The sequence below is a fragment of the Pseudomonas sp. NMI760_13 genome, from assembly GCF_021283245.1.
Classification (GTDB): domain Bacteria; phylum Pseudomonadota; class Gammaproteobacteria; order Pseudomonadales; family Pseudomonadaceae; genus Aquipseudomonas; species Aquipseudomonas peradeniyensis.
On sequence record NZ_JAJSRC010000026.1, the window covers coordinates 1 to 101,473 of the forward strand.

At 56.7% G+C, this 101,473-nt stretch carries 94 protein-coding genes and 1 pseudogene; 25 read left to right on the plus strand and 70 right to left on the minus strand.

All coding sequences use genetic code 11. The annotated features are described in order from the left end of the window. Window positions 1-551: 551 nt before the first annotated feature. From LU671_RS22145 to LU671_RS22160, 4 genes are read left to right on the plus strand one after another with little or no spacing between them, the layout of a single operon-like run. On the plus strand, window positions 552-2,039 hold the full coding sequence (locus LU671_RS22145) for a SulP family inorganic anion transporter (RefSeq protein ID WP_021264363.1): 1,488 nt from the start codon (window positions 552-554) through the stop codon (window positions 2,037-2,039). A 14-nt stretch (window positions 2,040-2,053) separates the two neighbouring features. Then, window positions 2,054-2,905, plus strand: a complete 852-nt coding sequence (locus tag LU671_RS22150; protein WP_021264364.1) for a universal stress protein — start codon at window positions 2,054-2,056, stop codon at window positions 2,903-2,905. After that, a complete protein-coding gene (locus LU671_RS22155; protein ID WP_021264365.1) occupies window positions 2,905-3,264 on the plus strand; it encodes a TraR/DksA family transcriptional regulator in 360 nt (119 codons plus the stop codon). Before LU671_RS22150 ends, LU671_RS22155 begins: the two co-directional genes overlap by 1 nt. A 45-nt stretch (window positions 3,265-3,309) precedes the next feature. Beyond that, on the plus strand, window positions 3,310-4,272 hold the full coding sequence (locus LU671_RS22160; protein WP_021264366.1) for an SdiA-regulated domain-containing protein: 963 nt from the start codon (window positions 3,310-3,312) through the stop codon (window positions 4,270-4,272). Between the two features lie 45 nt (window positions 4,273-4,317). On the opposite strand, the gene LU671_RS22165 is transcribed toward LU671_RS22160, so the two are convergent. Beyond that, complete coding sequence (locus LU671_RS22165) at window positions 4,318-4,614, minus strand: SPFH domain-containing protein (RefSeq protein WP_232856934.1); 297 nt, start codon at window positions 4,612-4,614, stop codon at window positions 4,318-4,320. A gap of 73 nt (window positions 4,615-4,687) precedes the next feature. On the opposite strand from LU671_RS22165, the gene LU671_RS22170 reads away from it, so the two are divergent. Then, window positions 4,688-5,062 carry a hypothetical protein gene (locus LU671_RS22170; RefSeq protein WP_033997839.1) on the plus strand — a complete coding sequence of 125 codons (375 nt, stop codon included), beginning with the start codon at window positions 4,688-4,690 and terminating at the stop codon, window positions 5,060-5,062. Window positions 5,063-5,064: 2 nt separating this feature from the next. On the opposite strand, the gene LU671_RS22175 is transcribed toward LU671_RS22170, so the two are convergent. Next, the gene (locus tag LU671_RS22175) at window positions 5,065-5,985 is read right to left on the minus strand and encodes a hypothetical protein (protein ID WP_054889006.1); all 921 of its coding nucleotides are present in this window, start codon (window positions 5,983-5,985) and stop codon (window positions 5,065-5,067) included. 423 nt (window positions 5,986-6,408) lie between these two features. Between LU671_RS22175 and LU671_RS22180 the strand changes: the two genes are divergently transcribed. Together LU671_RS22180 and LU671_RS22185 are read left to right on the plus strand one after the other, a co-directional pair. Next, complete coding sequence (locus LU671_RS22180; RefSeq protein WP_010792471.1) at window positions 6,409-7,443, plus strand: DNA-binding protein; 1,035 nt, start codon at window positions 6,409-6,411, stop codon at window positions 7,441-7,443. Window positions 7,444-7,576: 133 nt separating this feature from the next. Further along, window positions 7,577-8,776: a hypothetical protein gene (locus LU671_RS22185; RefSeq protein ID WP_021018396.1), complete on the plus strand. Its 1,200-nt coding sequence runs from the start codon at window positions 7,577-7,579 to the stop codon at window positions 8,774-8,776. A 30-nt stretch (window positions 8,777-8,806) separates the two neighbouring features. Here the strand turns inward: LU671_RS22185 and LU671_RS22190 are convergent, their stop codons facing one another. The 7 genes from LU671_RS22190 to LU671_RS22220 all read right to left on the minus strand — a co-directional run bounded on the left by LU671_RS22190 (window position 8,807) and on the right by LU671_RS22220 (window position 17,030). After that, on the minus strand, window positions 8,807-9,898 hold the full coding sequence (locus LU671_RS22190; protein WP_010792474.1) for a hypothetical protein: 1,092 nt from the start codon (window positions 9,896-9,898) through the stop codon (window positions 8,807-8,809). Window positions 9,899-10,705: 807 nt separating this feature from the next. Next, the gene (locus tag LU671_RS22195) at window positions 10,706-10,927 is read right to left on the minus strand and encodes a hypothetical protein (RefSeq protein WP_010792475.1); all 222 of its coding nucleotides are present in this window, start codon (window positions 10,925-10,927) and stop codon (window positions 10,706-10,708) included. A gap of 1,068 nt (window positions 10,928-11,995) precedes the next feature. Next, window positions 11,996-13,384 (minus strand): tyrosine-type recombinase/integrase, encoded by a 1,389-nt coding sequence (locus LU671_RS22200; RefSeq protein WP_010792476.1) that lies wholly within the window; start codon window positions 13,382-13,384, stop codon window positions 11,996-11,998. Between the two features lie 37 nt (window positions 13,385-13,421). Further along, window positions 13,422-14,267, minus strand: a complete 846-nt coding sequence (locus LU671_RS22205; RefSeq protein WP_021018399.1) for a prepilin peptidase — start codon at window positions 14,265-14,267, stop codon at window positions 13,422-13,424. After that, entirely contained in the window at window positions 14,264-14,668 is a 405-nt protein-coding gene (locus tag LU671_RS22210) for a response regulator (RefSeq protein WP_010792478.1), read from the minus strand. Before LU671_RS22210 ends, LU671_RS22205 begins: the two co-directional genes overlap by 4 nt. A 678-nt stretch (window positions 14,669-15,346) precedes the next feature. Beyond that, window positions 15,347-15,871, minus strand: coding sequence for a hypothetical protein (locus tag LU671_RS22215; RefSeq protein ID WP_010792479.1), 525 nt, complete (start codon window positions 15,869-15,871; stop codon window positions 15,347-15,349). 877 nt (window positions 15,872-16,748) lie between these two features. Beyond that, entirely contained in the window at window positions 16,749-17,030 is a 282-nt protein-coding gene (locus LU671_RS22220) for a hypothetical protein (protein WP_010792481.1), read from the minus strand. A 148-nt stretch (window positions 17,031-17,178) separates the two neighbouring features. Here LU671_RS22220 and LU671_RS22225 point away from each other — a divergent pair, with 148 nt between their 5' ends. From LU671_RS22225 to LU671_RS22235, 3 genes are all read left to right on the plus strand, one after another. Then, on the plus strand, window positions 17,179-19,113 hold the full coding sequence (locus tag LU671_RS22225; protein ID WP_010792482.1) for a hypothetical protein: 1,935 nt from the start codon (window positions 17,179-17,181) through the stop codon (window positions 19,111-19,113). 209 nt (window positions 19,114-19,322) lie between these two features. Further along, complete coding sequence (locus LU671_RS22230) at window positions 19,323-19,718, plus strand: hypothetical protein (RefSeq protein ID WP_010792483.1); 396 nt, start codon at window positions 19,323-19,325, stop codon at window positions 19,716-19,718. Further along, window positions 19,715-20,239: an RES family NAD+ phosphorylase gene (locus LU671_RS22235; RefSeq protein ID WP_021018402.1), complete on the plus strand. Its 525-nt coding sequence runs from the start codon at window positions 19,715-19,717 to the stop codon at window positions 20,237-20,239. The genes LU671_RS22230 and LU671_RS22235 overlap by 4 nt, the downstream gene beginning before the upstream one ends. Window positions 20,240-20,284: 45 nt before the next feature. On the opposite strand, the gene LU671_RS22240 is transcribed toward LU671_RS22235, so the two are convergent. Continuing rightward, window positions 20,285-21,535, minus strand: coding sequence for a TerD family protein (locus tag LU671_RS22240; protein ID WP_010792484.1), 1,251 nt, complete (start codon window positions 21,533-21,535; stop codon window positions 20,285-20,287). Window positions 21,536-21,731: 196 nt separating this feature from the next. Continuing rightward, window positions 21,732-22,787: a prepilin-type N-terminal cleavage/methylation domain-containing protein gene (locus LU671_RS22245; RefSeq protein ID WP_021018403.1), complete on the minus strand. Its 1,056-nt coding sequence runs from the start codon at window positions 22,785-22,787 to the stop codon at window positions 21,732-21,734. A gap of 377 nt (window positions 22,788-23,164) precedes the next feature. Here LU671_RS22245 and LU671_RS22250 point away from each other — a divergent pair, with 377 nt between their 5' ends. Beyond that, window positions 23,165-23,356: a hypothetical protein gene (locus LU671_RS22250; RefSeq protein ID WP_010792486.1), complete on the plus strand. Its 192-nt coding sequence runs from the start codon at window positions 23,165-23,167 to the stop codon at window positions 23,354-23,356. Window positions 23,357-23,777: 421 nt separating this feature from the next. Here LU671_RS22250 and LU671_RS22255 read toward each other — a convergent pair whose 3' ends face one another. The 8 genes from LU671_RS22255 to LU671_RS22290 form a co-directional block, all read right to left on the minus strand. Next, on the minus strand, window positions 23,778-24,923 hold the full coding sequence (locus LU671_RS22255; protein WP_021018404.1) for a glycerate kinase: 1,146 nt from the start codon (window positions 24,921-24,923) through the stop codon (window positions 23,778-23,780). Window positions 24,924-25,047: 124 nt separating this feature from the next. Next, window positions 25,048-26,133 carry a sugar diacid recognition domain-containing protein gene (locus tag LU671_RS22260; protein WP_010792489.1) on the minus strand — a complete coding sequence of 362 codons (1,086 nt, stop codon included), beginning with the start codon at window positions 26,131-26,133 and terminating at the stop codon, window positions 25,048-25,050. A gap of 208 nt (window positions 26,134-26,341) precedes the next feature. Continuing rightward, window positions 26,342-26,539 (minus strand): hypothetical protein, encoded by a 198-nt coding sequence (locus tag LU671_RS22265; protein ID WP_010792490.1) that lies wholly within the window; start codon window positions 26,537-26,539, stop codon window positions 26,342-26,344. A 63-nt stretch (window positions 26,540-26,602) separates the two neighbouring features. After that, the gene (locus LU671_RS22270; RefSeq protein ID WP_010792491.1) at window positions 26,603-27,706 is read right to left on the minus strand and encodes a hypothetical protein; all 1,104 of its coding nucleotides are present in this window, start codon (window positions 27,704-27,706) and stop codon (window positions 26,603-26,605) included. Window positions 27,707-27,904: 198 nt separating this feature from the next. After that, window positions 27,905-29,116, minus strand: a complete 1,212-nt coding sequence (locus LU671_RS22275; RefSeq protein WP_010792492.1) for a hypothetical protein — start codon at window positions 29,114-29,116, stop codon at window positions 27,905-27,907. Window positions 29,117-29,125: 9 nt separating this feature from the next. Further along, window positions 29,126-31,000 carry a hypothetical protein gene (locus LU671_RS22280; RefSeq protein WP_042931624.1) on the minus strand — a complete coding sequence of 625 codons (1,875 nt, stop codon included), beginning with the start codon at window positions 30,998-31,000 and terminating at the stop codon, window positions 29,126-29,128. A gap of 8 nt (window positions 31,001-31,008) precedes the next feature. Continuing rightward, window positions 31,009-31,860, minus strand: coding sequence for an SH3 domain-containing protein (locus tag LU671_RS22285; protein ID WP_010792494.1), 852 nt, complete (start codon window positions 31,858-31,860; stop codon window positions 31,009-31,011). A gap of 26 nt (window positions 31,861-31,886) precedes the next feature. Continuing rightward, a complete protein-coding gene (locus LU671_RS22290) occupies window positions 31,887-33,155 on the minus strand; it encodes a hypothetical protein (RefSeq protein ID WP_010792495.1) in 1,269 nt (422 codons plus the stop codon). A 377-nt stretch (window positions 33,156-33,532) separates the two neighbouring features. Between LU671_RS22290 and LU671_RS22295 the strand changes: the two genes are divergently transcribed. Next, a complete protein-coding gene (locus LU671_RS22295; protein WP_010792496.1) occupies window positions 33,533-34,036 on the plus strand; it encodes a TerD family protein in 504 nt (167 codons plus the stop codon). Between the two features lie 208 nt (window positions 34,037-34,244). Then, on the plus strand, window positions 34,245-35,504 hold the full coding sequence (locus LU671_RS22300; protein ID WP_010792497.1) for a VWA domain-containing protein: 1,260 nt from the start codon (window positions 34,245-34,247) through the stop codon (window positions 35,502-35,504). Between the two features lie 326 nt (window positions 35,505-35,830). Here the strand turns inward: LU671_RS22300 and LU671_RS22305 are convergent, their stop codons facing one another. The 16 genes from LU671_RS22305 to LU671_RS22380 form a co-directional block, all read right to left on the minus strand. Beyond that, on the minus strand, window positions 35,831-37,030 hold the full coding sequence (locus LU671_RS22305) for a DUF4236 domain-containing protein (RefSeq protein WP_010792498.1): 1,200 nt from the start codon (window positions 37,028-37,030) through the stop codon (window positions 35,831-35,833). Window positions 37,031-37,236: 206 nt separating this feature from the next. Beyond that, complete coding sequence (locus LU671_RS22310) at window positions 37,237-37,797, minus strand: DUF551 domain-containing protein (protein ID WP_087785333.1); 561 nt, start codon at window positions 37,795-37,797, stop codon at window positions 37,237-37,239. Window positions 37,798-37,901: 104 nt separating this feature from the next. Further along, a complete protein-coding gene (locus tag LU671_RS22315) occupies window positions 37,902-38,927 on the minus strand; it encodes a hypothetical protein (protein WP_010792500.1) in 1,026 nt (341 codons plus the stop codon). A gap of 134 nt (window positions 38,928-39,061) precedes the next feature. Beyond that, complete coding sequence (locus LU671_RS22320) at window positions 39,062-39,640, minus strand: TerD family protein (protein WP_010792501.1); 579 nt, start codon at window positions 39,638-39,640, stop codon at window positions 39,062-39,064. 33 nt (window positions 39,641-39,673) lie between these two features. After that, on the minus strand, window positions 39,674-40,252 hold the full coding sequence (locus tag LU671_RS22325; RefSeq protein WP_010792502.1) for a TerD family protein: 579 nt from the start codon (window positions 40,250-40,252) through the stop codon (window positions 39,674-39,676). Between the two features lie 28 nt (window positions 40,253-40,280). Further along, window positions 40,281-41,315: a TerC/Alx family metal homeostasis membrane protein gene (locus LU671_RS22330; RefSeq protein ID WP_010792503.1), complete on the minus strand. Its 1,035-nt coding sequence runs from the start codon at window positions 41,313-41,315 to the stop codon at window positions 40,281-40,283. Between the two features lie 11 nt (window positions 41,316-41,326). Next, window positions 41,327-41,776, minus strand: coding sequence for a tellurite resistance TerB family protein (locus tag LU671_RS22335; protein WP_010792504.1), 450 nt, complete (start codon window positions 41,774-41,776; stop codon window positions 41,327-41,329). A gap of 47 nt (window positions 41,777-41,823) precedes the next feature. Further along, window positions 41,824-43,014 carry a TerD family protein gene (locus tag LU671_RS22340; protein ID WP_044060627.1) on the minus strand — a complete coding sequence of 397 codons (1,191 nt, stop codon included), beginning with the start codon at window positions 43,012-43,014 and terminating at the stop codon, window positions 41,824-41,826. Then, window positions 43,011-43,604 (minus strand): TerD family protein, encoded by a 594-nt coding sequence (locus tag LU671_RS22345; RefSeq protein ID WP_010792506.1) that lies wholly within the window; start codon window positions 43,602-43,604, stop codon window positions 43,011-43,013. Before LU671_RS22345 ends, LU671_RS22340 begins: the two co-directional genes overlap by 4 nt. A 2-nt stretch (window positions 43,605-43,606) precedes the next feature. After that, entirely contained in the window at window positions 43,607-44,335 is a 729-nt protein-coding gene (locus LU671_RS22350; protein ID WP_010792507.1) for an HAD family hydrolase, read from the minus strand. Further along, window positions 44,335-45,282, minus strand: a complete 948-nt coding sequence (locus LU671_RS22355) for an HpcH/HpaI aldolase/citrate lyase family protein (protein WP_010792508.1) — start codon at window positions 45,280-45,282, stop codon at window positions 44,335-44,337. The genes LU671_RS22350 and LU671_RS22355 overlap by 1 nt, the downstream gene beginning before the upstream one ends. Further along, complete coding sequence (locus tag LU671_RS22360) at window positions 45,282-46,376, minus strand: cysteine protease StiP family protein (protein WP_010792509.1); 1,095 nt, start codon at window positions 46,374-46,376, stop codon at window positions 45,282-45,284. Before LU671_RS22360 ends, LU671_RS22355 begins: the two co-directional genes overlap by 1 nt. Further along, entirely contained in the window at window positions 46,369-47,127 is a 759-nt protein-coding gene (locus LU671_RS22365) for a hypothetical protein (protein ID WP_010792510.1), read from the minus strand. The genes LU671_RS22360 and LU671_RS22365 overlap by 8 nt, the downstream gene beginning before the upstream one ends. Continuing rightward, complete coding sequence (locus tag LU671_RS22370; RefSeq protein WP_010792511.1) at window positions 47,117-48,244, minus strand: phosphoribosyltransferase domain-containing protein; 1,128 nt, start codon at window positions 48,242-48,244, stop codon at window positions 47,117-47,119. Before LU671_RS22370 ends, LU671_RS22365 begins: the two co-directional genes overlap by 11 nt. A gap of 69 nt (window positions 48,245-48,313) precedes the next feature. Then, complete coding sequence (locus LU671_RS22375) at window positions 48,314-49,453, minus strand: trypsin-like peptidase domain-containing protein (RefSeq protein ID WP_010792512.1); 1,140 nt, start codon at window positions 49,451-49,453, stop codon at window positions 48,314-48,316. 75 nt (window positions 49,454-49,528) lie between these two features. Beyond that, a complete protein-coding gene (locus tag LU671_RS22380; protein ID WP_021018409.1) occupies window positions 49,529-50,527 on the minus strand; it encodes an ATP-grasp domain-containing protein in 999 nt (332 codons plus the stop codon). 447 nt (window positions 50,528-50,974) lie between these two features. Here LU671_RS22380 and LU671_RS22385 point away from each other — a divergent pair, with 447 nt between their 5' ends. Beyond that, the gene (locus tag LU671_RS22385) at window positions 50,975-51,145 is read left to right on the plus strand and encodes a hypothetical protein (RefSeq protein WP_172405618.1); all 171 of its coding nucleotides are present in this window, start codon (window positions 50,975-50,977) and stop codon (window positions 51,143-51,145) included. On the opposite strand, the gene LU671_RS22390 is transcribed toward LU671_RS22385, so the two are convergent. From LU671_RS22390 to LU671_RS22410, 5 genes are all read right to left on the minus strand, one after another. Beyond that, a complete protein-coding gene (locus tag LU671_RS22390) occupies window positions 51,142-51,714 on the minus strand; it encodes a hypothetical protein (RefSeq protein ID WP_010792515.1) in 573 nt (190 codons plus the stop codon). The two genes, LU671_RS22385 and LU671_RS22390, sit on opposite strands and share 4 nt — an antisense overlap. Window positions 51,715-51,817: 103 nt before the next feature. Further along, a complete protein-coding gene (locus tag LU671_RS22395; protein WP_021018410.1) occupies window positions 51,818-52,132 on the minus strand; it encodes a hypothetical protein in 315 nt (104 codons plus the stop codon). A 73-nt stretch (window positions 52,133-52,205) separates the two neighbouring features. Then, complete coding sequence (locus tag LU671_RS22400) at window positions 52,206-52,601, minus strand: hypothetical protein (protein ID WP_021018411.1); 396 nt, start codon at window positions 52,599-52,601, stop codon at window positions 52,206-52,208. 105 nt (window positions 52,602-52,706) lie between these two features. Further along, window positions 52,707-53,273: a M15 family metallopeptidase gene (locus LU671_RS22405; RefSeq protein WP_010792517.1), complete on the minus strand. Its 567-nt coding sequence runs from the start codon at window positions 53,271-53,273 to the stop codon at window positions 52,707-52,709. 147 nt (window positions 53,274-53,420) lie between these two features. Next, window positions 53,421-55,745, minus strand: a complete 2,325-nt coding sequence (locus LU671_RS22410) for a hypothetical protein (protein WP_042931616.1) — start codon at window positions 55,743-55,745, stop codon at window positions 53,421-53,423. Window positions 55,746-56,041: 296 nt separating this feature from the next. On the opposite strand from LU671_RS22410, the gene LU671_RS22415 reads away from it, so the two are divergent. Then, window positions 56,042-56,668, plus strand: a complete 627-nt coding sequence (locus tag LU671_RS22415) for a cyclic nucleotide-binding domain-containing protein (protein WP_010792519.1) — start codon at window positions 56,042-56,044, stop codon at window positions 56,666-56,668. A 44-nt stretch (window positions 56,669-56,712) separates the two neighbouring features. Here the strand turns inward: LU671_RS22415 and LU671_RS22420 are convergent, their stop codons facing one another. The 5 genes from LU671_RS22420 to LU671_RS22435 form a co-directional block, all read right to left on the minus strand. Beyond that, window positions 56,713-56,919 carry a hypothetical protein gene (locus tag LU671_RS22420; protein WP_010792520.1) on the minus strand — a complete coding sequence of 69 codons (207 nt, stop codon included), beginning with the start codon at window positions 56,917-56,919 and terminating at the stop codon, window positions 56,713-56,715. Between the two features lie 129 nt (window positions 56,920-57,048). Further along, window positions 57,049-58,158 carry an endonuclease/exonuclease/phosphatase family protein gene (locus LU671_RS22425; protein WP_021018413.1) on the minus strand — a complete coding sequence of 370 codons (1,110 nt, stop codon included), beginning with the start codon at window positions 58,156-58,158 and terminating at the stop codon, window positions 57,049-57,051. 24 nt (window positions 58,159-58,182) lie between these two features. After that, complete coding sequence (locus LU671_RS29775; RefSeq protein WP_038405147.1) at window positions 58,183-58,806, minus strand: DUF922 domain-containing protein; 624 nt, start codon at window positions 58,804-58,806, stop codon at window positions 58,183-58,185. Next, window positions 58,793-60,445 (minus strand): sel1 repeat family protein, encoded by a 1,653-nt coding sequence (locus tag LU671_RS22430; RefSeq protein ID WP_021018414.1) that lies wholly within the window; start codon window positions 60,443-60,445, stop codon window positions 58,793-58,795. The genes LU671_RS29775 and LU671_RS22430 overlap by 14 nt, the downstream gene beginning before the upstream one ends. Before the next feature lie 370 nt (window positions 60,446-60,815). Continuing rightward, entirely contained in the window at window positions 60,816-61,142 is a 327-nt protein-coding gene (locus LU671_RS22435) for a hypothetical protein (RefSeq protein WP_021018416.1), read from the minus strand. A 184-nt stretch (window positions 61,143-61,326) separates the two neighbouring features. On the opposite strand from LU671_RS22435, the gene LU671_RS22440 reads away from it, so the two are divergent. From LU671_RS22440 to LU671_RS22450, 3 genes are read left to right on the plus strand one after another with little or no spacing between them, the layout of a single operon-like run. Then, on the plus strand, window positions 61,327-62,298 hold the full coding sequence (locus tag LU671_RS22440) for a DNA replication terminus site-binding protein (protein ID WP_019486680.1): 972 nt from the start codon (window positions 61,327-61,329) through the stop codon (window positions 62,296-62,298). Between the two features lie 14 nt (window positions 62,299-62,312). Beyond that, a complete protein-coding gene (locus LU671_RS22445) occupies window positions 62,313-62,858 on the plus strand; it encodes a tetratricopeptide repeat protein (protein ID WP_170831727.1) in 546 nt (181 codons plus the stop codon). A gap of 3 nt (window positions 62,859-62,861) precedes the next feature. Continuing rightward, window positions 62,862-63,995 (plus strand): hypothetical protein, encoded by a 1,134-nt coding sequence (locus tag LU671_RS22450; protein ID WP_010792530.1) that lies wholly within the window; start codon window positions 62,862-62,864, stop codon window positions 63,993-63,995. Window positions 63,996-64,445: 450 nt separating this feature from the next. Here the strand turns inward: LU671_RS22450 and LU671_RS22455 are convergent, their stop codons facing one another. After that, window positions 64,446-64,814 (minus strand): PilZ domain-containing protein, encoded by a 369-nt coding sequence (locus LU671_RS22455; RefSeq protein WP_010792531.1) that lies wholly within the window; start codon window positions 64,812-64,814, stop codon window positions 64,446-64,448. A gap of 124 nt (window positions 64,815-64,938) precedes the next feature. Between LU671_RS22455 and LU671_RS22460 the strand changes: the two genes are divergently transcribed. From LU671_RS22460 to LU671_RS22485, 6 genes are all read left to right on the plus strand, one after another. Next, window positions 64,939-65,973, plus strand: coding sequence for a hypothetical protein (locus LU671_RS22460; protein ID WP_010792532.1), 1,035 nt, complete (start codon window positions 64,939-64,941; stop codon window positions 65,971-65,973). Continuing rightward, window positions 65,970-66,233, plus strand: coding sequence for a hypothetical protein (locus LU671_RS22465; protein ID WP_010792533.1), 264 nt, complete (start codon window positions 65,970-65,972; stop codon window positions 66,231-66,233). The genes LU671_RS22460 and LU671_RS22465 overlap by 4 nt, the downstream gene beginning before the upstream one ends. A gap of 75 nt (window positions 66,234-66,308) precedes the next feature. After that, a complete protein-coding gene (locus tag LU671_RS22470; protein WP_010792534.1) occupies window positions 66,309-66,752 on the plus strand; it encodes a hypothetical protein in 444 nt (147 codons plus the stop codon). Then, window positions 66,722-67,432: a Crp/Fnr family transcriptional regulator gene (locus LU671_RS22475; RefSeq protein ID WP_010792535.1), complete on the plus strand. Its 711-nt coding sequence runs from the start codon at window positions 66,722-66,724 to the stop codon at window positions 67,430-67,432. The genes LU671_RS22470 and LU671_RS22475 overlap by 31 nt, the downstream gene beginning before the upstream one ends. Further along, window positions 67,422-67,643, plus strand: coding sequence for a hypothetical protein (locus LU671_RS22480; RefSeq protein WP_010792536.1), 222 nt, complete (start codon window positions 67,422-67,424; stop codon window positions 67,641-67,643). The genes LU671_RS22475 and LU671_RS22480 overlap by 11 nt, the downstream gene beginning before the upstream one ends. Beyond that, window positions 67,640-68,164, plus strand: a complete 525-nt coding sequence (locus LU671_RS22485; RefSeq protein WP_010792537.1) for a hypothetical protein — start codon at window positions 67,640-67,642, stop codon at window positions 68,162-68,164. Before LU671_RS22480 ends, LU671_RS22485 begins: the two co-directional genes overlap by 4 nt. A gap of 9 nt (window positions 68,165-68,173) precedes the next feature. On the opposite strand, the gene LU671_RS22490 is transcribed toward LU671_RS22485, so the two are convergent. Both LU671_RS22490 and LU671_RS22495 read right to left on the minus strand, forming a co-directional pair. Further along, window positions 68,174-71,518 carry a UvrD-helicase domain-containing protein gene (locus tag LU671_RS22490; protein ID WP_071537076.1) on the minus strand — a complete coding sequence of 1,115 codons (3,345 nt, stop codon included), beginning with the start codon at window positions 71,516-71,518 and terminating at the stop codon, window positions 68,174-68,176. A 682-nt stretch (window positions 71,519-72,200) separates the two neighbouring features. Then, the gene (locus tag LU671_RS22495; RefSeq protein WP_021018421.1) at window positions 72,201-74,891 is read right to left on the minus strand and encodes a PD-(D/E)XK nuclease family protein; all 2,691 of its coding nucleotides are present in this window, start codon (window positions 74,889-74,891) and stop codon (window positions 72,201-72,203) included. 165 nt (window positions 74,892-75,056) lie between these two features. Here LU671_RS22495 and LU671_RS22500 point away from each other — a divergent pair, with 165 nt between their 5' ends. Continuing rightward, complete coding sequence (locus LU671_RS22500; RefSeq protein ID WP_225317821.1) at window positions 75,057-75,797, plus strand: EAL domain-containing protein; 741 nt, start codon at window positions 75,057-75,059, stop codon at window positions 75,795-75,797. Between the two features lie 343 nt (window positions 75,798-76,140). Here the strand turns inward: LU671_RS22500 and LU671_RS22505 are convergent, their stop codons facing one another. The 22 genes and pseudogenes from LU671_RS22505 to LU671_RS22610 form a co-directional block, all read right to left on the minus strand. Next, window positions 76,141-76,722: a hypothetical protein gene (locus LU671_RS22505; protein WP_126152502.1), complete on the minus strand. Its 582-nt coding sequence runs from the start codon at window positions 76,720-76,722 to the stop codon at window positions 76,141-76,143. Between the two features lie 623 nt (window positions 76,723-77,345). After that, window positions 77,346-78,362 carry an ATPase, T2SS/T4P/T4SS family gene (locus tag LU671_RS22510; RefSeq protein WP_010792542.1) on the minus strand — a complete coding sequence of 339 codons (1,017 nt, stop codon included), beginning with the start codon at window positions 78,360-78,362 and terminating at the stop codon, window positions 77,346-77,348. Between the two features lie 8 nt (window positions 78,363-78,370). Beyond that, window positions 78,371-79,531 (minus strand): transcriptional regulator, encoded by a 1,161-nt coding sequence (locus tag LU671_RS22515; protein WP_021018425.1) that lies wholly within the window; start codon window positions 79,529-79,531, stop codon window positions 78,371-78,373. Beyond that, entirely contained in the window at window positions 79,509-79,826 is a 318-nt protein-coding gene (locus tag LU671_RS22520; RefSeq protein ID WP_010792544.1) for a hypothetical protein, read from the minus strand. The genes LU671_RS22515 and LU671_RS22520 overlap by 23 nt, the downstream gene beginning before the upstream one ends. A gap of 2 nt (window positions 79,827-79,828) precedes the next feature. Next, window positions 79,829-80,941 carry a hypothetical protein gene (locus LU671_RS22525; RefSeq protein WP_038405151.1) on the minus strand — a complete coding sequence of 371 codons (1,113 nt, stop codon included), beginning with the start codon at window positions 80,939-80,941 and terminating at the stop codon, window positions 79,829-79,831. Window positions 80,942-81,075: 134 nt separating this feature from the next. Beyond that, window positions 81,076-81,837, minus strand: a complete 762-nt coding sequence (locus LU671_RS22530; protein ID WP_010792546.1) for a hypothetical protein — start codon at window positions 81,835-81,837, stop codon at window positions 81,076-81,078. Then, window positions 81,834-82,469, minus strand: a complete 636-nt coding sequence (locus LU671_RS22535) for a 2OG-Fe(II) oxygenase (protein WP_010792547.1) — start codon at window positions 82,467-82,469, stop codon at window positions 81,834-81,836. Before LU671_RS22535 ends, LU671_RS22530 begins: the two co-directional genes overlap by 4 nt. A gap of 13 nt (window positions 82,470-82,482) precedes the next feature. Further along, window positions 82,483-83,664 (minus strand): SPASM domain-containing protein, encoded by a 1,182-nt coding sequence (locus LU671_RS22540; protein ID WP_010792548.1) that lies wholly within the window; start codon window positions 83,662-83,664, stop codon window positions 82,483-82,485. Then, complete coding sequence (locus tag LU671_RS22545) at window positions 83,661-85,304, minus strand: radical SAM protein (protein ID WP_010792549.1); 1,644 nt, start codon at window positions 85,302-85,304, stop codon at window positions 83,661-83,663. Before LU671_RS22545 ends, LU671_RS22540 begins: the two co-directional genes overlap by 4 nt. After that, entirely contained in the window at window positions 85,297-88,764 is a 3,468-nt protein-coding gene (locus tag LU671_RS22550; RefSeq protein ID WP_010792550.1) for a PEP-utilizing enzyme, read from the minus strand. The genes LU671_RS22545 and LU671_RS22550 overlap by 8 nt, the downstream gene beginning before the upstream one ends. Then, on the minus strand, window positions 88,755-90,590 hold the full coding sequence (locus tag LU671_RS22555; protein ID WP_010792551.1) for a radical SAM protein: 1,836 nt from the start codon (window positions 90,588-90,590) through the stop codon (window positions 88,755-88,757). The genes LU671_RS22550 and LU671_RS22555 overlap by 10 nt, the downstream gene beginning before the upstream one ends. A gap of 46 nt (window positions 90,591-90,636) precedes the next feature. Next, a complete protein-coding gene (locus LU671_RS22560; protein ID WP_044060634.1) occupies window positions 90,637-92,361 on the minus strand; it encodes a radical SAM protein in 1,725 nt (574 codons plus the stop codon). Then, entirely contained in the window at window positions 92,354-93,418 is a 1,065-nt protein-coding gene (locus LU671_RS22565; protein WP_010792553.1) for a radical SAM/SPASM domain-containing protein, read from the minus strand. Before LU671_RS22565 ends, LU671_RS22560 begins: the two co-directional genes overlap by 8 nt. A 41-nt stretch (window positions 93,419-93,459) precedes the next feature. Further along, on the minus strand, window positions 93,460-94,704 hold the full coding sequence (locus LU671_RS22570; RefSeq protein WP_172690197.1) for a hypothetical protein: 1,245 nt from the start codon (window positions 94,702-94,704) through the stop codon (window positions 93,460-93,462). An 11-nt stretch (window positions 94,705-94,715) separates the two neighbouring features. Then, window positions 94,716-95,090, minus strand: coding sequence for a hypothetical protein (locus tag LU671_RS22575; protein ID WP_010792555.1), 375 nt, complete (start codon window positions 95,088-95,090; stop codon window positions 94,716-94,718). 37 nt (window positions 95,091-95,127) lie between these two features. Further along, window positions 95,128-96,246 carry a radical SAM protein gene (locus LU671_RS22580; protein ID WP_044060636.1) on the minus strand — a complete coding sequence of 373 codons (1,119 nt, stop codon included), beginning with the start codon at window positions 96,244-96,246 and terminating at the stop codon, window positions 95,128-95,130. After that, entirely contained in the window at window positions 96,243-97,385 is a 1,143-nt protein-coding gene (locus LU671_RS22585) for a radical SAM/SPASM domain-containing protein (protein WP_010792557.1), read from the minus strand. The genes LU671_RS22580 and LU671_RS22585 overlap by 4 nt, the downstream gene beginning before the upstream one ends. Further along, window positions 97,385-98,467, minus strand: coding sequence for a radical SAM protein (locus LU671_RS22590; RefSeq protein WP_034000311.1), 1,083 nt, complete (start codon window positions 98,465-98,467; stop codon window positions 97,385-97,387). Before LU671_RS22590 ends, LU671_RS22585 begins: the two co-directional genes overlap by 1 nt. A 113-nt stretch (window positions 98,468-98,580) precedes the next feature. Then, on the minus strand, window positions 98,581-99,600 hold the full coding sequence (locus LU671_RS22595; RefSeq protein ID WP_019484910.1) for a type II secretion system protein: 1,020 nt from the start codon (window positions 99,598-99,600) through the stop codon (window positions 98,581-98,583). Next, window positions 99,581-100,096 (minus strand): type II secretion system protein, encoded by a 516-nt coding sequence (locus tag LU671_RS22600; RefSeq protein ID WP_010792560.1) that lies wholly within the window; start codon window positions 100,094-100,096, stop codon window positions 99,581-99,583. The genes LU671_RS22595 and LU671_RS22600 overlap by 20 nt, the downstream gene beginning before the upstream one ends. A gap of 8 nt (window positions 100,097-100,104) precedes the next feature. Next, window positions 100,105-101,268, minus strand: a complete 1,164-nt coding sequence (locus tag LU671_RS22605) for a type II secretion system F family protein (protein WP_010792561.1) — start codon at window positions 101,266-101,268, stop codon at window positions 100,105-100,107. 10 nt (window positions 101,269-101,278) lie between these two features. Next, window positions 101,279-101,473: pseudogene (locus LU671_RS22610) on the minus strand (type II secretion system protein); the annotation flags it as partial.

A 101,473-nucleotide genomic window follows, 5' to 3' on the forward strand; every position in this document is an offset into this window, starting at 1 on the left:
CTTGAAATCCGTCATCGTTCCGTCCGTCCAATCTCCGCCAAGCATGCTCAAGCTTCACGATTTTTGCAACAGAGCCCACACGAGTATTGAGCATAGTCGAGATTGGTGCAGATCACTTCTGATATTGAACTGTCAGGAGCTGGCTGCACAACAGCCATTACGCCCAATCAACTGGTGCAGTCGTCTTCTGAAAATGACAATCCAGTTAGGGTATAGCTCAGGCTGACATCCAAGCTGGACGCCCTAGTCGGGGTTGACTCGCAGAAATTGCCCTCTTCCTGTAGACTGTCGCGGCCATTGAGTTACCAAAGACATTCGATAAGACCTCATGCTTACCCTGCAAAACATGATCTGGCTGCCTACGCCGCCATAGCGCTTCGCCCCCCGCATCATCTGTGACTGCTTGCTCCGCCAGCAGTCACGCTCTGCTGTGCCTTCGGTTTTAACACCCTCCACAGCACCCCTACATCCGACAATTTGACCTCGTATCGACCAGCTGCACATGGCTTGCGCCGTGCTGTGCTGCGCGATCCATTGCCTTGGGAATTCTGATGCTCCACTCGTTAAAACAAACCTGGTTTTCCAACATCCGTGGCGACATCCTCGCCGGTCTTGTGGTCGCCCTGGCCCTCATCCCTGAAGCCATCGCCTTCTCGATCATTGCCGGGGTTGACCCCAAGGTCGGCCTGTACGCCTCTTTCTGTATCGCCGTGGTGATCGCCTTTGTCGGTGGCCGACCCGGCATGATCTCGGCCGCAACTGGGGCCATGGCACTGCTGATGGTGACCCTGGTCAAGAATCATGGTCTCGAATACCTGCTGGCTGCCACGCTGCTGTGTGGTGTGTTGCAGATCGCCGCCGGTTACCTGAAGCTCGGCTCGCTGATGCGCTTTGTCTCGCGCTCGGTGGTGACCGGCTTCGTCAATGCGCTGGCAATCCTGATCTTCATGGCTCAGCTGCCCGAGCTGACCAATGTCACCTGGCACGTCTACGCCATGACAGCCGCGGGCCTCGGCATCATCTATCTGTTCCCCTATGTCCCCAAGATCGGCAAGCTCATCCCATCGCCGCTGGTGTGCATCATCGTGCTGACCGCCGTCGCCATGTCGGTTGGGCTGGATATCCGCACGGTCGGTGATATGGGTCAACTGCCAGATACGTTGCCAATCTTCCTCTGGCCTGACGTGCCGCTGACGTTCGAGACGTTGGCCATCATCTTCCCTTACTCGGCAGCGCTGGCCGTGGTCGGTCTGTTGGAATCGATGATGACCGCGACCATTGTCGACGACCTGACCGACACCTCCAGTGACAAGAACCGCGAGTGCAAGGGTCAAGGCGTGGCCAACATTGCTTCGGGCCTAATCGGCGGTATGGCAGGTTGCGCGATGATTGGTCAGTCGATCATCAACGTTAAATCCGGCGGTCGTTCTCGTCTGTCCTCCCTGGCCGCAGGCGTATTCCTGCTACTGATGGTGGTATTCCTCGGCGACTGGCTGAAGCAGATCCCGATGGCTGCGCTGGTGGCAGTGATGATCATGGTGTCCATCGGCACCTTCAGTTGGGATTCGCTGCGCAACCTGAAGAAGCACCCACTGTCGACCAACATTGTCATGGTCGTCACCGTGGTGGTCGTGGTGGCCACCCACAACCTGGCCTTCGGCGTCTTGGCCGGCGTGCTGCTGGCCGCGATGTTCTTCGCCAACAAGGTTGGCCATTACATGGCGATCAGCTCTTCGCTGGACGAAACCAGCGAACACCGCCTCTACGCGGTCACCGGCCAGGTGTTCTTCAGCTCGGCCGACAAGTTCGTCGCAGCCTTCGACTTCAAGGAAGCCTTGGACAAGGTAACCATCGACCTGAACCGTGCCCACTTCTGGGATATAACCGCCGTTGCCGCCCTGGACAAGGTGGTCATCAAGTTCCGCCGCGAAGGCACCGAAGTCGAAGTGCTGGGCCTCAACGAAGCGAGCGCCACTATCGTGGATCGCTTCGGCGTTCACGATAAACCCGACGCCATTGATCAACTCATGGGCCACTGAGAAGGAGAACAACAATGACCCACGTAATTGCCTGTATCGACGGTTCCGCCTCGTCCCCAGCCGTTTGCGACTACGCAGCCTGGGCCAGTCTGAGCCTGGAAGCACCACTGACCTTTCTGCATGTGCTGGATCAGCGCCAGTACCCGGTTGCAGCGAATCTGAGTGGCAATATCGGGCTTGGCAGCCGCGAGCACCTACTCGATGAGCTTGCTTCCCTGGATGAACAGCGCGGCAAGTTGGCCCTTGAACAAGGGCGGATCATGCTTGCGGCCGCGAAAGAGCGTGCCATGAAGGATGGTGTGGCCGCACCGGAGTCCAAGCAACGCCATGGCGATCTGCTGGAAAGCCTGCAAGAGCTACAAAGCGAAACGCGCCTGCTGGTCATCGGTCGCCAGGGCGAGTCTAGCGGCGGTCTGAGTCAGCATGTCGGAAGCCAGCTGGAGAGCGTGATTCGTATCATGCACCGACCAATCCTGGTCACCCCGGCCAACTTCCAAAAGCCCGAGAGCGCGATGCTGGCATTCGATGGCGGCGCTACTACCCGCAAGGGTGTGGAGATGCTGGCAGCCAGCCCGCTGCTGAAGGGACTGCCGATCCACCTGGTCATGGTTGGGCCCGTGAGCGATGAAGCGTCCGCGCAGCTGGACTGGGCGCAGAAAGTGCTGATCAACGCCGGGTTCACTGTTCGTGCCGAGACCCGGAACGGCGAGATAGAGCCTACCCTGCACGCCTATCAGAAAGAGCATGGCATTGATCTGCTGGTGATGGGGGCCTATGGCCATTCCCGTATCCGGCAATTCCTGGTCGGTAGCACCACGACCAGCATGCTCCGCACCACAACCAGTCCGCTGTTACTGCTGCGCTAATGGCCTTGGAGGACGCCCTCGATCTTGCCCATTTCAAGACCCTGCTGGAACAGCGGGCTGCCGAGCTGGATCGATTGCTGGAAGACGCTGAGTCTCGCTCGCAATCGGTAGAGCTGGATCAAAGCAAGGTAGGGCGTTTGTCGAGGATGGATGCACTCCAGCAGCAAGCAATGAACGATGCCATCCGCAGTCGGGCGCAGCATGAACGCGTCCGCCTCCAACTGGCCCTCAAGCGTTGGCACGAGGGTGAGTATGGCTGGTGTAACCAATGCGGCGAGTTGATCGCCTCGGGCCGCTTGGAATTCGATCCGGCCACGCCGTTTTGCGTCACCTGTGCCAGCCGCACCGAGTCGGGTTGAAACCATCACGGCTGGTGGCGTCAGTCCCATTTAACGAGACTTCTAATGTATTTGATGGCTAAAAACTGGCTGGGCAGAACACGGAAAGTAAGTGTTTGGATGTGGGCGCTTCTGTGCCTTGTGTTGCTCACCGTATTCCAAGTACGTACTCATCACCTTGATGATCGTCTGTACTTCTGGATCAAGACCCACTGGCACACAGACGATTGGCAGGAACGTTCTGTTTGGCTGCCTGGCTATCGGGTTGAACTGGATGCTAGGCCGGTTCCCGGTGTGGACAATAACCTTTCGGGCCTGACCTTCGACCCTGATCTAAAACTGCTGTGGGCGGTTACCAATGGCCCGAACGAACTGCTGGCCCTAAGCCGTGACGGTGACGTGGAGCGACGTTACAGCCTGGATGGCTTCCACGATGTGGAAGCGGTGTCTTATGCCGGCAACGGTCAATTGGTAATTGCCGAGGAGCGTCGGCAGAGCCTGGTTATCGTGGATGTCCCCATCGACGAAAACGGCAAGCTTTCTTCTGACCGCTCATTGAGCCGAAACCAGTATCCAGCTCTGACCTTGGCACTTGGCAAAGAGGGCAACAAAGGCCTTGAAGGGCTCGCCTACGACCTGGAAGGTGACCGCCTGTTTGTGACCAAGGAGCGTGACCCTCGCCAATTGCTTGAGGTGAGCGGCCTTCGTGCCAGTCTGACAGGAGGTTTTTCCCTGCACGTCCGCGACCTGTCCAGCTTAGTAAAAGACAAGGTATTTGCCACTGACTTGTCTTCGGTCGTCTTCGATCAACAGAGCGGTCATCTGATATTGCTGAGCGACGAGTCGAAACTGCTGATTGAAATGACCGATGAGGGCACGGTGGTGAGTTTCCGCTCCTTGGCGAGGGGGTTTGCTGGTTTGCTGAAAGGCATACCCCAAGCCGAAGGCGTAACCATCGACGATGAAGGGTATTTGTACGTGGTCAGCGAGCCGAACTTGTTCTATCGCTTTACCCGCGAGACAGATTGACCAGTCAACAAGCTACAGTCAGGCGTGGCCGGGACGCTTGAACTGTTAGCGTACGATTTTTTCCGAATTCTGCGGGCTCCCCTTCATTCGATCCTCGATGGAGCGCTCGTAGGCATCGCTGAAATCCAGATTCTCGATCTGAATGCTGTCGATAATGACAGGGCCATTGACGGAGCCTTTGAGCGCCGCGGCAGCGTCGATCACGAACTGCCCACGTTCTTGAACCGCACGAATCGCCGTGTAGCGGCCGAAGGTATTTTCGATCTGGTTGGGAACCTGGCGGCTGATCAGTCGGGATACCATCGACTCCAGATCACCGTAGGACTTGTAGAGGTCAGCCACCTGGCCAGGCTCGTCGAGTTGACCTGCGCTCAACCTACACCTGGTACTTAGTCCCAAATGAGTAATCCCATCGATGAGCAATCACGCCACCAACTACCTGGCCCTTGAAGCTTTCGCTGCAGCGAATGCTAGATCTATGGGGGCTAGATCTCGCTTCCAGTTTGGCGACCTGATGGTGTATGCCCGGATCGCGGCACGCAGGATTGGCGGGGAAGGCCGCTGGACGCTTGACCTGGCTGATCTGGAAGTCACGAATGAAGGCGAGCGAGGGAAGGGGCAATTCACACATTTCCTGAGCCATGCAGAACGGATTGCGGACAGCAATGGGTTGATCGTGTACGTGCAATCGATCGTCAATCAGCGACTGTTGAACAGCCTCGTAGCCAAAGGCTATTTCTTGCAGGGGTACGATGCCTACCGGTTGCGCCAGGCCCCACCGCCACCCTAGACCTATTCATCAGTCGATGGATTCTTAACTCCAAGCATCAATGCCCAGGTCCGAATTTCAGCTTCGAGTTCTGTTGCAGTGCGACGCACATCAACGTTGTCCTCCGCTCGTTGGAGGAAGTGCTTCGGAAACAGGCCAAGACAATCAATCCCCAACGCATGCGCACTAACCAAACCGGCAACGTCAACTCCTGTCTGGCCGCCAGATCGGATGAACTCGATTGGCCAGTGCTGGTGGACCTTGCCGATGACTTGGTACACCCAGGCATTGATGCTCTCCTGCGTCCAGCCATGCTTAGACAGTGTGTAGATACCGTTCCCGGCGACATTCAAGGTGCGCGCCTTTGCAGCTGACATCGCCTTATAGAGGCGCCGGGCAGCGGCGACTGGCTCGATTGAAACGGGGATGGCCACATAGGCTTCACCGGCCGCCCGCAGTGTCAATTGCTCACCCCGGGTTGTGAAATCGGAGGCAAAGGCGACGGTAATGTCAGCGCTCTTGGCATTCTCCCAAGTCCGAGGGGCGTAGCGGCCTGAGTCATGCTGTTCAATCCGAAGCAAGGGCTGCTTCGGTGTGGGAAGGGTGAACTCGGCATGGTGAACGTACCGGATTTCTGCGAGCGGGGAATTCTGACAGGCCCATTCGAACAGTGCGATAAGCCACCCCAAGCTGACACCGGGCGAGCGATCTTCAGTGTTTGGCTGAACAGCAGGTTGCTGGCCGCGCTGGCTCCGTTGTCGTTTCAACAGATGACCTAGGGGGACCATTGCATCTTTGCCAAGCACCGGTGTCCCGTCTCCTCCTACAAGCAGCAAATGACAACCTTCATCAACTGCAGCCTGGAGCAGCTCCCTAGAGACCGCGTGACTGAAAACACATCGGCCCTTTTCCCAGAGCTCGACTGTCGCGACCGGCCCTTTCATTCCGTTTCCTGTGAGTTCAGTTTGTGCAAGGGCGACAGAATACACTCACGCTCGCTTCACCACCTCATCGCGGTATTGGAAGGCTCTGCTTTTTGCTCCTTTCCCCCAGCTTAGCGGCCGCCCCTCTCAGTAACAGCCACCACGATTTGTAGCCAGATCAGCCCCGCAGCGAAATTCATCCGTACGCGCAAAGTACGCCCTACACCCCACATGAAACCGCCAGAAATCACGTACAGGGCCGTTTTGAGGCTATGGCCAAGGATTACAGTTTTTATCCGATGTGATTTTTAACCCGTTTCTCTTGCGCATGACCTATAATATTACCGTAATTACCTGTTACGTAATGCAAGTAACAAAAGTTCGCCGGTAAAATGGCGCCAAATCATAGTTTTCGGATACTGTCAATAGGTACGGAGGGCAGCCATGAGCCGCGTTGGGATCACGAAAGAGGAGGTTCGCCAGGCGATTGCGCAACTCCGTAACCAGGGTTCCCCAGTAACTGTGCGTTCCATACAGGCCATCACAGGCGGCTCCTACTCGACAGTGCAGAGGTTCTGGAAGGATCTCCGCGACGAGGAAATCGAAATGCTGGGCGATGGCGGGCGCATCCAGACCGAGCTGCAGGCCTTGGTACACGCGCTTCACGACAAGATGAAAGAGAACTCCGAGCGGATCGTTCGTGAAGGCGAGCAGCGCTGCGAGGCGCAAATCAAGGAAATGGAGGAGGTCCTTGATGGCGAGCGAGTGGTGCACCAAGCCACCGTCGATCAGCTTGCGAAGACTGAAGGCACCCTTGCCGATCGCGAACGGCTGCTGGGCGAACTGACTGAGCGCTTGAACTCGGCCAACATTGAGTTGGGCCGCCTGGCCCAGGAGCTGACTGACACGCAACGTAACCTGGAGGTGGAGAAGCGCTCGACCAGCAAGCTAACCCACGACCTTCAAGCAGAGCGGGATGCTCATGAGCACTATCTCGCAGCCCTGAACGAGCAACGCCGGCAGGAGCAGGCGACTTTCGATAACGCGCTGACCTCTCTGCGCGAAGACAACCGCACCCTCTCGGCGGACAACATCCAACTGAGAGGGGAAATCCTGAGCCTGAATAAGCAACTGTCTGGCATGACCTCCCAGTTGACCGACCTGCAAGCGCAGAACAGGAAGTTGGCGCTTGAGGCTGACAGCGCGAAGGACAAGCTGCAGGTCGCAGAGCAATCACTCATGAACCTGAGGATCGAACTCGCCACGGTAAAAACTCAGCATTCGGAGGCCGAAAGGCAGCTTGAAAGCGCCGTCAAGGAGAGACGAGAGACCGAGGAGAAACTGGTGGAAGCAAAAGCCTCTGCTCGAACTCAGAACAGCGAGGTGAGACGCCTTTCCGCCCAGCTGGAGGGCATGAAGGCAGAGCTTTCCTCCCGCGTCCAATCCGCGGAAGAACGTGGTGCGGAAGGAAACACCTGAGGACCTGGCAGATAGCCATCAGTAGGACTGACTGGCATCATTCGGCTCGGGCGTTATGGTCAACGGGGGCTCATAAACCGCCGTGGGCCGCCGATAACGCAGACAGGCGATCAACAAGTAAAGGATGATCTTGATGCAACTTCGTGCAGCAGCCTCCGGTCTGCTTCTGGCCCTCCTGGCCGGCCAAACTGTGGCAGCAAGCTTTGACTGCTCCAAGGCCAGCAGCTTCCCCGAAAAAGAAATCTGCCGTGATGGCTACCTTTCCGGGTTGGACGATTGGTTAGCCAAATCCTATAGGACCGCTCTGGAGGTAAATCCTGACCAGTACGAGGCGGTCCGTCAGTCGCAGCGTGAATGGCTCGCTACAAGGGATGCATGTACTGACCAAAAGTGCCTCGACAAAACCATCGGCGCCCGCATACAGGCGCTTGATCAATATGTGACGGCAGAGAGGGGTAAATCGGCATCGGCTTTAGCTCAGGCCCAGCTCATCAAGCGCCAGGAAGAGGAGGCCATCAGGCAGCGGCAAACTGAGGAGCGCCTGGCGGCTGAAGACGCAGCTCGACAGAAGCAGATCGAGAATCAGCGCCAGCAGGCGATCATCGAACTCCAGCAGCGCGCTCAGGCCGCCCAAGCGATCGAATCTCAACGGGCGCACCAGCAGGCACCAGCCCAAATCCCGCAGTACCAACCACCCCAACAGGTTGCGCAAGCTTCGAGTACAACCTCGTTCTCGCCGTCATACCGCGCGCCGGAGAAATCTCTGTGGCAGCAGTTCAAATCCAGCCCGGCCTGGAAGTACATGCTGCTGGCGGGTGCGCTTCTGACAGCTTGGGCGATGTGGAGGCACCATCAGGGGCAAGCAACCATCTACAACGACTATACGGATGCCGCAATCACGAACCTCTTGCCGGCTGCAGGCGTGGTGTTGGCCTTCTTGATGAACTGGCTCGAGCTCCCCCGTCAACTCGCAATGGTCGCAGGCCTAACGGGTTTCATGCTTGCATTGATGTTCGCGGTGTATGCGTCAGTGCGAACCAATCAGGGATGGCTGAGCATCAGCCTGTCACTCATCGCCAAAATGACTCTGGTGTCAGTGTTCTATGCGGTGCTCGGCGCACTGGTGGCATCACTATTCGTAAGCACAAAGTACAAAGGGGAGTCCCAGGCTAGAGCGAATGCAAGGAATCGAAGGGAGAAGAAAGAAACGATGGCCATGATCGCCGCGCTCACTACTGCCTACACCTTCCTTTCGGCTTGGCTGTGCCGGCGGCAAGAGTTCATCCCAGTTTCTGAATGCCTAGCTTTTGACTCGACCGCAAGCGTTGCTTAAGTCATCCCCATGAGGCGCGGTCACCGCGCCTCAAGCTGATTCAGCCTCGGCAGCATCAATGTCTTCCGCATCCTCTAAGTCATCCCCTACAGCCGTAAGGATTTCCAGCTCAGAACGGATGCGCACCTTCGCTCCGATCTTCAACCCTCGGACTATTTCGTCCCCGTCATCGTTCCTGGAGATGTCCCAACCAGGTTCAATCCAGGCCTTCGCCTGCCAGTCTTCGAATCGCTTTTTGAGATCCGACTTCACCCGCCGCTTGACCTTCTGATACTCGGATTTTGAACCACTGAACTCGTGGTACTTCTCAAGCCCGATAGGCCATACCCCATCTCTATGGGATGCGATGAAGGGCAAAAGCTTGGTCCCAAATCGATCCAATTGATCCATGATCTCAAAGGGCACCAGGGTGGTATTCACACCATCGAAGAAAATTGCAGCGATCGGGTCAAGGTTAAGCAGTAGTCGCCCTGTCTTGTGGTTCTTTGCCTGGTTGGTCAAGAACCGCATGCTGATATCGACCACCGTATCATCTGACTCAATTGCCGCCGCGATCTCCTTGATCTGATCTCCGTAGCGATTCTTGATGTACTCGAGAAAGAAGTCCCTATCAGGCAGTCCGAGCGGCGGTCGTGTGAGCAGGTTGTAGAGTCTCTTCAGAGCAGGCTTGCTTGAAATCCGCAGTTCGCCGCCGGCGAGGTCATCAAGAATCCTTCGGGCCTTTTTGAAGTTCGCACCGGAGTCGTCGAGCTTGAGCCAACGACAGACATCAGCCTGTTTGACTTTGACGGACTGGGTCAGTGACCTGCCGCGGGCCAGCACCATGATTCGGGCCAGGACGAGTTCGTGATCTGTAGACAGCGCCGGACCGCGGTACCAGATTGAGCCCGATCCCAAGGAGAAGATCTCTGTCCATTCCTGGAAGAAGAGGCCTTTGGGAATCTTGCCCGCTGAGAAGAGGGCTGAACGGACGATGGGGTTGCTTTGCTCAAAGAAACGCTCATTCGTGAAAGGGAGAACGCCCTGACCTGATTCCAGATCGAACTTTGTTTGCAGCTTGAATCGCCTGTCATCTACAGCTACCTGCCGTACTTCTTCAGGTGTCAGCTTCAACTCGGTCATGGCCTATCTCTCTTACTTTTCGCGTTTCGTCCGTCTCGACAAACCTGATGCAAAGGATATATTCCCTCATCTTGATTTTTTAGTCCAAATCAAGACCGTTTTCGCATAAGCCGTTCTGAGATCCGCTTTGGCGGTTCGGATCGCCGGAATCCTGTGAGCGCTCAGAGCATTCCGGCTCGAAGAAGATCAACCCACTTGTTCGGCATCTCTCATACCGTACACAGGATTCCGGTCGCTAAAACCGAGCAAGGCTTTGCTGTATCCCATGAAAAACGGGGCGCTCACAAGAATCCGGTTACCGTGGCAATAGGTTCGGAGCTCGAGCGCTCACCAGATTCCGGCCGGGAGGATGAGCGCTCTTTCACGCACCGCTCAGGAAATTCCGGTCCATTCTGCGTAGTGCCGATCACCGACCATGCCTCCAGGGCAGGAAATACGGGCCGCTCACCAAATTCCGGCCGGAATATCGGACCTGGTCTTCCACTGAAAACCCTGCCCCGTAAATCCGCGGAACGCGCTGATGTGGTCTTCCCCGGCTGGATCGATGCCCCACGAGGAGAAAACCGGGCGGGCAGTCCGTACACAGAATTCCGGTCACCCTCTGCCTCCCTAGCCGGCGCGCTGCCGGGCGCTCACCAGAATCCGGAGTTGAACGGTGTAGCGTCCAGCGGGACGCTGCGCTCATGAAATTCCGGTGTTCAGACCTCTATCTCTCAATCGCACTCCAGCTCTTGCCCCCATGCTTTACACAGTTGCAAAGCCCCGGGGGAGTAGGTGTACACCAGATTCCGGTTCACCCTAGAGCAGTCATTGAGCCTTGCGCTCACGATATTCCGGCCTATCCACCTCGAGGATTGGCATGCGCTGGGTACCGCTCACGAGAATCCGGTCTTCCTGAAGGGTAACCACCGTCAAAGCCAGTTGCCGCTCAAAGGAATCCGGTACCAGAAAAGCAAGCCCTGGACAGACGTCATCAAGGCCGCCCCTCGGCGCGTTTCCCAGCTCACGGAATTCCGGCAAATTCAGCATGCGGGCCTGGTCGTGATCGTAATCGCTTCTTCCTGGTCACCGGAGACTATGATGGGGCTGGGCTATTGCGCCAGCCGCGCGCCCCATGACTCTGGCGTCGACGCTGGAAGTTGCGGCTCAGGGATGTGGGCAAGGCCCATCCGCTGTTGCTAGCCCCCGTACCACTCATAAGGCTGCCAAGGTTGGCCAGCTCGAGCAGCCCCGAGACCGATTCAATCTTGTGCGAGTGCCTTGTTGTGCCCGCTCACTAAAATCCGGTCGATCTGCGCATCGCCAAGTCCGACTGGCAGAGCCTGCGTCGGACTTGGCGTACACGAAATTCCGGTTGGTCTCGATGTGCATTTTGCCGCAGGCCGGCTAGATTCCCGGGCGCTCGCAAGATTCCGGTCCCCGCTCCACCCTCATTGCCTCCCTTGGCGCTCAGGAGATTCCGGTTCGAGGAGCTAATAGCCGCGGGTAGGGGCGTTTGGGGAAGCGCTCAGAGAAATCCGGTCTCGCATTAGCCGTATTCCAGACCTGAACGCCCTCCCGCTCAACAAATTCCGGTTCAGAAGGGGATTTACCCGTACGCTCACAGCATTCCGGTCGTTAGCCAGGCGTGACTCATGCTGTCAGTAAAAGGTAACCATATACAGGTGTAAGCCACTGTATTTAAAGCCGATTTACTGATGCTTCGGTAAAGTAAAGCAGTTGCCATGCACAGGTTGCACACAGCTTAGACACAGGTTATCCAGAAATTAATGGCTAGTTATCAACAGGAGACCGGATTCCGGTGTACGCCACCGGAATCCCCTGAGCGCGACCGGAATCTTGCGTGCATCAACCGGAGTCCTCTGAGCGCTGACCGGAGCCTCGTGTACGGCTACCGGATCAGGCTGTACGGGTCCCGGAATCCGGTGTACGGCGTCAAAGTAGCCTACGGTAGACAGGGCTTGGGGTGCAGCCATCTGTCCACACCCTATAACCCCAATCGGTAACCCCAAGAAAGATAACCCTGTTCTCTAACCCGGAAGGTAAGCCGATCGCAGGCTAATCCCTGTTGTTGCTTGCGCTAACCCGCCCGCTGGATCAGCGCTTGACCGTCAGGCCTTCAACTTCAGCCGCACGCTGATCGTCCAGCGAGTTGTAGTAGATGTCCTGAGTCGTGCTCATCGACTTGTGCCGGAGATCGGCCTGAAGGTTTTTTGCATCACGATGAGGAGCATCAAAGGTCGCCCCTGTGTGACGAAGCCAATGCAGGGTGGCAACCCGTAGGTCGTCAACTTCACAATCCGATCGTCCCTCCTCATGCATTCGCTTCAGAGCCCGATCAAAGACCTCCTGGACAATGTTCCGCACCTGGCGATCACTCAATCCTGGGGCACCATTCAACTTTGTGAGGAGAGGGGCCTGCTCTCCCTTCAGTGGCAGGGGCGTGAGATTACGGCTCTGACGGTACCGCTTCAGGTACTTGAGGTAGTCAGGCTTCACTGCAATGCGCGCTTCTACGTTCCCTTTACCAACCACCTCGTACCACCAAGTTTCATCCTCCTTGACGAACGAACCCATCGTTGGAGTCCAGAGCTGATTACCTACCAGGTCCGAGACTCGTAGGTACATAGAGAACAGAGAAGAGACAATGAACAACGTGCGCTCATGAGATTCCGGTGCTTCGTTAGCCATGAGCTCCGCGGTCTCGATCACGAAGTCCCACTGCAGCTGGGTAAGGGATTTCCCGCCACTTCGTTTGGCTGTGGTCCTGATCCAACGACTTTTGCCCTTGATCGCCTTGAAGGGGTTTCCTTGAGCCAGGTCCTCCTGAGTCAAAAATTCGAAGAACGAACTACAGATGGAAAAGACCTGCCGGATACTGCCCTGAGCCATTTTGTAACCAGACACCCCCAACTCCTCGCCGGCTTCCTTGGCTCTCTTTCGATCACTTTTCGAAATCTTGATGCCGAAGGGGCGCCAGGCAGGGTTCGGTTCGTAGACGCCCCCCCTTGGGAGGAACCTCTGGCGTACAGCATCTCCCACCCAGCTCGCGGGCGGAGCCACGTTGAAATCCATGAATCTCTCAGCGTCAGACCGGCGCAAGTCCAGAATCGATTTCCCTGCGATGATCCAGGACCACAACAGGATGCGCTCTACCTGCGTGCGATAGGCCTTAAACGTGGTTGCTTGGCCGCTATAGGACTTCAAAAACGCTCGAGCATGGGCGAGGTCATTTGCTGCCGGAATATGGGGAGCGAAAACCTTTAGGAACTCCTCAATCGCCGGCCGCTCTGCAACGTACTCAGCAGCCGAAGACGAGAGAAAGGTTTCGTAGGTATCAAACAGTGGGGAAGGGCGAGCGCCACTGTTGGGTGTTTTTGCTGGAGCTGGCAAGCGGACCTCGGAGCAATAGAAAGCGAATACCCCAAGGTTAACCGCGTTGCTTCGTAGCACAAGCCAAGATTGCCCTTGAAGCGCCCAGATCATGGGGCGCTCAGGAAATTCCGGTCCCGGATTTCACCGTTTACCGGTACAAAAGCCAATGATTGATTTCACTCCCGAAAACCAGGGTGATCACCCCACCTACGATCAGACCAGGACCAAACGGCAGATAGCGGTCCTTTCGGCCGAGTCTGATCGCCATCCCCACAGCAGCAGTGGTCACGCTGGCGATCAGCAAAGTCGCGGGCAGCACTTGCCACCCCCCCCAGGCACCAAAGAGTGCAAACAGCTTGTAATCACCTTGGCCCAGGCCCTCGACACCGCGGACGACGTAGAAGAGCTTACCTATCGTCCAGAACGTCATATATCCCACCACCGCCCCTGCAACCGCGTCGTGCAACGACGCGAATACGCCGAAATAGTTCGCAACCAGACCGAGCCAAAGGGCTGGAAGTGTAATCGCATCTGGGAGCAGCATGACCTTTAGGTCGATCAGGCAAAGGGCTATGAGCATCCACAGCAGCACTATTGCGGCACAAGCAGCAGGAGTTACACCGTAGTGCCAGGCCAGCGACGCGGAGAGGAGGACGGTCGCCAACTCAACGGCAGGATAAGTGATGCTGATCTTGGTGCCACAGCCTGAGCATTTGCCGCGTAACGCGATGTAGCTCACCACTGGGAGGTTTTCCCAGGGGCGGATCTTGTGCCCGCAATTGGGACAAGCAGAGGAGGGCGACGACAGGGTGAACCGGCCAACTGGTTCGCTTGAGGGTAGGCCCAGGCATTCCTGAGCCTCAATTGTCCAGGCGCGTTCCAGCATGATCGGCAGCCGGTAGGCCACGACGTTGAGGAAACTCCCAACCATGAGGCTCACAAGCGCAACGATGCCAATGAAGAGTTCTTGGTCTGCTTGGAGTATTTCAATCACGCTATGACAGACTCCCAGCCTTTGGGGATGAAGCCAGGGACGTAGCGGCGAAGGGACTCCATCATTTTGTCGAGAGTAGCTGGCTTCACGATGTAGCCGGCCGCACCAGCTTCGACTGCCAGACGCTTGTCTTCCTCAGCGGCCTTGCTCGAGAGAACGATGATCGGCGTGATGCTGAGTTCGCCATGGCCCGAGCGGAGCTCACGAATATGGGAAAGGCCGTTGTGCCATTCGCCCAGGTACAAATCCATGAAAATGACGTCGGGATTGAACGACGGCACCACCTGCAGGAGCTCCTGCAGGGTACCCACCACCTTGACTTCATCGAACAGTTGATCCGCGCATTTCTGGGATACGTAGGCGTCGGTGCGAGAGTCGTCGACAATCAGGGCCTTGGACATAGTGATCTTCCGTTTGTTGTGAATGCTGGAAACCCATATCGAGCATGATCCAGCGGGCAAGGTCAGCCTATCGACGTCCATGGCCAGGTCAAACCAAAACAGGGGGCCGGATTGCGGTGGCCAGGGTAGGGAGCGATGAGCACCTGCAGTCAAACCAGGATGACGCTTTCCAGATGCTGGCGGGTTAGCTGCAAGCAACATCGGGGTGCGATGCTCGGTTTAAGTAGTGGGGTTAAAATGAATGGGGTTATTTAACATGGGATTACCAACTGGGGTTATAGGGTGTGGATAGATGGCTACAACAAGCAGCGGGCTTGTGTTTACAGTGCGTCTTGACGCGCACAGCTTTCCGGTGTTAGTACACATTATTCCGGTGACCGCTCAGGAATTACCGGTAACCGTACATGCTAATCCGGCCACCGCACATAGAACTCCGGTAGGCGCTCACTAAATTCCGGTTCCGCACATCGAATTCCGGTAGCCTGTTGATAACAAGGCTATTTTCTGTTTGCAACCTGTATATAAGCTGTTCGTAACTCCGCATTTCCGCTTAACTTATAAAGCGGAAATATGAGCGGAATAGTCCTTCGCCAATATATAAGGGTAGGGTAAAGACCGATCTTTCCCTGTGTCTTGCTGTATTTACGTCAAACCCAGAATTGGCGTTGTTTGTACGATTTATGGATCTTGGATTTGTCTGGCGATGAATGCCCGTTGTCTAGGATCGAAGACATGTATTAACACCTTTTCCTGGAACCCATTGCCATTATTGATGTACACCGGCTGCCGGAATACCACCAACTGCCTATTTGGCGTGCCAGCAACAAAGCGCTGGGCCTTTCCAAAGAGCATTTTGGGACGCTGCTGCGCTTGGCCTGGCGAGAAAGAGTTCGTGGGTGATCCTTTGAAACGCCGGCCATTCGCTACGAAATCTTTCTTCACATGCTTTCCGCGGAAGGCCTTTTTGCCGTGAACGATGAAGGGCACGGCCTCGTTAGCGTAGTTGTGCACTCTGATCTGGCGTTTACCGGCATGGTTGTGAGGATTATTGGCTCGCTTCTGTACATGCGAGTGGCCGCCGCGATTGAAGTCCCGCGCCAATAGTTGTCCATCGGTGACCTGGGTGTTGGGAAACGGCTGGGAGGCGCACAGCGGACTGATGATGCAACTGGTCAGCAAGGGAATCAGTGTGAGCGAACGCATGGTGGGGCCTCCGTTCGGAATCCCCGGAATGCCCCCAAATGAAGTATGGCACAGTCTATAGTTCAGCCTGGTGTTAGGCCCATTCTGAGTCTTCGCACTCATGCATGAGCGAAGATGCAGATTCCACAATTTTGATGCTTAAAAGTTGTAAAAACAGACATGCCTAGCATTTCCGATTATAACAATAATCGGAAATGCTAGGCATGTCTTTGCGCTCTGCTCCAGCAAATTGGGCGGACACGCACTGTCTCTTGGGGAAACTCCATTTATTTGAGCGGCGTTCCGCCACCCCCTAAATGTAGCCCTGCTTCTTAGCACCGTAAGACCGATGTCTTCTAAGCGTTCGGCCTGAGTATCACTTAGCACCGCACAAGTCGACAGAGTTCCGCGAGAGCGAGTTGTTTTGTGTAGCCGGCGCCTACCAGGCTGTGTGGTACATTGCCGCGCGGTCGGTGGTGCGCGTTCTCCTGGTGTACGTACCAAAGTTGGCCGGACCACCCCAGCACAGGCTGGGTTCAGCACAGGTATTAACATCTTCAACACAGTCCATCTTATTTCCTCACCTTTGCGAGGCATAGGCTCTTAGTGTCCTTATCTCTGATGCTGTAGCAGGACGAAGCATTACCTCTAACCTCGGCCAAACATAACTTCTCAGTTTCTTTGTTCTTGATGCTGTAACACTTCGAAGTGTTACCACTGGTTACCGCCAGGCAATAGCTTTCCGAGTCTTTATCCTTGATTCGGTAGCAATCGTTTGATCCCGCTAAAACCAATCCAGGGCTCATGCACATCAATAAAGCCAGAAGCTTCATACTGCTTGTTCTCTTGTGAGCGGATGGAAAATCATACACCTATCACCCTTGAATTTACTGGCCTGCTAGTTTCGAGTGTTGTTCGCTGACGCTCTTGGCTTGCTGGAAAGCTCTCGCTCCATAACCACCAAAGCACACTCCTTAACGCCTTGCGGGCAGTTGAGGGATATGACCTCCACCGCCTTCAGGCTCCATCCATCACCGGAGTGTTTGGTCAAGGTGGCTGCAAGGTCGTGGAACCGCTCTGAGAAGACCTGGTATTCCAACCCACCATTGCCTTGAGCCCCGCCAACCAGCAACGGGACGATAGCGCTGGCCTGCACCAGTATTCGAATGCCTGCCTTCATCCTGAATCACCTCTAAGACAATGCAATTGGGGAGCCCACTATTGGCTAGTTTTCGGGGATGGAGTCGTTACACTCTTCTCAAAATCTAGTTCAAGTACGTCCCGGGTGATCTACGCGCTGGGTGCTGTGTGCTTAAGGTGCCCAAGGTATGCCACGAACACGTTTGTTCCTCCCTCTCTCCCGTCCTCAGGCAAATGCTTTGGAAGATCGCGACTGCGCCCCCGTAGTGCTGCTTTCGCAGTGGTCTATTCCGTCCTTGGCGGCAGTGATCGCGATCCAGTCACTACCGACGCTGGCTCAGACAATAGATCCCAGTGCTCGACTGGAGCGCGCATTAGCGGGCCTTATTGATGCCGGCTTTGACCTGGAATCCGCTGGCCAGGGAGCTTCTTTCTCCTCGCTGGTGATCAGCCGCTTCAACCCTCAGTTGTTCAGCGCCGGGCTAAATCAGCTGCGGCCACTGTCAATCCGTCTTCTCGAACCCGAAGATCTGGATGCAGAGGATTACCTCACTGAAGACCGAAAATGGGACTTCGAATTCACCCCACGCCATGCAGAGGCCTTGAACCCATTTACCGAGGGTTTTGTTGACGCAGCTGGAAACTCCTTCAACCTCGCCCCCCAACAGGCCCGGGCATTCCGTGTCTTTAAGTCAGAACTGGATGAGGACTTTCACCTCCAGGCTCTCGCCGGAACGGGAAAGACGTTCATGATCGAACGTCTCATCGACTGCCTCACCTCTTACCGCCCTCTCGTCCTGGCCATGACCAAGGTGCAACTTGATGCCCTGCAGCAGAGGATCGGTACAGGGCGGGTAACGGGTATGACTTTTTCGGAGCTTGCAGTCCGCTCGCTTCAACTGGATGTCGGGCGGCATGGTTCCAGATCTTTCCGCTTATCGATGAGACGAGCGCGTGTAGAGATGAGCCAGATTGCCAACCACCTAGAATTCAAGCCCGTTGGTAACCTCACTCCCAGTCAAGTCGCCTCAGTGGCCAACAGGACTGTCTTCCGGTACTGCACAAGCCGTGACGCCGAGATTGGAGTTCATCATCTTCCATCATTGGGCGGGTCGTACTCGGTGCCCCAGAAAGAGCTTCTGGTCCAATGCGCAAATCGACTCTGGCAAGAGACCATTTTCCCGTCGTCTTCATCACTGGAGCTACCTGTCCGTGGCTACCACCGGATCAAAGAGGTTTCGCTCAGCAGTACAGCGGCCGTCGAGCCAGGCTTCACTCACGTGATCGTCGATGAGGCCCATGACCTCCCTGCCCCAATGGCTCAATTCCTGGATCGGTGCTCTATCCCGGTGATCACCTTGGGGGATTCCTGCCAGCGCCTGGACGGGGCCGCTGTGGAGCGTGCGCCACACGTTCGCCGGCGTGAAATATTCCACTCTCTCCGTTCTGGCCGAGAGATGGAAGCTGCGGTGAACACCCTGATCGAGCAGAACCCTGTGGTCGACGTGCACCCGCTCGAGGGGAACCGCGATCAGGACACAAGGGTCGTGTTCTATAGCCGTCCCTTCATTCCCGAGCAACCCACTACTATCTTGGTGTGGTCTGAATGGGGAATGTTTGAGTGGTTCCAGCGCTTGGCCAACGCGAAGGCACAGTTCAGCCTTCTGCCAGGGTGCGAGGGAGGTTTTAGGTGGTTTGTCCTCGACTGCATAGGGCTCTACCGCGAAGGAATCAGACCGACACACGGCGCCCTGTTCAAGTACACCTCCTGGGACGCGCTGCGAAGGGATGTCTCGAAGCGGGAGAGCGCCTTTGATCGTATCGACCGGATGCTTGAAAAGGGATATTCCACAATGGACTTCGAGCGCAGCCTCATGAAGTTGGAACAGTCTGGCAAGACGCCATACAAACTGGGAACGGTCGTTGCGGCCAAGAACTCGGAGGTCAATTCTGTGATGCTGACCCCTGAGCTACTGGATAGCACCGGTTCCGATCGTCTGGATGCTGCCCGGGCTTTTGCTGCGGTCTACACAGGAGGTACCCGCGCCCGCCATCAGCTTTTTGTACCTGGGCATTTACAGGAATGGGCTTCCGATACTGCGGCCAGGGCGAAGTGCACCTAGCCCAGGAGATGGCATCCCCTCCTCCGCTTGCTGGCGGCCTGTCCGCGGGCATAGCCGGCGGCAGCGAGTACCGCTTGTGGTTAGTTTGCTCAACCGGGGGAAGGCTTGGATCTTGGGGGCGTCGAGCCTTAATCGCCGCGGCAGCTTGAAAGATGCGCATATTGTGCGAGAATTGTGCATAGTAAGTGCATTCTTAAAGGAGGCCCCCTATGGCCAGCAAAGCCGTATTAGAGCTTCGCCCCACCAACTTCGCGGGCTTGATGGACGCTCTCAAAGAGGTGAACCGTGTGATGTTCTCTCCTGAGCGCTTCCTCAAGGTTTTTTCGATGGACCAGCAGACCTTGGCGCTCCGGGCCCATGTCCATCGCAACACCGTGCGCAACGCGCCTGAATCGGAAAAGGTCCAAGCCTACATTCGTGATTCAGTGAAGGTTCTGCGTGCAGTGACCGACATGGGCACGGACGTGACGAATGCCATCTTCTGGTTTAAGAACGAGCCTCTTTCCACGTTCAACTACAAGACCGCGGAGGAAGTGGTCAGCGAAGGAAAAACCGAGCAGCTGATCGCTTTCCTTCAATCCTGGGAAGCTGGTGCGCAAGGATGAAAATCATCGGAGTGCAGGACCTCCCCTGCTACCGAATGCACACTCCCAAGTGGTCCGTTGCGCCTACATCTGGAGCTGGAGCTGCAACCCAGGGTGGCCGGGTTAACCGAAAGGGGCTAGAGGCTCTATACCTCTCGCTTGAGTCGGCAACGGCCATTGCTGAGTTTCAGCAAGGAAGCGCATTCCTTCCACCAGGTCTGCTGGTCAGCTATTCCCTCAGTCTGGACCGAGTGATCGACTTCACCGGCGGCTATGACGATACCTGGGCCCCGATCTGGCAAGACTTTTTCTGCGACTGGAGAAAGATTCGCTTCAACGACGGCGTTGAACCGCCGAGCTGGATTGTCGGGGATCTGGCTATCGAGGCTGACTGTGCTGGGATTCTGTTCGAGTCCGTTGCGAACCCTGGAGGTCGGAACCTGGTGCTTTTCACCGATCAGTTGCCGGTGCATGGGAATATTGTGGTAAACGATCCTCGCGGGGATCTCCCTACCGACCAGTCATCTTGGACGCGCCCGTAGTGCAAGCCCGGTGCCAGGCTCACGCCTGGCTACCGGGGTAGCTCCTTACACGTACTGTTTGCTTCCTTTCCGCTCGAGCGGACGCCCTTTGAACACGTGCGGGCCGTCCATCGTCAGTTCGACCTTGTCTCCCTTGCGGATCAGCCAGGGCGTGGCTTCAGAACCGGTTTTGGAGGTCACTCCGCTGGGGCTTATCCGAATTTCATCGCCGTCGATTTCGATCGTCCCCAGGACGTAGGTGTAAATCAGACTGCTGAAGAACCCGCTTTTAAATTCGAAGGCACACTCTACTACCTGGTCCCCATACTCCATCCGCATTCTCGGCTTGAGGGAGGCAACCGACACGGCGCCATTGTCGACCGCGGAATAGACACTGCAGACCAGCGCAACTTTGCCACCCATGCGATGGGAGATGGCCGGGTTGATCTCGACGGTTTCGATCCCAGGAGCGGAGGCGCTGGCACTCACCACGTCACCGGTATGGAACACAAAGGGATCAGCATCGAAGGAGCCTCGCTTGTCAGGCGCCTGGATTATGGACATTCGACCGTCTGGGCGAAGGATGCCGATGCGAAGGTCTAGGTCGTCATTGTCCCGACCGTCGCCGTTGTCCACCCAGGTGGCGCTGACCTTGATCGCCTTCGGCGCGGCCGCACCTTTCTCCAGTGAGACTTTGTGTGAGGTTCCTGGCTTGTCCAAGGTGACAACTGACTTGGTGATGTTCACCGGCTTTGCAGGGGGCGCGGCCGGGGTTGGAGCAGCTGCCGGCGCTTCGTCGACCTCTACACCGTACATGCCACAGAGCCCGGCCAAGCCAGAGGCGAAACCCTGCCAGACTGATCGCGCCTTTGCCTGGCCATTTCGAATGTAGAGTTCGAGCACGATGATCCCCGTCTCCCGGTCGAAGGCCCCGGGGGCAAGGTCCAGTACCTGTTCGCCGGCGATGACTCGAGCAGTGAGGTTGGGCACTTCGGCGAAGCCTCCACCGCTGCCGTCCTGGGTCAAGGTGATGGCGATCTTCGAAATTGTGGGTGGAAGACGGCTCAAGTCAAAGCTGATGCTGTGGCTGACCGTTCCGGCCTGGTTGATGGGAGGAGAGAAAGCGGCTGCGCCGGAGGCATGCTCTGGTGCATTGAAGAAGACCATTCCGCTGTCATCGATCACTTTGCCTGTGTCAGTGACGAGGAAGGCCGTCAGGTTCACGTCGAGATTTGCGCCGGCGGAATGCGCTACCAGGACCTGGCCTTTGGGCTGGTTGATCGTTGTGTTCTCGCCGGGTTTCAGGGATTGACTCAATTTGCGTCGCCTATTCCTTGGTTGATGTGCAGGCGATCTCGCCTGGATTGCATTACTTGAGATCAGCACTCACCCGCTCAGGGCCAAATCTCATTGGTGAAGTGTAACGGGCCCAGCCAAAGGTAGGAGTCCATAAGCCACTGACTGCCGTAGCGATTTGGCTTCCTTCGTGTGCGTCGGTACACATCGATACACCTCAGTACACCTCGCAACAGTACACATCGTGGTCAGAATATCCGCTGCCGTAGCCGTTATAGTTCATGCCTGTGGCTACCATGTTTGCAGGACAAATCTTTGTCGCAAACGGTGCACCAGTGATCCATCGGCAGTTCCTCATGCCATTGATGCCGCCAGGCTTTGTCCAGCGGTAATTGTCACAAGAAAGAGTGGCACCAGTCGAATTCCGCGCCTGCTGGCCGAGGATTCCACACGCGGTATTTTCGCCAACGATGTTGGCGATGACCGCCCCCTGTTTCAGCACCACATTCCCATCGAATTGCGAGGCCCCACCAAACCAGGTTTCACCATACACAGCGGCGGTGCCGTAGGTTACCTGGCTACCGATAGTCGCTGTTCCGTTGATAGTTGCATAGTTGGTTACAGCGGAGTTTGAATTGACCTGCCCTGAAATCGAAGCAGATTGGGCAGTTAAAGTATTCGTGCTCACATTCCCACTGATTGATGCCGATACCGCCGAGATATTATTAACCTCGCTTATATTATTTCCGCCAAGCAAGAGATTAGTCTGCATCCTATTCAGGTCAGCATTAGCTGTTACAATCCGCGATAGTTTGGAATCAAGTGCTGGCTCTGAGCCCGGCACTCCAATTGTGGTTCTTATTCGGTTCGCAGCTGTGTCTACGATGCTTGTCCCGGGGAGCATGTTAGAAAGCACACCGTCCCAGTCTTGGGCAACCTCCTGGTCAACGCTAAATGTAAAAGCGGTGCATGAGGTGGACACCGCCTTATTGAATTTGTTGACCGAAAGGTTACCCGGAATGAGAGGGGGAACGTTGTCTTGTAGTGCTTGGATAGCCTGCAAACACGTAGCGCCACCAGGCCAGGAGCCGTTTCGCGCTCGATATGTTCTGGCCGCATCGATCACAGTCTGAGTTTCAGAGGCTGCGAGTTTTACTCTATTGTCGTTTATCTCCTCCAAGTATCTTGGAACAGACATAACAGCCAACATAGACATTATTGCAATTACAACCGAGAGTTCAAGCAATGTGAATCCAGCTTCACGGGTACGCATCGAGGAATATCCCAAAACGTGTTTTTGATTTCGGTGGGCTAAGGCCGTGCAGAGCGCGCTAGCTCATATTCAGTTTCCGAAATTCGATGTAGGGATACACGCCAAATGATGGCTCTGAAATTCCATTAAAACTAACACGATACGTGATTTATAATTCAACGCAGACTGCGGAACAGCTAGCATTTATCCTAACGCTCAGCTTTTCCTGTGATCACAGTTTGATTACATTGCAATAAAATCAAGCCATGTTGGCTTGGTATCGAGCATTGAAAAAGAAGCTCTGGGGGGGGTATGACCAATTCAGCCCATCCGAGGCTTCTGGCACAGTCCAACGGTTGTTACGGTGGATGCTCAAATCCTGAAGGAGGATCAGCCTGATGTCTGTCGCACTTTCTATTCCAACCCCCCGTAAGCAGCGAATCATCGAGATAGCCTCGGAGATCGTGGATACGAAGGTTGAGCGCGGAGAACTCGACCCCAATGATGAGGGTGCAATGGACGCCGCATGCAGGGAGGCCGTCCTAGATGCAAAGACGCTCTACGATGCTGCCGTTGAATACGTCAGCTGAGGCCTCCTCGGAGACAGAGCATGTCGTTCGAGCAGCCCCTTCGCCTGTCTATAAAGGAGACCTCTTTCCCATGAGAGAACCAATCATTACCCCTGAAGACAACGCCCAATACAGGCTGCTCATGGCCGACTGTGTTCAGCTGATGCGTACGTCCAGAGGCGAGCCGGTGCCCACGTGCCACTTCACGGCGAAGGAGTTCCATGAGTGCGACTCTGACCCCAGCGGCCGCACTGATGGGTATCAGTGTCGGCATTGCGGCCACACTGAGTCGAGCGCCGAAGCCTGGGCGAAAGTCGAGGCGCGCAACCAAGGGCAGACTGCCTAGGGGCCAGGCCCTATTTAGGCCTTGCCCCTCCGTCCCGCTACCATCCCACTTCGCGGTTTCCACACCAGAATTGGGTCCTGGGGCTGAGGGGTTCCCTCAGGCCCCCCCTACTCTGGCTACCTTCCACAGTTGCACCACGTCCGCAGCTCTATGACGAAGCAGCATCGCTGCGTCAGCGCACGCGGACTCCAGATTCATTGGGCCAGAAGTGATTGAGAAGGCTGCAACGATTCCAATGTTGCGCAGACGCTGATACCCAGCTCCCAACGTGCCGGCGATCGCTACAGTCGGTACCCCTGCTGCAGCTGCGATAGCAGCTACCCCAGCAGGGGTTTTCCCATATAGCGTTTGCTCGTCCAGCTTACCTTCGCCGGTGATCACCAAGTCGGCTCCTTGAACTGCCAGGCTCAGCCCAGACAGATCTGCGATCAGCTGAACGCCGGGCCTGAATTCTGCCTGGAGAAATGCCTTTGCAGCGAAGCCTATACCTCCAGCAGCGCCAGCCCCGGGGAAATCACGAACGTCTTCCTGGAGCTGCTCTGCCACGATGTCGGCATACGCGGCCAATGATTCATCCAGAGCCAGGACCTGATCAGGTGATGCACCTTTCTGTGGGCCGAAAACGTGGGAGGCCCCTTTTGGCCCGGTGAGTGGGTTGTCGACATCACAGGCAACATCAATCCGGACTTTATGTAGCCTTTCATCCAAACTACTGAGGTCGATCCGCCGAAGGGCATTGAGCGCCAGTCCACCCTCCTCGAGCTCATCGCCGGCAGAGTCCAGAAACTTGGCTCCAAGCGCTCGCAACATTCCGGTACCGCCATCATTGGTCGCGCTCCCACCGAATCCCATGATGATTCGTTGCGCGCCGGCGTTTAGAGCCTGCAGAACCAGTTGACCAGTTCCGAAGGTGGATGCGCGCGTCACGTCGCGGGCGGCGGGCGCTACCAGGTGGATGCCACTGGCAGCCGCCATTTCGATCACCGCCGTGCGGGATTCGCTCAACCACCCCCAGGTTGCCTGGACCTCTGCCCCAAGTGGTCCACGGACGCGGCTGAACCGGCGTTCCCCCCTGGTGGCAGCCAGGACCGCGTCGACGGTACCCTCCCCTCCGTCTGCCATTGGCACGCATACGATTTCAGCGTCAGGAGCCGAATCTCGTACTCCCAGGGCAATGGCTTCCGCCACGAGCTCTGCTGACAGGCTTTCTTTGAACGAATCCGGTGCGATCACAACTTTCATGCAGTACCCCTCGGGCCAAGCTGTTGTTTGAGGGGATTGTTCCTGCTTCAGGTGCGCGGCGGGTAGGTGGGAATCACAGACTTTATGACGGTCTTTTGTGCAATTTTACAAGGCCCACGAATCCCTACTCCGCAGCCAGGATCATAGCCAGATAGAGTTCAGTGATGCCCTTGGGGGACGCGAGGTCGAAACCGGTGATATCGGCGATTCTCTCCAGTCTGTAACGAAGGCTGTTCCGATGGATATTCAGTGCCTCTGCACAGGCTTGGCCATCACTTCCGTGCTCCACCCAGCACTTCAATGTCTTACGTAGCTGGCCATTACCATCCTCTTGCTGCAGGGCGAGGTAAGGCTCAGCCAGTTGCTGAAATCCATTCTCGGAACGATACCGCCACACTGCGACCGGAATTCTGTGAGCGGCCAGATCAAGCCACTGGTTATCTGGGATCTTAGCTTGGGCGTAGGCCATCAAGTCAGATAGCTGCTCAACCTCAGAGCGCAGAGATCCGGTTTCGATGTTTGGGGTGCCGATCGCCACTCTGCTGAATGAAATGCCGGCGCGAGTTACCCGCTCACGAAAATCCGGTAGAACGGTGCGAGGTGGGCACCAGACCAGGCCTGATGCATGCAACGGAACGCACCAGGCGTCGGCTACCTGGTGCTGAATCCATCTGGTGACCTGCTCAATGTCGGATGGGTTGGCCAGCTCGAGGAGGATTGCCGTCCGACGAAGATCAGGTTTCAGACCCAATCGCTGGGCCTCAACGATGGCTCGGTGAGCAGACTGGCCGGAAAGGAGGATGGCAGACAGTACATCTTCAGTCCGCTTCTGGAGCCAAATCTGGTGCTGCTGGTCGTTCCGCTGGGCCACCAACATTTCAGCGGTCATTCGTACCATCTCAGCGAACGTGCGGACCTCCTCGGGATCGCCAGATACGCCGATGACGCCGATCAGCTGGCCATCCAGGCACAGTGGAAGGTTCACCCCTTCCTGAACGCCTCTGAGAGCGCCAGCAGCAGCGCTGTCGATTTCCACAGCCCTATTATTGGCGAGGACCAGTTGAGCCCCTTCGTGGCGGGTATAGAGGCGCTCAGCCTCCCCTGTCCCAATGATCAAGCCCTGGCTGTCCATCACATTCACGTTGCGCGGAAGGATGGCCATCGCTCGGTCGGCGATTTCCTGGGCGAGGGAGTGGTCAAGATCGAACATTGCCGGAGGCCTGTGTTTTATTTCAGGCCAGTGTACCGAGGCCGGCGGTTGCCACCAGCTTTTCGGAAAATCATTGCTCGGGGCCCAGAAACCCTGAGGAAGTCGCAATAGTTCCACCGCGGCTGATGGGAGCGCACATGAAATTCCGGTCCACTCTCTTGAACCGTCTGCCCCCTCGGCCGCTCCTCTGCCCTGTTTCCCAGGATGCTTAATAAAACCGCGTCGGCCGGAGATCACCAACAGTCATCCAATGCGTTGGGGCGTAGCCTTGGGATATCGCCATTTGCCGGGCCTCGCGCGGGGTCACAGCGTTATCGAGGTCGACATGCTCGATCCCTGCTTCCACCTTGATCCTGAGGTAGAAGGCTTTACCGGGATGCCTTTTCGCTAAGTCCTTGTCCATCATGATGACCTGTTCCGGGAAGTCATCCGGAGGTGTAGCGTCTATTGCGTGCATACGGTGGCCTGATTAGAGGTGGTTGGTCAGCGCGCCAGCACCCAATGCAAACGCGGAAAGCGCTAAAGCTGCCCAGAGGAGCTTCATGAGGGCCGGGGCCAAGCTGATTGTCAGAGTTCTTTGCATCTGGGTGGCAGATTCGGCCCGGGCCTCCAACGTATCCCCGGCGGAGGGCTGGGCAGGGTTCAGGGCTGTAACCCGATCTTCGATCTGGCCATGCATACTCTGGATATCTTCAATCTGCCTACGCAAGCCTTGAGTTTCTTCTGCCTGCTTCTCCAGTAACTCGCGAATTAACGCTGCGTGTTGTTCTTCCTGCGAACTCACCGTTCCTTCCAGTTGCTCAATCTTGGATTCGAGAGATGCGACCTCTTCAGCATGCGCGGTTTGAAGTTGGGAGGCATGCAGGTGGGCGCCTTCAACAATGCGCTGTGCGGCCTCGACGGCTTTTTCCGACTGGTTTTTCTCTCGTTGCCACCTCGCCGCCAACTCCACGAAACTGGGGAAGGAGAGGAAACTGACTTTCTGTTGGTTCCACCAAGGGCGGAGGTCTTGGGCACGCCGCACCCCAATCACCTTCTGTCCAGCAGCTGGTGAGACGTAGAACCCAACCCGAGTCAGGAATGTCTCGATCCGCGCGTCGTTAGCCCGGGCATCCTCTGGCTTGACCTTGGTCTGAGCCGCGATAGGAAGATGTACCGCCTGGACCTGGTAGTTGCCACGCATCTCCGACTGCTGGATTAGTCGGATGAGTTGCGCCATGAGGTACGAGCCAATGCCGAGCCCCGGCTGTCTGATCTCAATGCCATCGGTGGGGCCAAATACGATCTGGCAGTCTTTGTGGTCGATGACACACCACACGGTGTTCTGATCGAGGTGGTACTGGCAGTCCGGATCTGAATCATCCCCTACGAATCGAAACGAAACGCGGAAGAACTCTGCCCCTCTGTGCAATGATCCTTGCTGCTTGGAGGTTACAAGCTGGATCAATGCTAAGCGCTCTGTCCCATCGCTCAGGCGAACAAGACAGGCGCGGTCCTGTCCGGTTTGAGGGGAGGCATGAAGCTGCTTGCCTACCGAGATTAGAGTGGTCCTGCTCCGAGTTTCCGTCGTCATGGCATCGATCATTTGATGAATAACAGGGACACAGCATAACAGCACCTTGACATATCCCCGCTTCAGGCAAGCTGCAGGGAATGACAGGGCTGTGCTTTGCCAGTGGCAGTTCGGTGATGATGCCGGCGGGGCGATTGTGCCGTAAGCACGTCGAGAGAAGAGAGCGCAGCCCGGTACCCCGGGCTGCTTGCAGGAGGATCAGTTGGCTTCGAATTCGTAGGACCGGCCCACGAAAAGAGAGGCGTAGAGGGGCTTTCCTTCGCTGAACTTGTAGTGCTCTTCGAACTTACCTTCTTCGACTAGCTTGCGTGCGATCGCGCATTCGCTGTCGCTGTGTTCTCTCGCCTTGGCCCCGAAGTCACTTTGCCAAGTCGATAGGCCAGCTGCTTGGCAGAACGCATCGAACTGCGATTTGCCGGCGTTTGCCTGGTAGGAATCAAAGGCGTCCTTGATCGAAGAGAAGCCCCTAAAGGTCACCGAGTAGTCTTCGACCTTGGTTTGGAGCGCAAACTTGCTGACTGCGTCCAACAGGACGGACTGACCGGTGAAAGAGCTGTAGGCCCCAATGATGAAGCTGCTCAGGGTATTCCTGAGCAAAGTCTGCACCTCATCGAGCTCAGGAAGGGAAGCAAACTCCGCCTCGCGAACGATCTGCCCTACCTCGCTGCCGTCATTGCGGTGGGTCACCACGAACCTCATGGAGCCCGCCCCATCGTCGCTACGCTGGATGTAGAAGTCGAGGTCGACCTTGGTGCCAAAGTCTCCGGTTGCACCAACGATGAAGGCACCTGTGACCGGGCTACGCACTGCCATGTTGGTGCCCCAGGAATAAGGCAACTTGACTTCGCTGCTGGCAGTCTCTGCAGGTGCCCATTCGTTGTCGGCAGCCAGGTCGCTCACCAGAACGACTTCGGCCCCTCTGCGGGAGATGAAGGGGTTTGCCATTTCCATTCCCAGCAATTGGACGTGAATCTCACCGTCCTTGCTGTCGCCGGAGTGGTTGATCTTCAGCGCATCCGCCTTTAAGTAGACGCCCGCGGCGTTGCGGCCGGTAGTGGACAGCATCTGGTACTTGGTCCACCCCATCAGGCCTTCTTCGCTCGACCGGCCAATCGCCGTTTCAAAAAGGCCGCGCAAGCCCTGAAGGAACTGCTCAGCACCGTTGGTTTGAACCGCTGCGAGGCGGATTTCTGGATTTTTAACGGTCAAGTCGCCGGAGAAGACGGAGTATGAAATCTCGCCTTCGGAAAGGACGTCCTGCAGGTAGAAGCGCTCTTTGAAGCTGTCGTAGTAGCTAAGTGCCGACTTTTTCCCTGAACTGGAGAGCATGGCAGTAACACCACCGATAGCCACCACTGCAGCTGCGATGGAAGCCATGAGAAGGTGCTTCTTCTTGATCGATTTCGTCATGGTGATCCCTTATTGGAGCTGGGCAGAAGCGTTTTTCCAGGTGTTTACGTACTGCTGTGACACGTCTGGAGTCCAGTTGAAGTCGATCCCTGAGTCAGGACCAAATTCACGTGCCAGGACTGCGCCGAACGAGACCTTGTCGGCGCAATGGTCCTGCTTACAGGCTTCAGGTGCGGCTGGCAGGTTGCCACGGAACGTGGGAAGAGCCCGTCCGTCAACCAGCGGCATGAAAGGAGTGAGGTTTGCCACTGGCACCACATACCACTCCTTCTCGAAGGTCTGGTTCGATAGCAGCCGCCCTTTGGCTGGGAAGTCGATGTCATAGCTGCCGTCTGTCTTTCCAGCGATGTGGATCATCATCAAGCCCACATTCTTGGAGGAATTCGGGTCCTGCAGCGCCAGCGGTGATCCGAAGCGGACCTGGATGCCTGCCATTTGAGCAAGCGCCTCGACCTCTCTGCCTTCGTAGTCCTTCATGCCCGCCTTCAGCTGCTCATAGCGCTCAAGCACCCGAGAGTGGAGTTCTGCCATCTGCTGCTGCACTCGCCGCTCTTCGCGCAAGCGTTGCTGTTCGCGCTGAAGGGCCCAGTTGGAGCCTTCCTGTACGTCAAAGTAGAACTGGCCGCGGCTCTCCCCGATGCGGTTGCGTATGATTTTCTGCGTGTCATCTCCCCAACCTGTTTCCGGGTAAAGAGCGGCGAGACTTTTCGCCACATAGAAGTTCTGTACAGAGACGGTTGAAGAGGAGGTGGTCCTGATCAGCTTAAATACCTCTTCGCCCGCCCTCTTGTAGTCGACCGGGTCAAGCGCGAACGACTCATCGGGTGTGATCGCAACGTAATAGGGATCGCTATTGAACGGTCCCAGTACCCGGTAGTTGCCTCGCTGGAAGGCCAGATAGACCTTCATTTGCCGGCTAGGAATCTCGCCCAGGATGAATAGCGCTTGATCGGCATCCGGGCTCAGATAGGAGAGCTCTTTGCCCTTAACGACACTCTCCAGGTCCTTGTTGAACATCAAACCGCTGGCGTGGACAAACACTCGGTTCCAGTTGTCTCCACGATAGGTGTTCGGAACCTTCCATGACAGCTTCTCGAATGAGCCCTCAGCAAATCCTGTGGAGGGACATGGCATCGCAGGCGTCGAACCGAAAGCAAGACTGCCATCGCCATCGTTGAGGACAGATTTGCTCATCACCCAATTACAACCCCCTGCGTCGGTGATTTGGGTGAGTTTGCTATGTTCAAGCACCCGTGCCCTGCCAAAGTCAGACGCCGGCGTGACTGTAATAGCCTCAGGTGCGGAGGAGCCTTGAGGGTCGGAATGAATCTGCTCGATTTGGGCTGAGGGGGCCGCGGCGATAGTGGTTTGGGGAGGCAGCTGCTGGACGGTTTGATCCTGCTGCGCAGGCGGCTGATCATGCGTCTGCTCTGTGATTGTCACGGGAGCCACAACGTTTGTTGGTGAAGCCGTCTGGTCGACCAATGCAGATGCTTCGACAGACGAGGTGCTGGGGAGAACCGCTGGCGAAGATATCTGCTTGGCGGAAGCCAGCGTGACAATGCCTAAATTGGCCGCTGTACCAGATCCGCTGGCGTATAGGTTGCCGCTTGCATCGACAGCCCTCCAGGTCACCCTCGCGGCAGGGCAATCATTGGCGAGTACAGTTGGTAGTTTGCCGACCAGGCCAGTCAGGAGCGCTTGGTTGTCCCAAACTGGCCGTCGAATGGTCAGCTCAATTTCGGGTTTGCACCAGTTTGAGGCTTCGCCTGGGACATCTACCTTGATGTGATCTTTTTTCGAGACGGCCAGCTCGTGAGCGAATGCTTGCGGCACTAGGCCACAAGCTCCAACCACTGCCAGCGCGAGCGCGCGCTTCTTCATGGTCATCCTCAGATCAGTTCCCAGGTACCGTTGGCCTGTTTGCAGAAGGTGTTTTGCTGCTGTTCCGCCTGCCCACTGGCCGATTTGAGACTCACAGTCACCGGCCGGCAGGCAGTTTCGGCCACGACTTGCTCGGTGGGCAGGGACGGGATGGAATCGAGATCGAACGCCTGGGTTTCTTTGCTGGCAGAGACATTCATTTCATCGAGGTTCACGGCAGGTGCAGCAGTCTTGGCAACCGCCTGTGCCTTCGACTCGACGTAGTCCTTGTGAACATAGCCTACCGTCACACCCTTGCGGCCCACCAAGATCCAGTCACCGGTGGAGCCTACGGCGGTAAATTCAGTGTTGGTTGGCAGTCCACCGACTTTGTCTGCCTTCAGGTTCGGAGCTGCTCGGACATTCAGGCTGGACTTGGTCACATAAGCTTCGTTGATCAGCTTCATCGAAGGGACTCCCTGGATTTTGGGCGCGCGTTTGACCTCAACTGTCTTGGTCTTGCTGTACTCCTGCCCCTGTGTGATTTGGGCAGTTGCACCGGAGTGATCTGAGGTCCAGGTGACCGGCTGGGTAGCAACGGTCGGCTGACTCAGGACCTCTTGAGTTCGCAGGGCCAGCGCCTGTTGGTCCTTCTCGTCGAGCATGTGTCCGATTCGGTTGCCAAGGTACCCGCCAATGCCTATCGCGATGATCGTTGCGGCAATTTTGCCGTTCCCTTTGCCCATGGTCGCCCCGATTGCTGCACCAGCGAGGCCGCCGAGGACGGTACCGGCCTGTTCTTTACTGATGCCCATTTCTGCACAGCCGGAGGTTGCTGAAATCGCTACTGCTAGGATCGACGCGACGAACTTCTTACGCACGGTGTTTCTCTCCCTTTCGTTAATACTCACTCTGCTTTCAGCAGAGGTTTGGTGAGGTCGTAGAGCATCGCTTCTGCCGACATTGCCCAGTGGAAAACGCCGGCCATGATGGTTGGCCCCTTCTCGATGCTCCGAAATGCGGTTCGGTACCCAGCTGACTGGATGATGGAGTTCCCATAGATCAGCGGGACGATGATGATCACGGCGACAGCCCCGAGCCGAACCAATCGTCCCCGGCCCTGAATAAAACCGCGCTGCTCCACGGCCGAGAGCACCAGTCCGACTAGATTGAGGGCGCCCATGAAGAGGCCACTGATCAATGTCCAAGGGACGAACCACATATTTTTCAGGACGTTCAAGCCCTGTTCACCGTGGATGTCGGTGTGAGCCACATCGAACGCCATATTCTTGGCTATCCCTGGCAGGTACCTGTCGAACTGCTGTCGGCTGGCCAGAACATCCATGCCATTGACGTAGAGCGGGCCCATTGCTTCCCTGGCGAAATAACGGACCTCGGCGCTGTTCAAGATGGACTGGCGAGATCGCAGGCCAGGTTTGATGGACCGGGCAAAGTCATCAAGGGTCGGGTCGTAACCGAGTTCTTCCCCTGCCTTTGGCCAGGCAATGGGTTTCCACTCATTGCCTGGAAGCCTCGCCGCGCGGAATGCCTCGAGCTTGGCGTATGTCCTGACGATATCCTCTATCTGAGGAACGACCTCATCTTGGATGCGTCCATATAGCCAATCGCCGTTTCGCCTTGTGTAGCCGGTGAAAACTGCTGCTGCGAACCCGAAGAAGTTTTGGTCGATCTTTTCTACGTAGGAGCCCTGCACGCTCATCAACACCCCAAGATTCGCAATGAATGCCTTGCCATCGCCGGTATCGCGATGCTCTTGGTAAGGGACACCTGGGATCTGGAGTGAGTCGTAGAGCAACCCTTTCTTCGTCACGTAGGCATAGAGGCTGTATACGCGCAGGCTGGCCGGAAACTTCTCGGCGATCAGGTCCGGGGCTTCACCCTGAATCCACCAGGTTGCTGGAGCTGCGACTATGGTACTGAGCGCAATGCTGAGACCGATGTATTGAGCTCCTCCCCATCGGCGGTGAGCCCAAATGCACATCCGCCAGGCGAACAGGCACACGCTGGCCGATGCCAAAATTTGACTGTAGATCTCGAGGGTTTGGAGCTGCTTGAGGGGAATGTCTGCCCCTGCCATGTTCAGCAACTCGGCGTTGAAGAGCAGGCCGCTGATCAAGCAGACGGCATTCAGCACAACGAGTGCGATGAGAAGCATCCAACGGGTCCTTGTCAGAGAACGGAACCAGCGGCCACAGAGCCTGCTATCTGAGAGGCAGCCGTTGGGATGGATGGCATTCTGCCATCCGCTTCGGAGGCAGGCTACCAATTTGACGCCAGAAAAGCGTCCCGCCAGGGTCGCTCCACCTGGATTTGAATCTAACGGGGTTGCTGCCCGGTTCAAGCCAAAGCGTGCCGCTACGAGCACGGTTGAGGGAACGCCGGAGAGCTAGGGGCTAGGTTGTTCAATCTTCGGCGTTATGGTCTTACAGGTGCAAAAGCATACGGCTGCACATTCAAGCCACTCGCGTTCCGGGGCGCGGCTCTATCCCATCCAGCCCCTGGTGTACGTTAGATTTTTCAAGGAAGCACTCAATGCAGATCAGCCAAGGGCAACGTATCCCGTTGTCTAACCTCATTCAGGGACGGACCCTTTCCGTCGCGATCCAGATCAAATCATCCCCTACTGTCGACCTTGCCTGTTTCGCACTGGATGCTTTCGGGAAGCTCTCAGACGCTCGCAACTTGATCTTCTACAACCAACGCATCTCTCCTTGCGGCAGCTTGAGACAAGTTGGTGCACAGTTCAGCCTGAAACTTTCAGGATTACCGTCATCCATAGAACGGTTGGTATTCACCGCTTCAATCGACGGTGAAGGCGCCATGGGCAATATTCGTCCCTCCACCTTTGTAATCAAGGACCGGACGGGTGAAATCGTTGCCACATGCCCCTTTGCTGGCAATATCTTCGGGGCGGAGAAATCTATCATGGTCGCGGATCTTTACCGCGACGATGGCCATTGGCATTTGGCATCGAATCTTCAAGGTTTTGACGAAGACCTCACCGCCTTGGTGAGGCATTACCGTGGGCGGTGTTGAAGAGCATCACCGGCAATTCCCCAGTGCCAGTCCAGTTCAACCACCCTTTTAACGCTGGCCAGCTAGGGGCTTGGTTGTTCAATAACCGGCGTTATCGTTCGGCATGTGCAGTAGCTCAAGGCTGCACATTTGAGCCACTCGCGCTCCCTGGGCGCGGTACTATCCCTCCCGCACCTGGTGCACGTTAGAACTCTCAAGGAAGCACTAAATGCAGATCAGCCAAGGGCAACGTATCCCGCTATCGAACCTCATTCAGGGCCAGTCTCTGTCCCTCGCGATCCTGATCAACTCCCCCCATACAGTCGACCTCGCCTGTTTCGGCCTGGATGCTGCCGGGAAGCTTTCGGACGATCGCTACATGATCTTCTTCAACCAGCCGATCTCCCCTTGCGGCAGCTTGAAGCAAGCTGGAGCAGAGTTCAGCCTGAGCCTGGCTGGACTTCCCTCCTCCATCGATCGCTTGGTGTTTACCGCGGCAATCGACGGGGCCGGTGCCATGCGCGATATCCAGTCCTCATCTTTTGTAATCAAGGACCCGGCCGGTCAAGTTGTTGCCACCTGCCCCTTCGCTGGCAACACCTTCGCCGCGGAGAAGGCCATCATGGTAGCGGACGTCTACCGCAAGGATGGCCAGTGGCGTTTGGCGTCGAATCTCCAAGGCTTCAACGAAGGGCTCAGCGCCCTGGTGAAGCATTTCGGGGGCGAGGTTGCTGATGATGCACCTCCCGCAAGTTCCCCATCGCCAGCCCCCGTTCAAGCCGCCATCTCGCTGGAAAAAAAGGTGGCGGCCGCGGCTCCGCAACTGATCAGCCTGGCCAAAAAGGCCCAGGTAAGCCTCGAGAAAGCGAAGCTGACTCATGTGAAGGCGCGTGTTGCGCTGGTTCTCGATGCGTCGGGCTCCATGAACTCCCAATATTCCAAGGGTCGTGTCCAAGAGGTGGTCAACAGACTGCTGCCCCTGGCCGTCCACTTTGATGATGATGGCTCGATTGACTGCTGGGCCTTTGCAGCAAAGCCGCAAAAGCTCTCCGAGATCACCCTGAGCAACTACCAAGACTTCATCAACACCGACAATTACGGTTGGCGTGACTGGAACGTTGGTAGCCGGATCAACGACGAGCCCAGGGTGATGGAGCAGGTGATCAGCTATTACCTCAACGACGGTGACCGGTCGCCCGTTTATGTTCTCTTCATCAGCGACGGTGGGGTACACGAGAACAGGAAGATCACCAAGCTCATGACCGAGGCTGCGAAGCTGCCCCTCTACTGGCAGTTCGTTGGCCTTGGAGGTCACGGCTATGGCATCCTGGAAAAGCTCGATGACATGAAAGGCCGAGTGGTCGACAACTGCGGATTCTTCGCGCTGGATGACCTGCATCAGGTAAGCGAGGAGCAACTCTACGACCAGCTCATGGAGGAATTCCCGAGCTGGATCAAGGAAGCCTCGGCCAAGGGAATCATTGGCTAGCTGCGCGGTTTATCTATAGGAATTCGATAGTTATCTAAAAGCACAAAACCCACTTCATTAAGTGGGTTTTGTGCTTTGTCAGCTAACAATCTGAGAAATATTACATTATGTACTGGTCGGAATTAACTAATGTTCGCTTGCTTCTTCTATTATATGCGGGTTAAATGCAGGTGGTACGACGAAGCCTGAGTTAATCGAATATGAAGAACAACCCGACAAAATTTGAACTGACATTATCTTTTCTGATATTCACGCCGCTTGTAGGGTTTGTGCTGTTTGTAGTTATTTCGCTGTTTTTCCCGGACATCCTCATGAACTTGAGATTGTTAGGTGTGATTAACTGAATTCCAGTCAATAGGCGTAATCTCTCGGAATCGTGAAGCTCTGTCGAGGTTCACTACTGCACCAAAGGCGTTCAACGTCGCGCCTGGATCTATTGCATCCAGCCGGTCAAAGTCCAACGTATCCCATTGATCACGAGAGATCAGCGCTGAAATTACGTACTGATCCTCGACACGCCCCGTTGCCGAATTTGTACGCTGAATGTACCCGGAAGCTAGGCATTGCTGGATGCCTGGGAGCAAGGCAAAAACCTCCCCAACCACACGGAAAACGGTGCCGTAACAGAGGGTGACGAAGTCCTTTCGTGTCTGAGCTTCAGACCTGGTTTTGAAGCTGAGCTTGCCATTGCCTTTGGCTTCAGCGGTTCGGTTCGGAACATCACCTTCATCGGGCAGGTCGATGTCCAGGGCTATTCCAGTTACGTCATGGGAGAACTCGTACTCAAGGAGTGTTTCTTTCGGCCAAGCGATGCCGGAAAGCACATAGTCCAGCGCGCGCTCCATCTGAGCACTGTATCCCTTTGCAGCCAGCCGGATGGCCTTTTCGATTTCGGCACGTGCCTTCTCGTGGGCGTCGCGGGCGGAATTCCACTCAGCAAGATCCTGCTGGTACTGGGCTTCAAGTACCTGGGCCTCCCTTTCCATCTTGGCACTTCGCAAGAGCATCTTGTCGATGAGCCCGGGCGCGTCAATGGATGGTCGGCGCGGTTCTTCAAGGTTGAACGCGGGTGGAAGCGCCGGCAGAGAACCTGGCCTGGGAGTCATCATGTGCACCGAAAGGCACTCTTCGAGCCCTTCGTTGATCTTAGCTGCAGCTTTCTCGAGAAGCGCCTGGATCTCCTCACGCTTCTCCACCTTCACGCGCTTAACGATCTCTGGCGGGAGCAGGTTGTCTTCCAGATCTGTGATGATCAACGTGCCGTCATTGTCGACTTTGACCTTTATGGGCCCGGAATAGGCCGCTGTCTCTCCAGATGGACCAGGTGCGCGCCTCTGGCCAGATCGATCCAGCCGTTCACGATAGGAAAGGCCGGTCCCTGGCAGGCCCGCGTTAATGTAGGTGCCACGTTTGCCCATGGTTAGGCTCAATCCGCGTGGACCAACAGAGGTACTGATTCCCGAACCGCTGATGTTGAGCCGAACGCCGGGAACGATCGTAATTCGTTTGCTGAAGCGGAACCCCATATCTTCCTCCGAGATTCACTGGGGACGGCGGCCTGCCCACTTGCAGGCCGATGTCGATAGCCAAGCTATGTGCTTCCGGCGAGATAGTTATCAATGTGTAAAAACAGCAGATTCAGGCACAGCCGACCTCAAGAAGTCGGCGGTGATGTCGTGAGTGTCTATGGCACTCACAAGCGTCGTATGGTCGTTGACGGCCATGTTCCAGATCATTCCGGCGCCCGTGCTAGCGGTTGCACCGCTTGCAGCAGCGCGGTTTGCCAGCGTCCCATTAGTCGGTGACAAGTCGGGGCATCCAGGGTGCCTCTGGCCAACTGTTCTACGGCTTCGCTCAGCGCCTGGCGGTACACCTGGACGGCGGCCTCCAAGCTCCCTGCCTCCATCAGTTTGCGGCGTTCATTCCGCGGGTCCTGGCTCTGCTCCTGCAGACACGGAGAATTGGGCCGGGGCATCCAATGGGTGATGGTCTTGGGAGGCATGCAGTTTGAATCACCGCGGTCCAATTGCCAGGTGCCGTCATCGCGCATGTGGCCCAGGTAGAGGCTGGACAGGTCGCTCTCGTCGCAGACCAGCACCGACTGCGACAGTAAGCCGACGTCGTCTTCGTGCGTGCAATCTGGCAGGTAGTCGTTGCAGGCGATCCAGCGTGCGCCGGTGATCTGCGAATGCAACATGGCTGCGCTCAGACGGTCGCGCTCGGCGGTCAGCCGGGCGACAGTTTCAGTCAGGGCGGCGATCTGCTCTGGGTAGCTGGGGTTCGGTGGGGTCACGAGTGAAGCTCCATTTCGGGGCAAAGGGAAGCCAAGATGGATATCCGGCATGTGTCCAGAGTAACGATGAACAGCGAATGCATTAGTCGATGCCCCATTAAGGTTCAGCTAGCGCTCTGGCTAGCGGCGGTCAATTCAGCGAAGTCTGTACCTGTCCATTTGTACCTAACGACGCTTTCGAGGCTCGGGCAGCACATTGGATCGTCATCGCCGTGGGTCAGGACCTTCAAGCCGAAAATGTTCTGGCCCAGGACCTGGATGTCTGTTGCGCCACCTACGATAAGCTTCTGCTTGAGGGCCCAGCCGTCCGGCTCCTTGTACAGGGCAGCCAGGGCTTGGTACGAGCCGTTTCCACCGCCCTGCCCTTCGATGGTGAACAGGACAACAGCATCCTCTGCTCCGTCGCCATTGAGATCCACTTGAACAACCTTGCGACCTTCTTGGTACTCGCTTCCGCCGTCTTCCGAAACTTCGGCAGCGACAAGACTGTCAATGGCTGCGGACAAGGTCAGTGCATGTCCGCCGGCGGGAAGGCGTTGCGATTGAAGCTGAGATTGCGGTGACACTTCACTTATCGGTCTATCGGAGTGCTGGGCGGAGCCAAGGGTAGCTGGTGCCTCTTGCTGTTGAGGGAGCTTTTTCTCATCGCTGTATTTCGCACCTGCTTCAGCATTAGGTTTGAGCCCCGCTGCCTTCAGCTTGCTGACAAACACTGCCTTGGCACGATCCTGGAACGGCTTCAGGTCACTCGGCAAAAGCTCCATGACCCCTTTCTCATCGAAAGGCTGGGCGTCACCCAGGAACCATCGGGAGAAGAATCCAGGGCGTCTTGATTCGAGGATATCGATAACCTGATCCTTCACTTCTTCCTCGGACTCCTTCCAGAGATCCCACCCTTCGTCTCCGAACATCGCAATGATGCCCTTCTTGTCTTCCGGCCCAGAAAGGGGTACTGACTCAAGCACCTTGATATTGAAGTCGATGGTCTTGCTCACGCAGGTATTCGTGAAGCTACCGAAGCATTCCTCGCGCAATTCCCGCTGCGCCATACCCAGCTTGAAATCTGTGACAGCATCACAGCCCACCAACCCCAGCACGCCACCTACAGCTAAAACCAACCTGAGTTTCATCTCGCGATTTTCCTTGTCCAGACACACAGCTTGTACGGCGCAGCAACCGGAGAGTTGCCGGTCGTGACATTCGTTCCCTTCCTACAGATGTGAAAAAGCCCCGGCCATGCCGGGGCTTTTTCCTGCCTTTCTGCTTAGCCGATACTCACGCCGTGAGCTTCAGCCAGAGGCTTCAGGCCGCCGGCGAAACCTTGGCCGATCGCCTTGAACTTGAATTCGTCGTTGTGACGGTACAGCTCGCCGAAGATCATGGCGGTCTCGGTGGAGGCGTCTTCGGACAGGTCGTAGCGAGCGATTTCCTTGCCGTCGGCCTTGTTCAGGACGCGGATGTAGGCGTTGCCCACCTGACCGAAGGACTGCTTGCGAGCTTCGGCGTCATGGATGGTGACGGCGAAGACCAGCTTCTTCACGTCGGCGCCCAGGCCGGTCAGCTTGACGTTCACTTGCTCGTCGTCGCCATCGCCCTGGCCGGAACGGTTGTCGCCCAGGTGCTCGACGGAACCATCGGTGGACTTCTTGTTGTTGTAGAAGATGAAGCTGGAGTCGTTCAGGACTTTGCCGTTTTCACCGGTGATGAAGATCGAGGCGTCCAGGTCGAACTCGGTGCCATCGGTAACGCGCGGGTCCCAGCCCAGGCCTACTACGACTTCGCTCAGGCCAGGTGCTTCTTTAGACAGGCTGACGTTGCCGCCCTTCGAGAGAGATACTGCCATGGTGTGATTCCTTGATTCAGTTGGGGTGAGGGATCAGTTGACGGTCAGACCGTAACCATTGGCCAGGGCCTTCAGGCCACCAGCGTAGCCTTGGCCGACGGCGCGGAACTTCCATTCGCTGTTGTGACGGTACAGCTCAGCGAAGATCATCGCGGTTTCGGTCGAAGCGTCTTCGGCCAGATCGTAGCGAACGATCTCGGAGCCGTTGGCCTCGTTGACGATGCGGATGAAGGAGTTGCTGACCTGGCCGAAGTTCTGGCGACGGTTTTCAGCGTCGTGGATGGTCACGGTGAAGGCGATCTTGTCGACGTCGGCCGGCACACGGCTAAGGTCGACCTTGATCGCTTCGTCGTCACCGTCGCCGGCGCCGTCGCGGTTGTCACCGGTGTGCTCAACGGAACCGTCCGGGCTCTTCAGCTGGTTGTAGAAGATGAAGTCGGCATCGCCGCGGACTTTGCCGGTGGCGTTCAGCAGGAAAGCGCTGGCGTCGAGGTCGAACTGGGTGCCATCGGTGGAGCGCGGGTCCCAGCCCAGACCGACCAGGATCTTGGTCAGGCCAGGTGCTTCTTTGGACAGGGAGAGGTTGCCACCTTTTTGAAGAGACAGTGCCATGTATACAGCTCCTTGTGGTTGCTACTGATTACTGGTTTTCGGCTTGCGCTTCTTCCTTTTCGGGGAAGATCACGCTTGCCAGGATGCCGACTGCCAGAACTGCCAGGACGATAAGCAGGCTGGTGTTCGGATCGATGCTGATGCCGTGGTGGAACAGGTGGTCGGTGGCGTTCAGGCCGAGCTTGGCGGCGATGAAGAACAGCAGCACGACGACCGCTTTCTCGAGGTGCACCAGGTAACGCTTCAGTGCTTCGAGGACGAAGTAGAGGGTACGCAGGCCCAGGATTGCGAACAACATTGCCGAGTAGACGATCAGGGGCTCACGGCTCACCGCGATTACCGCCGGTACCGAGTCGAAGGCGAACAGTACGTCAGACACCTCGACTACGACCAGGCAGAGGAACAGCGGGGTGGCGAACAGACCGCCCTTCGCCGCCAGGCTCATGCCTTTGTTCTCGGTCTTCTGGACTTCGACTTCGAGCTTTTTACGGCTCACGAAGAAGTTGTGGCCGTACAGCTTCGGCCATACAGGGAAGAGCTTTTTGGCGAATCGGTAGGCGAGATGTTGGGAGTAATCCTCCTCAGCATCATCGTCGTCACCACCTTTGAGCATCATCACCGCCGTCCAAGCCACGATCAGCGCGAAGACGATCTCAACCCAGGGACCAAAGGCCAGCAGGCCGGTACCGATCGCTACGAACACGCCACGGAAAACGATTGCACCGATGATGCCCCAGTACAAAACGCGGTGGCGCAGACCATCCGGCACCTTGAACCAGGCGAAGATGGCCATGAAGACGAACAGGTTGTCGACCGACAGCACTTTCTCAAGGGCGTAACCGGTAACGAACAGGCTGGCGACTTCAGCGCCGTGTTGCACGTAGAGGAAACCTGCGAACGCCAGGGAAATCGCCACCCAGAACACGGACCAGATAGAGGCGCGCGCCAGAGTGATCGGCTTGTCATCGCGGTGGGTGACCATGTCCAGCAGCAGGGCGGCAAGCGCCAGGCCGACAAATACCGCCATGGTCAGCGGTGGGAAGCCAATGTGAGTCGTTTCCACGTTTCAGTTCCTTACAGTTCGAAGTCTGCCGGGTTAAGGCCCAGCTCCAGGCAGATCAGGCGGCAGGCCGCTTTCTCTTTGTCGTCGAAGTCACCGTCGGAAGCGCCGATGGCGCAGGCCACACGCACCAGCAGGCGAGCTTCGCCGTCCTTGCCTTTGACCTTGCTGATCGCCTTCAGGGCTTCGGCTTGGCCAATCTGGAAGTCGAACTCGAACTTGCCGCAGGCATCGCTGAAGACCTTGATCACGTCGTTCAGGTTGAAGACCTTCAGTTCCGGGGAGTTGTTGATGAAGCCGGTCATCTTCATCTTCTCTTCGGATTTGATCTCACCATCCGCCGCGGAGATCAGCGCGCACGCATTGGCTACTGCCTCCATGAAGGTCCGATTTTTGAACTTGGCGACTTCGGTAGTCAGTGTTTCGCGAGCTTTCGTCGCGTTAGTTTTCAGCCATTCGAGCATGTGTTCCCCCTCAATGAGCGGGGCACTAGGGCCCCGCCGGATAAGTTTTACTTGGAGCCCGCTTTCCAGCGCATCCCCCAGCCGTAGGCTCGATCCATCTCTTCGTGCCCGGGATGGAAGTCGACTCGGCGAGAGACCTTAACGGCCCCATTCACGTTTTCAAGAAGAGCAATCGCACACATGCCGTGGCGACCTCCCTCCTCGTTCATGCGTACCTCGATCTCCGGTTGCCCGGGAACGAAAATGGTCACCACCCCGTCGGTTGCTTTCCAATTGGGAGCGCCGTCGTAGATGAAGGCGAACACCAGAATCCGTTTAACCTCGCTCCAGTGTTGCCCGTTGATGTGAAGCCATTCACCACCAGCGACAGAGCCAGTACGGTCATCCCCCATCAGTTGGATGTACGGCTCTTCGCGCAGATCACCGAACCGCTGACCGAGCGCCTGTACAGCACCTTTGTAGCCGTCCTGCATTTCGAACAGGCAACCCAGGTCCAGGTCGATGGCATTGCGTAAACCAAGAAGGCCGCCAAGCAGGCCAGTGCCGCCCTGGTTCCAGTTCAGGTTGACCTTAATCTCACCGAAGCCAGCAGACGTTTTTTCCAGGCTGATGCTCGAGCGAGACTTGTCGAGGGTCACCTTGCTGAGGCTGATCGTCGATTTCGGCGCGGCTGGCGGTACCGGCGCGGGAGCGGGTGCCGGCTGCGCCGTGTTCTGGGCCGGATTCCCCGACGGCGCTGCAATATCGACACCGAAATGCTTAGCCAGCGGCTCTAGGCCACCCGCGAAGCCCTGTGCGACACAGCGGAACTTCCACGCTCCCTGGCGCAGGTAGAACTCGCCAAGAATGAGCGCCGTTTCGTTCATCCCGCGTGTTGGGATCTGAGCTTCAATCCCTCCAGTAAGGGCCAACGCCAGCGTCGAAACGCGATCGAAGGTTGCCTTGTTCTCGTATATGGTCGCGGTGAGCGCAACTTTCTCCACGGCAGGATCAACACGACTGAGATCGACTGCGAATTCAGCACGACCGGCCGAACTGGCCGTCAGCTGGACTGCGCCGCTCAGAATGCTGGTTTGGCCGTAGAAGCACATGTCACCATCGCCGCGGACTTTCCCCGTGTTGGTCAGGGCGAACGCAGAGATATCAAGGTCTGCGCCTGGGATCGGCGTATAGCTGATGTCCACGCGCAGTTGGCCGGTGGCAACCGGCGCATTACCGCCAGGTACCAGTGTTGTCATGCGCGTACCGCCTGAATGGCCAGGTTGACGAGGTCATCCGCGGTGCGGCCGTTGGTGGATTGGCCGATCGCCTTGAAGTCCCAGTCGTTACCCTTGCGGCTGAGGCTGGCCATCACTACACCGGTGTGCTGGCCTTTCTCCGCGAGATTGAAGCGCGCCAGCTCTTGGTTCTTGGACGAGTTCACGATGCGGCAGTATGCATTTTCTACCTGGTCGAATTTCTGCCCCGTGAACGAGTTGACAGTAAATACCAGGTGGTGGACGGTGGCCGGCAGGCGCTGCAGGTCGACGTTGATGGTTTCATCGTCGCCCTCACCTTCCCCGGTGCGGTTGTCCCCGGAGTGCTTGATGGAGCCGTCCTTCGAACTGAGCTGACGGAACCAAACCAGGTCCACCGGCTTCATGTTCCCGTCCAGCAGAATGCAGGAGGCGTCGAGGTCGATCGAGTCGCTGCCGCCCCCGAGGAGCTTGGAGAGGAAACCACCGGACTTCACCGGGTCCCAACCCAGTCCCAGGCTGACCGAGGTCAGTCCGCTGCCGGCAGTTTTCTCCAGCGAGATGCTCTGATTTTTGCTCAGGGTGAGTGCCATGTTTACGCTCCTTGTTGATCTTCAGAGTTCGAGTGGGAGGCACGCGGAGGAACACTCCCCGGGCTCCCTGCTTTGCTAAACCGCGGGCGGGAACGCCGCCATACGGGGTGAAAATGACGCCAATGCGCATCTTGCGCAGCAGCCAGTAATTCATGATCGCCGCGAGTATCGCCCCAGGCCCTCAACCGGTATTGGGTCAGCGGACCATAGATGGCTTCCAGTCGGAGTACCTTGTTCTCGCAGCGACAATTGTTTCCGCTGATCTTGCCGGTCAGCCGGCCATCGACCACTTCCAATTCTGTCCCGATGAGCTTGATACCGAGCCGGTCGGCGAATGGACGCAAAACCAGGGCCGGAGAGGCTGAGCAAAGTGTCACCTCTGCTCCGGACGCCATTTCGGCCGCGACGGATCGTAACCCTGATGGGCGCATGAGCTTAGGCCAAACCGACTGGCAGAAATCTTCTGCTTTCTGGCCCACCCATTTGGCTTCCACGCCGGCGAGAAATGTGCTCACCAGCTGGGCCTTAAGCTCATCCCGCGACATGCCCCTGCCGAGATACCTCAGGCTGGGCAGCACCAGCCTGAGGATACGAAGGGTGAACTCACGAGTGCCGAAGGCAAACCGAAGGAACGGCACGAAACTGTCGTGCCGGGTGAGGGTTCCATCGAAGTCAAACACCGAGAGCACCTTCGCTCCTTTCGGCCCTGCCTCCAGCATTTCGATGCTCATCAGTTAGCCTCGGCCAGGCGGACACTGAGTTCGCCATTACCCATTTCGGCGGGCTTCACTCCGTGCCACTTGGCGCGCTCGAGGATGTTTACTGCCCACTTGTAATGAGTAGCCGGCTCGCACATTGCGTCGTTGTGCTTGAAGACGGCGGGGGCCACATCGTTGACGATCAGCTTGGCGCAGTTGAGGTCCTCCAGGCTCACGCGGAGCGTGTCCTGAATGATGCTGATCTGGCTTGGATGAATTGCCGTCTTGCCTACCAGGCCATGCGCGATATCGAGCTTCAACTCCTCCCGAAGAAGATGGGGGGTGGCCAGCTGTTCGAATACAGGGGCCGTCAGGGCAAAGCCCTGTGCTCCCATTACGCCGGCGAGCATGGGAATCACGTAGCTCATCGGTGTGTTGTAGAGCGTGGTGGCAGGGTTCCGGCGCAGGCCGAGGCAGCCCATTAGGTCGTTCCCGCCAATCCGGAGGGCGATGATGCGTTGGTTCAGGTTGGCTTTCAGAGCCTGACCGAGCTCCACCATGGCACCCGGATCGTAAACATCGCTCGTTTCCAGAGTTGGCATGAGATAGAGATTAGGGTTGCTGACCGCGGCCTCCCAGAAAGCAAGAGACTTCAGCGTTAGCTTGGGAACGACGAACCCGTTGACGTGCTTCATCAGCGGCCATTCGTTCAGCACTGCTGCCATCTCTGCATCGCGAGGACGGACGAATAGCAACGGCCCCTGTTCCGGGCGGCCGCCACGGGCGTCGATGCCCATGAGGAGCGCCTGCAGATTTGCGAGCGCACTTTCGACGTCGATCGCCGCCACTGCGTCTTCCAGGCATACCACCAGTGAGCGAAGCTCAGGAATCTTCATCCCGAACACGACATCCAGGATGTCATCGCGAGTTGCCGGCATGTACAGAGTCGCCCCGAGAGCGAATGGAGAAATCGCCTTCATCAGTTCGTACTCCGGATGATGGTTACCGCACGGTACGGCCCCAGTGCCTCGCCGGCCTCCTCCACCGTTACCCCAGCGCGCTCAGTGAGATGCAGCAGGAGTTGCACGTCGCCGTCGTTACGATCCCGGACCAGCACGTGATCGGGCACTCGGCGCAGGACTGCTCGGGTTGCCTCGGCAATACCCGGTTTTACGCGGTTCAGGTTGCTGATGCCGAAGCGGGTAGCGAGGGAGGTGACCACGTTTTCAGCTGCGGCCTGGAGCTTCAGGCGCTGCTCGTGCGTCCAGGGCGATGCAGTTTGAACACTGTTCAGCGCTTGGCGCTCAGCCTCGATCTTGTCGATGAACTCACGTGTAACGTCGTGTTCATGCAGGTGGTCGTAAACCACGCAACCATGAAGCCCTCCTTGAGTCGGCCAGATGGATCGAGATACCAAGCCTGAAACGGTTGCGCCCAGGATTCCGGACGGGATTACCCAGTCCTCTGCGGAGGCAGCGAGCCATGCGCGGCCGCAGGGGTCGGCAAGTACAACGAGACGTGGTTCTTCCGGGAAACGCTTGTCGGCTCCCAGCGTCCGCTTGAGCTCGCCAGAAATTGCTCCCTTGCCGGTCCAGCCATCCACGAAGACGATGTTCTCCGCACCGTGCAACTGGATGATCGCTTGGAGGGCCACCGTATCGATCCCGCGATCACGGATAATGCTTACGCCATAATGGTGGGCGTCACGGCCCATCTCGACCAGTGCCCGACGGAGCAGGACGCCAAGTGGAAGACCGGCGCGCACGAAGGAAACCAGGGCGATGCTGGAGCCGGTGTAGGCGGCATTCAACGCCAAAGCCAGAGATTGAACATCTTCAGCCATGCGCGCCCCGTTCTGCACAAGCGCACGGGCGTACAGGGACTTGTGCACGTCGGTAGGCGCGTGTTCTTGGCTGATCATCTCCGAATAGTGCTTCTGATTGCTTTGAATCAGGCGCTCCTTCTCCTCGACATCGGTGACATTCATTTCCACCGACTGCAGAAGGAAATGGACGTCTTCCGGCGCGTAGCTACCGCTGCCGACGGTGTTCAGGGTTGCGAGGAGATTACTCATTGATCATCTCCTCCACGGCCTTGGCCAATTGGCTGCGAGCGGGTGTAGCCCACATGTGGCAAAGGTCCATGAATCCCAGGTCAGTGATGCTGTCGCCGAAGCCGAGGACCGGGCGTTCGCCGTTGATTTTGGCGTCACGGCGCAGCCATTCTTGAACGGCCAGGCGCTTAGCCAGCCCCTTGGGCAGGAAAGCGAGGTTGTTGCCGTTGGCATGGATGTGCATGCCTTCCAGCATGCCTCGAGCCTGAACCTCGTTCAGGACCTTGGAGAGGACAGCGTCATCGGATTCATTGTGTTTGGTCACCACGTAGTGGCGCAGGCCCTCTTCTTCCACAACCCAACCGCGGAGCGAATAACCCATGTCCTTCCCGATCTGCAGGGTTGCTTCGCTCAACGCCGGCAGTCGATCTTGGAAGGTCCAAAGGGACTCGGCCATCTGTCCATGCCAGTCCTGATCCAGTGTGCCATCAGGCCGGAGCATTACACCCCCATGCGAGCAGATAGCCCCCTCGGTGAAGGGGAGCTTAACGCGGCTGTAAGCCTCTACGCTGCGCGCGGTGACAGGCACTACATCGGCCGAAGCCAGCAGCCAGTTGACGAAGGAGTGCTGGACCGGATTCATGTACCCATTGGGTTGGCCGTGTACATCCAGCGTCGCGGTAGTGCGCGGCGTACCTTCGACCATCTTGCGAGCGGTCTGGAACAAGGTGTCGTCGAGGTCGACGAATACCAGGGGACGATTACTGCTCATCGAAAATCACCTCCGCACTCAGGGCCGTAACCAGCTCTGCAGGGACTGCCTGCGCGGGGGTTTCGGTGCAGATCAGAACTCGGTCAAACTGCCCCGGCTTCACGTTGTAGAGGAAGTTCGGGATGCCAAGACCGTAGTTGTCAGAGAACGACAGGGCATGCTGAATGGAGTGGCCCAAGGCGATTGGAGAGCGACTGGTGGAACTGAAGTGAACATCAGCGCCTGCACGCTCCAGCCGCTCGGCCAGCAGGAAGGGACGCCAGACGAACTCACTGGTACCCAACACGATGATCTTTTCGCCGGGTTGGACCTGGATCTCGGGAGCAAGCGTGTCTTCCACATGACGGACGCCCAGGCGGCCCCAGTCTTTATCTGCCGAAAGTGGCCACTCCCCGATGGATACGGCCCCTACGTCTGGCATTTCGGGCAGCGGCGCTGCCTGGTCTTCATGGAACTGATAGGAGCCCTGCATCAGCGACACCGCTGTCGCCTGCTCGCCGATGGCATGGCGCACAGCGCCAGCAGACCAGTCCGTGAGGACGCACGTGACGACACGCTCGATCTTGCTCAGGCCTGCATCTACCAGGGCGCGATGCAAGTTGACGAAGGTCTTCCCGGTGGAAGCCTCATCGTCCACCAGTACCAGCGATCGAGCCTGGAGCATCATTTCCCGGATTTCTGGGTCGACGGGCATGTGGATCAGGTGGGCGCTGGCGTGACTGTGTTCTTCCTCGAAACGAGCGAAGAGCTCGGTGCCGAGGGGATGGCGAGTGCTGATGAGGTACATGCTGTCAGGGCGAGTTGCGCTGAAGGCGCGGTGCACCCCGGCACCGAGGCCTACGGCAGTTTCGGCCATGCCAATGACCAGCACTGGTCCAGGGAGATCAGGCGGGATTTCAGCAGCCAGGCTCTCGAAGCTGGCAGCCATGACCGATGGGCGCACTGGTATATGGCGGCCCAGCACTTTGGAAACGAATAGGAATGCCCGCTTGGGATTCCGGCGCTCTGCAAAACCGAACAGGTTAGCGGGAGGGAGGACGGCGTCGTCGACTTTGACCTCAAGAAGCCCCCGCTTGAGTTGGGCGCGTAGGGACGTTGGTACTACGTTGTTTTCCATGATTGCTTCCTTGATTGGCGCGAGGGGTGACCCTAACGCCTTGTCCCTTGCTTTCAACCCGAATAGGGCTTACGGATTCCGCGCCTCGATTTTCCAAAGCGATTGTTGGGCTTCACGGGCCATCTGGGATGTCGTGAAGGTCATTCCTGTCGGGGCACGATTGGGCTCTACACCACAGGCGTCGAGAAACGCCAGGGCAAGTCCAGCCTTGACTGCGAAGTTCATGTTCTGCGCATCAGGAACAGTGGAGGTCACCATCCCCACAACCGATCCAGAACCATCGAACAGAGGGCTTCCGCTTGATCCCGGCTGAATCGGAGCAGTGAACTGGAGCAGGCTGGCGTCATTGTGTAGGCCAAAGAGTGCAGATACGCCCCCCTGAGTAACGTGTATTCCTCCACCGGCCAGCCCAGCGAGTGGGTACCCGAGGGCAACTACTGTTTCCCCCAGGTCACAGCCAATACCATCGCGGAAAGCCACTGGTTTGAAGGCAGGTGCACCTTGCACCCGGAGGAGCGCCAGATCATTCCGCTGGTCAACAACTACGGCCTCGGCACGATGCCGACCCTCGAACGAAGCAATGTGGATCTCTTGCATGCCCTCGATCACATGCGCACACGTGAGAATATGAGTGGATGTCACAGCAAAGCCGGTACCGGTCGCGCCGGCTGCCGATCGGTTCTGATCTGAGGAACCGAAGCGGCGATGAGGATGGGCATCGTCGATATTCAGCCCGATCCGACGTCCAAGCGCTGAGAGACCGTATGCCGACCCTTCAGCGAGAGCGCGGAATTTCCACTGTTGATTGCGGCAGTAGAACTCGCCGACGATGATGGCTGATTCGCCATTGTCGGATAGGTCCAAGCTGACTTCGATCTGAGAGTCGACTTGCAGGCGAAGGGACCGGAGTTCGCTGACTGGTCCCATTGCCGAGAAGGTGTAAACCACCAGGAGCAGACGGTCGGCGCCGGTCGGCAGTTGGGCGAGATTCAAGCTGCAGCTGACTTTCTCCTGCGCGCCACTCCACTGCATCCAGGGCTGGGTGACCTGGAACAGTGCTGCCTCCCCTTGGGGGTGACGTTTATCGTCTAGTGGAAGCAGAGCAACAGCTGCGTATTCCCCGAATGCCGAGGAATTTCCGCACTCCAGCGTCCAGGAGCATTGCGCAGCTCCCAAAGCGGTGTTTGCGCCAGGCGCCAGCACCATCATCCCTGCTTCGCTCCTTGAGTCCCGTACCTTATAAAAAGCGGCAAAATAGTATCAAACTTGAGGCTTGATTACATATCAGGTCGCCACTGGCACCGCAACGGTAATGGCTTTCACCCTGATATTTGGTATCCACTGACTCACCGGCTCGGGCAGTCCGAGCCTTCTGGTGGCGAAGATACCTGGCAGGTTGATTCCCGTATGCCGGGTGTAACCGATGCCGCCCGAGTACCGCGGATTGATCTCGAGGAGATGCGGGACACCATCTGCATCATCCCGCGTCTGGACGTTGACCAGTCCATCGCACTGAAAGTGAGCAGCGGCTTTCAGTGCGAGTTCAACCGCTGGCGAATCGTTCTCGAATGTCTGGTGAAGGCCCTGCTTCCGGCGTCCAACGTATGCCACCGGACGGCCGGACTCGCAAACCATGTCGATCGAGCACTCGCTCCCCGCCATGTACGGCATCACCAGCATGGCGGGACGCTCCCCGCCGGCGCGATAGGCTTGCAGGTAAGTTTCGAACTGGACTTCCCGAGAGTCGGGGTTGGCGAAGCAACGGAACGGGTCCGCTTCAGACTTGAATCGCCAGAATCCTTGGCCGTAAATGCCCACAGCCGGCTTCACACAAACGTCTCCGTGAGCGCGAAGGGTTTCGTAGGCGTCGATGAGTTCCTCGGCGTTGGTTGCCGTAATCGCGGGGACACAGGCAAGTCCAGCGCGCTCTGCTTCAGCAGTGAACTTGCTTTTGTCGTCTACCAGCTCGAACGTGCTCATGGTCGAACCACCGGTAACCAGCACCAGCCCTGCAGCCTCGAATCGGCGACGCTGGGCCTCGAAAACACTCCCCACTCGGCCGGCCAGGATAACTTTGATCTTATGGGTCAAGGCTGTCTCGATTACCCAGTCGATTCGTTCTTGGTTGTCCTTCGGCTCAATGAAGCTCACGTCGGCGTGACCGGTGATTTCAGGCCTTTCTTGGCGATGGGAGGCAAAAATCTTTACCTCCGGTGGTAGGGCCTCACGCGCTCCTAGAAGAATGTCGCGCTGGCTGGATTGTCCCTCAAGAAACCAGATCAAGATGTGTGTCCTCATGGAGGCCGCGCCCGTGCAGAACGAGCGGTCAGCTGTGTTTATGGTGGAAGGGACGATAACGGGGGCTCGGCGCGTATCAACCGGGCGGGGGCATTCTACTGGAGGGTATCGGCAAGAGCTGGCCAAAAGACAAGTCACTTTGCCACTAGATATGGCAAACGCTGGCTACACTCTGGGCAAGTCCACCGTAAAGGTCGCTCTGAAATGGATGCAGAACGGATGACTCAGGTCGTGGCGGTCCTCGAGAAACAGGAATCTCGGTACCGGTGTTCAGCTATACGATGGAAGATCGGATACAGACTGCTGCTGATCCTTTCAGCAGTCCTATCCGCATCCGCTGCCATCGTTGCAAAGCTGTCATTCGTCCCTGAGGGGCTAGGATCTGACTTATCAGCCATTCTTGCGGGTGGAGCAGCCATAATGACTACGGTCATGGCTGCCCTGGATTTTGAGACCAATTTCCGCTTGAACAGGCGCTCTCGGCATCAGATGCAGATATTGGTAATCGAAGCGATGAAGGAAGGGGCTGATCCTGAAGCCCTCCTCTCCTCCGCCCAGAAAGTCATTGATGAACGTACCAAGGAGTTGGACAAGCTGGACTAGCTACTCACCTGGCCCACGGAAAAGGCCCAGCGGCGCTTAAAGTCCTCCAGCTTCCGCAGGTTTTCCTCTTCACTCCACTGCGTCGACCAGACGATCTCCTTACCCAATTCTTCGCGCTCCGGCTGAGGGTAGATCGTGTGCCCGTCACTCTGCCGCTCATAGCGCCAGCCATCTGGAATGTAGCTGTAGTGATCCCGATAGTCCGCAGGTTTCGTCCTGTTGTGCTCCTTGTTCTCATTCGACTCGTGCACAGGTATCAGGAAAACGGTAGTGACCAGCTGGATATCCAGGGTGCTTTGCTGATCAACGCTGAAGTGATCTGCAAGGTTCAGAGCGCCAAGCTCTTGCGGATTGAGAGAGGTGAGGTACCCGTAGTAGTCGTTGTGACACGGCCCCTTAGTGAGGATCTTGCCTCCGTGAACGTACAGGAGCTGCGTCTCAGACTCCTGGAGCCAGATAACCTCCCGCTGAAATTCAACTCTCTGACGCTCGCCGCCAATGTTGACGTGGTCAACAAAGGTCTCGGTTGTTCTCTTGGCAATTGGGGAACAAGTGCGGATCGGGCTCATAGACACCTCTTCGAAAGGTTTTGCGCCAGCTTACCGGGAGGTCTGGACTGTTCCAGTCGAAGAGGGCGTGAGAGTTTCGGTTGATGGCCTGATTTTGCTCTAGCTATTTGAGCCGGTCGAAGAAATTTCCACCTCTGCGGGTATAACCGCCGAGGTTGGTGAAACGATGCGCTGCAGATCCGGCCTGCCGTCGGCAAACCTGCGGATTACCGTCATAGCCGACGGTTAAAACTTCGTCGCCAGCGGCACTGGACAGGACTACCGTGGCAGCAAGAGGCTCACGCTCAATTTCGTTTCCTTCAATATGCTGGGCCAACGCGCGGAACCAATCCGCCAATTTCTTTCGCTCTGCCTGGTTCTGCTGCACCTTGTTGTTGTGCAGCCTGGGCATGGAAGGGAAAGGAATGATGTCGGTCATGGTGTCTCCTTCTCGGCCACCAGGTGTGCAGGCGCGCGGCCGTATTAATTCGCGGTTCCGGTTCTCTATTTGACTAGCAGGTGGCCTGGGCTGGGTAGTGCTCCTCGCAGTCCACACCGAAAAGCTCGAAGGCGTGCTCAAGCTCCCCATCGACAAGGGCTGGAATTGTCGAGTCACCGCGGAAGATGGCCGCTGCTAAACGATGGTTCCCGTCGGTCACCATCCAATTCGGCCCCCAATAACCTAGAGAAGGACAGCCGACATCGATCAGGATCGGGTCTTTGGCGGGGTTCTCCACGAGAAAAGCGATGCGCCCTGCATGATCATCAGAGTCTGGAGTGCCTACAAGTCGGCGCTCGATCAAGGCTTGTCGAACGTCCTTTTGACGAACAGTTACACCCCATGGAGCATCGGACTTGAACGGATTGCAGTGACGTTTCACTGCGACAACGGGAAGATTCGAAGGCATTACTTGGCCCATATGAGGGTTGAGAGGCAGGCCTCGTTTACCGCTTCCGGCGAGGCCCGCTGGGTCATAGGCCAAGATTCTAACGACTGGTGCCCCAACTGAAAGTCAGATCAGTCCATCCTTTTTCCATTGGGTGAGCAGGCCTCTGGACACCTCGAAATGCATCCCATCTTCTGTAGGGAATGCAGCTCCCCAATACCAGCCGGCCGCGTTGAAGTAGTTGGCCAGGATCAGGAGCCCACGCTGAACCTTGTTGTCTCCCTGCTTCTCCGTATCCCCTTCGATGAACATGTCCAGGGCTGTTCCCCACGAGTGGTTCGAGATCCCCGGACCAATTTTTCCCTTGATCCTGGTGTAGCGAGAACAAAGCATGCCGTTGTTCCTGAGTAAGGGATATAGGTCTGGCACCTCCCGCTCCACCCGCTCGAAGATGGACTTCAACGAATCCAAGGCCGGCAGAAGCCCTGTTGCCCTAAACGGCCCAACCTTCCGTGAGGCAACCCTCTTCTGGAATTCTGGGTCATTCGGGCTCATGCATTTCCCCTTGGAGTCATACTTCCCATCGAGGACGGGATGTCCGAAGTATTTGAGCATGTCCGAGTTTTTCGCGGAGACCAGCCCAATGTTGTAGGTGCCAGGCTTGGGGAGATCGATAAGGTCGGAGTATTTCATCGGCGTTCATCCTCTGTGGTCTGGTTGGCAAGCCGCTGATGCAAATAGCCTTAAAACTGCGCGCAGCGGACTGCCGAGACCACCTGACGGAAGCTCGCCAGCTGCTCAAGGGGAACTTACCCCTTTGAGTTGAAACATAGCTTTCGCTTAGCGTTTGTCGACTATGACGTTGCTCAAAGCAGGTGACACCCCAACTGCGGATTCTGGGGCGCTGGAGTCGACAGAGGGGACCAGCCAGTAGCAACGAGTCCGTGCCCTGGTGATACCTGTGTGCACCAAACGTTGATTCTCTTGATCCAGTAGCGTGTCGTAGTGGTTCGTTCCGCTTTCGGCCCACCTCCCCGCCAGGTTGAATAGTTGATTGCGAAAGTCGGATCGAGGTCGAGTGGTGAAGTTACCCGCGAGGATGACCGTTTCTGCCACCGCAGGCCGAGCACGTTGGAAAGGTCGGATCTTGATCTTGCCCTTATCTCTTGCTCCATCGATCTGGCCCACCAGGTAGGCCACTGCGGTTTCTGCCATCTGGTACGACGCAATTGAGTCCACCAAGACCAACACATCACCTCCTCCTTCTACGGCCTCCTGCAGTAGCCGGCTGAGGACATGAGAGTCGAAGCTATGAATTTCCACAGGTGGCTGTTTGGTTGGAGCGATTAGGGCAGTTGACTGCCTACCGACGTCCACCTGATTCCGCACCACGCTAAACGCTGCATCGATGAGGTGCTGGTGCCCTCTGAAGCAATCCTGGAGGATTACGCGCGTAGGGTTTGAAACCCTGAATTCAGTGTCGAAATGGCGAAGCCCTTGGCTTGAGCTCCCCTGGGTTGCGAATGAAGCCTGAACGGGATCGCCGGCGAGAGTGAATGTTGAGGGCAGAAGATCGGAATCTCGGCGCGAGATCGCTCGACGTTTGAACTCCGAAAGGATGCCCCGTAGGAAGTCTGCAGTGGGGGCGCTCGTATCCTGTGCATCGTCAAGCAGGAGATGTCTGAATCGGTTCAACGCGGCCGCAGGAAGCCGCTTCAAGTTCGCCCCGTGCCGCTCAGAGAAAAGGTCCAGGAGACGATTGATTGTCATTAGGGGCGGGTCGTTCGCGAGCAGGTCGCCTTCAAAACCCAACCAGAAGTGCCCAAGACCTTCGAAGAACAGCGCATCCGGATCGTTCTGAAGGAAGTTGAGTTTGCCTACTGCCTGGGGGACACCCATCCCGAGGTTCTCCACCAGCGTTGCTACTTGGTAGAACGCTTCCACCAGTGGAACATGTGCTGGTTCGCCGCGGAGTCTGTATCCGAAGTCGGGAGCAGTAGTGGACAAGGCTTTTAGCGTCGCAACCATCTGCTTGGCGTCCTGATAGCTGTCAAGATGGATCACGGGCTTGTCGAGGTAGGCCTGGAGTAGGGTTTTCTTGATCTCACACTCCTTGTATACCTCGAGCTTGATTCCCGGCCCACGGGTCAGATAACGGTCCTCGGTGCGATCGAAACCAAGCAGAACAAAAGCATCTAGCCGCGGGACGAAGCCATGAAGACTGAATTCGCAGCCGCGTACCACCACCTTGTGACGGCCGGGCTTTATCCCGTCCAAGGGCCAAGCACCAGCTCCCTTCCATAACGACTCGACTTTCTCGCAAAGGTCTTGATCGTGCTGGCTCAACTTCCACCCTATCGCTGCACGCTTAACCACGTCGGGGTGATCAACTTCCAACGGCTCCAAGAGCATGGACTGGCGAAACAACCCCACAACCAGTTCGGCATATCGGGGATTACTGCGATAGAGCTTGCTATGCGTGGTCCGAAGGAGAGAGGTCTGGGCCGATGACAGCCTGGTGTCGAATGGCCTGATTTCGAAGACATCGGAATTTACCCTCACTTCAAATGGCCGTACGTTCTCCCAACCTACAAGGGAGTTCACAAGTTCCAGGGCTGCAGCTGCTGGAGTAGTGATGCATCCCTGAATATCTGCTTCCGAGCATTCGATGCTCCATCGCCGAAATAGCCAATGGAGTCGTTTAGCGAATTCCTCTTTCACCTCTTTGCAATCCACAACAACCCTGATCGAGGAAAGTGGCTGCATCAGGTACTTGTGCAGATAGAGCGCCCGCATCGCCAAGGTGAACGATTTCCCGGTACCGCCCTGGCCGGACACCAACAGAGCTCGTGAACTGGTAGCGATGGCTTTCCACTGCCCGGGTGTCGGCTGCAGATCCGCCGGCAGGAGGGATGCAGCATCTCGCTGCATTGTCTCCAAAAGGCCTGTGGAAACGACCAGCCTGTCGTCATCTATGAGTACCTGGTCAATTCGCGGAGCAGTAATGGAACGCTCTCTTAGGTCGCGAATCTCAAGCGGTCCGGTGGTAGTGCTCTCCGCTTGGGATTGGCTTTGGGATTTGGCTTTCTGTTCACTGCCATACGCTTCACCTGCTCGATAGCCCTCATCCCAAGAGGAGTCGTGCCGAGCGTTGAGCAGGTCCATGCCAAGAGCCAGTACCCCACCCAGTGTCTTTTTCCATCCGGGCAATGCGTCGACCGGTGTGAGATCGTCTGTGTTGTGTGAATACTGGGACGGCAAGGGATCATCCTCGAAGCTGTAGTGCTAATCGCTTTATAGGCGGGTCGAGAAAATGGTGCCGTTCCTACTTGATGGACTCCACTCAAACCGACCTGGTGAAATCCTGAATGTGAGGCCGGAATTACAGAGGACCGACTTGGCTAACGCTTCCCATTGAAGGGCTCTATCGTGTGTGTCTGATTGAGCCAACGGAGACGGACATGTTGTCCACCCCCTCGTCCCTGAACAGCCATGCTCGACTCTTTGTGTCGAAGTCGCAGTCTCGAAGCTTCAAGGCTAAGTCCTATATCCTCCAACCCGGCCACCCCGAAGCGGGTTCTCACCTTTTGGTCAAAGGCAGTGCGCAATTGGTGATCGAGAACGATGGTCGCGAGATGATTTTGGGACTACTCAAACCAGGCGACTACTTTGGTGACCTGCCTTTCCCGGTTGTGGTTGATGGCCATCTAGTGAGCGTACAGGCCCGCTCACAATGCCAAGTCGCCTTCATGTCCGGTGCTGATTTCCAGCAGATGGTCCTCACTACACCTGAGATGCTGATGGACGTTTGTAGTCAGCTGAATGAGAGGCTGAGCGCGGCAACTCGAAAAGTGGGGGATCTTGCTTTCCTCGATATAACCGGCCGCATCGTGAGCGTGATCCAAGACCTGGTGCATGCGAGCTTTGCAGTAAAGGCCAGCGAGGGGACTGTCATTCCAATCACCCGACAGGATCTCGGTCGGTTGGCGAGCTGCTCTCGTGAAACGGCGGGGCGAGTGCTGAAGCTGCTCGAGGAACAGGGCCTGATCATCTGCTCAGGCCGCAATATCACTGTGCTGAATGCATAAGCCCACACCTGTGGATCAGGGCAGGATTACCTTCGATGCGCCGCTCAGGTGATACGGCCCGATTGGATGGCGGAGAAGAGATCATTGCGATATTGGTCCGTCTCGATCACTTCATCTTGGCCAGTCCGGCGCAATTCCCACTGGCCCCGCTCCTGAACCCAGTTAAGGGTAAACCGGTGCTGATCGTTGAAGCGAACCTGAATGCTTCCATCAGGTTGCTCGTGGTCACTCCAAGGGGCAAGCATGGGCATGTTTTGGCTCCTGTTCGCTCCGGAAAAAAGGGCAGCTTCCGCTGCCCAAGTCATTTTGATGTCCCTGGCTACCATCCCTTGGATTCGCTTGTGGCACCATGCCCACTCGCGAACTTCAGGGCATCAGCATCAGCGGCAGTTCCCAGCCAACCGGTAACCTGCGGCTTCTGCTTCCTGGGGACCGCTGAACTCGACTCGGTTTTTAGGCGACACTTTGTCGTAGCTTGGGCAGCCAGGCAGGTGGAAGATGTGGGAATTTGCATTCCCTCGGACAGCGCCGGCACCAGCGCTGACGTTGGAGGCGATAGTTGCAGATCCCTTCTGAGATTGGGCTGCGAATATCTGCTTCGTTGCATCCCCCGCTACTCGGTTCCTAGCAGCATCCGGTCGCACCATCACAACTCCCTGGGGAAGCTTCGCGTTGCCGAGTGTGACGAACACAGGTGCGTGATCGCTCACGTGCTTTCGGCTTTTCTCATTGCTCCAACCGATCATTCGGGGGTAGTCCATAATCCCTGCAGCTGTCAGCTTCAGGTGGAGCTTCCTGGAAATCCAAATATTGTCGTACAAGCTGGAGTAGAGTCCATCGCGCGCGGAAAGCGTCGTTGCCCCCTTTGTGATTAGGGGGGCTGCGTGCTGCGATAGTCCGGAGAATGCTTCATCTTTGGGAGGCGTATTGAAATCACCTACCAGCATCAGTGGTGTGTCTGGATAGATGCTTTCCAGCCAGGTCCAGTAGCTCTCGAGTTCACGAATCTCCGGCTCACGGTCTTGTGGGCCTTTCCCGTAGAGCACATGGATGCTGGCTACGGCAAAAATGGCCCCGTCTCTTTTCGACTTGAATCGGGCAGAAAATGGCTCCCGAATGAATCGATCTTTGCGATCCATGTAGACCACCGCTCCGTCTTCATAGGCCACCGCACTGTCTCGCATCAGGAAACCGTACAGCTCTTTGTAAGAGCGAGAGCCAACCGCATGGCTGGCCAGTGACGACCACTGCTCCCCAGTTCGTTTCTCGAGTTCGGCCTCCAATCTCGAAAGCCCCTCCTCGTTCATGACCTCTTGGACGGCGACCAGGTCTGCCTTTCCTGCTACCTCGGCGAGAGCCGGGAAGCTCTTTTCTCCACCTTGTCCCAACCTCATGGTGTTCCAGGACATGAGGGTCAGATCAGCTGCCGAGGACAGCGAACTGGCCAGAACCGCGGCGGCCACAAGCGCGCCTCTGAAAAATCCTTTCAACCGTTTACTCCTTCTGTAGGGACGTCAACGTACACGGAGGTCAAGGAGTGCCCCCTGAGTCGCGCCATGGTTTGTTTGCTGATCGAGATGGGAGTCATACTCCCCGAGTTTCTTGATGAGCGCCTGTCCGGCCTTGCTCACGACAACGCTTAACCTTTCGCACGGCAGTTCCGTGCGTACTCCGCTCAACCGTGAAAGGAGTGTCTGGGCAGTACGCTTTCCATTTGCGGCATGAAGTAACTCGTGAGCGCGAAGCGCGATGTAGAACCTGTTCCACTCTCGAGTTACGCCCGGCGAACGCGGAACATCGTCCCGTAATGCGGGTAGGGAAATCGTGATATTGACGGTGACACGGGGGTTGGAGATCGCGCACCCACCGCTGGCGAGCGGGACGTAGTCATAGCTAGAATCCAAGTTCCAAACCGTAGCCCCAGCGAAGAAAGTGTCACCATTCCTGGTCGGGGCGTTCTCACTGATGGACGCCTGGATTTCCTGGACACTCCTCCCCGTCACCCAGTAGTGCTCGACTTTAAAGTTGACCACGGGTTCGCCGGTGGGGTCAGCCAGTACGGTTGCAGGGGCTAGGCCCACCGCCATTACCAGAAGCATGGCTGAGGGCGCCCTGCGGAAGCTATCAAACTCCGCCATAGGTGAGGGTGACACCCACCTTCTTGGCCTGGTTCTCGATGTCCCGGAGTTCCTGTTTTAGCTTGTGGCGGTTTCCCAGCTTCTGCCCTTGCATGAAGGTCGCCAGGTTGAACGCGAAATTGAGTGCTTCCTTGTGACCGATCTGCCATGCCTGACGGAGGTATTCGAGAGAGGGCTGTAGCCTTTCTGCCTTCAATTCCCGTTCGGCCAGATACACATTTGCGTCCGGATCGCCAAGCTGTGCAGCTTGAGCAAGCAAGGCCCAGGGGTCGATCTCTTGGATGTTCATCTGCTGGACGAACACGGCAAGGTCCGACATTGCCAGCGGATAACCGGCTTCGGCGGCCGCGCCAAAGCAACGCAAGGCCGTAGCTTGTTCCCCGGAGGACACCGCACCGTGCGCAAGAGCATATGCACTCAAGGGATGCGCGGTATCGATACGTCGATACAGCTGAAGAGCTTTTTCTCGGCTCTCCTCATGCCCCGTTGCTTCGTATCCTCGTGCCAACGCAATCCCTGCATCCAAAGCACCCTGGTCGAAGGCGTGCTCAAGAGCAGATATGGCAGATTTACGCTTTTCAGTTTCTTTCGGGAGCGCCTGGCCGAATGAGAGCTTCACCCCTGCCGCCCAGATGAGAAGTTCTTCTCCTCCAGAAGGCATGGCTTTTCGCTTTTCGTTCCAGAGGTGGCCGAGAATAGCCAGACGATTGGATTCGTCATCATGCGCCAGCAGATGACCAGTTGTTGGCTCAACCGCCATATTGCCGAGGAGCCCTATGGGGATGATCCGGTTAAAGGCCACACCGTTGATTCGCTGGCCGAGCGCCCATGAACTGGCAATACCGCCCTCAAGACGAAGTAGCGACAGAGCTGCCTTGACCAGGGCAACCTCGTTGTCAGCGCGCCGCACCTCGGAATCAGTCAGGTGACAGAGAACTGCTCCCCACCCTCCTTCCAGCCCCACGTTTCGGCTTGAAATGCCAAAGCGGTTGATCGCTTTGCTCCCTCTCCTCAGACCCTCCCCGAGCGGGACGAGACGGAGGCCTGAGCTGCTCAAGATAATGTTCTGCCCATGAAGGTCAGTCTCATTGAACACGCAGGCAGCGACGGGCACTGCTTTCTTCTGAAGATGCACTGCGATTTGGAGATAGTTCTGCTCATCGGGAGAATCGACTTCTGCGGCGGGGTGTACCCAGATCGCCAGATCAATCTCCGGTCGATCCGCAGCAAGGATTTCCTCATTGAGCATTACGCCGCAGTGCGGGAGCCGCAGGGCCTGAGCCACGGGATACATACTGGTAATGGCTTGCTCAGCCTGGGTTAGGAAGATTTCGACCTCTCCGGGGCGCCCGAGCATCTCGCCGGCAAGGCTCGCCCAGACCGAATGGTCCAGTCGAATCATGGGGTCACGTCCAACGAGAAGAACACGCAAAGGCGTTTTCTCATCCGCAAGCCCGGTCTTCAGAATAACTTCCGCCACCAGAGCGGCAGGAGCTACGAGAGAGGCGGTATCTCCGACAGTAAGCTTCACCGTGGAAACCACGTTTTCAGCCTTAGTGCGGGCGGTTATCTCTCGTATCCATGCTTGGGTGAGGTCGCCCAGGTTCTTACTGGACTGCAACGCTTTTTGAAGAACCACCGAGGAGAGCTCCATTCATCGAATGGAGAGCATGGTAACGACTTCGGTGAAGGTTCCAACTGAAAGGACCGTGCGGAGATCCCCCCGGGGGACAGCGATGCCTAATCCTTACTCGGCCAGGGCTCGAACGTCGAAGTTGTTCGCCGCGTAAGTCATGTTGCAAGACCAGACCTTCTTGGCCTCGTGATAGAAATAAGCCGTATCCCCTTTGATGACCATTCTGGCCTCTGGCCAGATGATGGAATGCCCGTTCGAAGCTGTAGCCAAAAGGCTCGACTCGCAACACCGCGCCAAGTACACCCCGTCTTTCAAGGTCTTGAACGTATTCCTCTTTGCCATTCCCTGTCTCCGTGGCGTGCCGATTGATCAACTATCCCTCGTTATGAAGCGGGCCAGCAGCCCCAGGATTCCTGTCTTTCGGCTCGACAGCTACGTTGATCGCAAACACTTCCACACGATGCGGGCCAAAGTGGCGGTGGATGATTGTTTCCCTTTGGAACCCTTTCCAAGGCAGTGTCAGCCGGTTTTCGGTATCACCCCGTTTAGGATATCCCCGCGCCAGCTCGATACAGTCGTAGGAGCGCCCTACCAGCCGCTTTTCCCAGTATGGGGTGACCAGTCTGTATTCCTTGGGCTTGCGGCCAGCCTTGATTTCATCGAAATACTCCCCTTTCAGGTGGAGGATCAGCTTTCGCATGGACGTATTCCTAGCTCTAGTGCCTGCTGGATGATGGATTTCTTCATTCCCCTCAAAATAACGCTTGGTCCTCCATTTCCCACCTGGTTCCCGCAAGCTTTAACACTACGGAGATAGCCACGATGCCTTCACTTCCCTTTCTCGGCCGTTAAAGTGTCGATATCAAACTAAACGGTGTATGCGAATGAGCTTCCCCCGGACCATCGAAGAAGAATGCAGGGAGCTGATACCAACCCTGGACAAGTCACTCAAGGAACTGGCCTTCTTGCTGGAGAAATCGAAAGCACATATCCGGATCGACGCCCTTTTCCAGGTGCCTCTCAGGAAGTCTCCTACGGTTGACAAGAATGCTGGGATCGAAATCGCCACGCCAGATGGCGAGACGGGCATTTCCCTTGCCATTGAAACCCTGACAACCATTTGGCTGGGTGAGGGGCAAAGTGCCAAGGAAACTCTTCGCTCTCCTGGTGCCATAGGTCTGCCCGCATTGGCTTTGGATCGAATCCGCGAAACCAATAGGCTTCGAATGCATCTGTTCGACCTGATCGAAAAGGCCAAGCCTGCTGAGCGGAAGCGGATCTGGAAAGCGAAAGATCACTACGGCATATCCAGCCTGCAGGCTATGCGGGTAACCCCGATTCTGCATGACCCCCAGCTGATTCGCTTCTACTGGGATACGGGCTCGATAACGAAGCGATGGTTGGTGCGAGACCTGATCAAGGTCTGTGAAGACGAGCTTCATGCCACCTTTGGCCACCGGCCATCTCGCGACGAGGTAGTTCAAGGCTCGGTGGAAAGCAGCGTGCTGCTTTCGCTTGAACAGCTTGAGGAATTGCCTCTTGATGAACAGGTAGCGGTTCATCGACTAGGTACTCCCCATATACGGGCAAGGGTGACCGATGGAGACATTGAGCCGTACATCTGCTCTGCACCGGTGCCGTTCGTTTATGACGTTTCCTGTGCCCGGCCGCTCATAAAGCCTTTAAAGAACTACTGCCCAATGGAAGAAAAAAAGAAGCGCTCGATCCGAGCGCTTTTGGAACCAGAGCCTCGCGTACCGGGAATGAACGTTCACCAGTACGACGTGAAGCACAGGGCTTTTGGGGCGTTTGAATCACGTAGCCGTGGGCGCAACAAGCGAGCAGCGCAAGAATGATAGGGAACACGAATTTGAGCCGTGCAGTAGACACCAAGAGCCGAGAAACCCTCCTGCGGCTTGCCAGCCTCACCAGAGATCTCTCATCCAATGATGATCGCTGCCGAGGGAATGCGTACCGCGACTTGCTGGAGCTTGCCGAGGAGGGAAGCAGCGATGCGATGTTCCAGGTTGCCCGGTGCTTGAATCAAGGGATTGGAGTGGAAGTCGATCAGGTCAAGAGCGATCACTGGCTCAGATTGGCGTGTGTGACCAATCCCCCCTCGAAGGTCGCCCTCTACTCATTCGGCATGCAGAACCTTCTTCGTAAACGACCCGATGCGGACCCCATGCTCGGTCTCAATCTCATCGAACGTGCTGCCACTGCGGGATACGTGACGGCGATCCTCGAGCTGGTAAAGCTCCTGGAGAACGGTACAGCTGACATCGTTCCTGATCTCCGCAGGGCATACCGCCTGCTAGCAGGCGCGATTACTGACCATTCCGATATGAAGCTGCACGAAGCCTATCTCAGCTTTGTCGAGCGCAACCAACCACTCTCTACGCTTTTGGACTCCTGATTCATGTACCAAATTCAGTGCAAACGCCTTGTCGACCAACTGGCCTTCGGCCTGTCGTTGTCCCAGGCTGAAGCCATAGTTGCCCGGGCCTATGGACGCGAGAGTTACAGCAGCACCTCTGACACCTTCGGTCCAGAAATCCCTGGGCTCCAGGCGATTCGCACTCCCGCGGAGATTCTTCAGCTTGAACGACCTCAACAAATGGTCGAGTTCATGCGCATGGTCTTGAACCTCACCCTGCCTGGCCCTGAGCCCGTTCACCAGCAGATCCCGCCGAAGAACTTGGTGGCAACCATGTACAACTTTGGCAACTTCGACGCCCTGGTGACGTATGTGAAGAACGATCCGATCGATCCAAACGATGACAAGCCCGAAACTCTTCTGAAGTTCAAGAACCGTTACGGCTACATGGCGAACTCTCAGGTGATCATGGGTCGGGGATATCGTGGGCATACCTTGGTAGCCCAACCCGATGCCAAGTTGGCCAGCCGCTACATCGATCAAGAGGCGATCCTGAACAAGCTGAATGGGCTGCAGGTGATCATCGTTCGAGATCGGGTGGACGGTGACAGCTACATCAATCACTACAGCCGCAACCATCTGGTGATGCGACACGCTGCATCTGAAGACCTGAGTTCGCTGATACTCGGCTCTCGTGCAAAGGATGCCTGTCTCACTGTCTCGATCGTTCCTGCAGAACGGTATTCGCTTGAAGCGATCATTGCGCCTCATGTCGCAGCGTTGACGAAGAATTCACCGGCCGGCCGCTCTATTATCCTGGACGGCTTGAATATCGATGAGGATTCAGCGAGCTTCCAGGCAGGCCTGCGTTTAGCAAGCAGCCAGGGCATCAACGTTGTGCTCATGGCCCCGGTCCTCAAGGCATCGCAGTGGGACCATTTCGAAACCCGACTGATCTTCGGGTTCGATCTGCAAATGGCTCAGACTGCGAATGCTGAGATGAACCGGGCTATCGTCCAGGCGGCGCCTTACGTAGGGCTCAAAGGGGACAGAATGCAGTTCCTCTACTACTCGGCTGCATCCGGGGCGCGCTATGGGGCTATCCCGCTGATTCCCGAAGAGGAGAAGCGGGCCCCGCTTCTCAAGCGAATCTTCGGCAGTCCAGCCCGAGCTTAGCCCCTAACGCCCTCCCTGAGGGCGTTTTCAGTTTCGCATGCGAAACTCGGCTCATGGAACTTTTTCAGGCCACGACGGTCGTAGGTCATGCCCGGGCATAGTGAATCGCCTACGAAATGGTGTGTTTAGTCGGTTGCGTCCGATGCCATCTGTTGATCTCGAATGCTCAGTCTGAGACAGAACCTCAATTTCTGCTAAATTGATTCTGAAATGAAGGCTATTGGCCTTCTCACAGGCTTCTGCTTCGGTGAAAATGTGGGCGCAGGGGCAATTGTGTCGCTTAACGCCACGCCTTGTCCCTTCTGCCATGGCAGAGGTACTGAATTTTGCTTTTTGGGGAAACGCATTAGGTCCCTATCCTAAGACACCCCCCCCCTCAACATCGTCTGTGGTGCGCGCGTTTCCCCGACTTATAAATGCCCGACTCCATGAGTCGGGCATTTTATTCTTCTAGGCCACTGGTCGGTACCGATCCTGCAGCTGCAGCAGGAAACCTTTTTCGCGACGGTCCGCCTCGGGCTCACTTAGAGCTACCCCAACTCGGAACTGGTGGGTGATCGGGTCCTTAGAGCAGTTGGCAACGGTGCCTTCGAAATCCATCACCCCGCCATCCTTTTCGGTCAGGCGCAACAGCACCTGATCACCGATCCCGATTTTCTTGTCCGTCAGAACCAGCGCGCCGGCGTAGGAGATGTCGCGCACCCGGCAATCTCCCCACCCCGCAAGGAAACCGAGCACCCCCCTGGTCTTGATCTGTTGCTTTTGCAGCGAGTTCTCTGGAATCGCGTACCGCGTATAACGACGATTGGCTGCCGTCATTCAAACGTCCTCATTTCGTACTTCTTGGGTGCATCAGCGACCGAAAATCCCGAGGGCAATTTGGCTGGTAGCTGTACAGGAACTCCATAGTATCAATGGCTTCCAACGTTTCGAGCCAAAAGCTATGCCCGCGATTTCCTCTTTCCTCACTTGGCCCAGGACCTGGTCTACCCGCTCTCACATCATCCCTTGGCAGCTCCATGCCCCACTATTCCTGGTCGTGTTTGCTTTTGTTTCGGCGCTGAACTCGATTCCCAGTGATGGGAGCTGGCGTGATCTGACGCTGAATCAGGTGCTGGAAGACTTTGGGGTTTTCATCTTCTTCACGGCGTTGTGGTGTGGGATCTACTGTCATTTCCGCAGGACTGTCGACTTGACTTGGCTGCTGATCATTTTCGTGCTTGCGATCTGCCAAGAGGAGTTCAACCTTTGGAACAAGCTGTGGCAACAGATCTGCCTTCTATTTGGGCATGAGATTTCTTCCAGCGAGCGCCAGCGCGGAGACGTGTTCATGATGGCTCTCGTGTTCGGATCATTGTTGGTCAGGTTTGTATTAGGGGGATTCAAGTCCTTCTTTCGTATCCACATCACCTTTTTCATCTGCGTTTTCGTCACCTTTCAGGGGTGGATTCATTTCATCTTCCCCTACTACATCCAGCAGCACTTGCTGAACGAACGGTTGACTTACCAGAAGGAACTCACCGCTACCTACGAAGGCCGTTTCCGCTTTCAGTGCGATCATCTCCCCATCACCTGTTTCGAGTGGGTGGGTGATGCGGTTCCGGTCACCTCGATCGCCAAACACGTTTCGACTGAGTCCATCACCCAAGTGCTGCAGTCGGTGGGCAATGCAACAACGAGTCTGACCGGCTGGCTGAGTGTGGTTGACCGAGGTGACGTAGAGGTTTTCCGAGGAGTTGATGCCAACCAGAAAGTGCTGGTTACGCTGTACAAGAATCACGAGCTGTACCGCGTTGTCGTCGACGACGAATACCCAACAGAGGCCCACAATGTGATCAGCTCAGCCTTACTCTCTTTCGCCACGCCTTTTGCGCTGGTCTGGTTTTTCGGCGGACTGTGGGTGGTTTTCATGCACCAGGCCCGGGTGTACCGGATAAAGTACGGCAAGCAATTCAGAGCAATGGAGAATCACCAGTGAAGCTGTTGGAGTCCTGGAAAAAGGCTGCGATCGAAGCGGCGCTCGACCGGCACAAGAAAACCCTCACCACTGTGCTCGAACTGGATGATCGAGCTCTACTCGATAGCTATGACCTGGTGTTGGGGATGCTGGCGGGGCCCAAAAGCATCCAGGTCAGGCGGAACCCGCGGGTACTGGATGTGCTGCGCATCCGTGGAAGCCAACGCTCGTTTGAAAAAGCCGTCTACCACGCGCGCAAGGCGCTGACCTACCAACAATAATTTTCACGAAACCCTGAAATAGGGGCAGTCAGTTTCCACTATTAGGGAAACTGACTGCCTCGAGGGGCTCGTTGAATGCTTGTGGAAGCAAAAACCCATGTTGCTTGGGACCTGGCCTCGCCCCGAGCGAAGCGAAGCCAATTTCGCGCCGACAGCTTCTACGTCGTTATCGACGGCTTGCACATCCAGACCGTTCGACAAGCTGCAACTCTGATCAAGAATGCCCTCCTCTCCATTGAGGGCGTACAGGTCAGGGGACCCCTGGCGCTGAAAACTGAGCGCCGGCGCTATGTCTTCCTTCGAGAAATGGTGAGTAAGGGCCAGAAGGGGCTCCGCATTCCTGAAGCGAAGCGACTCAGAAATGTCCTTCTGGTGATGAACCCCACGTCCATCGCTGTAGCGTCTCTGATCGCCTTACCCGTTCCATCAGGGGTGAACCTGCGGATAGAGACGTACCAAGCGCAATACGAACTGAAGGACCCTGCCAAATGCCAAACAGCACAGCCAAGCGACAAGTGACTGTGTCGGTACTCTCCACGCCAGAACCCAGCTGGTTCAAGAGTTCCTCGCTGACCGCGGGTAGCTGGGCTAGCTGGTTAATGATGGCGCACCAATACGGCCGAGTGGTCGACCACCCAGCCGGCATTGAAATCGACGCAAATCACGGTGACTTCTACATCCTCCTCAACGGGACGATGGTTGTTTCGACCGTCCCGCCGGACCCGAACTTGAAACCGCTATTCATTGACACACTGCGGCGCGGCGACATCATCGTTCCTTCCCGACATACCGACCTGAAATTCACCTATGTGGTCCGAGGGAGCGCTTCGCTCCTGAAAGTATCGAAGGACAAGTTCAACGCCTTCATGAACGACATGAAGAACAGTGAGGTCGTGCTGATGGCGGCCGAGCTGAACCTTCTGACCAAGCACGCAACCGCTGCATCGACGGTGCAAATGAAGGACCAGGACAAGATCTGGCGTGTAGTCGTGAATCTGGCTTCCCACCCCGATGTCGCGCACCGGCCGGGTGGTGTAGAGGTGAAGGCCACGAGGGAAGAAATCCGCCGCCTCGCGGGCGTGGAACGCCGCTCAGCTTCTCGTGCCTTCCACCTGTTCCAGGAAAAGGGACTGGTTGTCTTCAGCGGCTACAAACGTTTCTTCTTTGCACATGGCAAGGAGGGCCTCAATGCCGACTGAAGCCAATATTGCGGTAAGCAAAATCGCTGCATACGCTGAGTCACCGGACGATTACATCAGGGCTGGCGGTAAAGCCTACAACGCAAAAGCTACCCGCTACGGTAATCGCGCTCATGAGACTATCGGCAAGGCACCGAGCAAACTCGCCTTCCTCATAGGTGCCGGCCTGCTCATCGCTGCTCTGATCTACTTCGAGGTTCTACCTCAATGAACCTGATCGTAGTCATTGCTGTACTGTTAGCCGCATTTTTCCTCTACCTCGCCGTCAAGGGAAAATCCAAGGACGATATTTTCCGGGCTTTCGGTCTTGATCCGGCAGCTTACGAGTTAATCAGCTCCGATCTTGGGAAAGGGCATGCAAGGAAGAGAATTCGCTGGCGTGGTGTCGGTGGGGAGCCTGACGCAATCTTCCGCCATAAGCGTAGCGGTAGGATCATCGTCGGCGAGTTCAAGAGTCGGCGATGGGCCAGGCGTGTCCGGCCGAGGGAGTATTTTCAGATCGTGCTCTACATCGGTATCGCCCGGGCCGAATTCACCTCCAACAATGTGCTTGGAATCCTCGCTTTCAACGACAAGATTCTGGAGATCGAGCACCACCCCGAGTTGTTCTCCAACCTGATTCAACTCCGAGTTGAGGTTCTTGCCTCGATGAAAAAGAAGAAGGCGCTTAATTCGCGCCCTCTCCTTTCCAGATTCCGGTTCTCGCTACCATTCAAACTGGAGCGCTTCTGACCTCAGGTCTCAGGCCACCTCAACCAGGCGGTCTACTGCCGGCAGGAAGAGCGCCAGCTTCACTGGCAGGGTGACACCGGCATCCTGGACCGCCTGCTTGTATTCCCGCATTTTGGGCGCATAGCGATTCACTTCCCGGCTGAGGAACTGCTCAACAGGCATTCCTTCCGGGCAGTCCGGTGTTTTCCAGTCAATGATCCAGTACACCCCATCATCAACGAAGGGACGGTCCAGGTATCGATGCACCCACCGCGAGTTTCGGTAGGAGCTGACCTGGACTTCTTGGCCACCACTCTCCCGCTTTTTGAGAATCCACCGACCATGGGTGCTGCTGATAGTCCGCTCCACCAGGTGGTGGATTCGCGCAACACCAGCAGGGACTTCAGCGGCGGGATAACCTTCACGACGCAGAAGTGCGGCGATCGCCTGTTTCTTGGTTTGCAACCGCTCGATGCTCCAGGCCTCGATCCCTTCTTTGGAAATCAACTCGACGACTCGGTGATAAACAACCCCGATAGTCTTCGCTCGGTAGTCATTACCCTCCTCTTCCCTCAACTCGTCTGCCAGTTCGTTCTCGGTCGGGATCTGATCGTTACTCGCCGCAGGGATGAAGATGCCGCGCGGTAGTTCGACGGTGAACGATGCGCTCAGTCGCGCCTTCGAGGGAACCTCTACTGACACGTCAGCGGTAATGGGTACACCCGGTTCAGCCTCGTAGAAGTCCTCCTCAAGCTCAGGCCAGAGGCAGCTCAGCAGCGAACCGGAAGCTACTCGGATCGGCTTGTCCTCGTCGAATTTGTCGACAGCCGCCAGCAGGTAGCAATCGCATTTGGCGCGGGTAGTACCCACGTACGCCAGGCGCGACACCTCATCCAAGATGTCCTTCTTGACTTGTCGACCGATGAACTTGAAAAGCCGGCTCTCTGGAGAGGATTCGTCTTGGTCACCAACATTCGGGGCCAGGGCAAAGGTGCCGGCCAGGTTGCGCCAGTAGAACAGCGGTGTGTCGTCGGTTGCACCGGTTCGATTAAGGCCTGGCAGGATGACGCTATCGTATTCGAGGCCCTTGGCGTTGTGGATTGTCATGACCTGGACAACCCCTGCTTTGGGTGATGCATAGAGGTTATCCAGGGCACGGAAGAACGCTTGCGGGTCCTGCAGGGCCCCGTTGCTCGTGTGCTGAGCGAGCACGCGGAAGACGGTCTCCACATCAGCCATTTCGACGGAATCAACGGTAGCAGGGCCGCCCAGGGCAACCCAGGCGGCTTTAGCGGCCCAAACCAACTCAGTGCCGCGCGCGGAGCGTTCGATACGCTCCATTACCTTGTTCAGGCGTTCAACACGCACTTGGCCATCTGGGCTCAGAGTGGCAATCAGCTGATCATCATTCAGGGCACCACGGATCACCTTGCCGCCCTGAGCAATGATCCGGCAATCGTCCCATGATAGGCCTACGAACGCCGAACGGAGCATTGCCAACCACGAGGTACGATCAGCTGCGTGCCAGAGGGCGCGGATCAACGCGATTACTTCAGACACTGGGGCGGATTCGGCAATTGGATCGATATTCTGGCCAGCTGTAGGAATTCCCGCTTCCTTCAGGGCTGGCAGGATGTGCTTCAGGTGAGACCGCCCACGTACCAGGATAGCAATGGTCTGCTCCGGGTTCTTGGCCAGGGCCTCCTTGATGATATTCACCACCTCCTGAGCTTCACCAATGGGGCCAGTGGTGATGGGCCGAATATGCACGCCCCCGTCCACGGTTCGAAACGGAATCGACGGCACGAAAGGAAAGTCGGACTTGGCGAACACTTTTCCGTAGGCTCGGTTATTCCACTCCACCACACCCGGCGCAGAGCGGAAATTGACAGTGAGGCGGTGAATCTCCAGAGACTTCGGACCGAACACCTTGCTCATCACCATGTTGATGAACAGCTCCACGGTTGCTGCTCGGAACAGGTAGATGGATTGGAAACCATCACCACAGAAAAATACCGATCGCGAGTCATCGTCTTCCCAGTGTGCGACCAGGCGCTGCAGGAGCTCGAACTGAGAGGGCGAAGTATCCTGAAACTCGTCCACCATCAGGTGGTTGATACGGTCCTCGTCCAACAGAGCGTCGCCGACTTCGTCACCGAGGCCCAAGGACTGGATTGCGCGCTGAGCTACTTCCTGGAAGTCGATCGTGGCGGTGCCATCGAAGGTGAGGGTTAGGTTCGCGAGCAGGTAGCGCAGAATCACTGTGAAGTGCTGGCACATCGCGGCGCTGCCCTGAGGGTACTGCAGGTCTGGAAGAGTCTTGAGCGTGACCAAGGCTTCGCTGTAGAGCTCCACCTTTGGATCGTCCTTCAGCCCCTTGAGCAGGGCGTTCATGTCCTTGGTGAGCGGCTCGCCTGCGGGGAAGCCATTCTTCACGTTTACGGACTTGCGAAGAGTGTTTTCGCTTGTAAGAGCAAACCCGGCAAAGCCGCGCAGATAGTCCAGGGAGGTCTGGTTGATGGCCAAAGCGGGACGCTGGGCTGCCCACCCGAAGCCATCGTATACCCCGGAAGCGTGCTGCAGGATGTCCATCGCCTGGGTCAACGGAGAACCGCCCAGTACCGTGATTGCCTCGGCGGCATGCTTGGCAACCATTTCAGCGATCGCCAGCTCCATGCCTGGGAGGTCCAGGGTCATGATCTCGCCGGCCCACTGATCGCGCTTGGAGAGCAGCGCCGAGAACATCGGCACCAGCAGTTCGAAACGGTTGCGGGCGAAGGTGAGCACTGCTTCCAGCGCGTCACGGAGCTCTTCAGGGATATCATCCGAGTTCACGCTGCCAAGGGTGTCAAGAATCGCGCTGCGGTAGATCAACGCAGGGTCCTCGACGGTTTTACCGCCACCCAGTCCACTCATGATCGGTGTTTTGCCGGCCAGGTAGGCGCAGAAGGCATCGAACGTCATGATGCGCAGGCGAGACGGGTTCAAGATCAGGTTCCAGCCCAGCAGCCGATCACGTTCGAGAACCAGGCGGCCGAGCTGATACAGCGGCTTCTCGTGAGCTTGGACCGGTTCCACTCCTGTGGCAGCCAGGGCCAGGGCACTGGTCACGCGCTCCAGAATCTCGCCGGCGGCCTTGGTAGTGAACGTAATAGCCAGAATCTCTTCCGGGCGCTCTACTACCGTGAGGCAGGCCAGCATGCGGAAGAGAAGCTGAGTGGTTTTTCCTGATCCTGCGGGGGCGAGGAGTGCCAGCGAGCGACGGGGGTCAATGGAGTCCGCCCGGGCTTGGCCGTCATGAGGATTAGCAGCTGCTATGGCTGCAAAGATCGGCTCAAGGTGAGGGATGGCAGGTAGGGATTGGAAAGCGGTCATCAGTGCGGCTCCGTTCGATTGATGGAACCAGATTAACGGCCGCTTTGTGTGCCACCACCCCTTACGGCTGAAGCCAGAAAGCCACCTCAGGATACTGCGGTAGCGCTCTATACGGAGTCTTTCGCCGTACACAGAAGCCACCATGGGAAAGGCCGTTGATGCCTATGTAGGAGTTGGCCTGTAACAGAATCCTGATGTTTCGACCTGAACCGTCGTACTCGTCGTCCTGGATTATTACCTCTGGCGGGAATTCCAGGAATCGTCCTGCCGCCCAGGCCCAGGCCGTAACCTCAGGGTCAGTAGCCTGGATCACTGCACGGTAGAGAGGGCTGTCCGGCTCCTGCGCCAGAAACTCAGGATCTTTGAGCATTCGGTTGAAGCTTGCGTAGAGGTTCCCAGACATCCAGTGCCGGTAGCGTTTTGGGACCACTGCCAGGTGCCCAGCCTCATGTAGGAGCCCTGATGCAGGGCAGCGCGGATCTACCTGGAGGCCGCCATCCTTGATCCTGACGTGATCAATAAACCCGGCAGCCCCAGGGACGACTTCCACTGAAAGGCCAATGTTGCGAAGAAAGGAAAGAGCCCTTTCCGCAAACTGACAGAGCATTTCTGGTGGTGAGGTTTGTTCCACGATTTGGTTCTCAAAGGAGGTTCCCCTGGCCCTATGGGCCAGGGGACGGGATCAACGGGTGAGGATACCGAGATACTCGTATCCCATGGGAAGCGGTGCGCCATTCTGCAGCCAGGCCTCCCCGTCGGTGAAGCCCTGACTCATTTTGTCCAACGCATTCGTCCACGCCTCGCACTGGCCATCCCAAGCGCCCTCGGTATCCACGCCACTATGCTTGCCGGTCCTTGGTGCCAGCTCACCCGTGAAATTGGATCGGGTATGGAACCCCAGGCTCTTGCTGTTGACCTGTGCCAGCGCGATACCGTCGATTCGCTTTCCGCCATTCTGTTGGAAATCAATCTTGGTCGCGTAGATGGGCAGTTGAGGCTCCGTAAGAGTGTCAGCGTTCAGGCTGGTCATCCTCATCGAAGCTCCAGACTTGTAGTCAATCACCACGTCCCTGAACTCAGATTCATCCTCGGTCAGAAAAATGCGGTCGCGCCGGTCGACCTTGACGGTAATGTTGACCAGTCCAACTGCAATGTCATGTGGCTCCTCGAAGCCGAGGACCTCGAAGTCGTGTGTGCGCTTCGACTCCAGATAGAGCCAGTCATTTATCAGCGATTCCAGCCGCAGTCGCTCAAGCGCGATAACACGCTTTCCGTAGCGCCAGACCAGTTTGTTCAGCAACTGCTCCGATGCTTTCGAAACCGTGTCGCGGATCTTGTCAAACAGTTGGCCGTGACTCATGGCCTTCAACGCTTTCGAGGTCCGAACGTCAGTCCAGAACAGTTCGAGGACCAGGTGCACCATGGTTCCCTGAATGCGTGGGTCGAGACCGATGACAGGCTCCGGGAACATTTCGGCGCGCAGTCGATTTCGAGCGAAGGACAGGAAGGGCGCTTCTGCATAGTCCTTGAAGATTCTCACCCCGCCTTTGATCCAGGCGAGCTCATCCGCGGATACGGGGGCGACCGTTTCAGGGACCACTTGGCTGCGATCGAGGATACCCAACAGTTGGTCGACAAACAGCCCATGAGAATGTACGGAAGGAGCTGCTGCTGGCCAGGAACCGAACAGTTCGCTACAGGAAACCGAGGCGCCTTTGTCGTTATGACCGGGGCAGGAAACTGTTACATCAGCACTCGTGCTCAGCAGTGCTGCGACCACCTTCTCTGCCCGAGCCAAGGCGCCCTCACTGGAGGCGCCTGGAATCCCAGCCGCCACCTGGAGCTCCAGCGGTAGGAAGGGGGAAGGCTCCACTCGGGCGGGCAACACGGTACTCGATGCCCCCAGTACCCACACTGCGTCGAAGTGCAAGCCGATTGCATCCTCATACCCCAGGATCGAAACCGGGGCCACGTGCGAGATACGCGGTTGGAACTGACGGGTATCGATGATTTCCCGCAGCCACATGTACGCCCGAGGATATTCCACACGACCAAGCTGTGTGTCGAGGGTGCGGAACAGGGTCAGTGCCTCGTCCCAGGCCTTCATTGTCTGGAAGTTGGCCGAGTCGAGTTCTTTGCCTCCCGGCCAGCCCATCCCTACCAGCGCCTGGCTGAACTGCTCCGCCCATTCCGACGGATAACGCTTCGCCGCTCCGTTGAGATGGGCAGCAAGATAGCCTGCGAAGCGTTCCCTGAAGTCAGGGACTGCATCACCTTTGTATACGCCGATTGCTCGCAGGAAGTCCTCTCCACCCATGGAAAGGCCCATGTTGTCGCGCAGCCAGATATCCAGCAATGCACGCGCGCGGCCTTCAGAAGTTTCACCGCCGATCCACGGCGAGCGCAGAACACGACTGAAGGCCTCGGAGTCCGCCTCTTGAGGAGTGATGGACAGAAGGTCCATAGCGGCACGGACCAGAGGGCGACTGCCCAAGGTCGCGCCACTGGAGATATCCCATGGAGTCCGCATATCAGCATCGGACTCGCCTGGAATCAGCGTTGCCGGGCTGCAGTGCAGCGAAAGTGCCTCAATCAGCGGGGCTTGGAAATTCCGAATATCGGGTACCAGGATCGCAAGTTGGGGCGCCGCGAGCGGAGTGTCAACGTAAGGTGAGAGGTGATTATTCACCCATTCTGCAACGAGCGTGAACTCATCACCCTGGTTCGTTGCACGGATCAGCTGAGGTGTAGAGCGGTCACCGGCGACGTCCACTTCTTCCACTTCGACACCACGAGCAGCAATTGCCTGGAAGAGCACTTTCTCTGCAGGGTTCATGTCGAGGATACCGACAATGACAATTTTGCTTGGAAGCTCAACCAGACCTTCTTGAACCGCTTTCAGCAGCAAGCCTGGGAGCTGAGCTCGGAAGACTACGCCCTGGGAGGAACACTCCCGACGAAGCATTTCTTGCAGTTGCCAGAAGACTTCCAGCTCGCGCTTGAACCGGAACCGTTCTTGATCCATCGGGATCTGGTATTTGAGGGCTTCGGAGTACGCGCTACCAATACGGCGAGAGGTCGCAGTAGAGGAAATCAGCGTTGCTGGCATCAGGCCGGAGCTATCTGCGAGGCCCTTCACCACTGCCAGTTCCTGTACCGGATACAGTAGTTGCTCTGCCGGCATCAGTTCGAGCCACGCATTTTCGATCCACGACGTGACGGTTTGAATTCGCCCTTTGTTAAACCAGGCTTTTTTGCCGGACATGGACTGCAGCAATGCCGACTGTAGCCTCAGATGGCGGGCAACCCGCTCGGTAGATGTCAGCACCAGGGTGCCTTCGTTCAGGTCGCTCAACTCTTTCAGGAATTTCATCTGTTCTGGTCTCCACAGTAGATGGAGCCAGATTAACGTCCGTCTGCTGTGCCACCACCCGTCGGGCGAACCAGTTTCGCATGCAGATTTTCACACCCGACCACCGGATTTGGGGCAGTCGATTTCCACTATTGGGGAAAGAGCCGAAGCGATTCCCCTTCCATGATGATCAGCCGTCCCCGAAGTATTGCTGTAGGAGCTTGTGCAGGGCCTGGCCTGGAACTCGCTCTGGTTGTCCAACCAGTCATGCACCTTGGCAGCCGCCATCCCTCAGCCATTGCCTATGAGTGTTTGCTCCGTGTGGTCGAAGGGACCCAGTTAGCTGCCCCCGCGCGCTTGATTGCAAGCGCGGAGGCTGATGGCTCGATTGTCGACCTTGATAGGTGGGTGGTCTCTCAAGCGGCTCGGATCGCTGGAGCGTTTCCGAATGTGCACCTCTGGGTGAACGCCTCGCAGATCTCCGTCAGCGATATCCGATTCATTGAGCACGCAATATCGGAGTTTGACCGACACGGAGTCACATCCCGAATGACGTTCGAGATCACTGAATCCGCTGATGGAGATGCCTGCAAAATCGTTAAAGGTTTGGAGCGTCTCAACCTCAAGGCGATGCCTGTGATGCTGGATGACATGAGGGATGGATTCGCGAAGAGGCAACTCTTGATGAACCGCGCTGTGACCGGTTGCAAGCTGTCACGTCGGACCACACGAGACATCGCTGAGAGCCCTGCAGTCCGGGGTGAGGTAGAGAAGCTTGTGCGTGACTGCAGGGCGGCAGGGAAACGTGTGGTGCTCGAGGGGATCGAGGACGCAGCTGAGCTTGAAATTGCCAGGGCTCTGGAGATCGAATTTTGCCAAGGCTTCTACTTTGGCCGCCCGGCACTTCCAGAATACCTTTTCGGTTGAACATCCCGTACTTTAGGAGTTTACCTAACCGGCCGAGCCCGTCCCTCTCGGTCCTGGAAGGCAGACCGGGGATAGCCGATCTGGCTTACTTTCAGCTCTCAACCACGTCTTTGGAAGCGGAGGCTTTGTAAGAACAGGCAATGGTCAAGAGTACAGTCAAGGTGAGTCCCGCGAATTGCCAGTTACCTAAAGACTCATCACCTAGCAGAACAGGAACCATCTGTCCTACGGAAAGCATTCCGAATGCGAATACTCCCAGGTGATATGCAGTTTTTCTCATGTTGTTGCTCCTGTTCAGTTTTGAGCCTTGATCAAATCTTTGCTTTTTGGGTGCTGATCCACTTCAGGCCGGCATCATTGCTGCTTTGACTGCTGCAGCGAAATCCTCCAGCCCCTCGACCAGCGCCCAGCGCTCGACCAATGAGCGCACTGTAGGTTCACCACCCGCAGCTAACTCAAGGCCAGCGGTTTTCGCTGCTCGGAGTTGGGAATCACTGAGCTTTGTACCGCTTGCTGCCTCGAATACCCCCAAAATGCTGTCCGCGTCGCTGTGGAAGGATGATGCAAGATTCAGGACGCGGGGCTCGCCAGCATCCAGCTGGATTAGTTCGCCAGCTTTGAACAATTGCCAATACTCATCTTGGGAGCGCAACGGGGCGTTGGCCATCTGATCGAGCGCGTCAAGCAAGGGCTTGACCTGCTCAGTCTCGATGCCAAGAACTGCATTTTGCAGATCGCGCACATTCGCTCCTTCGGGCAGATCCTGGAGTATTGAAATCAAGGTCTGCCTCAGGCCCCCTTCAACCTTTACACCTGCCGAGCGTTCCAACAGCTGAACTATGAATTCGGTTCCGGAAGAAGCTGTGTTCAATGATTTAGTTACCATTAAATGCCCCTGCAACAAAGCTAATGCTTGCACAAACAAGTAGCACTGCCATTACGTAAACAAAAGGCCGTATGTTGCGGTGGAGAAATCTTACTGCCAGAAAGTAGCACGCAACCCCAGCTGGTAGTCCAATATACCCTAGGGAGTACAGCCATTCGCTGTGCATTATATGTGCGCGAAGCAATACGCCAAAGCCGCCTAATAGCATGCTGTAGCACAGCAGAGAATATATATTCTGTATCACAAAGCTCAAAAAGCTGATCCTTCCTTTGCTAGGTGCTTCGTTTTGATTGTTCATTTAACTCTAACTCCTTCGTCTTCCCTGCGTTTTTGTTGCCGATTTCCGTCCGACAAAACGACTTCTATTGTGCTTAAGGCAGGGGGCATCGCTTCTTGCGCCAATCGCTCCTGAGATTTCTTCACTTGGATTCTGCGATCGATCATAGATGGGAATTGCGAGGCTACCAGCATGAGAATTGCCACTGGTGTGAAGATTGACAGCACGACCCAACCACCTCCCATAGCGCCGCGTTTCTTTGGTGTACTTGGCTTGGTAGTAGCACTCATAGCTGCCCTTGAAAATTCCGAAGTGATTCAGGATAACGGTCATTGATGTGGTTTGTAGGCCAACAAGCTCGGCGTCCCTGCCTTGTAGTTATGACTCAGAGCTCGTTGATCCTTCCACGACGATCTGTGAATTCGCGTACTTCTTCTCGCGACACCTTATTGGCTGTTACCCACGCCATGGCTGTTTCCGCCATGTTCCGCCGCCCTTGGCGCTTCATCTCATTCGCCAGCATAGGCAGCTTCTCCGGACCACCCTGCAGGATCTGACGCACAGCTCCAGTTACCTCGATCGACTCATAGATGGGAAGTGGAGCACGCTGCCCGTCCGAGAAGCGGAGCATGTGCTGCCAGAAGATTCCGCGCAGTGTCTGTGGGACAAGTCTTTCATACCGGGGATCAACCAGTGCCAGCATCCGGGTGTACGCATCGGGTGCGCTATCAGCGTGGATCGTCGCGAATACGGAGTGACCTGTCGATGCAGCGAGCAGAGCGGCGTTGGCCGTTTCAGGATCTCGGATCTCGCTGACCATGATGGTTTTTCTGTTCTGCCGGACACAGTCCCGGATGGCCTGCTCAAAGCTTTCTACGTGCTCTCCGACCTCTCGCTGAATGACGCCACCGCCTTCGAAGATGTACTCGATGGGGTCCTCACAGGTACCGAGCAACCCTCTTTCGAGAGGGTCCATATTCTCCAGCGCTGAGAACATGGTTGTGGATTTACCCGAACCCATCACGCCTGCGAATAGCGTCAAGCCAGCACCTTTCATGAGGGACTTAACGACGTTGTAATCGAGCTTCAGGTCCTTTTGGAAATTCAGCTTGCCCTGGAGTAGGCGGCGCATCGCGATTACCCAACCATCCATTGAGTTGGCCAGGTTGCAGCGGTAACGGTAACCATTAAAGGGGATCGTGAAGTCAGCAGATTTGCGCTTATTCCCCTTCCCTTTTTCCGCTAGCATTTTTTCATAGAAATCCTTCCAGATCGGCAGGATCTCCGGGCTGTGGACCTGGCCAAAGTTGTCGACCATCTCCATGGTGCGCTCGCTGAGTGTGATGTTCGTCGCTTCCTTGGCAAACGCTTCGGCGTCGAACTCCTTGGGTTTAAGCAGCATGGAATCTCCTAATACAGCGTGACGGGACCGCTCAACAGCGGCTCGATACCGTTGCGAGCAATAGCGTGCGCAACGAAGCGCTTCGCACCGAAGCATTCATCGTTGGGCTTATTGGGTTTGGCGAACTCCAACAGACATGCGTTCCGGAACTCGCAGTGCCGGCATTCGGGATTGTTGTTCCGCGTGCTCTGTCGCCGCATGTACAAGATCCTCTCCCGAGAGCAGAGGATGTCTCGGAACGTTGTCTCCGGCTCCAGAATGTTGCCGAAGGAGTGCATGTACTCCTTCCACCCATCCCGATAGTTGGGCAGTACAAACTTTCCATCAGGGAGTAGAAACAGGGTCTGCCCTGCCATGTTGCTAAGGTCGCTGCCGGCGGCGCGATTGACTGCAAAATGAGCCTCACCAATGCTTGGCATCTTCAGCCCCTGGACCTTGCCCCTGTACCAGTGGTTGAGCATCTCGATCATGAAGTCGTTGAAGGCAGTCATGGTTGGGGCGAAGCGATCGTATTGGCCAGGCCTGTCGTTCTGCTCGTTCAGCATGAAGGGCAACCAACCAGTCTCCTCGACTCCAAGTTCAGCAAGCAGATCCAGTGTCCGGGATGCGCCTTGTTCCAGCAGAGCAGAGTTGACCACGCTGATCGTGGCCACTTTCAAGCCGCGGCCTACTGCTTCACGTACCTTGGCCTCCCACTTACGCACGTAGTTGCTGGAGCGCATGTCTCCGTCGTAGGAGGTCTGAACATAGCCATTACAATGCTCATGCCAGATTGGCGCCCAAACATCGAGGTCTACACCAAGCATCGAGGTGAGCATCACATGCCGGACTTCATAGCCGGCCGATGCCGGCAGTTCCTCATCCATGATTCTTGAGTAGGCGAGAAAGTATTCAGGGCCCGCCGCGGTGGGCTCACCGCCGTAGTTGTAGGCGATGATCGTCCTGCGGGGCGGCTGCTGCTCCTCGAAGTAGGTGTGAATCTTCCTGCAAACCATCCTGAAGTCGTCGAGCGACATCAGAGTCTTGTCGCTGCGCTGTTCCTTGCTCAGGTAGCAGTGCTTGCAGTTGTAAGGGCAGTACAACGACGGCATCAAGGTGAAAACGAAATACCCGTTCTCAATTGTGTCCGTGAGGCCTTCAAATGGCTCACTTTGCGTTACGGGCAGCACGGATGGCCTCCTCGTTTACTACCAGGCGGTCACCGGCAGATTGCTCAAGCAGTTGTGCAATGCTCGGTGTCGGTTTGTGGCCAGGTTCCATGTTGATCTGCAACTGATGTGGGTTACGTTCGAGCGCCTGGTCCAGCGCTATCTCCTCAGGAGTGCGCTCACCTGAACCCGCTCCCGTTTTCTTTTCCAGGCTCACGAGTGTGTCAACGCTCAGCAAACGCTTCCCATACGAGAACAGCAGCTTTGCGAGAATCGGAAAGATCGAGAGAAAACTGGGCCCTTTGTCAGTGGTCATGGTCAGCCCACCGCAATGAGGTTCTGAGGCAGCTGGTTTGCGCCCTGCAATACGGACTTCGGTCGCACTCCCTCTTCCTCTACCAGGAAGCGAACCCTCTTGATGAAGGTCTTGAAGCCCGGGCACTCGTCCTGCTGATTCCACTGCTCGTGAAGAACGCCGCAGTTGGCCTGGCAAAGCATCCTCTCATCGCAAGCCCGGCAGGCAGCGGGAAGTCGCCTAGCATTGGCCACTTCTTTCAGGTAGCTCGGCGAGGTGAGGACGTCATGAATGGTATTGACGAATTCCACGGCCTTGGAACCGTCACCTTGAATCACCTCGCGCGTTTCAAAGATGTTCCCATGGCTGGTGTAATCGTTCGTACCGCCTTTCTCGATGCAGCTGATAGTCCGCCCATCGGAGTCGATATCAAGCGCACCATGGACAATCGGGCAAACCACGTCATCTAAACTCTCGCCGCGGTAGACAGCCTCCAACCAGGACTCACATGGGTTGATCCAGAGGTCGGTTATGTTTTCGCGATGCTTTAGGTACCAGTCAAGCGCCTCGATATAGAACTGAGCGGTCTCACGGTGCTTTGGTTGGATGAGCTTCGCATTGAGGTCGCCGTCACCTGACGGGATGAAGAACCCGAAGTGCATCTTGGTGAACCCAAGGTCGACCAGCTCCTCGATCATCGCAGCTGCTCCGGCTTGAACGACCGGCCGTACAAGTGCCGTGGTGACAGAGAAATCTTTCGGCCCCGAAACCCCCGGCATCTTGGATTCCGCCATCAGGGTAACCACGTTGCGCCGCCAGATTTCTTCCTGCTTACGCTTGTTGAATCTCGTTGACCGTTCGTAGCTGGTGGACACCTTATCGAACAGACGGGCCACCTCAAGGGCTTCTTGAGTCACCAAATTGGTGACAATAGAAAAGTCGACTGCCTGGGGGATGCCTCGCAGCAGAGCCTTGGCTTTCGGGAGCGCGGATTCGAAGAACCGAACCCCTAGCATTGAAGGCTCCCCGCCAATCACATGGATGTCCACGTGGTTGTAGCGCTGGGAGAAGTTGTGATCGGCTTGCATGTGCTCGACGATGCCCTTCACAACATGCAGGAATTCTTCTTCCGTCATGTCGGGGCTCTTGTCCTTTTTGTCCGAAAGGATGTAGCAGTGGGAGCAGCGCAGCTGGCAACGTCGAGTCACGTTTATTTGAAATAGAAAGCTGTTTCGCCCGGTTGCCCCGGACGATGAAATGCCTGGCTGCATTAGGTAATCCTCAGGGCGAGCGCTGTCCGTAGATCGTTGTGGCGGCCCTTCTCGGAAACGTCTGTAACGCTGACTCGAGCCTGCCCAACTCTTGAACAAGTTGATGCTTCTGGATGTAAAAATCGGGATGGGTGTGAGGTAAGGACCACTAGCCCAGTGCTTACGAATTCAAGCTCCCGATGATTGAACTGAATCGAGGGCAACCGAGCGGTGATGACCTTCCAGAATGGGTGAAGACCGGCCTGCTGCCTGATATCGGGTCTCAAAGGAAAGAGTAGATGCTTCCCTGGGGCACCGCGGCAAAACCCACGGTCACTCTGCAGCGCTGTGTCCTTGATAATTGAGACTCTACCCGTCTGCTTGCAGCCCTCACAGAGCGCGCCGATTGCTGATGCAATGCTTGCGACCTCGAAGCCCTTGCCGAAGCGTGATCCGAGTACCTCCGCCATTTCATCAGTCCAGGTGCTGAAGATGGCCAGGTTGTTTGCTGAGTAGTGAGGATTAGGCCACGATTCGATGTCGAGATTATCGGGGCTTATCAGTACCTCAAAACCGCATTCGGCCAGATGTAATGCCAGGGCTAGGCTGACCAGAACATCGTTCCCGACCACCAGGACCTCTGGGTGCAATGAGCCGTAGATGCCATCGAAACAGGCATCAATTACTCGCAGCAATCTCCCGCGCCAACTCAACTCCACAGGCGAAGTGATCAGGGCATCGTGGAATCTGAAACGGCGGAGTGATAGCTGATTTCTGCTCATCGGAGAGCTTCTCCGTAGCGTTTCCGTACAGTGCTCCGCATTACGTTCTCGCGATATCCGAACTGCCCAATGAGGGTGTACCTGGGCTTATCGGTGTTGATTGCGGTGACCTGGTGAACCCACCGCGGATTGGTGTTGATGCACCAAACAAGCGTCCCGTGATTCGGGGAAACCGAGGAGTGAACATGGATGTCCTTGGTGATGAACCCCATGTCGTCGATATCGCCTTCACCGAGTTGAAGCAGGCCCCCGTCCTCGGGGGTCCACAGCTCGTCGCTGAGATAGACCATGCAGATCAAGTGCATGGGGTCGTATGCGTCGTGATGCCATCCCATAGAGTCACCACGTCGTCCACGCTGCAGCATGACATTCACTCTGCTCCAATCCCCCATGTGTGCCCGGAAGTGCTCAAGGTCTGGGCTGCTGCCGAGATTCTCCATGAACGAGAGATACTCTGGCGGCACGTTCAAATTCTTCGAGGGGTCGTCGGACTCCCACTCTGCAATGTCAGGACTTCCAGGTTTGTCAGGAAGGAAAGTGTCCTGCTTGACCAAGCGAAGCAGCGCATCAGCTTGGTCCTTGGGAATCGAGCCTACACAGTGTCCAGTGCGGAACAAGTCATTCAGTACCACGGAAATTCCTCGGCTATGCAGAGGCCAGACTTGCCTTGAATAGGCCGTCTAGCTTGTGGTTGTGATGTCGGGTTTCGATGCGGTGGAGCCAGCCTCTAACCTCCTCCAGTCCGTGTTCCTGAATGCCGGCATCGATGCGTCTGAAAAGCGCCTTCCAACTCGCACAGTGCGCAGAGCGGCCATACATGCCGTTCCCTTGTTGGATCGATTCGAACATGCAGCCGCCCTGGCACTCCTTAACAAATGGACAGGCCTGGCAGTCGGCAGAGAGCCGCCCTGAACGGGCCGCCAGAGCTTCTAACAGTCCCGTATCGATCACACCGTCCAATGCATTGCCCACCCGAGATAACCCCGCGTCCGCCATTTCTTGGCACACGTGTAGGTCGCCATTCGGCTCCAAGCTGAGAGACCGCTGAGTGCAGTCCGCCTGGAATGCGCAGGCATGTGGCATCTGGTGGTTACCACCGGCTAAGGACGCCACGCGCGCGGTGGTGAGGTGGAAAAAGGGCTCCACGATAATCGGGTAGCGCATAAACCAGTCGTCGAAGGTCTCTAGGAGTGCCTTCATCGTCCGTTCTGCCCCTTGAAGGGCTTGGCCAGGCGTTCCTCCCTGAAACAGCGGACGAAGTGTCAGCATGCGGCCTTCTCGTGCGGCGAGCCGAGTCTGTTGCCTAGCAGAGTTCAAGCCTGACTGATCCAGGACGAAGACCGCGCCCGGGGTGCTCCGCTGGTTTCGAAGGTAATGGTCTGCCTCTTTCCAGATCAGCCGGTAGTTGTCCGCCGAGCCTTTCACTGTGCGCGCCTGGCTGAAATCGTCAACCGAGGTGCCAAGGCGGCCTTCGAACAGGTCGTATAGTCGACTAACTTTCTCCGGAGTGCCGATCAGGTTGCTCTGGGCACCATCCTGCATCTCTATTCCGTGTTGGGCGCACGCTTTCCGCAAATACCGAACGCACTCCTTCAACTCTTGGTAAGGAACGGTGAGGATTTCGCCCCCTATGTACTGGGCCGATAGGAACGTCGGCGCAGCCCCGATCTGGGGGAGTGCTCGGTTGAGGATGAAGTCAATTGACTTCATGAAAGCGGCAGGCGACATCCGCGACGAGGCATTCTCCATCCAGCTGCTGCAGTAGCTGCAGTCCGCGTTACATGACTTCGTCATCCGGATGTGCAAGGTGAAGGGCTGATGAATCATGCGGCGAGCTCCATGGCAGCCATTGCCTCCCGGCACATCAGCACCACTTCATCGAGATGCGCGCCCCCCAACAGCGCCCGAACTGGGCTCCCTGCGGCTAGGTCAGCGATGATGTTTTCAACCAGGCGCGCGAGCTTCCATTGCTGCCGGTACCGGATTTCGCTGATCACGCGCACTGGATCGAAAGTCAGGTACTGGTAATTGCCAAACAGGATGTGACGGAAAAGCTCCTCACCACCCTCCTCTGCAGCGTCTGCATACCAATTTTTCGGCGTGTCGATCTGCGCGCCGATCGCATCATAGAAGAACAAGCGTTCGGCCCAAGACTTCCCGAACAGGGCGCCTGGCATCATTTCTACGAGCCGGGGTCGGTCGAACTCATTGAAGAAGCTGTCGTAGGCGCCGGCGAAAGAATCCTCGATCAGGGGGACTTCCCGGCCGCGCTCAATGTTCGCGGTTGCAACCCGGAGCCGAAGCGCCCCTTCCCGCTTCCTGGCTTCCATCACTGCCAGGTACTTGGAGCGGTCGGTTTCAGCGCCAGCATTGGCCTTGGCCTGCAGCCATACCCGCTTTAGGCCAGGACAGTCTCCGTCGGCGATGATGCTGCGCAGGTTATGGTGAAGGTTCTTGTGCCACGCCCATCCACCGGAGCACACGACGGCAAACTCACAAGTGCCACACTCCTCGTAGGGCATGCTGTGGCGCACCAGCATCTCTGGGGCATTGTTGAAGATTGCCTTTTCCGCGAACCGCAGGTCCTGCACTGAGAGTGGTTCAGTTGGCTGTATCGCCTCGTCACCGGTGTAGCTGGAGTTGAAGGTCACCTCGCCGTTCTGTTCTACCTCGAGGTCGTAGCTGTCATTACCCGGGTAGTGGAAATGGGTCGCGGTAACAGACGCCGTCTCCATTTCCACCAACGGGCTGATGGTCACCCCGTCGGGCACCAACTCGCTCAGAGCAAGGATGTAGTCGGACACTTCGCCGTAGGTACAAGTCTTGTGAAAGTAACTCTTGCCGCTGCCTGCCGGGTAGAGCATGTCGCAGGTGATATCGGTGATTCCGCGGCTGACGAACTCTTCGACGATGAACTTAGGCCCGCGCTCAATTACGGCCTTGCTCATGGTGATGCAGAGGGTTTTGCGCTTGATGCCGGTGATGGCCTCTAGCGTTCTGAAGTATCTGGGGAGAAGCTTGTCGTCCTTCAGGAACCGATTGGTGTCAGGTTCCCATGGTACAAACACATCCAACCCGTAGCCATATCGGTGGCCCATCTCGTTGAGAAGGCTGATGTACCCTGGGTCCTTGAAAATCAGGTTGGTACACCAAATAAGGGCGGCCTCGGCGTTGTAGTCGCGCTCCCATCCGGCCATGACCTCCAGGGTCCAGGGCAGATTTCTTTCCCAGTAGGCCAGCGGCATCATAGTCAGCTCGCCGCCGAGCAATTCGATGTTGATCTTGGTGACTTTCCGGTCTGCCTTGAACAGAGCTTCGATGCTATCGAAGGTCTTCCGGTAGAGGCCCTCGTCCATCATGGCCTTATCCCGGAGCAGCTCTGGCTTCACGTAGCAGTGGGTACAGCCGAGGTTGCAGAGGCGAGTTGGTGCAATACAGACGTTGAGCATGTCCAGGGCGTTATGCACGGCACACCTCTCCAGAGGCAGAAATGAACACCAGTGCCGAGTCCTTTTGATCCCCAATGTCGGCGCCGACCACGTGCGGCACTCGAAGACGCCTGGCGTGCTGCATGAGATGAGACAGCGCAGAACCTTCGCGAACGACAAGCGCGCCTGCGCGCGCTATCAGCGGGAGATAGCTCATTTCCGCTCGGTCAATCAGCAGTGCGTCCCCTGGTTGGAACTCATCTTTGCTGGCCAGCCGCAGGCAGATGCCTTTAGCTGGTACTCCCCATACGAAGGCGTTTAGCCCTAGATCTCGGTCATGACCTGCCAGTAGGTTGGCCAGCGGGAGAGGCCTGCTTTGCATTGCTACTGTTTCTAGCGCTGCCGCCCTGGAGTCAGTATCGGTACCAACTGAAACGTCTAGGGCTGACATGAGGGAGTTGACTGCCCCACGTTGCTCGATCTCGGCGAGCAATGGGCGCAAGCGCTTCAGTTCGTACATGACCTGCACCGCACTTTCATCCTTCAGCCAAGCCATTGGAGAGTCGGTAGCCTGTATAACGCCGCCGAGAAGATCGTCTCCGTCCAGACTCGACTTACCCTGGATAGCGAAGCCATTCAGCGAAAGGCATCCCATGCGCTCAAGCAGATCGGCCCGGGCGTCCGCCTCTGCCTCTTCCAATGCCGCGCCAAGTACAGTCGAGGATAGTGGCCGCGAAAAACCCTTGATGCGCGCCTTGATACGGAGTTCAGCTGCCAGAGTCGCCAACCGGTTGAATCGCCCGTACACGTCCCGAATTCGACCAAGGTCGTGGGTGACCGCTGCAATCAGCTGTTCGGTGTCGGCAGAGAGGTCGGGGAGCCATAAAGTGCGCTGCGCCAGTCGTTCCCGATGCTCTGTTTCGAAAGCTTCAATGATCGCCGCGGAGGGAAATGCAATGGTCGGGGACATCCGGGTGTAGTCAACTGCCGAGGAAATGTCCTGATAGAGCGACAACAATCCGCCAATGAAAGACTTGGCTTGAACCAGCCGGTACCTGCCTACGGTCAGTTGCTCCCCCTTGATTGCGCAAGCGGCGAGTACGGCAGCTTCCAGCTTGCCGGTGTGTGCTACTGGAGCAACGACGAAGCGGCGAGTGTTTTTGGATATACGGTGCTTGAGGCCTATTCTTCCGAGTTGGTCAGTGCTGACCTGCAGGATGGTCAGCTTCCCCGATACCGAGCGGGCCCACTCAATACTCGTGGCGCCCATAACTCGCTGCAGGCGCAGCAGCACCCGGCAGACAGCCCGGTCTCTTGGGTCGAGCCTGTTTACATCCCATATCGGTACTGCAAAACGCGACGTTGCCGCGGTGCCTGCCGTAACCTGGTCAGCATGGCCTCCTTCGCAAATGATCATGTGGTCATCGGCTTCGGTACCGAACATAGCCACCCCGAATGTTTGGCCTTGAATCCGGGGCTGAACGAAACACATACCCTCCTCTCCAGAGCGCTCTATCTCGGCAATGACCTGAGCGGCCGAGGCCCAGACCTGGTGCTCGCCGTCGGCGTATAGGGAGTCGTAGATTCCAATAGTCGTCGCCTCACAGCTCTCCGACCGTGCAGCAGAGCGAACAATAGTTGGCTTCATGCGTGCCCAGCGTGGGAGATGTCTACCCGTCGAATTGACCAGGGCAGGGGTGATGACGACGCCAGGCAGGACGTGGAAGCCATGCTCCGCAGCTTCGGCCAGTAAGCGAATCTTCTCTGGTAGGTCGGTAGGATGTACGCCCAATGGGACAGTGAACCGTCTTTTCCGATAGCGCCGGTGCGCCGTCCAGCAGAGAGCACTTAGAAGACCTGCCGTCAGTTGCACAGCGACAACCCAGTCCGTAGGCACGTCGGCTCGTACCCACTCTTCAAGGGTCCAGCTAGAAACCTGGAAGACGCCGAGTGCTGCAACCGCAACCAGCCCCTTAGCGGCCACCGTTGGAGTTGCGCAGAAGGCGATGGTCAACACTAGGGCCAGTAAGGCGCTGAACAGGAGATAGCCCTTTATGCCATCTCCCAGAAGGGAAACGGCCTTGAAGCCCGCCTCGCCAAGTTCATTGCGGGCCTTGGCCGAGAATTCGCGCCAACCGTCGTACAGGTCGGGATTCGACAGTCGCTCTCGGCTAAATAGCTCCGGCTCAGTGTTGATGCCCAGCCAGCCGGCCCCCTTTTCCGACAGGTATTCGCCGGCCAACAGTGAGTGGTAACTGCTGCGCCGGTCATAGCCCAGTCCGGCGTAAGTGGCAGTAGGGTCCAGCTTGGCCAACTCCTCGGCCATCTGGCCTCTGGCGACCTTTTCCATGTCGATGTGGACTGTCCCGCGGATGCGTTCGCGGGTAGTTGCCCAGTCTGCAGCTGGCTGGAAGTCCAGAAACACGACACGAGGCTTGCGTTCTAAGTAGGAAAACGTCTCCGAGTTGCCGAATAGTCGTTCGTCATTCTTGAAATGCCGGTAGTACGGTGGCTTTACCAGAAGCTCATCCTCAGTCGGAAGGATGAACTGAGGATCGAGGCCTCGGGACCTGAGGAGAGTTAGGATTACCCAGGTATTACCGGTGAAGTAACCTTCCGCCGCAGAGATCAGGATAGGCCGATCGCCGATGGTGGCGACGATGTTATCCAGACCGGCGAGGAAGGTTGGAAGATCCGAAATCATGTCGCCATGAAGCCAGCCGTCATGTTCAAACTGGTCCCGGGTTGTGTCACTTATGATCTGCAAGCCAGGTGTTGCGGCAATCACCTTTGGGAATTGGCTTGGCAGGATGGCCCGAGGGTCTTCCTCATTTGCAAGGTGCTTCCAGCCGTATGGATGCAGAGATTTAGTGCCACCGACCAGAAATCGAACCTCAATACCGAGTCGGGCCTTCAGAGCCTCTGAGATAGCAGCGGCCGAGCTTCCATACTGGTCGATAAGCACCACTGGCACCGACGATTCACGAATCAGCGCCAGCAATTTAGCTGGGCTTTTGCCGAGCTCTTTCGCCGACACTCCATTTCCGAAATCCTGGAAGAACGGTTCAGGCATTGGGTCAATTCGAACCGCGCGGATGGTGCGCTTGGCCAAACTGTCGATGAACTCTGCCGGGTCCATAGCCGTTGGCATCTGCGCCTGCTCATCCAGAGCAACTTCCCGAAACGGAATCTCGGTTATGCGTTCAGCCGGCGAACCTGAGTCGATGAAATTCGCATCCAACTGACTCGCCCGCTGATCATTGAGCACCAGCGCCAGCACGGCCAACCCAGCGGCGAATCCCAACGCCAGGCTTTTCACCTTGCCATGCTTGCCCGAACAGAATCGGAGGTACCCAAAGACGCCAGCGGCGATCAGTAGTGCAATTACCGTTGACGGTCCGCCGAGGAGCATTGCGCCACCGGCGATAACGACGGGGAAGGCTTGCGCGTTGCAGGACAGTCCCAGGGCACATGCGCCCAGAATCCAAGTCAGACGCATGTCATCCTCTCTTTTGTGATCTGCCAGTCCCTGATTGCCGCGTGCGCCTTTCGCGAAAAAGACACGGCCTGCAGGTGGATGCGTGACAGGTACTCGTAAGCATCCGGGGTCAGGAAATGGTCACGGCGCTGGTCCAAAGAGTCGGCAATGTCTGCAGGCACGGCGCAAGTCATCCCCCACATGATCAGGTCCTCGAACTTGAAGGACACTTCAAGCCCGCTGTTCCACCGTGGGAAACCGCCTACAACTTCAATTGGTAGGTCCATCCACCTGGCCAACTGCACGGCATCCAGGATGAAGCCAGACAGGTGGTGATCGGGCCGACGGCGAACAAAGTCCCAGATGAGGGCATCATCGATCCCAAGGGAGTGATAATTGCCGGCCAGCGAATGCGCGATGATGGAAGCTTCCTCGCCGAAGCGACTTAGTCCACCCTCGAAGACGACTTGTTTGCCCAGGCGATCGTAGAACCACAGCCGCTGCCGGACGGTGCAGCCGAAGAGCATTTCGGGTATCACCCGCACCACGACGGCAGATCTCACTGCATCAAAATAGCCTTCGTAGTCGTCGACATAATTGGTTTCGAAGAAGGCTGTGGCCTCGCCGGCAGCCGCCCGTGCGATAGCTCTGATCCTTCTCTCGCGGCGGGCATTGCCGTATCGCGTCACACCCACTTGATCGAAGCTGGTCTGAGCCTGCTTTTCCCATAGCTGGAAGAACCCTGGGCAACTGAACTCCCCTTCCGGAGCAGCCATGTACTTTCCGAGCACTTCAGGTGAGAGCTGCTTGTGAGGGTACCAACCGGAGTTGCAGGCCTGCAGGTAGGCACACCCTCGGCAGAAGTCATGCTCGTAGGACAGTTTTGCATCGAGCTCGCTGTTGTTCCCCCAAACCACCTTCAGCGCGGCATTCCGATCCCAAACATTCAGGTTGATGTATGGGCGCACCGCCTCAGTACCGGTTTGGTTCGGGTTCAGCGATAGCTCCCCGCGGTGATCCCAGTGGTACTCGTAGGCGTCGTTGAGTGTGTTCTGAGAACGGGAAAGTGTGCGGAGAGACTTCCTCATGTCGTCCAGATGGTCGACAGTCAGGCCGTAGGGAGCGCCAAGTTCAGTCAAATCCTCAATGAAACGGGCCACGTCACGGTAGTACGGCTGCGCTCGATCAAAGTAGGACCGGCCTGATCCCCACGGGAAGATCATGTCGCAGGTCACGTCGCTGATCCCGCGCTTCACGAAGGTGTCGATGATGTACTGCGGACCAAGGTCTATGAGGCCCTGCCCCATCACCAACACCAGGTTGAGCATGTTGCACTCGCCCAGCGCTTCGATTCGTTCAAGGTATTTGGGGAAGATGGCCATGTTTTTGCCGAACCGGCCACTCTCTGGTCCCTCGAAGGGGATCGCAATGTCCATTGCGGGATGCCCCTTGAACTGCCTAAGCAAATCCAGGTAGCGGTCATCCTTCCACATGAGATTCGAGCAGAAGGTGAACTCGGTAGGCGTGCCGGCAGCATTCAGGTCGGAAATACGGTCCAGAACCCAAGGTAAGTTCCGCTCCCAGAATTCGAAGGGCATCAGCGTCGCCTCCCCCCCCAGCACGTCTAAATGCAGATAGGTGACGGACTGGTCGAGATGGAATGCCTCGACGATAACCTCCACTTCGCGACGGAAGGTTGCCTCGTCTATGTATTCCTTGCGCCTGAGCAGGTCTGGTTGGATATAACAGTGCTTGCAGGCCAGGTTGCAATTGAGATTGGTCGAGATGGTGGTACTCATCATCTCGATCGACCGATTGCGTGGAAGGGCGTAGGGCAGAATGTTCATGCCCTAATAGTGGAAACCGAGTGCCCCTAATTTGGAAAAAGGGATGCTAAATCGGGTTCCGCATTTTGGTGGATCTCAGCGAGGCCTCGCGCTGGAGTTGCATCGATACGAGTTTGATCTCTGGCTCAGGGTGCTCACCTGCAGGGGGCCCCGCCGGCGAGGGATGGGAGAGCACCCAGCGCAGCAGTTGAGTATTGTGGCCGGCCAGAATGAGGTCCTTGTCCTTCACTTGCAGACCCTGGGCTAGTAGAGAGGTTTCCTCCACGATTGCGGCCAACTGGTCATCTGGCGAGGTTCTCACCCACTCCCAGACCATCGCGGGGTCCAGCTGCAGAGCCGGGGTGTCCCCGTATACCAGGTGCTCAATCACCAGGCGTTTCAGATCGTTGGAAAGAATTCCAAAATCGTCACAGCTTAGGTTTATCGTTGCTCCTACAGCCTGGTACGCCCAGATTCGCTCCATGAGCGGTCTGCCGATTTGGGCTCCAGGGTTCAGAGCAACCCGAGCATTCTCCACCTGCTTTAGCCAGGCGTAAAAAGCCAAGCCTTGGCCGGCGATCTCGTCATGGACCTGTTTGGATGTGACGCTATCCGTCGGTGACTTGAGGATGGCACGCATAGCTTCATGGTGAGTGTTCATCCGTGTATCGAACTCCCCGAATCGATCCTTCACTTTCGACCAGAGGCGCTTGTAGCCAGGGCACTCAGCTGAGTCCCATGCTCGTACATCCTCCGGTTCGGCAATTCGATAGTGGTACCAGCCGCCCGCGCAGTAGGAGTGGAACTCACATTGGAAGCAGTAGTCGTGGTAGCGGGAGAGTTTGTTATCCAGCTCCGAGGTGTTGTCCGCAAGAACCTTGAACGCCCAATCCGGATCGTCGATGTAGATCCTGGTGTCACCGAGGGCGGCCTCCGAAGTGGTCTGTGAGGCATTGAAGCTGGTGAGGCCGTCTGGCTCAACCGCCAGGTCATAGCGGAAGTTGCCGATGCACTGATAGCTGGTGCCTCGGAACATGGCGCTCGTCATCTCGTCTGCCGGCGTGAAGGTGATGCCTTTAGGCGCTATCTCGAAGAGCCTGCACAGGTAGTCACTCATCTGGGCGAAGCTGATCATGTTCGGCTGCCAGAACGCCTTGCCTGAGCCGTAAGGGCTGATCATCTTGATGCTGAAGTCGGTGACACCCAGCGGCAGGAACTGTTCCAACAGATAGTCCGGCCCCAATTCGACCGTGATCTTGGTGAGGATGACGTCGAGGATCTTTTGCCGCACCTTCAGGGCGCTGACAGTCTCGCGCCAGGCGGGCATCAGCTTATCTCGCTTACCGAAGCGGTTGGTTTCCGGCTCCCACGAGGTGTAAACGCACATTTCCGGCCAATCGCCGTACTGGTTGAACAGGTCGATGTAGTCGGCTCGCCTGCGCTGGTCAGAGAAAATGAGGTTGGATAGGACGTTGACCGAGCCCGGTGTCTTGAGTTGTGCGTTGAAGTCCCGGCATTGCTCTAGGGCGAACGGCAAATTTCGACGCCAGAACTCGACTGGCATCTTGGTGATCTCGCCGCCGATGATTTCCCACTCGACCTCCTCCAAACCGCGGTCCAGGGCTACGAGGTCTCGGACACGGTCGAAAATCCCCCTGAAAACCCCTTCCTCCATCTCGACGGGATTGGCCAACTCCGACGGATCGATGTAGCAGTGAGTGCACCGCCGATTGCACCATCGGGTAGCGGTGATGCTGATGTTGGCCTGATTCAACCGGGATTGTTTATGCACAGCGCATCTTCTCCAGTAGCAGGTCCCACATTCCCTTCCCACCCGCGCACTCCCCAGAGCCATCGGTGACTGGCACATGGGCGGGTCCGCCGGAGCAGTAGCTGAAATGAGGGCAGGACCTGCAAGGCAGGAGACGGCGCCGTTCGGCAATAACGCGGGCCAGGCGCCGGGGTGATGAGAGCAATTCGTCAAGAGGTGCGTCTTGGAGGTTTCCAAGGAACGTCCCTTCGAGATCGGAATAGAGGGGGTTTGTCGTTACAGATCCGTCCGGGTTCAGGGTCAGAAATCGATCTTCTGACAGGACGTTGAATTGGTTGTTGGCCTCGCCGGCTACCTGCTCCAGTGCGCCGATGGTAATCCCGGCGTCCCTAAGCTGCCGGCCATGGGTGGCTTCCAGCGTGTGAAGGAAGGTCCAAACGGCTGCATAGCTTGCGGTGAGCGGGAGCTCCGGCGCCGAGGATGCTTGGTAGATTGGCTCTGCCAGGAAGGTCCGGAAGTCAACAGAGATGTCGAACTCCCAGACCTTAGCCTTCGTGGAGAGCATAAGCTCCGCCAACGCGGTCGGGCCGCGCTTTATGGTCTCGGAATTGAGTTCGACGTTGACGGTACACACCACACCCGCATCCCAGAAGCGGTTCAGGCCAGTGAGGAAACGCCGGGTATACAGATCTTCTGAGCCCGATAGGCTGAACTTGTGCCCTAGGGCGAAGGTTGTCTCAACCTGGCCGTTGAAAGCCGAATGAGAGAGATCAATGAGCCAATTGGGGACAGAAAAGCAGTTGGTCACCATGGTCTGGGAAGCGTGTGGGAGTAGGCCTCGGGCCTGGTCCACGTACAACTGCATGCGACTAGGGCCCACGATCGTTGGCTCTCCACCTTCCCAGATCAGGGTCACCGGCCGGTCTGCCCAGAAATCGGATGTCAGGAAGGCTGCAAGCGTGTAGGTGGGGAGTCGCTCACCGGCGGCCCGGTTGGCCTCGGTTAAATAGCAGCGCTTACAGTCAACGTTGCACTGGCGAGTTACGTTGATGAACCCAACTGCTTCAGATTTTGCCATCACTCCCCCCTATCCCCCATCCCATTGAGATGAAGGACCGATCAGCCGACAGCGATAAGGCCGCTGGCGGGTGCAGGTACCGGTTTGGGTGCTGGAGGCGGAGGCGGGCTCACATGGTTTCCAGCCTCAAGAACTGCTCGAATCATGGAAAGAAACTCACCAGTGGCCAGCGCTGCAATCTTCGGCTCAACGTCCATCGCCACGGCTATGCGCGACGCAACGGAACCAGGTTGAACAGTTCCGTGATCGAGGTTGATGCGCTCTTGCACCTGCAGGGTGGACTCGACGCCTGCCCATGCCTGGTCCATCTCATCGATACCGAATGCTGCAGCAAATGCAGCCCCTAAGGCATTGGCGAGTTTGGCCTGGCGGGTATTCACCGGAGGGGTAGCCTGCCCCTCAACCGCGGGCTCATCCGGTGGTAGGTACTTATCCAATACCGTGTGGACTCCGTGCTTCAGCTCGTACAGCATGCCGGCAGCGTTGGACAGGCTAAGCCCCGTGGACTTACTCACCATCCGAATGAGATTGGGCAACGGTGTTCGTAGGTCGAGCTCTTCCTCCAGGATGCGCGCTCGGGAGTCACGGAACTGCGCTTGCTTGAGGTGAATTGCCTTGGCCACCTTTTCGAGGATCTCATTGAAAGCATCCTCAGTCCCAAAGTGCTCCATGATGACGTCGTGAATTACGACTTTCACGTACTCCATAACCACTTCAGGCATGCCTTCGGTGAATAAAGTATTCATCATCTCGTCGGTCGAGATGGATGCCGGAATGTGCCCTGCCGCCACACCGAAAAGGTATTCGAGGTAGCCATCGATTGGCGCGACACGGATGTTCGATTGAGGCGAGGCAAGCCACATCCTCCCGTAGGTACGGAGTACCTCGCAGTAGCGTTCCACTTTCTCGTCGACGACGGTGGTGTGCCCTGGCGGGAGCAAGTTGATGTTGAAGCCCGAGGATTCAGCGTGCATCAGCAATTCGTCGGGCGATACGGTGCAATCGTAAGGGATGTCGATCGACACCGAATTGAGACTGCCGGCAGCCAAGATCAAGCTGAAAGTGAAGTCGTCGCTGGGAAGGTCCGGTGAGTCTGGGTGACTCTGCGCACGCAAGCCCACGTGACAGGCATCGCGAGGGATGCGCTTGAGAGTCGTGTCGCACTCTACGTTGAAGTACGATACATCCCGCTTGATCTCGTGTTCGGGCGAAGTCTGAAGATGGCTGGACTGTGCAAGGAAGATCCCTTCAAGGTCCGAAACTCTCATTCCAACTTGAACTGTCATGGAACCCCCAATCAGCGCCAGCCACGCGAGCCATGGCACGCGCCGTGGCAGGCACCATGACAAGCGTTATGGCAGTAACCCCAGTCGCCGATCCGGGTGGAGTCCATATCTTTTGCTGTGGCTGTGGCCGCCAGCAGCATGTTGTCGATACCGCCCACCATGTTGCCCACGACGATTTCGCTCAACACCTTCTGGTGTTGTTCAACCATAGGCTTGATCGGGTTCATCTCCAGGATGGCGCGCAGACGGGCGATTTCCTTATCTGCAGCGAGATCTTCAGTCGACTGCTCCACAGTGAACGACTTGTGAGTTTCGGCGTAAGCGCTGGCGGTCAAGGCGCTGACCGCGATTGCGACCATGACTCGATTGCCGGTGAACTGCTTCATCTTCCCCTCCATTTCTGCTTGCCCAAAGGGCCGATTCTTACCCAGCGATTGATATCAACCCGGGGTTATCTCTGGTTGCGATGTGGTCATTCAGTAGCCTGAACGTCATGTATCCCCCTGCACACTCCTGGCTCTCGTCCATTCGGGGCGTGGCCATACAACCTGAGCTACAAATAGGCTTGAACTGGCAGGTAGAGCAGTCCATTTGACGCTCCTCTCGGGCAGTCTCAAGCTGGGTGTGCTCCACCACAGTCACGCCAACTGCGTTCCTGTTATCCCGCTCCGAGGTCAACGCAGTACAGGCGGAGTAATAGCCGTTCTGGTCGAACGTGTGAAAGCGAGTATCACAAGCGCCGGAGAGACACCCGTAACCTCCTCTCTCACCGCGGCGCAGCCTTTCCACGCTGGCGATAAGCCCATCCAGCGGAGAGATGTTCAGTTCCTGCCGACCTTCCCGCTGCTGAGTCATGAAGCGGCTGTAGGCCATGGCAAAGCGACCAATCCACATGCTGTATTCGCGGTTCGTGACTCCGAGCCAATCCCAGTTGGTTATCGCATATCCAGTTCTGGTCAGCCTCTCAAAGTGGGCCAGGGAAATTCCGCGCTCGAGAAGGAAGTCAATGAGGTCAGTTGGGTTCCTGAACCTGTTGATCAGTGGTTTGGTCACCGTGATGACCATGTACGGTGTCAGCTGAAGGCTTTGGAGTGCCTGAATGTTGGCCCAGAACTTATTTTCGAACTGCTCGTTCGATTCGGGACGTCCAGCCCTTATAAGGCGTATCTCCGGGTCCCAGGACACCCCGACAATGCCATCAAAGAACTCGTGATAGATCTCAGCCCAACGTAGGTCGAAGGTCATCAAGTTCGTCTGAAGCGAGAAACGCACGTCGAACTCGGACAGTTCAGTCTTCAAAAACACAACTGACTTGCGCATGAACTCCTGACCAACCAGCGTTGGCTCCCCCCCGTGGAGCTGGAACAGCAGGACCTGGCCTGGTCGAGCAAAAGAACGGACCTTCGCCGGAATCTGCTCGATATTGTTCCAGTCCATCCGCTTCGGATTGTTGGGGATGAAACAGTGTTGGCAGTGGAGATTGCATGCCTCGATGAGCCGCACATAGATCATGTGATCGAAGTCGGGTGCACCCTTGCTCATGCGATGCGCTCCAGCCCGATGGTGTACGGGTCAAAGGGCAGCGCGCCTGCCGCGGACAGGTAGCCGGTAGCAAATCGGCGTCCCTCTTCGTTGGCAACGAACTCTTTGACTTTCGCTAGGTGTGATCGATAGCCGGCACACTCCCCTGCACCGGTATGAACCTGGTGATCAGTGATTGGGCAGCCGCTCTTGCACCATGAACGGAACTCGCACTTACGGCAGTGATTCTCGATGTGGTCGATGTGCTGAACCTTGATCCAGCCCAATCGCTCAGGGCTGGACTGGAAGGCATCGATGCCATCCTGGACCTTTGGCCAAAGGTCCGTCTCGTACTCCATCCGATCCGGGCAGGTGTTGAGCGCCCCGTCAGGATTAATCACTAGAAAGTCGCGCTGGCAGGTTCCGCCCCAGCGCTCGCCGGGTTGGTTGTGCAATACCCCACCAATGGCCGCTGCCACGGCATTGTTCGTTACGCAGGAACCGGTCCGTCGCAAGTCCTCTATCGACACATCGAACAGGTCGCTCAGAAAATCGCTGTGTTCCTTGTTGCTTGGGCGGTCTCCGTCGGCCCCGTAGGGGTTGTACCGCTCGATGTTGAAATGGGTGAACCCGTGTTCTTTGAACCACCCATAGATCTCCGCTACTCGACCAAGCTCATTGCGCGTCGGCACCATGATTGGGCCCACGTGAAGACTATGGGAGCGGGCCAGGTGGACCTTCTCCAGCCAAAGATCGATGTACTTGTTATTGGAGCCCTGTATGGTGCGGCCGCTGAAGTCGATAGAGGAGCCGACGAAGCCATCACACCGCTCCTGCAAGAATGGGATGTGTGAACTGCGCAGTGGAATGAGCGAGGTCTGGATGGCTTCCTGAATTTCAATACCGGAGAGGCCGCGCCGCACCTTGTCCGAGAGATCCATGAGTACCCCGGCACTCATACTTAGCGGCTCGCCTCCGTGGTACAGGATGGAGACTCGGTCGTGCCCCTCCCGTTCGGCCAGGTTGCGGATCAGATCCAAGCTGTCCTGGAGGGTAGCCTCCGACATACGGGACTTATTGGCCCGCACATCCTCTGGGAGGTAGCAGAAGTCGCAACCTACGTTGCAGAAGTTTGTTGGCTTGAGATAGACCTGAAGCATCAGTTCGCCCACCCGTATGCGGAGAGTCGCGCGCGGGCGCTCTCGGGAGTGATGCCGAGCTTGTAGAGAATACGGTCAGCCTCACCAGTCACAACCGACTGCTTGAGTCGATTGAAAACCATCTTCCAGCTCTGGCAATAGCCGAACTTGCCCCCCATCCCTCTTTCGAAGAGCACGGCATCGCGGGCACAGCCGCCCTCGCATTCGGTGAAATGCGGGCATGTCTTGCAGTCTGGCGGAAGGTTGACTGCTCGCCCCATGATTTCTCGGGAGGCAGGTGATGCGGCCAGCGCGGGAGCGATGTCGGCACCAGAGTAGAACTTGACCTCAACTGGTTTCGCTTCCTGCACCTCACCGGTAAGGATGTTACCGAAGCGAAAGCGCTTGTCGCCGAAATCGCTGAATTCGCTACAGTTGTACACCGAGCCATCAGGATCGATGGTCAGGAACCGACCTCCACAGGACTTCGTCCAGGGGCACAGCATGCTCTTGTAGCCAGCCACCTTCTGCAGCATCAAGTCCAGCGGCGTAATGCGGAATACCGGGACTTCATCAATCCAGCGATCGTAGAGATCTACAAGCATCTGTCCATAAGTCGTTGGGGCAATGAGCATACCCGCCTCCCTGGCACGACCGGCGGGGTAGGCGTAGTTGAACCGGATGTCGAATCCTGCTGAGCCATATGAGAGGGCTCGCTCATACATGTCCATCGCGGCCGTAGCCGCCCCTTCATCGTAAACTCCGATTACGAGCGGTCGAAAGTCGTCGGCGATTACCTGGTCCATTGCTCGCCAGAACAGACGGTCATACGTCTCAGCGGAGCCTTTTACCGTGCGGTATTTCTTGTAAGGGTCGAAACTTGTAGATACCCGGCCCTCAAAGATTTCCGAGAACACTCGCTTCCATCGTTCAGACTTGTACCCCAGAAGGTTGGTTTGGATTGCAAAGTGCACACCACCATGCTGGGCCAATGCGTACTCAGCGCAGGCTTCGAAGAAATCAGGGCCCATGAGCATCGGCTCACCGCCATGCCAGATCCAGTCGATGTTTGGCGTGAACGACGGCTGCAGGCGATCGAACATCCGCTTGAAATCATCAAGCGACCAACTGTCCGCGCCGTCAGGAGGCGCAGAGCAGTAGGTGCAGTCCGCGTTGCAGTTTTTGGTTGGCTTAGCAATAACGACTGAATATGGCATTAGGGGTAATAGCAGTAGACGTCGACAAGCGACTGAAGGTTGTTCCGCTCTACCTCAGAGCCAATGATATTGGTCGAAACGATCCAGTAGCTGCCGTAGTCGAGGAGCCGGTACTCGAAGCCGAAGGCTCCGTGGTTTACCTCTCCCTCCTGCCAGCCACCACGCATTGTTCCTGGGCGCAGAGATGCCCTTGCAGATCCTCCGCCCGGGCACGCAGGCTTTATAACTCCGTCGCTGTGTCGGACAAGGTAGGTTCCCTTCTGCACGAAATTCGGCAGCAGATCGATGAGGTTGGCGTTCCCCCGTTGACGAAGGGTTACGTTTTCAACCGAAAGGTTGGTCCCATTCTCGATGGCCACCTCGCCGCCATAGGGCGTGCTGAGGATCAAGCGCCCAGCATCCGTTCTTACTCGAGCATCCGCACCACCGTTGTTCAGATACATGTTCGAAACTTCATTGATCGAATTTCCCCCAAGCAACAACGGGGTGCGCATCCGATTCATCTCAGGGTCACCGGTGTAGACTCGAGAAAGCTTAGAGTTCAGTGCGGGCTCACTGCCTGGAATCCCGATCGTTGAACGAATGGTGTATGTCGCTGCATTGCTGATTACTGTCCCAGGCAGGTTGTTCGCGACTACACCATCCCAGTCTTGAGCAATGCTTTGGGTGATCGAGAACGTGTTTGCATTGCAAGCTGGGGTAACTGCCTGGTTGTACTTGTTGGTTGCGCTGATGCCGGCAAGTGTTGGTGGTGAGGTGCTCTCAAGCACGCTCTTGGCATTTGCACAGCTGCTTGCTTGGCCTGGCCACGAGCCATTCTGCATGCGGTATGAGCGCGCAGCGTCCAGAAAAGACTGAGTTTCCTGCGCAGTCAGGATTGCACGCTTCTGGTTGAGCTGCTCCATGTACCTGGGTGTGGCATAGACAGCAATCATCGCCATCACGGCCAGCACAATCGCCAATTCAATCAGCGTGAAGCCTCCCATCGAGGCCTGGAAATTAGCGCGTCGTTTCTTCATGGAGGATTCGCTTCTGATAAGACACCCAGGCGGAAGAGGAGCTCTGCGCCGGCCTGGTTGTGATGATAATCCGGGTGTTTGCCCCGACGTTTTCAGTGGTATATCCACCGTAGTTGTCTTCCTTGAAAGGCAGATCTACGGCGACGTAGCAGCGCTGTGAGTCGAATTTGACGAGGATGTTTGAGCCAAGCGGGTTGGTAGCTGGCAAGCGGTAATCGGCAGTCAACAGGTTCTGAAGATCCGCTGTTTTCGACCAGTTGGTAAGAGATCCATAAGTATGGGTGACCTTTAGGTTCGCCCCGACGGTCGAGGACACGGCTTTTGTCCTTGCGATCTCGCAGACAGGAATCAGGTTCCTGGCCTGCTCAATCGAGGAATTGATTTTTCCCTGCTGATACTTCTCCATTGCGCCTGGAAGGAGCGCAACCGTCATGACTGCGACGATTGCCAAGCAGACGGCCAGCTCGATGAGGGTGAAGCCGCGGGAACGAACCATAGCCACAGTCACCGCATGGCCGACGCAAGGTTAATGATGGGCAGGTAAAAGCCGATTGCGAACATCATGATGGTCAGGAGCATCATCGAAAATCCGATGACCGATGACATCTGGGCCACCTTCTCCGAGTGCCGAAGGTAGTAGGCCTTTAGAGCATCAGCCATATTGCTCAGCACGTTGTCGCGCCCAGCTGGTGACTGGTTGTCGAAACCCTGGAGGTTCTGAGTAATCAGTGGTGGCCACTCGGGGTTGTCGAAAACATCGGATAGCTCACGGCCTTCGACGAGGCGCGCGTGAGCTTCTTGATAGAGAGAATGTGCACGGCCCCGAGAGCGTTGCATCATGAACTTGAAACTTTGGGGATTGGTAAAGCCACTGCTGAGCAGTAGCTGATAAGTCTGAACAAACTCCAGGCCCATCCGCACCTTGTTCCGCTCATTGAGGAACGAGAAACCTGGCAGGTTCCTCACCATTTCCCATACCCGAGCCCGAAACACATAGATCCCGGCAGCGATTCCAAGCAGGACGTACAGGTACTCGGTGTAGACCGTGTGCAGAAGCAAGATCAGCTGGCTCAGGGAGTTGAGCTGGAGGTCGAGGCGCTGTACATGGATAAAGTCGTGGATAGTTCCCCCTGCCCATAGCGGAATGCCGATGATGAAGCCCAGACCAAAGCATGCGTTGATCATGGCTTTCTTCATAAGAGCAGAGAACTCTTTCTTCGCTGCCAGACGTTCTGCAATTGCTTTAGATGCCCTGTTCAGAGCATCAGGCAATCGCCCTGTCTTGTCCCCCGCTTCAGCCAGGAGGACTGCGGTTTCGTCGAATCGAAGAAGGGACAGGTACTCTTTGGGGGTTTGACAGGCGTCGATTTGAGCAAATGTGATCTTCAGTGCTTTGTAGTTCACTGATTCCTGAACCGCCTTGCCGAAGGTCTTCCCCGAAGAAATTTTCGAAGCAATGGCAGACAACATGAGGACCTGCTCGACAAGGGGAAACTTCTTGTCGAACAAGGCCGATTTGATACCCCCGAGGTGGTCTACAGCAACGCTATGGATGACCGACTCGGGGATGCCGGACATGGCAATGGCCTGCTCTTTGGTTTCTGCCTCAACACCGACGGAAACCACACCACCCGATTCACCTAGATACTTCAGTTGGTAGTAGGCCATGGCCAATCCCTTAGTTGCAGCGGTACGCCACGGTCACTTTGGTGTTACCGGTTGCGGTTGCGGAGTTCTTCACGATGTTGTTGCTCTGGTTCAGAGCGGATGCCAGGTCGGCAGCGGCGCTGGTGTCGGTGCTGTCGATGGTGTAGCTGATGGTCACCTGGTTGCTGGTGACAGCATCAACGGTCCAGGCTGTGTTCCAGACAGT

Bases quoted from the DNA above. Each gene is read 5' to 3' on its own strand.
- LU671_RS22145 (WP_021264363.1), top strand. From the start codon at position 552: ATGCTCCACTCGTTAAAACAAACCTGGTTTTCCAACATCCGTGGCGAC.
- LU671_RS22150 (WP_021264364.1), top strand. From the start codon at position 2,054: ATGACCCACGTAATTGCCTGTATCGACGGTTCCGCCTCGTCCCCAGCC.
- LU671_RS22155 (WP_021264365.1), top strand. From the start codon at position 2,905: ATGGCCTTGGAGGACGCCCTCGATCTTGCCCATTTCAAGACCCTGCTG.
- LU671_RS22160 (WP_021264366.1), top strand. From the start codon at position 3,310: ATGTATTTGATGGCTAAAAACTGGCTGGGCAGAACACGGAAAGTAAGT.
- LU671_RS22170 (WP_033997839.1), top strand. From the start codon at position 4,688: ATGAGCAATCACGCCACCAACTACCTGGCCCTTGAAGCTTTCGCTGCA.
- LU671_RS22175 (WP_054889006.1), bottom strand. From the start codon at position 5,985: ATGAAAGGGCCGGTCGCGACAGTCGAGCTCTGGGAAAAGGGCCGATGT.
- LU671_RS22180 (WP_010792471.1), top strand. From the start codon at position 6,409: ATGAGCCGCGTTGGGATCACGAAAGAGGAGGTTCGCCAGGCGATTGCG.
- LU671_RS22185 (WP_021018396.1), top strand. From the start codon at position 7,577: ATGCAACTTCGTGCAGCAGCCTCCGGTCTGCTTCTGGCCCTCCTGGCC.
- LU671_RS22190 (WP_010792474.1), bottom strand. From the start codon at position 9,898: ATGACCGAGTTGAAGCTGACACCTGAAGAAGTACGGCAGGTAGCTGTA.
- LU671_RS22195 (WP_010792475.1), bottom strand. From the start codon at position 10,927: ATGCTGAATTTGCCGGAATTCCGTGAGCTGGGAAACGCGCCGAGGGGC.
- LU671_RS22200 (WP_010792476.1), bottom strand. From the start codon at position 13,384: ATGATCTGGGCGCTTCAAGGGCAATCTTGGCTTGTGCTACGAAGCAAC.
- LU671_RS22210 (WP_010792478.1), bottom strand. From the start codon at position 14,668: ATGTCCAAGGCCCTGATTGTCGACGACTCTCGCACCGACGCCTACGTA.
- LU671_RS22215 (WP_010792479.1), bottom strand. From the start codon at position 15,871: ATGCGTTCGCTCACACTGATTCCCTTGCTGACCAGTTGCATCATCAGT.
- LU671_RS22220 (WP_010792481.1), bottom strand. From the start codon at position 17,030: ATGAAGGCAGGCATTCGAATACTGGTGCAGGCCAGCGCTATCGTCCCG.
- LU671_RS22225 (WP_010792482.1), top strand. From the start codon at position 17,179: ATGCCACGAACACGTTTGTTCCTCCCTCTCTCCCGTCCTCAGGCAAAT.
- LU671_RS22230 (WP_010792483.1), top strand. From the start codon at position 19,323: ATGGCCAGCAAAGCCGTATTAGAGCTTCGCCCCACCAACTTCGCGGGC.
- LU671_RS22235 (WP_021018402.1), top strand. From the start codon at position 19,715: ATGAAAATCATCGGAGTGCAGGACCTCCCCTGCTACCGAATGCACACT.
- LU671_RS22245 (WP_021018403.1), bottom strand. From the start codon at position 22,787: ATGCGTACCCGTGAAGCTGGATTCACATTGCTTGAACTCTCGGTTGTA.
- LU671_RS22250 (WP_010792486.1), top strand. From the start codon at position 23,165: ATGTCTGTCGCACTTTCTATTCCAACCCCCCGTAAGCAGCGAATCATC.
- LU671_RS22255 (WP_021018404.1), bottom strand. From the start codon at position 24,923: ATGAAAGTTGTGATCGCACCGGATTCGTTCAAAGAAAGCCTGTCAGCA.
- LU671_RS22260 (WP_010792489.1), bottom strand. From the start codon at position 26,133: ATGTTCGATCTTGACCACTCCCTCGCCCAGGAAATCGCCGACCGAGCG.
- LU671_RS22265 (WP_010792490.1), bottom strand. From the start codon at position 26,539: ATGATGGACAAGGACTTAGCGAAAAGGCATCCCGGTAAAGCCTTCTAC.
- LU671_RS22270 (WP_010792491.1), bottom strand. From the start codon at position 27,706: ATGACGACGGAAACTCGGAGCAGGACCACTCTAATCTCGGTAGGCAAG.
- LU671_RS22275 (WP_010792492.1), bottom strand. From the start codon at position 29,116: ATGACGAAATCGATCAAGAAGAAGCACCTTCTCATGGCTTCCATCGCA.
- LU671_RS22280 (WP_042931624.1), bottom strand. From the start codon at position 31,000: ATGAAGAAGCGCGCGCTCGCGCTGGCAGTGGTTGGAGCTTGTGGCCTA.
- LU671_RS22290 (WP_010792495.1), bottom strand. From the start codon at position 33,155: ATGCTTCTCATCGCACTCGTTGTGCTGAATGCCGTCTGCTTGATCAGC.
- LU671_RS22295 (WP_010792496.1), top strand. From the start codon at position 33,533: ATGCAGATCAGCCAAGGGCAACGTATCCCGTTGTCTAACCTCATTCAG.
- LU671_RS22300 (WP_010792497.1), top strand. From the start codon at position 34,245: ATGCAGATCAGCCAAGGGCAACGTATCCCGCTATCGAACCTCATTCAG.
- LU671_RS22305 (WP_010792498.1), bottom strand. From the start codon at position 37,030: ATGGGGTTCCGCTTCAGCAAACGAATTACGATCGTTCCCGGCGTTCGG.
- LU671_RS22315 (WP_010792500.1), bottom strand. From the start codon at position 38,927: ATGAAACTCAGGTTGGTTTTAGCTGTAGGTGGCGTGCTGGGGTTGGTG.
- LU671_RS22320 (WP_010792501.1), bottom strand. From the start codon at position 39,640: ATGGCAGTATCTCTCTCGAAGGGCGGCAACGTCAGCCTGTCTAAAGAA.
- LU671_RS22325 (WP_010792502.1), bottom strand. From the start codon at position 40,252: ATGGCACTGTCTCTTCAAAAAGGTGGCAACCTCTCCCTGTCCAAAGAA.
- LU671_RS22335 (WP_010792504.1), bottom strand. From the start codon at position 41,776: ATGCTCGAATGGCTGAAAACTAACGCGACGAAAGCTCGCGAAACACTG.
- LU671_RS22340 (WP_044060627.1), bottom strand. From the start codon at position 43,014: ATGACAACACTGGTACCTGGCGGTAATGCGCCGGTTGCCACCGGCCAA.
- LU671_RS22345 (WP_010792506.1), bottom strand. From the start codon at position 43,604: ATGGCACTCACCCTGAGCAAAAATCAGAGCATCTCGCTGGAGAAAACT.
- LU671_RS22350 (WP_010792507.1), bottom strand. From the start codon at position 44,335: ATGAGCATCGAAATGCTGGAGGCAGGGCCGAAAGGAGCGAAGGTGCTC.
- LU671_RS22355 (WP_010792508.1), bottom strand. From the start codon at position 45,282: ATGAAGGCGATTTCTCCATTCGCTCTCGGGGCGACTCTGTACATGCCG.
- LU671_RS22360 (WP_010792509.1), bottom strand. From the start codon at position 46,376: ATGAGTAATCTCCTCGCAACCCTGAACACCGTCGGCAGCGGTAGCTAC.
- LU671_RS22365 (WP_010792510.1), bottom strand. From the start codon at position 47,127: ATGAGCAGTAATCGTCCCCTGGTATTCGTCGACCTCGACGACACCTTG.
- LU671_RS22370 (WP_010792511.1), bottom strand. From the start codon at position 48,244: ATGGAAAACAACGTAGTACCAACGTCCCTACGCGCCCAACTCAAGCGG.
- LU671_RS22375 (WP_010792512.1), bottom strand. From the start codon at position 49,453: ATGATGGTGCTGGCGCCTGGCGCAAACACCGCTTTGGGAGCTGCGCAA.
- LU671_RS22385 (WP_172405618.1), top strand. From the start codon at position 50,975: ATGGCTGCCCTGGATTTTGAGACCAATTTCCGCTTGAACAGGCGCTCT.
- LU671_RS22390 (WP_010792515.1), bottom strand. From the start codon at position 51,714: ATGAGCCCGATCCGCACTTGTTCCCCAATTGCCAAGAGAACAACCGAG.
- LU671_RS22395 (WP_021018410.1), bottom strand. From the start codon at position 52,132: ATGACCGACATCATTCCTTTCCCTTCCATGCCCAGGCTGCACAACAAC.
- LU671_RS22400 (WP_021018411.1), bottom strand. From the start codon at position 52,601: ATGCCTTCGAATCTTCCCGTTGTCGCAGTGAAACGTCACTGCAATCCG.
- LU671_RS22405 (WP_010792517.1), bottom strand. From the start codon at position 53,273: ATGAAATACTCCGACCTTATCGATCTCCCCAAGCCTGGCACCTACAAC.
- LU671_RS22410 (WP_042931616.1), bottom strand. From the start codon at position 55,745: ATGGACCTGCTCAACGCTCGGCACGACTCCTCTTGGGATGAGGGCTAT.
- LU671_RS22415 (WP_010792519.1), top strand. From the start codon at position 56,042: ATGTTGTCCACCCCCTCGTCCCTGAACAGCCATGCTCGACTCTTTGTG.
- LU671_RS22420 (WP_010792520.1), bottom strand. From the start codon at position 56,919: ATGCCCATGCTTGCCCCTTGGAGTGACCACGAGCAACCTGATGGAAGC.
- LU671_RS29775 (WP_038405147.1), bottom strand. From the start codon at position 58,806: ATGGCGGAGTTTGATAGCTTCCGCAGGGCGCCCTCAGCCATGCTTCTG.
- LU671_RS22435 (WP_021018416.1), bottom strand. From the start codon at position 61,142: ATGCGAAAGCTGATCCTCCACCTGAAAGGGGAGTATTTCGATGAAATC.
- LU671_RS22440 (WP_019486680.1), top strand. From the start codon at position 61,327: ATGAGCTTCCCCCGGACCATCGAAGAAGAATGCAGGGAGCTGATACCA.
- LU671_RS22450 (WP_010792530.1), top strand. From the start codon at position 62,862: ATGTACCAAATTCAGTGCAAACGCCTTGTCGACCAACTGGCCTTCGGC.
- LU671_RS22455 (WP_010792531.1), bottom strand. From the start codon at position 64,814: ATGACGGCAGCCAATCGTCGTTATACGCGGTACGCGATTCCAGAGAAC.
- LU671_RS22460 (WP_010792532.1), top strand. From the start codon at position 64,939: ATGCCCGCGATTTCCTCTTTCCTCACTTGGCCCAGGACCTGGTCTACC.
- LU671_RS22470 (WP_010792534.1), top strand. From the start codon at position 66,309: ATGCTTGTGGAAGCAAAAACCCATGTTGCTTGGGACCTGGCCTCGCCC.
- LU671_RS22475 (WP_010792535.1), top strand. From the start codon at position 66,722: ATGCCAAACAGCACAGCCAAGCGACAAGTGACTGTGTCGGTACTCTCC.
- LU671_RS22480 (WP_010792536.1), top strand. From the start codon at position 67,422: ATGCCGACTGAAGCCAATATTGCGGTAAGCAAAATCGCTGCATACGCT.
- LU671_RS22485 (WP_010792537.1), top strand. From the start codon at position 67,640: ATGAACCTGATCGTAGTCATTGCTGTACTGTTAGCCGCATTTTTCCTC.
- LU671_RS22490 (WP_071537076.1), bottom strand. From the start codon at position 71,518: ATGACCGCTTTCCAATCCCTACCTGCCATCCCTCACCTTGAGCCGATC.
- LU671_RS22495 (WP_021018421.1), bottom strand. From the start codon at position 74,891: ATGAAATTCCTGAAAGAGTTGAGCGACCTGAACGAAGGCACCCTGGTG.
- LU671_RS22500 (WP_225317821.1), top strand. From the start codon at position 75,057: ATGATCAGCCGTCCCCGAAGTATTGCTGTAGGAGCTTGTGCAGGGCCT.
- LU671_RS22510 (WP_010792542.1), bottom strand. From the start codon at position 78,362: ATGCTGCTTAAACCCAAGGAGTTCGACGCCGAAGCGTTTGCCAAGGAA.
- LU671_RS22520 (WP_010792544.1), bottom strand. From the start codon at position 79,826: ATGACCACTGACAAAGGGCCCAGTTTTCTCTCGATCTTTCCGATTCTC.
- LU671_RS22525 (WP_038405151.1), bottom strand. From the start codon at position 80,941: ATGACGGAAGAAGAATTCCTGCATGTTGTGAAGGGCATCGTCGAGCAC.
- LU671_RS22530 (WP_010792546.1), bottom strand. From the start codon at position 81,837: ATGAGCAGAAATCAGCTATCACTCCGCCGTTTCAGATTCCACGATGCC.
- LU671_RS22540 (WP_010792548.1), bottom strand. From the start codon at position 83,664: ATGATTCATCAGCCCTTCACCTTGCACATCCGGATGACGAAGTCATGT.
- LU671_RS22550 (WP_010792550.1), bottom strand. From the start codon at position 88,764: ATGCGTCTGACTTGGATTCTGGGCGCATGTGCCCTGGGACTGTCCTGC.
- LU671_RS22555 (WP_010792551.1), bottom strand. From the start codon at position 90,590: ATGAACATTCTGCCCTACGCCCTTCCACGCAATCGGTCGATCGAGATG.
- LU671_RS22565 (WP_010792553.1), bottom strand. From the start codon at position 93,418: ATGGCAAAATCTGAAGCAGTTGGGTTCATCAACGTAACTCGCCAGTGC.
- LU671_RS22570 (WP_172690197.1), bottom strand. From the start codon at position 94,704: ATGACAGTTCAAGTTGGAATGAGAGTTTCGGACCTTGAAGGGATCTTC.
- LU671_RS22575 (WP_010792555.1), bottom strand. From the start codon at position 95,090: ATGAAGCAGTTCACCGGCAATCGAGTCATGGTCGCAATCGCGGTCAGC.
- LU671_RS22580 (WP_044060636.1), bottom strand. From the start codon at position 96,246: ATGAGCAAGGGTGCACCCGACTTCGATCACATGATCTATGTGCGGCTC.
- LU671_RS22585 (WP_010792557.1), bottom strand. From the start codon at position 97,385: ATGCTTCAGGTCTATCTCAAGCCAACAAACTTCTGCAACGTAGGTTGC.
- LU671_RS22590 (WP_034000311.1), bottom strand. From the start codon at position 98,467: ATGTTCGATCGCCTGCAGCCGTCGTTCACGCCAAACATCGACTGGATC.
- LU671_RS22595 (WP_019484910.1), bottom strand. From the start codon at position 99,600: ATGAAGAAACGACGCGCTAATTTCCAGGCCTCGATGGGAGGCTTCACG.
- LU671_RS22600 (WP_010792560.1), bottom strand. From the start codon at position 100,096: ATGGTTCGTTCCCGCGGCTTCACCCTCATCGAGCTGGCCGTCTGCTTG.
- LU671_RS22605 (WP_010792561.1), bottom strand. From the start codon at position 101,268: ATGGCCTACTACCAACTGAAGTATCTAGGTGAATCGGGTGGTGTGGTT.